We start from the raw sequence: 110,307 nt of genomic DNA on the forward strand, positions 1-110,307 counted from the left end.
GGTGGAGGGCGTGCCGGTGCAGGAGGTGGTGGTGGCCATCGACCCCGACCGCCTGACCGCCAACGGGGTGGTGCTCAACGACCTGGTGACGCGCCTGCAGGCCGCCAATTTCTCGGTCTCGGCGGGCGAGATCACCGACAACGGCCGGCGCCTGCGGATCCAGCCCAAGGGCGAGCTGACCGATCTGCAGCAGCTGCGCGACCTGCCGATCAATGCGCGCGGCGTGCGCCTGGGCGACATCGCCGACGTCCGGCTACAGCCGCAGCGGATGAACTACGTGCGCCAGATCGACGGCCGCCCCAGCGTGGGCGTGGACATCTACAAGGAGCGCGCGGCGAACCTGGTGGATCTTTCCCGTGCGGTGAACGCCGAATTGGCGGAACTGGAGCGCGACCCGGCGCTGGCCGGGATCAAGATCGAGGTGGTGGAGGACCAGGGCAAGGCGGTGGTCAGCTCGCTGGCGGCGCTGGCCGAGGCCGGCGCGATCGGCCTGCTGCTGTCGGTGATCGTGCTGTACCTGTTCCTGCGCCACTGGCCCTCGACCCTGATGGTGACCACGGCGATCCCGATCTGCTTCATCATGACCCTGGGCTTCATGTACTTCGCCGGGATCACTCTCAACATCCTGTCAATGATGGGCCTGTTGCTGGCGGTCGGCATGCTGGTGGACAACGCCGTGGTGGTGGTGGAGAGCATCTACCAGGAGCGCGAGAAATATCCGGACAACCCGCGCCTGGCCTCGATCGTGGGCACCCGCCACGTGGCGATCGCGCTGTCTGCCGGCACCCTGTGCCACTGCATCGTGTTCCTGCCGATGGTGTTCGGCGAGAAGAACATCCTGACCATCTACCTGACCCAGCTGGCGGTGACCATTTCGGTGTCGCTGCTGGCCTCATGGCTGGTGGCAGTCAGCCTGATTCCGATGCTGTCGGCGCGCATGGTCACCCCGCCCGCCGTGAAGTCGCCTTTCATTTCGCGACTGCAAGACCGCTACGCCCGCTTCCTGCGCTGGACGCTGGAGCACCGTGGCTGGGCGGTGGCCGGAATCCTGGCGATCAGCGCGATCAGCCTCATCCCGATCCATTTCAGCAAGGGCGATTCCGGCGACGAGTCCGACCCCAGCAAGATCGCCATCTTCTACCAGTGGAAGGGCGCGTACTCGAAGGAGGAGATGGGCAAGGTGGTGGCCGCGGTCGAGCGCTACGTCAACGACAACCGCCAGCGCTTCGGCGTGCAGAAGGTCTATTCGCGCTATGCCGAGCAGGGCTGGGCGATGACCGAGGTAAGCGTGGCCACCAAGGACCCGGAGGAATCGAAAAAAATCCAGGATGCGATGCGGCAAGGGCTGCCGAAGTCGGCGCGCGCCAACATCGGCTTCGGGCGCCAGGGCGGGCTGGGCGGCGGCGAGAACGGCATCCAGTTCAGCCTGGTCGGGGATTCCTCGCAGACCCTGCGCGAGATCGCAAGCGACATCATCCCGGTGCTTTCACGCAGCAAGTCGCTGCGCGACGTTGCGGGTGGACACCGGCGATGCCAACAGCGAGCTGCGGGTGCGGGTGAACCGCGAGCGCGCGGCGGCCTACGGATTCTCCGCGCAGCAGGTGGCGCAGTTCGTCGGCATGGCCCTGCGCGGCGCCTCGCTGCGCGAGTTCCAGCGCGGCGAGCTGGAGATCCCGGTGAGCGTGCGCTTCCAGGGCGCCGAGCACTACGGCCCCGAGGACCTGCAGTCGTTCACCGTGCGCGCCCCGGACGGGCGCAGTGTGCCGCTGCTGGCGATGGTGGACGTGCAGACGGTGCCCTCGGCCAATACCATCCAGCGCATGAACCGGCAGACCATGCTCAAGGTGCAGGCCAACCTGGCGCCCGGCGCGACCCTGGAGGCGGCCAAGAAGGAGATCGAGGACACCGTGAAGTCGCTCGACCTGCCGCCCGGCTATGGCATCAGCTTCGACAGCGGCGGCTTCGGCATGAACATCGACATGAACCAGCAGATGCTGCGCAACGTGGGCATCGCGCTGGTGCTGATGTTCATCGTGATGGCGGCGGTGTTCGAGTCGCTGCTGTTCCCGCTGGCGATCATGAGCTGCGTGCTGTTCTCGATCTTCGGCGTGTACTGGCTGCTGTGGCTCACCGGCACCCAGTTCAACATCATGGCCTTCATCGGCATCCTGGTGCTGATGGGCGTGGTGGTGAACAACGGCATCGTGATGGTGGAACACATCAACAACCTGCGCCGGCGCGGTCTGCCGCGGATCGACGCGCTGGTGGAGGGCAGCCGCGAGCGCCTGCGCCCGATCATGATGACCATGGGCACCGCGATCCTGGCGATGGTGCCGATCGCCCTGTCCAAGACCCAGATCGCCGGCGACGGCCCGCCGTACTACCCGATGGCGCGCGCGATCGCCGGCGGCCTGGCGTTCTCGACCGTGGTCAGCCTGCTGTTCCTGCCGACCATCTACGCCCTGCTGGACGACCTGCGCGCCGGCAGCGCCCGCATCATCGCGCGCGCGCGGGAGCGCCGCCCGGGCGGGTTGCGCGTGCACAGGAAGTCGGCATGACCATGCCGCCCCCAAGCCAACTCCGGCGCGATGGGCGGGTCGCCGGTGCGCTGTACCTCGTGGTGGTGCTCAGCGGGATGTTCTGCCTTGCCTGGGTTCCTGGCCAACTGGGCGGGAGTGCCGCAGCGGCCGCCGCGCATGCCGATCTCTTCCGCGCCGGCATCGCGGCGTTCCTGCTCATGCAGGTGGCTTTCCTGCTCCTGCCATTGGCACTGTATCCAGTGTTCGCAGACGTGGACCGTCGCGCTGCAGTGGTGATGGTCGCCCTCGCCGCAGCCAGCGTGCCGCTTGGGTTCTTCGCGCTGGTCCACAGGATGGAGGCGCTCACGCTGTTGCAGGCAGCTGATGGCGCGCGCGAAGCAATCGAAAGCGCTTACGCCGCGTCGCAGCAGCGGGCTGGACATGGTCTGCGCCTCGCCAGCCTGTTCTGGGGCCTGTGGCTGCTGCCTTTCGGCTGGTTGGTACTGCGCTCCGGCCGTCTGCCGCGCCTGCTCGGTGGGTTGCTCCTGCTGGGCGGGGGCGGATACGTCGTGCAGGTCTTCGGCGGGCTCATGCCGTCGGTCGCGGACGCAGGCTGGATGCGCTATGCCAGCATGCCTGCCGCCCTTGGAGAGATCGGCAGTTGCCTCTGGCTGCTGCTGTTCGGGGTGGGTCAGGGGCGCCCCCGCAAGTTGCCGGCCACACCGAATCCAATCGTCTGAAGGACATCGTCCGATGCAACGCAATACGACCACATCCGGTACTTCGCGGCTTGCGGATCCGCCGATTCCACGGCGTCTTCAGCTGTCTGCGATGTGGGCGAGCCTGACTTTCTGCTACCTCTACGGCGATTACTTCGGCCTGTACAAACCGGGCAAGCTCGAGCGCATGCTGGAAGGCGCCGGGCCGATGGGCCCGGCGAGCCAAGGCCCGTTGCTGGTCGTCGCGCTGCTGCTGGCCGTGCCCGGGCTGATGGTATTGCTGTCGCTATTGCTGCCCGTGCGCATCGCGCGGTGGCTCAACATCGGGCTGGCATTGTTCTATGCAGCGTTCGTCGCGATCACCATGCCCGGCGCCTGGTGGTTCTATCTCGCCTACAGCAGCATCGAGATCGTGCTGTGCGGATTCATCGCGTGGTTCGCATGGCGCTGGCCGCTTCTGGAGTGAGCCGGCTCAGCCGAGCAGCTTGCCGAAGATGCGGGCGCCGGCCATCCATTCGCCGGCGACGGTGCCGAGGTTGGTGAGCATGAACACCAGCACGATCCGGGTGACGCGGTTGCGGTACCAGCCGCGCAGGGTCTGGGCGTCGTCGCGCAGGGCGAGGAAGTCCGGGTAGGCCGGCTTGCGCAGGCGCAGTTCGACCAGGGCGCTGAACATGCCGGACGGCAGCCCCGGGCGGAACGGCTTGAACGGGGCCACCAGCGCCCCGGCCAGCAGGCTCAGCGGGTTGGCGCCGGCCAGCAGCGCGCCGAGCGCGGTCAGGCCGCAGGTCCAGGCCACCCATTGCAGCAGCAGGTCGCGGCCGAGCGCGTGGCCGCCGTGATACCAGCCCCAGGCGATGCCGCCGGCGATCAGCACCAGCAGGGTGAGGGTAATCCACGGCAGCCGGCGCGTCTGCCTGACTTCGGCCAGCGCCGCGGGTGAGCGCCGCCGGCTCCCGCGTCTCCTCGCGCAGGTAGCGCGCCATCCCCTTCAGGTGGCCGGCGCCGACCACCGCCAGCACGCGCGTCGCCCCGTCGGCGCGTTCGCGCAGCCTGGCCGCCATGTACTGGTCGCGTTCGTCGATCAGGGTGGCGAACAGCGAGGGCGTGTCGCGCGCGAATTCGCCGAAGCTGGATTCGAGCATGTCGCCTTCCTTCAGGCGCTCGATATCGGCCTCGGAGACCTGCTCGCGCTCGAACAGACTGCCAATGACCCCGCCGACCAGCTTCATGCGGTCCCACCAGCGCAGTCCCTGCAGGATGCGGCGGAAGGTGATGCCGACGTCGCGGTCGATCAGCTGCAGCGGCAGGCCGCGCGCGGCCGCCTCGGTCGCCGCCGCCTTCAGTTCCGCGCCGGGCTCGATCCCGAGCTGCTCGGCCAGCCGCCGCTGGTAGGCGGCCAGCGCCAGGTTGGCGGCGAACGGCGCGACTTTCTTCTCGCGGATGACCTTGACGAGATCCAGTTGCGCCAGCGCATCCGGCTGGGTCAGCGCCTTGTGGCGCTGCTCGTCCAGTTCCACGGCGACGGCGTCGAACCGGCCGCTGTCGATCGCGGCCTGCACCGCCTGGATGCTGGCTTTCGACACGTGCGCGGTGCCCAGCAGGGTGTAATGCACGCCGTCGCGTTCGACCTCGATGACCGGCTGGCCGGCGTAGCCGGAGCTTTCCTGGAGGCGGGGTTCAGTCACGGTAGCGCTTCACGAGATCGCCATAGGCGTCGATCCGGCGGTCGCGCAGGAACGGCCAGATCCGGCGCACGTGCTCGCTGCGCTGCATGTCCACCTCGGCCAGCAGCAGGGTCGGCGCGGTGCCGGCTTCGGCGATGATTTCTCCCTGCGGCCCCAGCACCAGCGAGTGGCCCCAGAAGTCGATGCCGGACGCGCCCAGTGGCGAGGGCTCGTGGCCGACCCGGTTGCAGGCCAGCACCGGCAGCCCGTTGGCCACCGCATGGCCGCGGTGCGACAGCACCCAGGCGTCGCGCTGGCGGGTTTTCTCGTCCTGCGCATCGTCCGGATCCCAGCCGATGGCGGTGGGGTACAGCAGCAGCTCGGCGCCGGCCAGCGCCATCAGGCGCGCGGCCTCCGGGTACCACTGGTCCCAGCACACCAGCACGCCCAGCCGGCCCACCGCGGTGTCGATGGGCGTGAAGCCGAGATCGCCCGGGGTGAAGTAGAACTTCTCGTAGAAGCCCGGATCGTCCGGGATATGCATCTTGCGGTACTGGCCCGCGGTGCGGCCGTCGGCGTCGAACACCACCGCGGTGTTGTGGTACAGCCCGGCGGCGCGCTTCTCGAACAGCGAACTCACCAGCACCACGCCGTGGCGCTTGGCCAGTGTCGAAAGGCGCCCGCTGCTGGGGCCGGGGATCGGCTCGGCACGGTCGAACTCGTGCACCGACTCGTGCTGGCAGAAATACGCGCCGTTGTGCAGTTCCTGCAGCAAGACGAGCTTCGCGCCAGCGGCCGCGGCCTCGGCGACGCGCATTTCGATCACCGCGAGGTTGGCCTCGGCATCGCCGTGGTTGCGCTCCTGCACGAGGGCGACGGGGAGCTTGCTGTACTTGGACATCAGGCCAGTCCTTCGGGCAATTGCATGGTGATGCAGTGCAGGCTGCCGTTCTGCCAGATCAGCGGCCGGCACGGCACCGGCACGATCTCGCGGCCGGGATAGGCCTCCGCGAGGACGTCCGCGGCGCGCGCATCGGCCGGATCGCCATAGGCCGGCATCAGCACCGCGCCGTTGATGATCAGGTAGTTGGCATAGCTGGCGGCCAGGCGGCGGCCTGCGTCGATGACGGGCCTGGCCCACGGCAGCGGGAACAGGCGGTACGGCCGGCCGTCGCGGGTGCGCAGGGCGGCGAGTTCGGCGGCCATCGCCTGGAGATCTGCGTAATGCGAGTCCGCCGCGTCGTCGCAGGCCTGGAACACGATGGTCTCATCCGGCGCGAAGCGGGCGAGGGTGTCGATGTGGGCGTCGGTATCGTCGCCCTCCAGCGCGCCATGCTCCAGCCACAGCACGCGGTCCTGGCGCAGCCAGGTGGCGAGTTGCATGGTCAGCTGCTCGCGGCCCGCACCCGGATGGCGCTCGTGCAGGCAGCGCCAGGTGGTGAGCAGGGTGCCGCGGCCGTCGGTTTCGATCGCGCCGCCTTCCAGCGCGAATTCGATGCGTTCGCGCGCGGCGTTGACGAACACGCCCTGCGCAAACAGGTGCTCGACCAGGCGGTCGTCGCGGCCGGCTTCGAACTTGCCGCCCCAGGCGGTGAAGCGGAAGTCCAGCAGGCGAAAGCCCGCCCCTTCGCGCAGGGTGATCGGGCCGGAATCGCGCAGCCAGGTGTCGTCGTAGTCCACCGTCAGGAACCGCACCCGCGCCAGGTCCACGCCGGCGGCGGCCAGGCGATCGCGGGCATGCGCCTGCAGCGCGGAAGAGGGCGCGCACACCAGCAGCGGCTGGAAGCGGGTGACGGCATCGGCCAGCGCGGCATAGGTGGTTTCGACCTCGGCCAGGCGCGGGGCCCAGTCGGTGCCGGCATGCGGCCAGGCGATCAGCACCGCCGACTGGGGCTCCCACTCGGCGGGAAAACGGGAGGAGGCGTGGGGCATCGTGGGGAACGTGCAGGTCGGGGCCGCGCGAGACGGCCCCGGTGGAGGGATGTCAGCGGGTGGCCGGCTTGGGGCCGATCTCGTCCGGGCTGGCCTGGTTGACCACGGCATCGATCACCCGGCCTCTCTCGAAATACACCGTGAAGGTGGGATAGGCCCAGCGCTCGATCGCCGGCCAGGCGCGCTTCTGGCCGCCGGCCGGCTGCAGGCGCTGGCTGGGCGCCCCGTATTTGGCTTCCACCTGCGCATGGGTCATGCCGCGCGCGGGCAGGGTGCCGGGCTCCCGCTGCACGCGCTGGATCAGCAGGGTATCGCCGTTGGCCGCGGGGACAGCGGCGGTCGCGGCGGAGGTGGCCAGCAGGGCGGAGGCGAGGGCGAGACTGCGCAGCAGGCGATCCATGGCGATGCTCCCGGGAGATGTGGATGAACGGAAGATTCTATGCCGAACCGGGCAAGGTCCGGGCGAAGAAGCGCCGCTACGCAAAAAGGCCGCCTTGCGGCGGCCTTCCGGGCATGCGCGGGACGGGTGTCCCCGTGACGCGCGGCGCCTTTCAGCGCTGGCGCGCCTTGAACCGCGGGTTGGACTTGCAGATCACGAAGACCTTGCCGCGACGGCGAACCACCTTGCAGTCGCGGTGACGGGCCTTCGCCGACTTCAGGGAGGACAGGACCTTCATGATGAAACCTCGGCAAATGGAATGGAGTGAAACGCGAAGCCGCGCATTCTAGCGGGTATTCGGCTGGTGTTTCAACAGCTTGGAGGATGTTCGTCGCACGCCGTCTGCGGCGGCGCCTGTGCGCCGCGCCGGCTTGCCGACATAATGGCGGGCATGGATGCCTCCGTCCCGGTTCTCACCATCGATGGTCCCTCCGGCTCCGGCAAGGGCACCATCAGCCGCATCGTGGCCGCCCGGCTGGGCTGGCACTACCTGGATTCCGGCGCGTTGTACCGCGCGGTGGGGATCGCCGCTGGCTGGTCCGACATCGACCTGTCGGATGCCTCGGCGCTGGTGCGCTGCACCTTCGATACCCACGTGGAGTTCCGCGAAGACGGCACCGGCGAGCCGCGGGTGATCGTGAACGGGGCCGATGCCACCGACGAGCTACGCACCGAGACCGCCGGCGCGGCCGCCTCCGCGATCGCCGCCATCCCCGAGGTGCGGGCCGCACTGAAGGAGCGTCAGCGCGCCTTCCGCCAGCCGCCGGGACTGGTGGCCGACGGCCGCGACATGGGTACGGTGATCTTCCCGGATGCCGTGTACAAGGTGTTTTTGACCGCCAGCGCCGAGGAGCGCGCGGAGAGGCGGTATAAGCAGTTGAAAGAAAAAGGGGTTTCAGTCACAATCGACGGCCTGCTGCGCGAGATCCTCGCCCGCGACGCCCGCGATGCCAGTCGTGCGGTGGCGCCGCTGCGGCCGGCCACCGATGCCGTGCCCATCGACACCACCGGCCTGCCGATCGAGGCGGTGGTCGCACGGGTGCTGGACGTCGTGTCCCGCCCCGCGGCCTGACGGTCGCGCTTCCCGCACAGCAGGAACCAGCCCCGCGGGCACGTCTGTGCCTGCGGTTTCCATCCATCCACACATGGCCAAGGCGCCCGCTGCGCCGCCGCCAACCAACCCAGGTGGGCCGCCCCGTTGCTGTGGGCCGCCCGTGTATCCACCCGAGATTTTTCATGAACTCCGCAGCTACCGAATCCTTCGCCGAACTGTTCGAAGCCAGCCAGGCCAACCTGGCCAAGCTCAAGCCCGGCGCCATCGTCAAGGGCATCGTGGTCGATGTCCGCAACGATGTCGTGGTCATCAACGCCGGCCTGAAGTCCGAGGGTATCGTCCCGATCGAACAGTTCCGCAACGACGCCGGCGAGATCGACGTCGGCATCGGCGACGAGGTCAAGGTCGCGCTCGACTCGCTCGAGAACGGCTTTGGCGAGACCGTGCTGTCGCGCGAGAAGGCCAAGCGCGCCATGGTGTGGGACGAACTCGAGGAAGCGGCTCGAGAAGAACGAGACCATCGTCGGCCGCATCAGCGGCAAGGTGAAGGGCGGCTTCACCGTGGACATCAAGGATGTCCGCGCGTTCCTGCCGGGCTCGCTGGTCGACGTGCGCCCGGTCCGCGACCCGGTGTACCTGGAAGGCAAGGAGCTGGAGTTCAAGCTCATCAAGCTCGACCGCAAGCGCAACAACGTCGTCGTCTCCCGCCGCGCGGTGGTCGAGAGCGAGCATTCGGAAGAGCGCGAGCAGCTGCTCGAGAAGCTGGTCGAGGGCGCGGTGCTCAAGGGCGTGGTCAAGAACCTGACCGACTACGGCGCGTTCGTGGACCTCGGCGGCATCGACGGCCTGCTGCACATCACCGACATGGCGTGGAAGCGCGTGCGCCATCCGTCCGAGGTGGTCGAGGTGGGCCAGGAGCTCGACGTGCGTGTGCTCAAGTACGACCGCGAGCGCAACCGCGTCAGCCTCGGCCTGAAGCAGATGGGCGAGGATCCGTGGGACAACATCTCGCGCCGCTACCCGGCCAACTGCCGCGTGTTCGGCAAGGTCTCCAACGTCACCGACTACGGCGCGTTCGTCGAGATCGAGCCGGGCGTGGAAGGCCTGGTACACGTCTCCGAGATGGACTGGACCAACAAGAACGTCAATCCGGCCAAGGTGGTGCAGGTCGGCGACGAGATCGAGGTCATGGTGCTGGACGTGGACGAGGAGCGCCGCCGCATTTCGCTGGGCATCAAGCAGGTCACCAGCAACCCGTGGGAGACCTTCGCCGCGATCCACAAGAAGGGCGACAAGGTGTCCGGCCAGATCAAGTCGATCACCGATTTCGGCATCTTCATCGGCCTGGAAGGCGGTATCGACGGCTTGATCCACCTGTCCGACATCAGCTGGAACTCCACCGGCGAGGACATCGCCCGCAACTACAAGAAGGGCGACACCCTGGAAGCCGTCGTGCTGGCGGTCGATCCGGAGCGCGAGCGCATCAGCCTGGGCGTCAAGCAGATGGAGCAGGATCCGCTGGGCCAGTTCATGGCCGCGCATCCGAAGGGCAGCAAGGTCTCCGGTACCGTCAAGGACGTGGACACCAAGGGTGCGACCATCGACCTGGGCGAGGGCGTGGAAGGCTACGTCATGGCCCGCGACATCAGCCAGGAGCGCGTGGACGATGCCAGCCAGGTGCTGAAGGTCGGCCAGCAGGTCGAGGCCAAGTTCGTGGGCATGGACCGCAAGGGCCGCAGTCTGCAGCTGTCCATCAAGGACAAGGACGCGGCGGAGACCGCCGAGGCGCTGGCCGAATACAACAAGGCCAATGCCGATGCGGCCAGCGGTACCACCAAGCTGGGTGCGCTGCTGCGCGAGCAACTGAACAAGGCCGACTGATCCCGCGTCGGCAGCGGCATCTGCAGCGGCCCGGCTCGTGCCGGGCCGCTTGCAATCCAAGGCAACATTCGCGAATCCATGACCAAATCCGAACTCATCGAACTGCTGGCTCGCCGGCAGCCGCATCTGAAAGCCGATGACGTCGATCTGGCGGTCAAGACGCTGCTGCAGATGATGGGCGGCGCGCTGGCCAGCGGCGAGCGCATCGAGATCCGCGGGTTCGGGAGTTTCTCCCTGCATTACCGGCCGCCACGCACTGGCCGCAACCCCAAGACCGGCGAGGCGGTGGCCCTGCCCGGGAAGTACGTGCCGCATTTCAAGCCCGGCAAGGAACTGCGCGAGCGGGTCACCGACGTGATCCCCCTGCCGGATGCCGATTGAGCACGCCGCGGGCGCGCATTCCGGCTGCCTCATCCCGCCGAGTCCGTTAAGCTAGCGGCCGCATCCGCGGCGGTCGGCGCGCTGCGTTGCCCGAATCCCGGAGGGAGCCATGGATTTTCTCGACCAGTGGATGTGGTTCATCATTGCAGTGCCACTGGCGGCGCTGGCCGGCTGGGTGATCGGCCGCCGCGGCGGGGAACGCCACAGCGGGCACCAGGTCAGCAAGCTTTCCACCACCTATTTCCGCGGCCTGAACTACCTGCTCAACGAACAGCCGGACAAGGCGATCGAACTGTTCCTGCATGTGGCGGAACTCGACAAGGACACCTTCGAGACCCAGGTCGCGCTGGGCCACCTGTTCCGCCGGCGCGGCGAGGTGGACCGGGCGATCCGCCTGCACCAGGCGCTGGCGCAGCGCCCCGACCTGACCGATACCCAGAAGATCCAGGCGCTGTCCGCGCTCGGCGAGGACTATATGCGCGCCGGGTTGCTGGACCGCGCGGAAACCGTGTTCAACGACCTCGCCCAGCTCGACCAGCGCGCCCGCAGGCGCTCAAGCACCTGATCGAGATCTACCAGTCCGAGCGCGACTGGGAAAAGGCGATCCACAACGCCACCCGCTACGAGCAGGCGAGCGGGCAGCCGATGGGGCGCCTGATCGCCCAGTTCGAATGCGAGCTGGCCGACCGCCACCGCAGCAACGGTGATGTCGAGGCCGCGCGCGCGGCGGTGGTGCGCGCCTACGCGGCCGATCCCACCTCGGTGCGCGCCGGGATCCTCGAAGGCCGGATCGAGGCCGAGACCGGCAACACCCAGGCCGCCATTCGCGCGCTCGAACGCGCCGCCCGCCACGACCCGGATTTCCTGCCGGTGATCCTGCCGTCGCTGCTGGAGAACTACGAGAAGGTGGGCGAGCGCACCGGTGCGTGGGCCTTCCTCGCCGGCATGTGCGAGCACTACCGCGGCATCTCCCCGGTGCTGGCGCTGACCCGGATGCTGGAAGCGGAGGAGGGCGTCGGCGCGGCGCGGCGCTATCTCGCCCAGCAGCTCAAGGACCGGCCCTCGGTGCGCGGCGAGGCGGCGCTGATCGACCTTAGCCTCGCCGATGATGCGGATGCCGCGGCCACCCTGCACGATCTCAAGCACATCACCGACCAGCTGCTGGTGCGCAATCCCAGCTACCGCTGCAACCGCTGTGGCTTCGGCGCGCGCAGCCACCACTGGCAATGCCCGAGCTGCAAGGAATGGGGAACGGTGAAGCCGTTGCTGAACTATGCGGTGGTCTGATCCGGCATTGACCGGGATGTGGATGGCGGCCAGCCTGCTGCTGTCGGCCGCGGCCACCGAGGGCGTGCGCCGGTTCGCCCCGCGCGCCGGCATGCTGGACCTGCCGGGCCCGCGGCGCAGCCACGGCGTGCCCACGCCGCGCGGGGGCGGGGCCGGGGTCGCGCTGGTCGGGCTGGCGGCATTCGCCGTGTTCGCCTGGCTCGGCAGTGCCGGTGCCGGCTGGATGGGCGCGGGTCTGCTGCTGGTCGCCGCTGCCGGCTGGCGCGATGATCGCCGCCCGCTGGCGCCCGGCTGGCGCCTGGCGGCGCAGCTGCTGGCGGGTGTTTGCCTGGCCCTCGCGCTGGCGCGCGCGCAGGCGGCGCCGGCGGTGGTGGTGCTGGGCTTCGTGGCGGTGCCGGTGCTGGTGAACGCCTGGAACTTCATCGACGGGATCGACGGCCTGGCGGCCAGCCAGGCGCTACTGTGCGCGCTGGCGCTGGCCTGGGGTCTGCAGGAGGCGGGGCGCTGGCTGGCGCTGGCGCTCATCGCGGCCTGCCTTGGCTTTCTGCCATTCAACGTCCCGCGTGCGCGGGTGTTTGCCGGCGATGTCGGCAGCAGCGCGCTGGGCTACCTGCTGGCCTGCCTGCTGGGGCTGGCGCTGCAGGCCTGCCCGCCCGCGCGGTGGCCGCTGCTGGCGCTGCCGCTGGCGGCGGTGCTGGTGGATACCGGCCTGACGCTGCTGCGCCGTATCCTGCGCCGCGAGCGCTGGTGGCAGCCGCACCTGCAACATCTTTACCAGCGCTGGGCGCGCGCCCTTGGCCATCCGCGCGTGACGCTGCGCTATGCGGCGTGGACCGCGCTGGCGATCGCCTGCATGGTCTGGCTGCAGACGGTGCCGATCGCATGGGCCTACGGCGGCTGCGGCGCGTTTCTCGGCGCCTCGACCTGGCTGTGGTGGCGCGGGCAGGCGCGCGCCGGCGCGGAGGGCGTGGCATGAGTCGCCACTGGTGGCATCGCCTGACGCCATCGCGCGGGCACCGCAGGCGCATGGCGGCCGAACCCGGCGAGGCCGCGGCCTTGCTCGGGCGCGCCGAGCACACTGCCGATCCCGGCAAGGTCCGCGCCTGGCTGCGCGGGCAGACGGTGCTGGTGACCGGGGCCGGGGGTTCGATCGGTGCCGAGCTGTGCCGCCAGTGCGCGCTGTACGGCGCGCGCCGGCTGCTGCTGGTGGAAATCGACGAACTGGCGCTGTTGCAGGTGCAGGAGCGCCTGCACGCGGCGTTCCCGGCGCTGGAGTGCGTGGCGGTGCTCGGCGACTGCGGCGATCCGGCGGTGCTGGCGCACGCGCTGGGGCAGGGGCCAGTGGAGACCCTGATCCATGCCGCCGCCTACAAGCACGTGCCGCTGCTGGAGGCGCAGCCGCGCGAGGCTGCGCGCAACAACGTGCTGGCCACCGCGGCAGTGGCACAGGCGGCGCGCGTGGCCGGCATCGCCTGCATGGTGCTGGTGTCCACCGACAAGGCGGTGGATCCGGTCAGCGTGCTGGGCGCGAGCAAGCGCCTGGCCGAGCAGGCCTGCCTGGCGCTGCTGGCGCAGGCGCCCGCGACCCGGCTGGCAGTGGTGCGCTTCGGCAATGTGCTCGATTCGGCCGGCAGCGTGACCCAGGTGTTCCGCGAACAGATCCGCCGCGGCGGGCCGCTGACGCTGACCCATCCGCAGGCCACCCGCTATTTCATGACCATCCCCGAGGCCTGCCAATTGATCCTGCAGGCGGCCGCGTTGGGCGAGCAGCGCGCCATGTACGCGCTGGACATGGGGGCGCCGGTGGCGATCCTGACGCTGGCCTCGCGCCTGCTGCGGCAGGCGGGGCTGCAGCCGCAGGAGGTCGGGATGGTGTTCACCGGCCTGCGCCCGGGCGAGCGCCTGCACGAGCCGGCCCTGCCGCCGCAGCGGCAGCAGGCCGCGCCCGGGATCTGGCGGTTGCCGCTGGACGCGGCCGTGCCGGCATTCTTCGCCACCTGGCTGGAGGCGCTGCGTGAGGCCGTGCTTTCTTATGATGTGCCTGCGCTGCAGCGACTGCTGCGCGAGACCGCGCCCGCCGACTCCCACGCGCCCCAATATCCCCGCGATTCCCGCGATTCCAACGACAGAGCCCATCGATGACCCGATCCTCTCCGCGCATCCGCAAGGCGGTATTTCCGTCGCCGGCCTTGGCACCCGCTTCCTGCCGGCCACCAAGACCGTGCCCAAGGAAATGCTGCCGATCGTCGATCGTCCGCTGATCCAGTACGCGGTGGACGAGGCGATCGCCGCCGGCTGCGACACCCTGGTGTTCGTCACCAACCGCTACAAGCACGCGGTGGCCGATTACTTCGACAAGGCCTACGAGCTGGAGCAGAAACTGGAGAAATCCGGCAAGCAGGAACTGCTGGCACTGGTGCGCAACGTGCTGCCCGAGGGCGTGCGCGCGGTGTTCGTGACCCAGGCCGAGGCGCTGGGGCTGGGGCATGCGGTGCTGTGCGCGCGCCCGGTGGTCGGCGACGAGCCGTTCGCGGTGCTGCTGCCGGACGATCTCATCTGGAGCCACGGCGACGGCGCGCTCAAGCAGATGGCCGACCATGCCCAGGCCACCGGCGGCAGCGCGGTGGCGGTGCAGGACGTGCCGCGCGAACAGACCGGCAGCTACGGCATCGTGGCCACCGAGGCGTTCGACGGCCAGGCCGGGCAGATCCGCGAGATCGTGGAGAAGCCACGGCCGGAGCACGCGCCCAGCAATCTGGCGGTGGTCGGCCGCTACATCCTCACGCCGGCCATCTTCGACCTGCTGGAAACCACCCCGAAGGGTGCCGGCGGCGAGATCCAGCTGACCGATGCGATCGCCGCGCTGCTGCAGCGCGAGCGGGTGGATGCGTTCCGCTTCCACGGCACCCGCTTCGATTGCGGCACCCACCTGGGGCTGATCGAGGCCACCATCCGCTACGCGCTGGATCACGAGAAACTCAGCGAGGCGGCGCGCGGCCTGATGCAGAAGGCGCTGGGCGAGATGGGCGTAGTCGAGACCTGAGCCCCGGCCACCGGTAGCCGCCACGACAACGGCGCCTTGCGGCGCCGTTGTCCTGCCATCGCGTGGCTGGCGATCAGAGCGCTTCGAAGATGCCCGCCGCGCCCATGCCGGTGCCGATGCACATGGTGACCATGCCGTATTTCTGCTTGCGCCGACGCAGGCCGTGCACCAGGGTGGCGGTGCGGATCGCGCCGGTGGCGCCCAGCGGATGACCCAGCGCGATCGCCCCGCCTAGCGGGTTGACCTTGGCTGGATCCAGCCCGCAGTCGCGGATCACCGCCAGCGCCTGCGCGGCGAATGCCTCGTTGAGCTCGATCCAGTCCAGCTGGTCCTGGGTGAGGCCGCCTTGCTTGAGCGCCTTGGGGATCGCTGCGACCGGGCCGATGCCCATCACTTCCGGACGCACGCCGGCCACGCTGAAGCTGACGAAACGCGCCAGCGGGGTCAGCCCGTAATCCTTGATCGCCTGCTCCGACGCCAGCAGCACGGCGCCGGCGCCGTCGCTCATCTGCGACGAGTTGCCGGCCGTCACGGTGCCGCCGAACTGGCCGTTGCGGAACACCGGACGCAGTCTGGCCAATCCCTCCGGCGAGGTGTCCGGGCGCGGGCCCTCGTCCTGCTCCACCAGCAGCTTCTTCATCCGGATGGTGTTGCCGGCCAAGTCGGGAAGCCGCACGACGATCTCGTACGGGGTAATCTCGTCGCGGAACTCGCCGGCCGCCTGCGCGGCCAGCGCCTTCTGATGCGAGGCCAGGGCGAAGGCGTCCTGATCCTCGCGCGAGACCTTCCACTCCTCGGCCACCTTTTCGGCGGTGATGCCCATGCCATAGGCGATCGCCACGTGGTCGTCGCGGAACACCGCCGGCGACAGCGCGACCTTGTTGCCCATCATCGGCACCATCGACATCGATTCGGTGCCGCCGGCCAGCATCAGGTCGGAATGGCCCAGCTGGATCTGCTGCGCGGCCAGCGCTACCGCCTGCAGGCCGGAGGAGCAGAAGCGGTTGATGGTCTGGCCGGCGACGGTATTGGGCAGGCCCGCCAGCAGCACGCCGATGCGTGCCACGTTCATGCCTTGCTCGCCCTCGGGCATGGCGCAGCCGATGATGGCGTCGTCGATGCGGTTGACGTCGATGCCCGGCGCCTGCGCGATCACGGCCTTCAGCACGTGCGCCAGCATGTCGTCGGGGCGGGTGTTGCGGAACACGCCCTTCGGGGCCTTGCCCACCGGGGTGCGGGTGGCGGCGACGATGTAGGCGTCCTGGATTTGCTTGCTCATGGATGGACTCCAATGTCTGGGGTGTCGGCGGCACAAGGACGTGCCGCCGCGGTATCGCATGCGATGCCGCGCAAGCGGGCGAATGTCATGCCATTCGCCCGCGCCGGGAAAGTCGCGGCAGGAGGCCCGATCTTTCCCATGCTCAGTTCCGCAGCGGCTTGCCGGTCTTGAGCATGTGCGCGATGCGGGCCTGGGTCTTGTCCTGCTGCGCCAGCTCCACGAAGTGCTTGCGCTCAAGCTTGATCAGCCAGTCCTCGTCCACCAGCGCGCCGCGCTCGACCTCGCCGCCGCACAGCACGGTGGCGATGCGTTCGGCAATCTCGTAGTCGTACTCACTGATGAAGCGGCCCTCCAGCATGTTGACCAGCAGCATCTTGAAAGTGGCGATGCCGACGTCGCCGGCGACCTGGATGCGGCGCGCCGGCAGCGGTGGGCGGTAGCCGCCCTCGGCCAGCGCGCGCGCCTCGGCCTTGGCGATGTACAGCAGCTCGTGGGCGTGGAAGGCGACCTTGTCGTTGCCACGCAGCAGGCCCAGCTCCTTGGCGTTGAGCGCCGAGGTGGACACCTTGGCCATCGCCACCGTCTCGAAGATCTTCTTCAGCTCGGCAAACACGTCGCCGCCCGGGCCGGTCGCCGCGGAGGCGCGCACCGCCAGTTCCTTCAGGCCGCCGCTGGCCGGCAGCAGGCCCACGCCGGCCTCGACCAGGCCGATGTAGCTCTCCAGGTGCGCCACGGTCCTGGCGCTGTGCATCTGGAACTCGCAGCCGCCGCCGAGGGCCAACCCGCGCACGGCCGCAACCACCGGTACCAGCGAATATTTGAGACGCTGGCTGGTGGCCTGGAAGTTGGCCACCATCGCCTCGAACAGGTCGAGCTTGCCGGCCTGCAGCGCGCCCAGCGCACCGGCCAGGTCGGCACCGGCGGAGAACGGCTCCTTCGGCTGCCAGATCACCAGGCCGGCGAAGTCGCGCTCGGCGCGCGCCACGGCTTCCTGCAGCCCGTCCAGCACGGCGTCGGAGACGGTGTGCATCTTGGTCTTGAAGCTGACCACGGCGATGCCGTCGCCGTCGTGCCACATGCGCAGGCCGTCGTTCTCGAACACCGTCTCGCCGGGGGCGAAGCGCTCGCCCAGCATCGGATCGGGGAAGCGCTGGCGCCGGTAGACCGGCAGCGACGAGCGCGGCAGCAGGGCGTTCTTGGCCGGGCTGTAGCTGCCCTCGGCGGCGTGTACGCCGTCGCGCTGGGTGACCCAGGCGGGCAGGGCGGCATCGCGCATGGCGCGCCCGGCGGCGATGTCCTCGGCGATCCACGCCGCCACCTGATTCCAGCCCGCGGTTTGCCAGGTCTCGAACGGGCCCTGCGCCCAGCCGTAGCCCCAGCGGATCGCGAAATCCACGTCGCGCGCGGTGTCCGCAATATCGGCCAGGTGGTAGGCGCTGTAGTGGAACAGGTCGCGGAAGCAGGCCCACAGGAACTGCGCCTGCGGATGCTGGCTCTCGCGCAGCTTCGCGAACTTCTCCGCCGGGTTCTTCAGCTTGAGGATCTCCACCACCTCCGGCGCCGCGTCGCGGTCGGCCACGCGGTAGTCCTGCGCCGCCAGATCCAGCACCACGATCTCCTTGCCGACCTTGCGGAAGATGCCAGCCCCAGTCTTTTGCCCCAGGGCGCCCCCTGGCGATCAGCGCCTGCAGCCAGTCCGGCGCCTGGAAGTAGCGGTGCCACGGATCGTCCGGCAGGGTGTCGGCCATGGTCTTGATGACGTGCGCCATGGTGTCCAGCCCGACCACGTCGGAGGTGCGGTAGGTGGCGGACTTCGGCCGCCCCAGCAGCGGGCCGGTCAGCGCGTCCACCTCGTCGAAGCCGAGGCCGAACGCGTGGGTGTGGTGGATCACCGACAGGATCGAGAACACGCCGATCCGGTTGCCGATGAAGTTGGGGGGTGTCCTTGGCGCGCACCACGCCCTTGCCGAGCTGGGTGGTGAGGAAGGCTTCCAGGCCATCGAGCACGCCCGGATCGGTAGTCTGCGCCGGGATCAGTTCGGCCAGATGCATGTAGCGCGGCGGATTGAAGAAGTGCACGCCGCAGAAGCGGTGTTTCAGCTCTTCGGGAAGAACGCCTGCCAAAGCATTGATCCCCAAGCCAGATGTATTGCTGGCCAGGATCGCATGGGCGGGCACGAACGGGGCGATCTTGCGGTACAGGTCCTGCTTCCAGTCCATTCGCTCGGCGATCGCCTCGATGATCAGGTCGCAGTCTTTCAGCAGCTCCAGCCCGCTGTCGTAGTTGGCAGGCGTGATCGCCTCGGCCAGCCGCTGGCTGGCCAGCGGTGCCGGCGAGAGCTTGCCGAGGTTGCCGATCGCCTTGAGCACGACGCCGTCGGCCGGCCCGTCCTTGGCGGGGAGGTCGAAAAGCACGGTGTCGATGCCGGTATTGGTCAGGTGGGCGGCGATCTGCGCGCCCATCACGCCGGCGCCGAGCACGGCGGCGCGGCGTACGAGCAGTTTCTGAGACATGTTTTCCATCTCCTTGAAAATCCTGATTTAATCAGCGCGCTTCAGCCTGGAATCCGGCTGCGGCGAAACGGATGAGCGCCTGCGCGGCGCGCTGGCGGTGGGTGGCCTCGGAGACTCCCGAAGGCCGCTTGATCAGGCCGAAGTCGGCCATCGCATAGGTCAGCGCGCCGGACAGGAAGTCCAGCCGCCAGTACAGTTCTTCCTTGCCCAGCCCCGGCACGCAGCCGGCAATCGCCTTGGCGAACTCGCGCAGCACATGGCCGTACTGGTCGGACAGGAACTTGCGCAGGCGGTCGTTGTTCTCGGCATAGGTGCGGGCGATCACCCGGATGAAGGCGCCGCCGCCGTGGCGATCCTGGGCCATGGCCAGGGCAGGTTCGACGAACGCGGCGAGGATCGGCTCCAGCTGCCCGGGCGCGGTTTTCAGCGCGCGCTGCAGGGCTTCGAGCCGCTGGGCGCTCATCACGTCCATGCGCCGGCGGAAGACTTCGTTGACGAGGTTGTCCTTGCTGCCGAAGTGGTAGTTGACCGCAGCGATGTTGACGTCGGCGTGGCTGGTGACCTGGCGCAGCGAGGTCGAGGCGAAGCCCTGCTGGGCGAACAGCTCCTCGGCCGCGTACAGGATGCGGTCCTTGGTGGAGAAATGCTGCAGGCTCATCGGCCCTCCGGCGCCAGAATCAAACGCGCGTTTGAGCCTACGCCGTACGCCTGCGTACGTCAATCGCGGGCGCATACCGGGCGACCGCCGGCAGCGCGGCCGATGCTGCGGAAGGCGCCGGAAATGCGCTAGAATCTCCCGCAGCCATATCGGCCAAACCCGCGCCAGTACGCGGGTTTTCTGTTATCCTCGGGCGCTTCCGGCAAGGACGCCCGCCAACTTTCCGGAGAATCCCATGGCGCTGGAGCGCACCCTTTCGATCATCAAACCCGATGCCGTCGCCAAGAACGTGATCGGCCAGATCTACACCCGTTTCGAGCAAGCCGGCCTCAAGATCGTGGCCGCCAGGATGAAGCACCTCTCGCGCGCCGAGGCCGAGGGCTTCTACGCCGTGCACCGCGAGCGCCCGTTCTTCAACGCGCTGGTGGAATTCATGATCTCCGGCCCGGTGATGATCCAGGTGCTGGAAGGCGAGGGCGCGGTGCGCAAGAACCGTGAGCTGATGGGCGCCACCAACCCGAAGGACGCCGCGCCGGGCACCATCCGCGCCGACTTCGCCGACAGCATCGACGCCAACGCCGTGCACGGCTCGGACTCGCTGGAGAATGCCGCGATCGAAGTCGCGTACTTCTTCCCGGCCACCGACGTCTACGCGCGCTGATCCGCCGATGACCGCCCCGCGCACCCCGTCCATCGCGATCGCCCTGCTGGGCGACGACGGGGGTGCGCCTGCCGCCGCGCCGGCGACTGCCGGCGTGGGCGGCCATGCCGGTAAGACGGCAGCCTTGGCCGATACCGGGAAAACCAACATCTTCGATTTCGATCGCGCCCGCCTGGAGCGCTTCTTCGAGGATGAACTGGGCGAGAAGAAGTTCCGCGCCCACCAGGTGATGAAGTGGATCCATCACCGTTACGCCACCGACTTCGCGGCCATGACCGACCTCGGCAAGGCGCTGCGCGCCAAGCTGGAGGAGCGCGCGGTGGTGCGCGCCCCGCAGGTCGTGTTCGACAAGGCCTCCGCCGACGGCACCCACAAATGGCTGCTGGGCATGGATGCCAGCAACGCCATCGAGACGGTCTACATCCCCGACAAGGGGCGCGGCACGCTGTGCGTGTCCTCGCAGGTGGGCTGCGCGCTCAACTGCACGTTCTGCTCGACCGCGACCCAGGGCTTCAACCGCAACCTGTCCACTGCCGAGATCATCGGCCAGGTGTGGGTGGCGGCGTGCCACCTCGGCAACGTGCCGCACCAGCAGCGCAAGCTCACCAACGTGGTGATGATGGGCATGGGCGAGCCACTGGCCAACTTCGACAACGTCGTGCGCGCCATGAGCATCATGCGCGATGACCTCGGCTATGGCCTGGCCAACAAGCGCGTCACCCTCTCCACCGCCGGCATGGTGCCGATGATCGACCGCCTGGCGCAGGAAAGCGACGTATCGCTGGCGGTCTCCTTGCATGCGCCGTTCGACGAGCTGCGCGACCAGCTGGTGCCGCTCAACCGCAAGTACCCGATCGCCGAACTGATGGACGCCTGCGTGCGCTACGCGCTGCGCAAGAAGGGCGAATCCGTCACCTTCGAATACACCCTGATGCGCGGCGTCAACGACCAGCCGGAGCACGCGCGTGCGCTGGTGGCGCTGCTGCGCGACTTCGACCGCCGGGTGCAGATGAAGGACGCGGCCAAGGTCAACCTGATCCCGTTCAATCCGTTCCCGGGCGCGCGCTACGAACGGCCGGACGAAGGGGCCATCCGCGCCTTCCAGAAGCGGCTGAACGATGCCGGCATGATCGCGCCGGTGCGGCGCACCCGCGGCGACGACATCGACGCCGCCTGCGGCCAGCTGAAGGGGCAGGTACTGGACCGCACCCGGCGCTCGGCGGAGCATCGCAAGCGCCTGCAGGCGCAAGGGGACGTGCATGCGGCATAGCGACGCGAGGGTCGGGTTCGCGGTCGTCGCGATACTGCTGCTGGCCGGCTGCCAGCAGATGGAGCGCCTGTCCTTCATCCGGCCCAGCGCCCAGCCCCGCGGCTATACCCAGATCGCCCCCACCTACGACGTGAGCGGCAAGAAGGGCCGCGCCGAGACCGATCCGGCCCTGCTGCTGCTGTCCGCCGGCGACCAGCTGCAGCGCGGCCAGTATGCCGAGGCCGAACGGCTGGCGCGGCAGGTGCTGAAGCTGCAGCCCGGCTCCGGCGATGCCCAGACCCTGCTGGGTGCGATCGCCAGCGCGCGCGGCGATGCCGCCGCCGCCGGCAAGGCCTACCAGGCGGCGGCGATGGGCGCGCCGGGCAACGGCATCTACGCCAACAACTACGGCAGCTGGCTGTGCGCCAATGGGCGCGCCATGGAGTCGCTGGACTGGTTCGAGCGCGCGCTGGCCGATCCGTCCTATCCGACGCCGGCGGCCGCGCTCGCCAATGCCGGCAGCTGCGCGAGCGCGGCCGGCCAGGCGCAGCGCGCGGAATCCAGCTGGCGCAAGGCGCTGGCGCTGGACCCCCCAGAATCTGGCGGCGCTGGCCGGCCTGGCCGCCCTGGAGCAGGGGCGCGGCAACGGGCTGGAGGCGCGCGCGTTCGTCGAGCGCTGGCTGGCGCTGAGCCCGGACGATCCGGCCGGTTTGCGACTGGCGGCGGAGATCGAGCAGAAACTGGGCGACAACGCGGCCGCTTCGCGCTATCTTTCCCGTTTGCAGGCGATTTCCTCCGGTCCAGCCACGGTACCGCGCACGCAATGACAGCGAACATGGCCCAGGATTCCACCCACGCGGCGCTGGCCGGTTGCGGCGCGCGCCTGCGCGCGGCCCGCGAGGCGGCCGGTTTGCAGATCGAGGACGTGGCGGCCAGGCTGCACATGCCGGCGCGCGTGGTGCGCTCGCTGGAGGCGGAGGACTGGGCGCGACTGGGGGCGCCGGTGTTCGTGCGCGGCCAGGTGCGCAGCTATTCGCGCCTGCTCGGGCTCGGCACCACGGCGATGATGGAGGCGCTCGACGTGGCGCCGGTGGAGCCGACCCGGCTGGTGAGCCGCACCCATGTTTCCAGGACCCGCTGGTGGGCCGAGCAGATCGGGCGCCGGCTGGTCTACATCGTGCTGACGCTGTCGCTGGCGATCCCGGCCTGGGTCGCCACCCGCCAGCATCTGGCGGCGGAAGCCGCGCCCGCGGTCGCGGCGCTCGACACCGCACCGTCCGCCGTCGCGCAGGCCGCGGCGCCGCGCACGGTGGTGGCCTCGATGGCGCCGCTGCCGGCCGCGCCCGTGCCCGCGCCAACGAGCGCAACGGCCACGGCGCAGTCGGGCCCGGACATCCTGCTGCGCACCCGCGGCAAGACCTGGTTGGAAGTGCTCGGCCGCGACGGCGCGACGATCGAACAGGCCTTGCTGCCGGCAGGCAGCGAGCGCCGTTATGCCGCGGCTCAGGTCGGGCGCCTGACCATCGGCAACGCGTCGGCGGTGCAGCTCGACGTGCGCGGGCAGGCGGTGGATGTCACGGCGCACGCCCGCGCGAACGTCGCCCGCTTTGCGGTATCCTCCGACGGCTCGGTCGCCGCGGTCGATTGATCTGCGAAACGCGCGGCGCGTCCGGCCCCGAATCCATCCACATCACCCCGTCCAGGATGACGGGCGAGAGGCAGCATGGCGATCGACGATCTGCTCAATGAGCACGAACAAAGCGAGCAGGTACGCTCTTGGCTCCGCAACAACGCCCTCGGCATCATCGGCGGCATCGGCCTCGGCCTGGCGGTGATCGCCGGCTGGAACTGGTGGCAGGCCCAGCGCCGGCAGGCGGACATGGGCGTCAACGCCGCCTACGCGCAGGCGGTGCAGGCGTTCGAGGACGGCAAGCTGCCGGCCGACAAGGGCCAGGGCGTCATCGCCAGCCTCGACAAGAACAACCCCGCGCTGGGCACGCTGGCCGCACTGCAGCTGGCCAAGGCGCAGCTGGATGCGGGCAGGCGCGATGACGCCATCGCCACCCTGCGCGGCGTGCGCGACGTGCCTTCGGACCTGCGTCCGATCCTGCGCGAGCGCCTGGCGCGGCTGCTGATCGATGCCGGCAAGGCCAAGGAGGCGCTGGCGCTGCTCGACGACGAGACCAACCCGGCCATGCTGGACGCGCGCGGTGACGCGCAGTTCGCGCTGGGCGACATGGCCAAGGCGCAGGAGGCCTACCGCAAGGCGCTGGTGCTGGTTGCCGTCGGCGATGCCCAGCACCGCGTGCTGGAAATGAAGCTGATCGAGGCCGGCGGTACGCCGCCGCATACCGAGGACAACACCTGATGATCCTGCGCCAGCCCCGCGCCCTGCGCTTTATCGCCTCCGCCCTCGTTGCGGTGGTCGCCCTGTCCGGCTGCAGCAGCGTCAAGAACCTGTTTGGCGGGCGCAACAAGGACAAGACCGGCGAGCCGGCCAAACTGGTCGACTTCACCCCCACCGTCGGCGTCAAGCAGTTGTGGAGCGTCAAGGTCGGCAACGGCGAGAAACATCTCGGCATCGGCCAGCATCCGGTAATCGCGGACGGCAAGGTGTACGCGGCGGCGGTCGATGGGGGGTCACCGCGCTCGACCTCGGCACCGGCCAGACCCTGTGGCACTACGACTCCAAGGCCCGTCTGAGCGGCGGCCCCGGTGCCGGCGAGGGGCTGGTGGTGGTCGGCGGCCTGAAGGGCGAAGTGATCGCGCTGGATGCCGCCGATGGCCACGAGAAGTGGACCGCCAAGGTCGGCAACGAAGTGATCGCCGCGCCCGCGATCGCCGGCGGGCTGGTGTTCGTGCATTCCAACGACGGCCGCGTCACCGCCTTCGATGCCGCCACTGGCGAGCGCCGCTGGTTCTACAGTGCCGACATGCCGTCGCTGACCGTGCGCGGCACCGGCGATCTCACCCTCGGCCCGGGCCTCGTGTTCGTACCCGGGGACAACGGCACCCTGACCGCGCTTGGCGCCAGCGACGGCAGCGAGCGCTGGCGCGTGACGGTGGCCGAGCCCGACGGCCGTAGCGAGCTGGAACGCATGGCCGACGTGGACGGCGCCGCGGTGCTGGACGGCACCGTGCTGTTCGCGACCAGCTTCAAGAACCACACCGTGGCGATCGACGGCCCGCGCGGCCAGGTCCTGTGGGACAGCGATCACGGCGGCGTGCGCGGGCTGGGCCTGAGCAACTCGGCGGTGGTCATCACCGACAAGGACGGCAACGTGGTCGGGCTGGACAAGAACACGGGCGGCAGCCTCTGGAAGCAGTCCGGTCTGCTCAACCGCAACGTGTCGGCTCCGACCGTGCAGGGCGACTACGCGGTGGTGGGAGATTACGAAGGCGTGGTCCACTGGCTGCGCCTCAACGACGGCGCCTTCGCCGCGCGCAGCAAGGTGGGCGCGGCGGTGACCGGCAAGCCGGTCGAAGCCAGCGGCACCGTGGTGGTGCAGAGCGTCGATGGCAAGCTGACCGCGTTCGCGCTGCAGCCGTGACCCGTCGCGCCGGCCCGCGCGGCTGGCCCCGTTCCGCGGCTCCGGCTACCCTGCCGGGGCCGCTGTCGCATTCGATCCCCGGATGTCCCGCCGGCATCCGTTCCTCAAGGTACGTCCCATGCTTCCCCTCGTCGCCCTCGTCGGGCGCCCCAACGTCGGCAAATCCACCCTGTTCAACGCGCTGACCCGCAGCCGCGATGCGCTGGTGCACGACGAGCCCGGCGTCACCCGCGACCGCAACTACGGCGTGTGCCGGCTGCTGGAAGGCCGGCCGTTCGTGCTGGTGGATACCGGCGGCATCGCCGGCGAGGACGAAGGGCTGGCTGGCGCCACCGCGCGCCAGTCGCGGGCGGCAGCGGAAGAGGCCGACCTGGTGCTGTTCATCGTGGACGGCCGCGAGGGGGCCTCGGCGCTGGACGACGACATCCTGCGCTGGCTGCGCAAGCTGGCCAAGCCGACCCTGCTGGTGGTCAACAAGACCGATGGCATCGACGCCCGCGCGGCGCTGGCCGAGTTCGCCCGCTACGGGCTCTCCGACGTGCTGGCGGTGTCCAGCGCGCACCGCACCGGGATCGACGTGCTGCTGGCGCGGGCGGCGGCGCTGCTGCCGGAGACCGGCAGCGCGGAGACCCTGGACGACGATCCCGGGCGCATCCGCATCGCCTTCGTCGGCCGCCCCAACGTCGGCAAGTCCACTCTGGTCAACCGCATCCTCGGCGAGGAGCGGATGATCGCCTCGGAGGTGCCCGGCACCACCCGCGATTCGATCGCGGTGGACCTCGAGCGCGATGGCCGCAAGTATCGCCTGATCGACACCGCCGGCCTGCGCCGGCGGGCGCGGGGTGGAGGAGGCGGTGGAGAAGTTCTCTGCCGTCAAGACCCTGCAGGCCATCGAGCAGTGCCAGGTCGCGGTGCTGATGCTGGATGCCAGCGAGGGCGTCACTGACCAGGACGCCACCGTGCTCGGCGCGGTGCTGGACGCCGGGCGCGCGCTGGTGATCGCGCTCAACAAGTGGGACGGCTGCAGCGATTACGAGCGCCAGCAGGCCGAGGCGCTGGCCGCGCGCAAGCTGGGCTTCGTGGACTGGGCCGAGCGCGTGCGCATTTCCGCGCTGCACGGCTCCGGCCTGCGCGAGCTGTTCCGCGCCATCCACCGCGCACACGCCTCGGCGACCCGCGCGTTCAGTACCTCCGAGGTGACCCGCGCGGTCGAAGCGGCGTATGCCGCGAATCCGCCGCCGGTGGTGCGCGGGCACGTGGCCAAGCTGCGCTTCGCCCATCCCGGAGGCGAGGTCCCGCCGACCTTCATCGTCCACGGTAATCGCCTGAAGACCCTCAGCGGGACCTACCAGCGCTATCTCGAGAACTTCTTTCGCAAGCGCTTCAAGCTGGTCGGCACCCCGATCCACTTCGTATTCCGCGAGGGCAGCAACCCGTACGAAGGCAAGAAGAACACGCTGACCGAGCGCCAGGTCGCCAGGAAACGGCGCCTGCTGCGGCACGTCAAGCGTGGCGGCTGACGCCCGGCGCGTCCGCTTCTCGCCCCAGGGTACGCTATCCAGAAGACCCGGCGGCCGCCCGCGGCGCCGCTGGCCGACCCTGCCGAGGAGTGATCGATGCCGAGCTTCGCACGGATGCGCCGCCTGCCAGTGCTGCTGCTGGGGCTGGCCCTGCTGTTCGCTTCCAGCACGGTCGCGGCTGCGCCCGCGGATGGGTGCCCCTGACCTTGCTGCGCGGCAGCAGGATCCGCAGGTGGCCACCCGCATCGCCGCGGTGGCCTGCGCGGAATCGCTGCGCTGGAACCGACCCTTCATCGATGCCGAGGGCCGGCTGGCCAGCCTGACCGCCTACGAGGCCGAGGGCCGCGGCCTGCAGGATGGCGGCGCGCCGTGGCGGCGGGTGGCGTTCTACTGGCAGGCCAGCGGCCTGTTGCCTGCGATGGCGTTCAAGCCCGGTGCCGGCGAGTGCCAGGTCGCGGTGATGCGGCTGGAGTTCCCGGGATTGGGCTGCCGCGCCTTCGTGGTGGACACCCCGTGGTCGGCGGCGTTCGTGAGCTGGGTGATGCAGCGTGCCGGGGTGCCCGGGTTCCGCGCCTCGGCCAGCCACGCCGACTATGTGCGCGCCGCGCTGCGCGATCCGGCCGCCAGCCCGTACCGGCTGCAGGCGCCGCAGGACGCGCAGCTGCAGGCCGGGGACCTGCTATGCTACGCGCGCGCCAGCCAGGTGCTGGGCCCGGCCGGGCTGCGCAAGCGGCTGGAGGCCGGCAACGGCGGCCTGCCGATGCATTGCGACGTGGTGGTCTCGCGCGAGCCGGGCCGGGTGTACCTGGTTGGCGGCAACGTGCAGCAGGCGGTGACCCTGCGCATCCTGCAGACCAATGCCGAAAGCCGCCTGTGGAACCTGCCGCAGCGCGCCGAGGGCGATTTGCCGTGTTCGCCGGACATGCCCCAGGCCTGCGACTTCAACCGCCAGGACTGGGTGGCGGCGCTGGTGCTGCGGCCGCAGGAGGAACTGGCGGGGCTGGGCGCAACGACACCGCCGGCAGCGGGCACGGAACCGCCCGTGCCACCGACCTGCTGCGTCAATTGCGTGCTGGGCAGCGGCGTCCCGCGCTGCCCGCTGCCCGGCCAGGCGCCGCCGCGACGGCTGCCGGAGGTGCCGTTGCAGGACGCCGAATAAGCGCGCACAGGCGCCGCGGGGCGCCGGCCGGTTTCAGCTGGCGGGCGCCGCCTTGCGCCGCGGTCGCGGCTTGGCGCGGGCGTCCAGCTGCACGCCCAGCACGGCATGGCAGTGGATACAGCTGAAGCTGATGCAGCGGGCCTTGCTGTCGCCACCGACCATTCCCACCATCTGCTCCACGTGGACGTGCAGCACGCGCTTGCCGCACTTCGGGCATTCCCCCTGGATCGCCATGTCGGACCTCGTTCGTCTGCTGGCTGGCCGCTGCAGCTTACCGCTGTCAACGCAGCGGCGGCGCGAAGGCGGCCGGCTGGGCGATAATGCGCACCTTCCCGCCCGCCGTGCCACCGCATGACCGCCCGCATCCTCGATGGAAAACGCATTGCCGACGAACTGCTGGAGTCGCTGAAAGTCCGGGTGCAGGCGCGGCTGGCGGCCGGCAAGCCGCGCCCCGGGCTGGCGGTGGTGCTGGTCGGCAGTGATCCGGCCAGCCAGAGCTACGTGCGCAACAAGCGGCGCGCGGCCGACAAGGTGGGCATCCAGGCGTTCGACTACGACCTGCCGGCCGGCACCACCGAGGCCGAGCTGCTGGCCTTGATCGACCAGCTCAACGCCGACCCGAAGATCCACGGCATCCTGATCCAGCTGCCGCTGCCGGGTATCCGCGACGCCAGCGCGCTGATCGAGCGCATCCGCCCCGACAAGGACGTGGATGGCTTCCACCCCGCCAACGTCGGGCACCTGGCGCTGCGCCAGTTCGGGCTGCGGCCGTGCACGCCGCGCGGCATCACCACGTTGCTGGCCTGGACCGACCGCCCGGTGCGCGGCCAGAGCGCGACCATCGTCGGCGTGTCCAACCACGTGGGCCGGCCGATGGGGCAGGAGCTGCTGATCGCCGGCTGCACCGTCACCAGCTGCCACAAGTTCACCCCGCCGGAGGTGCTCAAGCGCCACGTGGGCGAGGCCGACATCCTGGTGGTGGCGGTGGGCCGCCCGGGGCTGATCCCGGGCGAATGGGTCAAGCCGGGCGCGGTGGTGATCGATGTCGGCATCAACCGCCTCGACGACGGCCGGCTGGTGGGCGACGTCGGCTTCGAGGAGGCCGCCAGGCGCGCCAGCTGGATCACTCCGGTGCCGGGCGGGGTGGGGCCGATGACCGTGGCCACCCTGATGCAGAACACGCTGGAAGCGGCGGAGCTGGCGGATGCCGCCGCCCATCCGGGCGCATAGCGGCGGCAGCCGGCACCCGGCGGGCGTGGGGCGCGGCCAAGCCGCAGGCCATGCTGCGGGGAACGTCGATTGCCCGCCGCCCTCCCGAGGCACCGATCGGTTTTCGGGAGGCTGGAAGCAAAAAGCGCTAGAATGACGCGCTTCCCCACTTCCGCATGGGTCTGCCGATGCTCCGCATCCTGGCTGAAGCACTGACGTACGACGACGTTTCGCTCGTCCCCGCGCACTCCGCCGTCCTGCCCAAGGATGTCTCGCTGGAAACGCGCCTCACCCGCGACCTCCGCATCCGCCTTCCGCTGGCCTCCGCGGCCATGGATACCGTGAGCGAAGCGCGGCTGGCGGTGGCGATGGCGCAGCTGGGCGGCATCTCGATCCTGCACAAGAACATGAGCGTGCAGGCGCAGGCGGCGGAGGTGGCCAAGGTCAAGACCTTCGAGGCCGGCGTGATCAAGGATCCGTTCACGGTCGGGCCCGACACCACCATCGGCGAGGTCCTGCGCCTGACCCGGGCGCGCAACATCTCCGGGGTGCCGGTGGTGGACGAGCAGGGCCAGCTGGTCGGCATCGTCACCGGGCGCGACATGCGCTTCGAGAAGAAGCTCGACGACCCGGTGCGCCACATCATGACCAAGCGCGAGAAGCTGGTCACGGTGAAGGAAGGCGCCAGCGACGACGAGGTGCTGGGCCTGCTGCACAAGCACCGGATCGAGAAGGTGCTGGTGGTCAACGATGAGTTCGCGCTGCGCGGGCTGATCACCGTCAAGGACATCCAGAAGAAGTCCGACAACCCGAATGCCGCCTACGACGCCGGCGGACGCCTGCTGGTGGGCGCAGCGGTGGGCGTGGGCGGCGATACCGAACAGCGGGTCGAGGCGCTGGTCGCCGCCGGCGTGGACGTGATCGTGGTGGATACCGCGCACGGCCATGCGCAGGGCGTGCTGGGCCGTGTGGCCTGGGTCAAGAAGCACTACCCGCAGGTGCAGGTGGTGGGCGGCAACATCGTCACCGGCGATGCCGCGCTGGCGCTGATGGACGCCGGCGCGGACGCGGTGAAGGTGGGCGTCGGCCCCGGCTCGATCTGCACCACCCGCATCGTGGCCGGGGTGGGCGTACCGCAGATCACCGCGATCGATCTGGTGGCCGAGGCCCTGCAGGACCGCATCCCGCTGATCGCCGACGGCGGCATCCGCTATTCCGGCGACATCGGCAAGGCGATCGCGGCCGGCGCCTCCAGCGTGATGATCGGCGGCCTGTTCGCCGGCACCGAGGAGAGCCCCGGCGAGACCGAGCTGTTCCAGGGGCGCAGCTACAAGAGCTACCGCGGCATGGGTTCGCTCGGCGCGATGGAGAAGGGCAGCAAGGACCGTTATTTCCAGGACGCCTCGGATGCCGACAAGCTGGTGCCGGAAGGCATCGAGGGCCGGGTGCCGTATCGCGGCCCGTTGGCCGGCGTGGTGCATCAGCTGATGGGCGGCCTGCGCGCCACCATGGGGTATGTCGGCTGCGCCACCATCGAGGAGATGCGCAAGCGCCCGGTGATGGTGAAGGTCACCGGCGCCGGCCAGCGCGAGAGCCACGTCCACGACGTGCAGATCACCAAGGAACCGCCGAACTACCGCGCGGGGTGAGGCATGTCACGGAAGGGAGACGCGAGTTTCCCTTCTTTGTTTCCAAACCATGAAACCATCACGATGACCCAGTCAGCGCACGGCGACATCCATTCCGACAAGCTCCTGATCCTCGACTTCGGCGCGCAGTACACCCAGCTGATCGCCCGCCGCATCCGCGAGATCGGCGTGTACTGCGAGATCTGGGCCTGGGACCACGACCCGGCCGAGATCGCGGCGTTCGGCGCGAAGGGCATCATCCTGTCGGGCGGGCCGGAATCGACCACTCAGCCTGGCTGCCCGGCCGCGCCGCAGGCGGTGTTCGAGGCCGGCGTGCCGATCCTCGGCATCTGCTATGGCATGCAGACGCTGGCCGTGCAGCTGGGCGGCGCCACCGAGGCCGGCGATCAGCGCGAGTTCGGCCATGCCGCGCTGGAGCTCATCGCCGAGGACGCGCTGCTGTCGAAGGTGGCCACCACCGACGCGCTGCGCAACGTGTGGATGAGCCACGGCGACCACGTCGCCCGCGCGCCCGAGGGCTTCACCGTCACCGCCCGCACCGACCGCCTCGGCATCGCCGCGTTCGCCAACGACGCCAAGAAGATCTACGGCGTGCAGTTCCATCCGGAAGTCACCCATACCGCCGCCGGCGAAGCGCTGCTGCGCCGCTTCGCGGTCGATATCTGCGGCTGCGCCACGCTGTGGACGGCGGCCAACATCATCGAAGACCAGATCGCGCGCGTGCGCGCGCAGGTGGGCTCCGACGAGGTGATCCTCGGCTTGTCCGGCGGCGTGGATTCCTCGGTGGTCGCGGCGCTGCTGCACAAGGCCATTGGCGACCAGTTGACCTGCGTGTTCGTGGATACCGGCCTGCTGCGCTGGCAGGAAGGCGACGCGGTGATGGCGATGTTCGCCGAGCATATGGGCGTGAAGGTGATCCGCGTGAATGCCGCCGATCGCTACTTCGAGAAATTGAAGGGCGTGTCGGATCCAGAAGCCAAGCGCAAGATCATCGGCAACCTGTTCGTCGAGATCTTCGACGAGGAGTCCGCCAAGCTGAAGAACGCCAGGTGGCTGGCGCAGGGCACGATCTACCCGGACGTGATCGAGTCGGCCGGCAGCAAGACCGGCAAGGCCCACGTCATCAAGAGCCACCACAACGTCGCCGGCCTGCCCGAACACATGAAGCTGGGGCTGGTGGAGCCGCTGCGCGAGCTGTTCAAGGACGAGGTGCGCCGGCTGGGTGTGGCGCTCGGCCTGCCGCGCGAGATGGTGTACCGCCACCCGTTCCCCGGCCCGGGCCTGGGCGTGCGCATCCTCGGCGAAGTGAAGCCCGAGTATGCCGAGCTGCTGGCGCGCGCGGATGCCATCTTCATCGACGAACTGCGCAAGGCCGGCCTGTACGACAAGACCAGCCAGGCGTTCGCGGTGTTCCTGCCGGTGAGGTCGGTGGGCGTGGTCGGCGACGCGCGCGCCTACGAGTGGGTGATCGCGCTGCGCGCGGTGGAGACCATCGACTTCATGACCGCGCACTGGGCGCACCTGCCGTATGACTTCCTCGGTCGCGTGAGCAACCGCATCATCAACGAACTGCGCGGCGTCTCCCGCGTGGTCTACGACATTTCCGGCAAGCCCCCCGGCGACGATCGAGTGGGAATAAAAAAGAGGCTAGATGCAGGATAAGATCTCTAGCACATAGCATCTGGAGGCATCATGTCGGCTCAGTTCGATACGAAAGAGTCACGTATCGCTGTTCTCGTGGACTGCGATAATGTTCCTCCTGCAATTCTTGATCACGCCTTGCGCTTTGTAGCGCGCTTCGGTCGTGTAGTTGTTCGTCGCGGCTACGGTAATTCTGGAACCTTGTCAGGCGGGCGTTGGCAAGAGGCATTGGTGCAGCAGGCATTCACTCCTTGCCTGCAATATCAATATGTCAGTGGAAAAAATACCGCTGACATCGCTCTGGCGCTCGACGCGATGGAGCTGTTGTTTGATGATCGCGTTGATACCTTCTGCTTTGTCACCAGTGATTCAGACTTTGCCTATCTTTGTCGGAAGCTCCGCGAAAGAGGCGCAGTTGTCTGCATCGTAGGTGAGGATAAAACGCCCCCTGCACTACGTAATGCCAGCGATCATTTTTCTGAATGGCGTGCGGTAAGCAGTGAGGAAGCGGCTACTCCAGTGCTAGCGGCTGCGCCTAAGTCGACTGAGTTGCCAGCAAAAGTTGGTAAGCAGCGACCTATGTTTGTCGTTAGGGCAGTTGCTGAAATGACTGGAGATTCTGCCGAGGGTAAGGTCAATCTAAGTGCTCTAGGTAATTATCTGCGGCGCACCGATCCGGGTTTTTCTCCTGATGCTTATGGTTATTCCGGCTTGTTAGAAATGCTCCGAACTTATGATCTATTGCAGTTGACGCAGGAGCAAGGCGGGCATTGGACGGTTAGGCTTCATCTTGAAAATATCCAGCGCATGCCTGTCAATCCAATAACCGGAAAGCCAAACGCAGCCTGACTAATGAATGAGGGCGAAACTCAAGACTTGGCTTGGATGCGCCATGCGCTGGCATTGGCCGAGCGCGCCCGCGACGAGGACGACGAGATCCCGGTGGGGGCGGTCGTGGTGTCCGCCGACGGTGAGGTGCTGGGCGAGGGCTGGAACCGCAACATCGGCGAGCACGATCCCAGCGCGCATGCCGAGATCGTCGCCCTGCGCGAAGCCGGCCGCCGGCTGGGCAACCACCGCCTGCTGGGGACGACGCTGTACGTGACCCTGGAACCCTGCGCGATGTGCGCGATGGCGATGGTCCACGCGCGCATCGCCCGCGTGGTGTTCGGTGCCTTCGATCCCAAGACCGGCGCCGCCGGCAGCGTGTTCGACCTGCTCGCCGACCCGCGCCATAACCATCGCGTGGAAGTGCAGGGCGGGGTGTTGGCGGACATCGCCGGCCCCATGCTGACCGCCTATTTCCGGGCCCGGCGCGGCAAGGCCTGACGCCGTCGATCAATGGCGGCGGGCCAGTTCCTGGTCCAGTTCGAGGTCGAAGCTCTTCACCGACAGGCTGACCTCGCGCCACATCGCGACGCTGGCGGCCAGCAGGAACAGCACACCGATTACCGCCATCGTGGTCGGCAGGCCGCCCAGGCGCGAGTCGAGCAGGGCGTCCGCCGCCAGCGCGAGGCTGGTGCCGACGAAGCTGGCCAGCGCACCGTACAGCAGCCGGCAGGCGCGCAGGACGAGGTGCGCACGCAGGCGGTGACGGCGGATCTGCGCCTCGCGTTCGTGCGCGTCGGGAGCGTCGTGCTCCCAGCTGGCGATCAGTCCGCGCAGGCGATCCACCACCCGCGCCAGCCGCGCGTTGGCCGACGTCAGCAGGCCCGCGGTGGCAGTGAGGAAGAACGCAGGCGCCAGCATCGCGGAGAGGATCGCGTGGTGGCCCAGGGCGGCGGTGATGGCGGTGGATGGCTGCATGCGATGCGTCCTCGGCAAGCCGGTATCATGCCGCTACCCCAACGCGTGTGCGAGCCCATGCCTGCTGATGCCGCCCAAGACCGCCTGATCTGGATCGACCTGGAGATGACCGGCCTCGATACCGGGCGCGACGGCATTCTGGAGATCGCCACCGTCGTCACCGATGCCCAGCTCAATGTGCTGGCTGAAGGCCCGGCGCTGGCGATCGCGCATCCGCTTTCCGTCCTGGAGGCGATGGACGACTGGAACCGCAACCAGCACCAAAAGTCGGGGCTGTGGCGGCGGGTGTTGGAGGAGGGCGTGCCGCTGGCGGACGCGGAAGCGCGCACGCTGGCGTTCCTGCGCGGGTGGGTGCCGGCCAACACGTCGCCGATGTGCGGCAATTCGATCTGCCAGGACCGGCGCTTCCTGCATCGGCTGATGCCGGCGCTGGAGGCGCATTTCCACTACCGCAACCTCGACGTGAGCACGCTCAAGGAACTGGCGCGGCGCTGGTCGCCGGCGGTGCTGGCCGGCTTCCGCAAGGAATCGACCCACACCGCGCTGAGTGACGTGCACGATTCGATCGCGGAACTGCGCCATTACCGCGCCCACATGGGCGCGCTGGCGGGCCTGCCAGCCGCCTGAGCATCGCGCTTCGCGTCAGCGCGCCCCCGCTGCCGGCGGCTCGGCGTAATACAGGTGCAGATCGCGCTGCGGGAAGGGAATGTTCAAGCCGTTGGCAGCGAACTCATCGCGTATGGCCTCCACCACCTGGCTGCGGGTGTCCACATGGTCATCATTGCGGGTGAAGGCGTACAGGGTCAGGGTGATGCTGCTGTCGGCCAGCGCCATCACGCGTGCCACCGGCGGCGGATCGTCCACGATCGAAGGATGCTCCTGGGCGATCTTCAGCAGCAGCTCGCGCGCTTTTTTCAGGTCATCGCCATAGCCGACGCCCACCGGCACCTCCATGCGCCGCAGCGGCAGCAGGGAGTAATTGATGATCTGGGTGGTGGTGATCTGGCTGTTGGGCAGGATGATGACGCGGTGGTCGAAGGCGCGCAGCCAGGTCTGGAACACCCGGATCTCCTGCACGATGCCTTCCTGCCCGGCGATCACCACGTGGTCGCCGGCGCGGAACGGGCGCAGCACGATCAGCATCACCCCGGCCGCGATGTTGGACAGCGAGTCCTTGATCGCAAGACCCACCGCCAGGCCGGCGGCGCCGAGCAGGGCGAACATCGAGGTGGTCGGAATGCCCAGCGCGCTGAGCGCGGTCATGATGACCAGCACGATCATCACCGCGTAGGCGATGTTGTGCAGGAAGCCGCCGAGGGTGGCATCCACCCCGGCGCGGCCCAGCACCCGGTCCAGTCCGCGCGCCAGGCGCCTGGCCAGCCAGCGGCCCAGCAGGAAGATCAGGGCCGTCGCGAGCACGCGCAGCCCCCAGGTTTCCAGCAGGCCCAGCCAGTCGATCCCGCGCACGTCGCGCATCAGGTCGATGGCGTCGCGGTGGACCACGGCGGCGGGTTGCAGCAGGCCCACGGAGCTCAGGCCGCCTTCGCCCTGGCCAGCGCCAGCCAGGTGTCGACCACGGTGTCGGGGTTGAGCGAGACCGACTCGATGCCTTGCTCCATCAGCCACTGCGCCAGATCCGGATGGTCGCTCGGGCCCTGGCCGCAGATGCCGACGTACTTGCCCTTCGCGCGTGCAGTGCGGATCGCCATCGCCAGCAGCTTCTTCACTGCCGCATCGCGCTCGTCGAACAGGCCGGCGACGATCGCGCTGTCGCGGTCCAGGCCCAGGGTGAGCTGGGTGAGATCGTTGGAGCCGATCGAGAAGCCGTCGAAGATGTCCAGGAACTCGTCCGCCAGCAGCGCGTTGGAGGGGACCTCGCACATCATGATGACCTTCAGGCCATGCTCGCCCTGAACCAGCCCATTCTCGCGCAGGACTTCGATGACCTTGCGCCCTTCATCGAGGGTGCGCACGAACGGGATCATCACCCACACGTTGGAAAGGTCCATCGCCTCGCGTACGCGCTTGACCGCCACGCATTCCAGCGCGAACGCATCCTTGAAGCTCGGGTCGATATAGCGCGAGGCGCCGCGGAATCCGATCATCGGGTTTTCCTCGTGCGGCTCGTAGCGGCTGCCGCCGAGCAGGTTGGCGTATTCGTTGGACTTGAAGTCGGACAGGCGCACGATCACCGGCCTGGGGTACACCGAGGCGGCGATGGTGGCGATGCCTTCCTTCAGACGCTCGATGTAGAACTCCACCGGGCTGGCATAGCCGGCGATGCGCGCGTCGATCTTCGCCTTCGTCGCCGCGTCCTGGCGGTCGTATTCCAGCAGCGCCTTCGGGTGCACGCCGATGTGGCTGGCGATGATCATCTCCAGCCGCGCCAGGCCGATGCCGGCGTTCGGCAGCATGCCGAAATCGAACGCGCGCTCCGGGTTGGCCACGTTCATCATGATCTTCAGCGGCGCTTCCGGCATGTTGCCGAGGTCGGTGGTGGTGCGCTCGAAGGGCAGGGCGCCGGCATAGATGAAGCCGGTGTCGCCCTCGGCGCAACTGACGGTGACGGTCTCGCCGTCTCGGATCGTCTCCAGCGCGTGGCTGGTGCCGACGACCGCGGGGACGCCCAGCTCGCGGGCGATGATCGCGGCGTGGCAGGTGCGGCCGCCGCGATTGGTGACGATCGCGGCGCTGCGCTTCATCACCGGCTCCCAGTCGGGGTCGGTCATGTCGGCGATCAGCACGTCACCGGGCTGCACGCGGTTCATGTCGTCGAGGCTGCGCACCACGCGCGCGGTGCCGACGCCGATCTTGTGGCCGATGGCGCGGCCTTCGGCCAGTACCTGGCCGCGCTGCTGCAGGGTGTAGCGCTCGATCTGGGTGGCGTGCGCGCGCGACTTCACCGTTTCCGGGCGTGCCTGCAGGATGTAGAGCTTGCCGGTGTGGCCGTCCTTGCCCCATTCGATGTCCATCGGGCGGCCGTAGTGCTGCTCGATCACCAGCGCCTGCCGTGCCAGCGCGTGCACATCCTCGTCGCTGATGGAGAAGCGCCCGCGCAGCGCGGCCGGAGTTTCCTCGGTGCGCACGCGCTCGCCGGGCACGTCGGAATACACCATCCGCAGCTGCTTGCTGCCCAGCGCGCGGCGCAGGATCGCCGGCTTGCCAGCCTGCAGGGTCGGCTTGAACACGTAGAACTCATCCGGGTTCACCGCGCCCTGGACGACCATCTCGCCCAGGCCGTAGCTGGACGTGATGAACACCACGTCGCGGAAGCCGGATTCGGTGTCGAGGGTGAACAGCACGCCGGAGGCGCCGACATCCGAGCGCACCATCAGCTGCACGCCGGCCGAGAGGAACACATCCTCGTGCTTGAAGCCGTGGTGCACGCGGTAGGCGATCGCGCGGTCGTTGTACAGGCTGGCGAAGACTTCCTTCACCTTGCGCACCACGTCGTCCGCGCCGGTGACGTTGAGGAAGGTTTCCTGCTGCCCGGCAAAGCTGGCGTCGGGCAGATCCTCGGCGGTGGCCGAAGAGCGCACCGCCACCGCGACGTCGCTCGCGCCGGCCTCGCTGCACAGCCTGGCGTAGGCGCTGCGGATATCACTCTCCAGCTCCGGCTGCAAGGGCGCATCCACGACCCAGCGGCGGATCTCGGCCCCGGCGGCGGTCAGGGCGGGCACGTCCTCCACGTCCAGCCCGGCCAGCCGGTCATAGATGCGCGCGTGCAGGTCGTTGTGGGCGATGAAGGCCTTGAACGCGTCGGCGGTGGTGGCGAAACCGCCGGGGACCGACACCCCGAGCCCGGACAGCTCACCGATCATCTCGCCCAGCGAGGCGTTCTTGCCGCCCACCTGGGCGAGGTCGGACAGACGCAGTTCGTTCAGCCAGAGGACGTTGCGGATCGGGGCGGGGGTGCTCAAGGCAGACTCCGTGGGCGTGGGCGGCGCGGTCGCGCGGAAGTCCGTTATTTTACCCCGAGCACCTGCGAGGAATCCCGATGCACCCCGTTCGTCCCGTGTTCTATGTCTCCGACGGCACCGGCATCACCGCCGAAACCATCGGCCACAGCCTGCTGACCCAATTCAGTGGGCTGCATTTCGCGACCGACCGCCTGCCGTTCGTGGACAATGCCGACAAGGCGCGCGAGGCCGCCGACCGCATCCGCCAGGCCGGGCAGGCCACCGGGCTGCGCCCGGTGGTGGTCAGCTCGTGCGTGGACCCGGCGCTGACCGCACTGCTGGCGGAAAGCGGGGCGCTGATGCTGGACGTGTTCGCCCCGTTCATCGCGCCGCTGGAGCGCGAGCTCGGACAGACCCGCACCGCCCATATCGGGCGCGCGCATGGCATCGTGGATTTCGAGAGCTACCACCGCCGCATCAACGCCATGAACTACGCGCTGGCGCACGACGACGGCGTGCGGCTGGATTATTCCGAGGCCGACCTGATCCTGGTGGCGGTATCGCGCGCGGGCAAGACGCCCACCTGCGTGTACCTGGCCCTGCACCACGGCGTGCGTGCGGCCAATTACCCGCTGACCCCGGAGGACCTCGACGCCGAGCGCCTGCCGGCCGTGCTGCGCCAGCATCGCGCCAAGCTGTTCGGGCTCACCATCGACCCCGTGCGCCTGCACCAGATCCGCCAGGAGCGCCGCCCCAATTCGCGCTACGCGCAGCTGGACACCTGCCGCCGCGAAGTGGCGCAGGCCGAGGCGCTGCTGCGGCGCGAGGGCGTGGAGATGCTGAGCACCACCCATGCCTCGATCGAGGAGATCGCCAGCAGGGTGATGGAATCGCTGGGCATCAACCGCGAGATGTTCTGATCCGGCACGGCGCGACAGGGCGACTTTTCGAGCCTGCGCCGCGGCGCGCGCGCCGTCAATCTGCCGCCGGCCGCGGGCCGCGTGTAGGATCGGCGCATGAGCCTTGCCGTTGCCCGCCGCCCGCGCATCCCCAGCCTCAGCCGCTTCGGCTGGCTGATGGGGCTGTATGCCGAGAACCACACGCGCCTGCAGCGCCTGTTCGATGTCGGGCATCTTCCGCGCGGCGGTTATGTCTCGACGATCGGCGATGGGCTCGATCTGCGGATCGAGGTACTGGAGCAGCACGCCTACACCAGCGAACTGCGCATGAGCTACGGGCTGATCGACCCGGCCACCGGCCTGGCCGACCCGTCCGCGCCTTGCGCCTGTACCACGATGCGCGCCAGGTCGAAGCCACGCATTGCTACGCCGGGCGCCGCTGGCAGGACGTGATCGGGATGTACCCGCCGCCGCCGCGCATCCTCGACCATCGCCTGCGCATGAACACCTTCCTCGGCAAATGAGCGCAGTACCTCGCCGAGCGCGGCCACGGCATGGCCACCTTGCGCCGCTGCGAGGTAGGGGGTGGCGGGCAGCCCATGGATGCATGAGACGGCGCTGCCGGAAATTCGTTGCAAAAACCCCTTGACGGTTTTCGATTTGCCCTCCAGAATGCGCGTCTTTCCAGCCCGTGGGGCCATAGCTCAGCTGGGAGAGCGCCTGCATGGCATGCAGGAGGTCGCCGGTTCGATCCCGGCTGGCTCCACCACGTTTCGACGCGTTTTCGGTTCTGTCCCCATCGTCTAGAGGCCTAGGACATTACCCTTTCACGGTAGCGACCGGGGTTCGAATCCCCGTGGGGACGCCATCTTGTCACCGGAAACCGCAAGCCTGTAGTGGACTGACCCCGTCATCGTGTCGGGGTCGAGTTCCACCTTCTCCACCAGCGAAAGCAGCAGACCGCGTGCGTCGTCTCCGCGGTCCGCCACGATCCCGCGTAGCAGCCGTTGAACCCCCGCCTCGGTGATCGCTTCCGCGGCGCGTGTGTCGTCCAGCTCCCGGTCCAGCCGGGCAATCTCCAGCGCCAGCTCGGCGCATTTCCCTTCCAGCTCCTCGATCATCCGCAGCGCCGGTGCAGGATTCGTCATTTGCTCGGCCAGCTCCATCTGCCGGTGGATCCGCTTGCGCAGGTCCGCCTCGCTTCGCACCAGCGCCGCGCGCGCCTGCACGTCTCCGTTGCTTTCCAGAGAGCGGCGAAGTCGCGCCACCAGTTCCTTGGCCAGCGCCGGCGATGCCAGGTCGTCGTAGACCTGGCCCAGTACCGCGTCCTCGATGGCCTCTGCCTTGATGCTGCGCCGCGCGCCGCGGTGCCGGTACTCGGCGCCTTCGCTGCGCCATGCCGCGCCGGCTCGGTCCACCAGCAGGCCGGACAGCAGCGTGCGCCCCTGCGCGCGCGCGCCGGCGTTGCGCTGGCCGCCCAAGGCCTCCAGCCTGGCGAGCAACAGCTCGGCCGCGTTGTCGTCGATCATGGCCGGGTGCGTGTCTCGCTGGATGACCCACTCGCTGCGCGGGCGCCGCTTGCTCCCGCCGACGTACTGGCCGCCCTCACGTTCGGCGTTGACGTTCCAGACCGTGTGCCCGGCATAGGTGAGGGCGTTCCATTCGAGGCCGACGCGCGTTGCGGATGCGACATCGGCCAGCCCCGCCTGCTCCGCTGCCATCTTCGCCTGCATCCCGCCGGCGCGCGCCTGCAGGTAGGCGGCGACCTTCGGCGCAACCTCCGGGTCCAGCTCCAACACGGACTTGGTCACCGGCGCGCCGTCGCGGATCGCCCCGGTTGTGACCTTCTTGAGCCGGTAGCCCAGGGGCGCCCGGCCGCCCGCGCGATAGCCCTGGCGCACGTTCTCGGCCATGCCCGACAGCCCCTTCTGCTTCGACGTGAGGCTGTGCCACTCGTCCAGCGCCTGCATGATCCCGCGCAGCAGGGTGTCGGTGACCGGGTCCGACTCCGGCATGTTCTTGTAGAGCACGCTGATGCCCGCTTTGCGGCATGCGTCCTCGAAGAAGAATGCGATGTGTCTGCGCCTGGCAATGCGGCTGGTGTCGTGGACCAGCACTGCCCCCCAGCCGCGGCGCGAATCCCGGATGCCTGCCAGCAGGCGCTGGAATCCGGGGCGGTCGTCGTCCTTTCCTGATTCGACCGCGTCTGCAAACTCAGCCGCGACCGTGAGGCCGCGCGCTTTCGCCAGTTCCTTCAATGCTCGCCGCTGCGCGTCGATCGAAACGTCGCTTCGATCCTTCGAGCTGCGTAGATACAGCGCCGCGCGCTTCATTCGCCACCAATGGGATCAGGAAATCCAGAAGCAGAGCCGCGCTCGGCTCGCCATAGGTGGTCAGTTTCACTACTTTACGGGTGCCCATAAGCAACCATGGCTCCATGCTTTAGCGGCTTTTGGCCGCTGGTGCGTCTTGCTGTGTTATGCCCCGCAAGTGAAGGCGTACCCGGGAGTTGCAATGGATACGCCTCCATTTTTGGGGTCTACTAGACGTTAGGTGGTGAACGTGTAGTCGTGCATCCTCTTCATCAACGGCCCGCAGATTGATCGCAATTTGCACTCGCATTTCCTGCTCATTTGCGCCATCCAATCGAACAGAACCTCTGCTTTTGTAAGCATCAGGCTTATGAGTGCAGGCCCAAGGAAAAGGGCAATAAACAGCGGGGTCATTAGCCACCAGCGAGGGTTCCTGATCGTGTTCTTTATGTCCATGCTTCACCACCTAACAGTTCGTTCGTGCGGACGCCGGTTCGGCATCTCGCAAGGGTTAATGTTCGCGGCGGCGCCGCACAACTCAATCGTTAGGCGTCATGGCCGCAGCAATCGCTGCCTCCAAATCATCAGCCCATGCCTGATCCGCGTACTTGTGCAGTCGCATGTAATGCAATGCAGCGCTTGCCGCTTTCAGCAGTCCGGGCGCAGCGGCTATCAGCTTCGCGTCCGCATTCCGGTTTGGGTAGCACACCCGCGCAACCTCAAACCCATCGGCGTCGTAAATTAGCGCCTCGCTTCCTTCGGTGTGCTCGCTGACATGCCATGGCCCAGGTCGGTGCGCAAACTCTTTTGCCTGCGCCTCGGCCTCGGCCTGTTCTTCGGCATACTGCCCGCTGTAGTAATAATCGTCGCTCATCTCATCCTCCAAAATCGCCTAACAACCGCATCAAGCCGACTCCGCTTCGCTACGCGGCTTATGCGGAGCGTTAGACCTCATCCCAGGCAATCCGGCAGCGGCAAGCGTTGCCACTCGCGCCAGCGTCGTGCCTGTCGCCTTCGCCACCTTCGCCAAGGTTTCTATCGTTGGGTTCGTCATCGCGCCGTTCTCCAACTCCCATAGATACGCCTTCGACATGCCGTGTTCAGCGGCAAACGCACTTAGCGTCCAGCGGTTCGCCTTCCGGTATTGCCGGATATGCTGGCCCAGCGGAGGCAACGACTCAATCGGTTTCATGCGCCGTCTCGTTCAGCCCGCTTGTCCAACCAATCAGCAACTTCTGTGCAGCCGCTTGCGATGTGCCTCAAATCATCACTGGTGTAATACACCTTCCCGCACTCGCCGGTGTCCGAGTCCATCGCGTAGCCCTTAACCTGCTTATCTTTGGCGTTTACAGTCGGCCCAAAGTTGCCAAGCGCATCCATAACCGCCTTGGCATTCAAACTAATGCTGTTCATCCATTCCATTCGATAACTCCCATTGCATGAGGTCTAACGACGCGTTGCAGCCGATGCCGCTTCGCGTCACGGCTGAACTTGGGTGTTAGGTTGCTTGTTCATTCCGCAGCAAAGGTGTTCGACATAGCCAGGGCCGCAATGCGCCATGCCGTGCTTGCGTGTGCATGACGGGCAGCGCTCGCGCTCATCGCCTGCGTTCCAGTCCGTACCTGGCACCATGACCCAGCTTCCGCCTTCCTGTCCCGGAATGACGAACTTCCCGCAACAGTCACAGCGCGGCTGATACTTGGCCTGCCACCCGCGTGCTGACTGCGGTTCACTCGTCGCCATGTCATTCATCCAGTTTTCGTAACTGAAACGGTCATTCGGGTCTGCGAATTGCATGTCATTCTCCGTAGTCCGCAACCTAACCAGTCATTCAACCGGAAGCCGCTTCGCGGCTCCGGTTAATTCCACTGTTAGGCCTCACTGGAGATATCGCTCGCAGACCGTGAACGGGCCGACGCTGATGTACCAGTAGGCGCTGTCCAGCTTTGCGCACACCTCACGGCCAGCCGGCGCGGGCTTCGTGTAGCTCAGCCGCCAGCACATCGGATGGAACCAAACCTGCAACATAGTGCAGCCAACCCACCACGGCTTCGTTTTCAACAGCATGTCGTTCTCCTTACGTGAGGCCCAACAACTCATTTGAGCCGAGGCCGCATCATTGCCTCGGCGGTTCTGTTCACTCGCAGCGGCCCGGCTCAATTCGGGCGTTAGGGCGCAATCGACTCCAAGCGCAGATTCACGCGCTGCCCATCGGCCTGCGGCTCGTCGGCGCACCAGATGACCTCGGTCACCTTTCCGTATCGCTCGCCTGAAAAGCGGATCGTGTCACCAACGCGAGGGACGCCCTGATAAATGAATCCTCCGGTTCGCTTCCCGTCCAGATAGCAATGGATGATGAACATCTGATCTCCTCCGGGCGGGTGCGCCCTAACAATTCGCTCAACCCGACGCCGCTTCGCGGCGCGGCTTAATTCAGGCGTTAGATTCCTGCTTGTCTGTCACTAGCATGTAGTGCATTCCTCCGATATGCCGCAGCTTTTGCGGCGTCGGCTTGTCCCACACGCACCAGTTTCCATTCGCCAGGCGCTTCCCCTGCTGCGCCCAATGCGTCACCGCGTCCCAAAACGGCGATCCTCCTGGCGGCTGCACGTCTTTCGGGTCGCCGTGCCTATCAACCACGGACGGGCCGCAGTACGGGTGGTCTTCAAACCGCCAAGTCTTTCCCTTGCCATCAACAATCCGGCGGTCTGGTCCGCCAAAAAGCATGCAAATCGTCTGCATCTCAACCTCCTGCATCTAACTATCGCTTCCAGCCGACGGCCCTGACGGGCCTCGGCTGAAGCTGGCGTTAGCCGGCAGTCGCTTCTTCGCCGCGCAAGGCCGCGTGCAGAACGTCAACCGACTTGCCGATGAAATACTCACTTCCGTCCAGCGCACCGTGATTGACGAACCGCTTTGCTGCCGCTTCGGTCAGAGAGTGATATCCGACCGCCGCATCGCTCAACGGTTCGCCCTTCGCGTGCGCATTCGTGTACGCATGCAGCGCCCGGTAGGCGCGTCCAAGCTCGGTGCGCAGGTGTTCCAGTTCGTTTTCCACTTTCGTTCTCCTTGCCGGGTCTGCCGGCTAACAATTCGTTCAACGCGACACCGCTTCGCGGCTCTGAACTGGACATCCAGGGTGCTCGCAGGGGCGCGCGTTCTTGTTGCCGCGCTCGTCGGTTTGCACGGTGAAGCCAAAGCCAAGGCAGGACGGGCAGGGGGGGCGGGCGCAGGATCTTGGGGCTTGGTGTGGTGCTCGCGCGCGATCAGTCGATCCTTGATCTGGCGATACCGTTTCCCGCGCGAGCGATTCTTCTTGCCGACGTGTTTCCCTGGAGTGCTCATGGCCTGCTCCCGTTGGCCTGCCGCCGGGATCCAGCGGCAGGCCAGTCGAGTGGTGGACGGATTACGGATTGAACGCGCCGATGGACAGGTCGGCAGCGCCGTCCAGCTCGTTGAGCAGGAGGGCCTTGAACTCGCGGGTGATGTCCTCCTGCACCGCTTCCAGCGACAGGATGCGCAGCGTCAGGCGCGGCTCGTCGTGGTTGGTGAGGATCGCCACGCGCAGCTCGAAGGTGCGCGCACGCAGGCCATGGAACGGCTCGCACTCGAACAGGAGCTTGTGCGGCATGCTCTCGGTGAGCTTGGCCTCGACCTCCTCGAGCGTGGACTTGGACGCCGCGAAATGGCCGTCGGCGTGGCCGCTCTGCTTGGTGCTCTTGATGTCCAGCTTGGAGATTGCGGCGACCGCGCGCGGCAGGGTGATCGGCGTGTCGTCGTCGGCGAGCGCCACCACGTTGGCCTGCCAATCCTCGATCCAGTCGGTGAGCTGGCGCTGCGTCAGGGCTCGTCCCTGGATATGCAGCAGCGCGGCGTAGGCGGCGGTCTTTTCCAGCGCCAGCGAGGCGGTCCAGTCGGCATGCCCGACCGCTCCGTCGTCGTTGTACAGGTTGAAATATACGGTCGCCGCGGGGTCATCGGGCGAAATGAAGCCCTGCGGCTTCACCTTGGCGCTGTTGCGCTTGACGTAGGCGACGAAGTCGGCCAGCGCGCTGGTGGTGAATGCGCCGCGGAAGCGCCGCCGGCCGTCGCGGTAGCGTTCCAAGTCGATCAGGCTGTAGTCCTTCGGCAATGCGACCAGGTCATCGCCAACTGTGTTGAGGGCTTCGCTGAACGCGCCGGCACGCTGGGCGCCGATGTCGAGCAGCTCCTTGATGCTTTCCTTTTCCATGGTGGTTCCTTGCTGGTGTTGGGGGGAGGTGGATCAGCGCGAGCTGCCGAACGGCAGGCCGCCCTGCTCCGTTTCGGGCAGCAGGGTCAAGCGCCCGCGCTGGCCGACGTGCATGGGGGTCTCGGTGGTGGCGGTCTCGGACTTCTTGCCGCGCTTGGTCGGGTAGGTGAAGGAGACGGTGTGCGCGACCGCGACCTGGTTGCTTTCGCCGATGCGGCTCAGGTCGAAGTCGATGGTGACCTTGGCCTTCTTGCCCTTGTCGCCGTGGACGCAGATGTTCAGCGCCGCGTCGGTCAGAGCCTGCTCGATCTGGCTGAGGAACACGCCGGCCTGCAGGTCGGGGAGGATTTCCAGCAGGTTGGTGGTCTGCTTGGTGATGGACGTGACGCCGTTGGGCTTGTTGGTGCTTTCGTTCACTGGGTATCTCCTTGGGTGGTGGTTGGCGGCGCGACGTGCCGCCAGAGCGGCTTGAGGGAGCAGTTCGAGGAGGCGGCCGCGCCGGCGCCTGCTTTCTCGATGCGGTGCTTGACGGACGCGCGCTTGGTCACGGCGCCCCAGGCGCGTGCGTCGGGTGGTGGTGGGAGCCCGACGGACTCGGCCCAGGCGCGGGCCTCCTCGATCAGGAACGCCTTGGGGTAGCTGCGCGCGGCGTAGGCCATCAGCAGGCCCAACGCCTGGCCGCTCCATTCGCTTTCGGCCTTGTTCGCGCGGTCCACGCTGCGCTGCATGCCCAGATCGCGGGCGGCGATGGCAGCGTCGAAGTCGATGGCAATCTGGGTGCTCATGGGAAACCTCAGAGGCAGAGACCGGGATGGATGGCGCGGATGCGCGCCTCCGCGATGCGGGCGTAGTGGGGGTCCAGCTCGATCCCCGTGAACCGGAACCCTTCCGCGATCGCGCCGCGGCCGGTGCTGCCGGAGCCACAGAATGGGTCGAGTACCAGCCCGCCCGGTGGTGTCACCAGCCTGCAGAGCCAGCGCATCAGGTCCGTGGGCTTGACGGTGGGGTGGTTGTTCTCGCTGGCGCGGCGCGTGCCCTCGGCCTGGAACGTGCCGGGCGCTTTGGTTCCGCTCGACCACAGAAGGGGGCGCTCCTCCATGCCGTCGCACCCGTCGTTCCGATCCGCGCGGCTGGCCTTCGCGCAGTAGAAGAACCTGGCGGCGCTGCCGGTGTCTCCAAAGAACGTGCCGGGGATGCGGCCATACTCTCCATAGCAGTTTGTCCCATCGCCGCCGGTGTGGCTCTTTTCGGTTCCTCGGACTGGAGCGGCTGCACCGGCGTTGGCCGGAAACAGCGCGACGACTTCCTCGCTGCCATCGTGGATCAGGTTGGCGGGCCAGCGGCCCTTGCTGGCATCGTAGGCCTCCGCCCGATCCATCACCTCCCCGCCGCTATATGCACCATTTCCGCCGATGCTCTTGGTGGCGTTGAAGCCTCCGATACGCTCGGTGATATAAGCAGCATCCTCGGCACTTATGCCCACCCTGCACCCGTCGATATTCAGCGCCCCCGTGCCCCACGCCAGCACGTTCTCGGCCACGGTGCCGACCAGCGGCTTGCGGGCCACGGTGATCGGCTCCAGCGCGGGCTTCAGCGCGGTGCCCCAGCCTTGCCACTGGCGGGCGGCGTCGGAAACAGGGCCGCCCAGCTTGTCAAATGTGTAGACACTTCGGCCTTGCGCCCATTGCTTGACGTTTGCGCGAGCCATTCCGGGTGCGTCAATCTTGCCGACGACTTCACGTTCCGCTCCATCGATCCGATCCATGTCTTTTGAAATGTCGCGCGACTTTGGGAACCCCGACCCGTACACCCACGCGATCATGTCGCGGATTTCAAACCCGGCATCCTCGATCCGAACAGCCATGCGATGCTGGGTGCGCGTACCGGCGAACGCCAGTAGGTGCCCGCCAGGCTTGAGCACGCGCAGGCACTCGGCCCATACCTCCACGCTCGGCACGTCGTAGTCCCAGCGCTTGCCCATGAACGACAGGCCGTAGGGCGGATCAGTCACGATGCTGTCAAAGCTGTTGGCCTCCAGCTTCCGCATGACCTCCAGGCAGTCGCCGACGTGGATCATGGCTGGAAACCCTCCTCGATCATCATGTCCTGCAGGTCCTGCAGTGCTTGGGTGCGCGCGCCGGGCACGACGTACAGGCGCGTGCCGATTTCCTCCAGGAACGCGACCTTGTGGTGCTGCAGGCTGGGGCCGAACTGCTCGCGCATCAGCTCGATGGTCGGGAACTCCTCCATCAGCACGCCCTGGTGATGCCACGCGCCGAGCAGCAGAACTTCGCGGTGCCCGAGCGTGAGCTGTCCGGCCTTGTCGTCCAGGTTGCGGTGGTGCAGGGTCAGGTGGCCGCACTGGCGCTTGTTGCCGCGGAGCAGGCACATGACGCAGGCGTTGAGCGCCCAGACGATGTCCTGGTAGGCCCTTTCCGCCTTGGTCGGGCTGCCGATGGCGCGCGCGAAGGTCATTGCCAGCCCAGCCACGCGCCGCAGACCAGCAGGCTGGCGATGATGGTCAACAGGGAAATCCACGCGCGGCGCTCGGACTTCCGGCGGCTGCGGCTGCTGGGCACAGCCGCGGTGGTGATGTCGATGTGGGCCTGCACCATGCAGACAGGCCAGCCGTTGGCGCTGGGTTTCGTGCTCATGTTTGCTTCTCCAGTCGCAGGGCGGGCCAGGTCAAAGCCCCCTGCGTGTCGAGGATCCGGCGCATACGCACCTGTGCCGTCTTTCGGGAGACTCCGATGCGCTTACCCACCTCCGAGGCGCTCAGGTACTCGCCTTCGACCGGCCAGCGGTGGGTTGCGGCACGGGCCATGCCGCCGCGGCTCGCGTAGACCCTGGCAACGTCGCGCGTCAGGCGCAGGCCTGTGCCAGGCGCCTTCACGACTGCACCCCCTGCGCGCGGGCGATGCGCGGGTCGGGGACGACGATGCAGCGTGAGATGGCATCGCAAAGTTCCTGCCGGTGGCACGGCTCAATGCGCTCAGGCATCGCCATCATGGCCTGCGCCTTCTTCGCCGCCTCGATCAGCCCGCGCATCGCATCGTCCACCACGGGGTTGGCTGGCGGGCCACCTTCCCGGCGTTGTCGATGATGGACAGCAGGCGGTCGGCTTGGCGAATGGTCTGGTGATTGATGTCTCCGCTCAATTTGTAAGCGTCATCACTCCACTGGATCACCGCCTCGCGGAACTGCTCCAGATCGACCGGCGCGGGCTGCTGGCGAAGGGCTGCGACTTCCTCCCGCAGCGCATCACGCTCTCTCCGCAGCCTGCATGCCGGCCGCATGCACTGAGGTCCACAGGTGTGGATTCCGCGCGCTCGTTCGTTTTCCAGCTCGTCTCGCAGCCGGTTGCGTTCCTTCAAGAGGGCTGTAATCGCCGCCTCAGTTTCATTAAGGAACTGATTTACATCGCGTAGGGTGCTCTCAATGTCAGTCATGTCCAGTCCTCACTCTCGTCAGCCAGCACACACCAGACGATGGCCGCCATCACGGCCATGCCGAACACCATGCCGATCACCATGCGCGGGTCGCACATCCACAACAAGAACCCACGCACAGCAGGCATGTATGGCTGGATTAACTGCATGGCCAGTGCGAGGGCGGTGCAGATAGCGAGGCCAATGACCCCGATGACTACGCCGATTGCATTTTTGTCTGTCACAGTCGGTCCTCCACTGTGCAGGCCACGATGGCGGACAAAAGATCGCGCGCGACTGCCAATTTCCCTGCGCGCAGCAGCTCAACAACACCTGCCTCAGCAGCGTCCATGAGCGCGGACAGTGCCATTTCGGTGCGGATCGCTTCTTCCTGCAGCTCCCAGGTGGCATCCGGATGCGCGCGTGCCATGCGCGCCAATTTTGCGAGGGTGATTTTCGCGTTCATGCGACCGCCTTCTGCATCACCGGCGCATCGCCCATCCAGAGCACGTCCAGCAGCATGTCGGCTTCCGGGCGCTTGCTCAGCGTTCCGGCAAGGATGACGGTGTCCATCATGGAGCCACCAGGATCGGAGAGCCAGTCCAGCACCCGGCCGCGGTCGTCCGGCTGCAGCACGTCGAAGCGGTCCAGCAGCACCACCTTTGCCCCGGACAGGCGCGCGATGGCGAGGGCGAACAGGGTGTCGGCGCGCCATTGCTCCGATTCCGAGCACAGAGCGTAGGGGCGGCCTGCGTAGGTCAGGGACAGGTCGCGCTCCACCTGCGCCGGAGCGAACCCGGCGTCGGCGGCGTAGGCGCGCAGCAGCGCGTTGAACGGATCCAGCGCGCGCGAGAGGAGGATGGCCGGAATGCCGCTGGGGGAGCACAGCTCCTTGACTTTGAGCCAGCCCAGCACCTGCTGGTGCGCGGCCAGCGCCTTGTTGGCCAGCATGTCCGCCTGCTCGTGCAGCGTCCGCGCCTGCAGCAGGCTGGCGTGGGCGGCCTGGTGCAGGCCAAGGACGTGCCGGGCTTCTTCCAGGGTGGCGGCCTCATCACGCTGTTCTTGCGTCACCGTGGGGGCGGTCTCCAGCGAGCGGGCGGCGCCGGCGGCGGCGGTGATGCGGCCGCGCGCCTCGGCCAGCGCCTGCCGCGCAGCATGATCCTGGCGCTTGGCCGCTTGCAGCTCCTCCTCGGTCGGGCGAGCGATCGCGGTCCCGCTGGATTCCACCAGCGCCCGGTCCTCGAAGGCAAGCGACGCGCTGCAGCAGGGGCAGGTCAGGGTCTCCGGCGCGCGGGCGCGGGCGGTCAGCTCGGCGAGCGCCTCCGCGGCCGCCGCGGCCTCCTGTTCGGCGCGCTGCTCATCTTCCGTGGCTGCGGCCAGGTCATCCGCCTGCGCCTGCAGGTCTGCGAGCCGCTCCGGGGGAAGGGCGGCACGGACCCGGCCGGCCAGATCCATCAGGTAGCTCACGCGGTCATTCGCAGCGGCGACTAGGCGTTCCGCCTTGGCCAGATCCTCGTCCGATGGCGCCTCGGTCTCGAGCGTGGGGCGCCACTTCGCTGCCTTCTGGGTGCCGTAGGCCTCGCCGGTGATGGCCTTCCACGCGCCGCGGGCCTCGCTGGCCTGGGTGTTCGCCTCGCTCACGGCGGCGTCGAACCCACCACGCAGCAGGACGAACGCGCGTTCGATGATGGCGTCCGGCACGTCCTCGTCCTTCATCACGCGGGTGACCGTCTCGCGGTCGGCCTTGACGTCCATCAGCTCGAACAGCAGGCGGCGGCGCGCGTCGTCCGGCATGGCCGCGAACCGCTGCGGATCCAGCGCCACGTCCAGTCCGGTGTACGCCGGCAGGCCGTCGCCGGTCAGGGTGCCGCTGGCGATGGCGCGGCGCGCGGTGTAGCCGTCGGCGGTGACTTCGGCGTAGCCGGTGCTGGCGCCTTCGGTGATGGCCGCCCTGCGCTGCTCGCCGCGCGCGGACAGGCCGCGCGGCATGTTGCCGGTGATGGCGAAGCGGATGGCGTCCAGCAGGCTGGACTTGCCGGACCCGTTCGGGCCGCACACCAGCAGCGTGCGCGCGGCCAGCGTGTGGCGCAGGTCGTACAGGCCGAGGAAGTTCTGGATGGCGATGCTCTCGATCTTCATGGTCAGGCTCCGGTGGTCTTGTCGGCGGGGAGGCCGCGGCGGACGCGGTCGTCGCGCTTGAACTGCTCCCACATGGCCCCGCCGATGCGGCGCAGGCATTCGCGGGAGGACTGGTGCGGGCGGTAGCGGTTGGGCTGGCGCGTGCGGCGGGGGGCGGCGGTGTCGTGCCCGCCGAAGGCGCGGCCGAACAGGGCGGCCGTGAAAATCGCGGCCAGCGGGTTATTCCGGTTGAGCATGGGCAACCTCCTGGCCAAGCGGAAGCTCGACCTGCGAGCCATCGTTGCGGTACTCGGGCTTGGCGTAGGCGAGCGGCACGCCAAGCGAACCCAGCTCGAAAGCATCGGCGGGGGTCGCACGCCGCATGGCGTTCATGTTGTGCCGCAGGTGGTTCCATGCCTCCGACTCGCTGGCGGCGACGATGGCGATGACGGCAATCCCGTCGGGGTGCGGGGACAGCGCGAACAGCTTGGGGGGTGTTGGACAGCTTGGGCATGGCGGATTACTCCAGGGTGCGGCTGCGCCGGGCCGGCCGCGGGGTGGTGGTGGATTCAGAGGTGGGGCTCGGCCCTGCCGACGACGATTGGGGAGGGGGTGTCGTCGCCGGCAGGGTCCGGCCCCGGGGGGTGGTCGTTCTCGCCCGCGGTCTCCGGAGCGGTGTCCTCGTCATCGCTGTGCGCCAGCGATGCGACGGTTTCATAGTCGCCCTCGATCACCGAGGACAGGTCCATGTTCTGGGCGCCGCGCCGCGGCGGCATCGAGCGCCAACGCGCTGGCCAGCTCCACCGACTTCGGCAGGAACTTCGAAATGCGGCGCAAGATGGTCTTGATCCACATCTGCTCCTCGTCCGTGTCCCACGGCGTGGTCTTGTTCCACTTCTTGGCGTTCTGGACGTTCTGGGAGCGGTCGCGGATCGCGTGGATCTGGCTGCGGGTCATCACCTCGACGTGGGTGCCGCCGTCGGCCAGGTGCGCCACCGCGTAGGCCAGCCGCATTTCGCCGCGGTCGCCATCCCAGTGCGGTTCGTGCACAAGATCCGGCGTCATGCCGAAGCGGCACACGAACTTATCGTTGCTGTAGACGACGTGCGCCTCCAGCGACTTGATCCTGCCGCTGCGGCGGGCAAGGTCGACCAGGCCTTGGTAGCCCGGGATGAGCTGGCATTCCTTCACCCACACCTCGATTTCGCGGCCCTGGTCGTTCTTGCGCTTGACCTTCTTGTTGTAGGGGATCAGGTAGGCCTGGCCCATCAGGCCCGGCTCCAGCCCGAGCTGGCTGGCCATCACCACCGCCGCGAACACGCTGGCCGGCTCGCATTCGGCGAGGGTCGGGTTCTGGCGGAAGCAGGTCAGCGCGATGCGGACCATGCGATCGGGGTTGAGGTGCGCAGGCAGCGCGACTTTCAGCTCGTGCTTGAAGGCGTCGAGCATCGCCGGGAACTGGCGATGTCTCGGCAGGGCGTTGATCTGTGTGAGGGTCATGCCTTGCTGCGCCTGCGGCTTGGCTGGTTGCTCGGCCTTCCCGCGGAGGGCTTCGAGGGTGGCGGCGGACATGGTCATTTCTCCGAGTAGGGGCAGCGCGCGAACCGTGGGCAGTACCGCGCGTCGCAGAGGGTGGACTGGGGGTTGGGGTAGAACAGGCCGGTGCGGAACATGCCGGCAGCCAGTTCGATCAAGCCGGGTGCGTCGTCGTTGCCAAGCAGCAGGGCCTTGGCGCCGTGGACGTCGGCGGTGCCGAACTGGAAGCTGCCGCTGGTGTTGATGCCCAGGATTTCGCCTGGGCCGGTGATGGCGTTGCCGGTGCTGTGCTCGTAGAGCAGTTCGTAGGTGCCGATCTGCGGGCGGTGCTTCTTGGTCGCCGCGCGCCCACCGACAACCGCGGAACGGCCGGTCTTGAGGTCGGTGATGCCATGACTTCCGGCGCGGATGCGCGCGCGGTCCAGCGTGCCGGTCAGGACGATGGTGATTCCGCCTCCGCAGTCGATGCTCAGCGGCTTGGTCTCCATCTCGACGGCCTCGAACTCGTAGCGCGGGCTCACGTCGTTGCAGTAGGCGGTGGTCACGCGCAGGGCGATCTTGTCGACCTCCTTGCGGTTCGGGTCATCGGTCGTCCAGCGCACACCCTCGTCAGCGATCCGCTCGGCGATGGCATCGACGGCCACACCAGCCGCGTCGTCCACGCTGATGGGCTGGCCGCCGACCTGGGCCCGGTCGAACGCTGCGGTGCCCGCATGCACACCCGTGCCGATCAGCGCGCGCGGGCTGTTCGGCATCCGCATGCCCTGGAGGTGCTTGGCCTCCCAGCGCAGTGCGCAGTCGAACAGCTCGCCAAAGCTGCTGGCCCGAATGCGGTAGCTATTCCCGTTCGACAAGTCCCCGCTCCCATGTTGCGTATGGGCAACCATAGGGGCAAAAAAAACGGGTGTCAACACCCGGCAGAAAGAAAGTTCTCAGCGTTCGATCAGCGCAGCGGCGGTGCGCTGCAGGACGGCCTCGGATACACCGGGCGCGTCCAGGATCAGGTCGTAGAGCGTGGCCACCGCGGCCGGGGCGCCGTCGGGGACATCGCCAAGCGCAGCGCGCATGGCGCGCGCCAGGACCTCCACCTGCAGACCGGAGTGCGCCGCCGTGGACGTCCGCATTTCTCCGCGCCCATGCACCAGCTTCACTGCACCGAAAAGCCCGTCACAGCTTGAATTGCGAGCATGTTGGCGTTGGTGGGGTTGCTCGTGGAGTCGCCTTCCCACTTCGAGACCGTGGCCTTGTCGATCACGCTCTTGGTGATCCGCCCGACGGCCTGCGCGAGCTGCTGCTGCGTGAGGTTGGAGCTGATGCGCGCGTAGCGGATCCGCTCACCCTGGGTTTTGGGGTTCTGAGGGAGGGTGGTGCGAAGCGGGCGGGAGCCTGACGCCATGGGTGGACAATAGCACGCCATAGGTTGCGCAAGGGCAACCAACCGGGTATAACGTGCGCATGCGACTGCGAACCCAAGATGCAAAGAAGGCTCTCGGCCTGACCAGCAACACCGCTCTGGCGGCGTTGCTGCCCCCGAATCCGCTTCACCGGCAGGCCCTACAGCAAGGCCCAGGTCGGTCGCTGGGGCGAACTGCTACCCGAGCTGCAGAGCCGCCAGCCTATTCGAGCTGTACCCGGCTGCGCTGCGTGACCACGTGATCGACCCAGTTTCCGGCATGTCGATCGCCGACATGCGCGCCGCGGTCGTTGGAGAGGAGCACCGTGGCTGACAGCTACACCAAGCTGTTCCGCGGGATCACGGCCAGCACGATCGTGTCGGAGCCGCTGGCCACCCGTTGGCTCTGGGTGACAATGCTGGCTCTGGCCGACAAGAGCGGGAACGTCTGGGGATCGGTGCCAGGCCTCGCCCGGTTGGCCAACATCTCCATCGCCGAGTGTGAAGCCGCGCTGGAGACCCTGCAGGCACCTGATCCGTACAGCCGCACCCGCGACCACGACGGCCGCCGCATCGCCGCGATCGACGGTGGCTGGCACCTGCTGAACCACGCCAAGTACGATGCCGTGCGCAGCGCAGAGGATCGCCGCGAGTACAAGCGCGAATGGGACCGGAAGCACCGCCCGAGCGGGCACGCTCGCGCTAAACAGTCAGACAGTCCGACACAGTCCGACAATAGTCCGACGAAATCCGACAGTCCGGCCCCACCAACACCAACACCAACACCAACACCATATATCGCAGTAGGTAAGACTCTAGCGACACCCGCGGCTGCGCCGCGCGCCGGCGGCGATGACACCCCGCTGGAAGGCGCGTTCGAGGAACACCACGAGCGCCCCGTCGCCCCCAACCCGGTCGCCCCCTTCGCCGTCGCGCTGAACCGCGCGGGCTTCCGCTGCACCGCCATGAACCCGGACTTGGTCGCCTTCGTCCGGGAGGGTGGCACGGTCGAGCACCTGCAGTCCTGCGCCGCGCTGCCCGACTGCGTCGGCAAGCCGGCGGTCTACGTCATCCGCATCGCCCGCCGAGAGCTGGCCCAGCAGGCGGCGCCCATACCCCACGGAGGAATCGCACATGAAGCCCCTCGCCGACTGTCTGCCGTCGATCGGATCGAAGCCAACATCGCCAGGAACCGCCAGCAGCGCGCCCAAGACGAGCAGGGCGGTGGCGACGTCATCGAGGGGGAATGCCATGTCGTCCCTCGCTGAGTACCTGTGGCTGCACATGGCCGGCCTGTACGGCCATCGCTGGACCAGTGCCTACGGCGAGGATCCGCACCGGACGGCCGGCAGGGAGTGGGCACTGGTTCTCCAGGACCTGAGTCGCCAGCAGATCGACACAGGGCTGGAGGCGTGCCGCGTGTCCGGCGACGACTGGCCGCCCAGCGCGCCGGCGTTCCGGGCCCGCTGCTTCGGCATCCCCAGCTTTGAGCATGTGCGCGCCGACATCGCGCACAAGACCATGCGGTTCACGCGCCTGGTGCTGGAGGGGCTGGATTTCTACTTGTTCACGCGCAGTGACCAGCGCGACGCCGAGCGCATGCTCCGCGCGGCCTACGACTACGCGGTGGCGAGACGCCTCGACGGCGCGGAGCTGCCGGAGGAACCGGTGGCCGCGCTGACCAAGGACACCACCGATCCCCCGCGCCGCCACTGTAGCCCGGAGCAGCGCGCGGCCCACTTCGCTCGCATCCGGGAGCACCTCGGCAAATCAACCCGTGAGACGGCCCCAGCAGACACTGCGGCCCAGCACGCAAACAGGGAGGAAAGCACCAATGAATGACCCAACGCAGCCGGTTCAGCTCGGCAACCTGTACGCCATCGCCGCGGCCGTCGCCGCCGCCATGGTGACCCCCGGGCGAGCTGAACCGTTGGGCGTCCTGGTGCAGAGGGACGGCACCATCACCGCCCACGCGGCGGACATTGTGCTGATGGGGAACCCCGGGTTCGTGGGCTGGGTGTCCGAGGACACCGACCCGCAGCGTTTCGCCCAGCGGCTGGCCGCGGCACACGCCAAGGTCGTGGCCTCCTGATGGCCGGCGGGTTCCGCTTCCGCAGCATCGAGGACATGCCGCCCAGCGTGCGCGCGGCTGCGGAGGCGGCGCTCGCCCGGCAGGGTAAATCGGTGAAGTTAAAGACTGCGGTCCCGCCGCCGGCCGGTGCTATGCCCCCAGGTGCCGGCAAGGCTCCTCCGCGCCGGCACAAGTACGCGGCAACCGCCACCGTCGTGGACGGGATCCGCTTCGACAGCAAGCGCGAGGCCCGGCTCTACGAATCCCTCAAGGCCCGCCGGCAGGCCGGCGAGGTCGCGTTCTTCCTCCGCCAGGTCCCGATCCACCTGCCGGGCGGCACCAAGCTGGTCATCGACTTCCTGGTGTTCTTCACCGACGGCCGGCCGCCCGAGTTCCTCGACGCCAAGGGCATCGAGACCGCCGTGTTCAAGGTCAAGCGGCGCGAGGTCGAAGCCGCGTACCCCATCCAGATCATCACCGTCTAGGAGCGCCACCCCCATGAGCCTCAGTCCCGCCCAGTACCAGTCCAAGCTCGACAGCCAGAGCGCGATCGCCCGCAAGGTCCTCAGCGTCGTACCCCTAGCCGAGGCATGGTCGCGGGAGCAGATCCGCGCCGAAATCCGCCGGCAGTCGGGCGCGGGCATCGAGAACCGCACGGTCGACGGCTGCCTCCACAACCTCGAGGAGGCCGGGCTTGTCCGGCAGGTGAAAACGCACCACTACCAGGCCACGCCCCACCGGGAGAAGCCGGTGAAGGCCAACGAGCCGGCCGCGAAGCTCACCGCCAAGTGCGACGGCAACCACGGCGGGCCGCGCTGCGCGGACCAGGGCTGCGGCAACGATGACCCGCCGACCGCCCGCGCCATCCTTGCGCACCAGGAGGAGGCCCTGGCCCGAGGCGCCGCAGCCCTGTCCCCGAAACCCGCGTTCACGCTGGCCGAGCCCGTGGCCAAGGCGATCAAGCGCGAGGACCGGCTCCTGCGCCTCGAAACCCTGTCCGACCGGCTGATCGACACCGCCGCCGAGCTGGACAGCATCCGCAAGCTGGTCCGCGCCGAGCTGGAGGCCGCCGACGCCAAGGTGGTGAAGCTGGACCAGCTCACCGCGCTGCTGGACTCGCTGCGCCCGTAAGGTTGCCCATGCTCCACATGAAACGGACCCGGAGACCCCAGTGAAGTCCAGCCCGCGGAACCTGGCCAAGCAGATGGCCAAGCTCAACCCCAAGAGCCTGAACCTGCAGGGCTCACGCGGCGGCATGCCGGACATCACCCCCGAGGACGTCGCCGGCGCGCTCGGGCTGGCGTGCTCCCGCGGCCCCGGCCCGCGCCTCGCCGTGCTGGTCGTCGCCCTGCGCTGGTGGCCCGGGCTCATGGACGGCGTCCAGAAAACGGTCGGGCATCGCACCATCGTCCACCACATCAACACCAGGGACCGTGCCGCCAACGGCAGGCCGCTCCGCAAGGCCGTGGTCGAGAAGATCCCGATCGAGGCGCCGGCCGAGTCCCCATCCTTCCGGTTCGTGGCCCAGATCGTGGCCACCAAGCTGCACGGCCGGTTCTCCCGCCACTACCGCGCCGAGTCCACCCCACGCGCCCGCGGCGACATCCAGCCCCGCCTGCCCGATGGGCTTTACGCCCGGGTGACGAACCCCGTCACCGCCGCCGCCTGGGCGCGCGTCGTGATCGCCGAGTTCCGCCACCCCCGCCACTGCACCACCTGCACCCCCTGGGGCAGGGCAGGGCAGGTCCCGGTCCCGGTGGAGGAGCACGGCAAGGTCATCGAAGTGCGCTGGGACACCTGCCCAAACTGCGCCGGCGCCGGCGCATTGAGCTGGGGAAGCGGCCGCCGCGCGCAGGCGCTCGGCATCCGCCGCCAGGACTTCGCCAACCACATGGCCGACACCCACGAGGCGGCCCTCACCCTGCTGCGCGAGCTGGAATGGCGCGGCGTCCGGTTCATCAAGAGGTGCCTGTGAAGCCCGCTCCCATCGTCATCGGCTGGGCCGTCCAAGCCCGCGGCCGCGCGCCAAGCACCAGGTTCTGGATCGTGCCGTTCACCATCCGCCCGCGCCGGAACGAGGCGAAGGCGGCATTCATGGCCCTCTGGGAGCGCGGCCCAAGCACGAAATGGGACTACTGGCGCCGCCGAGGCTACCGGCTGGTCAAGGTCACGGTCATCGCCCAGGGGGACGGCCATGGCCAGTAAAGGCTGGCTCAACCGCAAGATCGCCGACGTGCGCCGCCGCATGCGCGTGGTCGAGGACACCCCCACCGGCAGCGACTGGCGCAAGCAGGAGGCCAAGGCCCGCGTCATGGCCAACCTGCGCGCCGAGGAAGCCAAGTACCGCAGGCTGCTGCCCCCCGAGCCCGACGCCAACACCCCGTTCTGAGGTAGGCAAAAGGTAGGCAACCCGTTCACCCCCCCCGCGACCGAGACCCCGGCCCAATGGCAGGCCTCCAAGGTCGCCCAGGCCAGCAAGCCGCCGCCCCCCCGTAAGCGCCGCTGACCTGCCCGCAAGGTTTCCTATGCGCCCCCTTGACGGGACAGGGGGAACCCAGTACAAAGGCGCGCAATGGGTAGCTGCCCCTAGCGAGCATCGCTCCGGCAATGCCAGTGAAGCAGCATCGAGGCCCGGGATCCCCCCGGGCCTCGACCATTTCTGCAGCAGGATGGCGCAATGACCCGGAAGCGAGACCCGGCAAAGCAGCGCGAATACTCACAACGGCACTACCAAAAGAATCGTGCTGTGATGATCGCGCGCGCCAGGGCTCAGAAGGCTGAGAACCGAAAAGTTGTCTAGGCGTGGCTGCTTGAGTACCTGCTGCGAAACCCATGTGTTGATTGCGGCGAGACCGACCCGGTCGTCTTGGAGTTCGATCATCAGGTCGGCAAAGACTTTGAGATCGGAGGAGTGGTAAGGCGCAACATCAGCGTGCAACGGCTGGCCATTGAGGTTAGAAAGTGCCATGTGCGCTGCGCCAACTGCCACCGCCGCAAGACATACAAGGAACGCGGCCTCAGTCATCGAGGCTAGGCCCGATCCTGCTCCCTAACCCCGCGTCGGGCGCTGCATGCGCCTCGAAAGGCCCCGCCGGATGGCGCCGCCGCGCTGGTGCGATGTACGGCCGACCCACAATCCCTGTTTGCGCACGCGAAGCATGGTCCGCTCACACCGGGCCGACGATCTACCGGCCCACATCTGCACCCCCGCCCACCGACGCGGGACCTTCCCGCGGCGCTCCCCGCGCCATCGACCGACGTTCCGGCCGCTGGCCACGAGGAGCACCGAACCCATGTCCGAACCCACCGACGCCATCCTCGAGCTGCTGCGGCACCAGGGCGAGACCCTGCTGGACTTGCGCAGGGCCCAGTCGAAACAGACCGAGGACCTGCACGCAATCCGCGTCGAGCAGGCTGGGATGGCCGCCCGGTTGGAGGCCATGACGTCGATTCCGGCCCGCGTGGCCACGCTGGAGCGCCAGTTCGCGGCGCACGGCGAAGCCCTGCGGCAGCACACCGAGCTGCATTCCGGCCACACCCGCATGCTGGAGGCGCTCAAGACCGACGCCGACAAGCGCAGCGGCTGGTCCGGGCCGGTCGGCAAGATCGTCCTGGGCGTGGTGACAGCCGCCGCCGTGATCCTGCTCGGCGCCTTCCTGGCGCTGCTGGGCATCCGAGGCGCCAAGGCAGCGCCGCCGCCCGACCTGCGGCTGGACGATGCCGCGAACGCCAAGTGCTGGGGCGCGCCGCCCGCGCGCCGCCCGAAATACCTGTCCGTCTGACCCGAGGCCCGCCCCATGCCGCAGCCGAAGTTCTGGGCCAATCTCAAGGCCTTCTCCCGCAAGCTGGTCCCGAGCCGCGCCGCGCGCTGGACCCTGCTGTACGTCCCGGCCTTCACCGCGGTGCTGCTGCTGGCCCTGCGCGTGATCGGCGGGCTCGATGACCTGGTCGCCTACGTCATGGAGGTTGGCACCCGCTCCCTGCCGGTCCTGATCGGCGTCGCGCTGACCTACGGCTTGGCCACGGGCCTGCAGTGGAACCTGGACAACACCGAGCGCGCGCGCCTGCAGCGCATCGTCGCCGGGGAGGAGGAGGGCAGCCAGTGGGGCGCGTTCTCGATTCTCGCCGGCGAAATGCTCTCGATCCTGGCGCTGCTGGTCCTGATCCTGCGCGCGCTGCTGGTGTGGCAGGGCTGATGCGCCTCGCTGCGCTCGTTCTGGCGGCCTCGCTGCTGCTGGGCTGCGCAGAATCCAAGCAGGAGGCCGCCCATAGCGTCGATTCGGCCGTTGCCGACGCCGCGGAGGCAGTGGCCGACCAGGTAGGGGAAGTCCAGGCCGCCGGGGCCGAGGCCACGGTTCCGGCGGTCCTGGCATTGCGCGAGGCGGTCGACAGCATCACCGTCGAGCCGCTACCGCCGGCCACCGTGGTGGATCCGGCTATCTTCGAGCTGGTCGTGCGCTGGGAGGTCACCTCGCAGGCGCAGTACGTCCGCAAGTACCAGGGCGTGATCTGCCCGGGCGGCGCGTCCGGCCCGACCATCGGCATCGGCTACGACCTCGGCACCCAGACGCCGGCCGCGATTCGCGCCGCGTGGGGCTGGCACCCGGCCATCGACCAACTGGTCACCGCTTCCGGGCAGGTTGGCCCCGACCGCTGCGCCGCGTGGCGTGCCGAGCATCGCGGGATCCGCGTGGCCTACGACGACGCCCTGCGCGTGTTCGCCACCCACGACTGGCCGCGCTACGTGGCCATGGCCGCGCGGGCCTACCGCAACGGCTGGAACGACCTGACCGTGAACCACCAGCGCGGGCTCGCCGGCAACGGCTACAACCGCGGGTTCAGCTTCGTCGGCAGTCGCAAGACCGAAATGCGCGTCATCCGGGACACCTGCGTGCCTGGGAACCTCGCGCCATGCACCGCCGACCAGCTCCGCGCCTCGTGCCGGGTCTGGGAGGGCACCCCCATCTACAACGGGCTCTGCGCGCGGCGCCGCGCCGAGGCCGCGTTCGTCATCCGCTAGGAGACCACCATGTCTACCAAGGAACCCGAAATCCCGATCACCGAGTCCAAGTCCACCGCCATCGTCGGCCACGGCTACGACCGTGCGAGCCAGAAGATGGTGCTGGTGTTCAACGGCGGCCGCCGCTACACCTACGCCGACGTGCCGGCCGAGACCTACGAGGCGCTCAAGGCCGCAAAGAGCATGGGCCAGTTCTACGGCACCCACATCAACGGCAAGTTCAAGGCGATCTGACCATGAGCGTACTGGACCGGGCCGCCGGCGCCGTAACCGCGCGCATGCTGGCCTGGGCCATCCTGATCGTGCTGGTGCTGCTCGGCCTGCTGGGCCTGTCCATCGCCGGCAACGTCCGCCAGTGGGCCGACCACCGCGCCTACGTGAAGTCCGAGGGCGACCGGCTGCAGTCCGCGGCGATGAAAGCCGGCCTGCAGGTGGCGGCAAGCATTGCCAAGCAGAAGCAGAAGGACGATCCCAGGCTGATCGAGGCCGTGAGCCGCATCGAGGCGCGCGTCGCCAAGCTGCAGGGCGCCCAGCGCCCGGCGCCGCTGCCCGCGCAGTGCGCGCCCGGCAAGCAGCGCATGGACGCTGTGAACGCAGGAGCCGACCCGTGAGCCGCCTCTCCCTGATCGTGGTGCTGCTGGGCCTGACCGGCTGCCCGCGCTGGATCGTCAAGCCGGATCCCGTGCCGGCGCAGTGCGACGCCATCTGCTACGTGGACGACAAGACCGCAGACGACTCGGCCTGCGCCAGCCGCGCGCGCTGGGAGGGCGACCCGGCTGACCCCAAGGCAATCGACGGGCTGATCTACGGCACCGTCCCGGCCTTGCGCAAAGAGACCTGGACCTGCGGCGTGCGCCTCAAGGCATGCCAGCAGTGCATCGACCGGCTGGTGAAGGCCGGCGTGATCGCCAAGCCCTGAGCCGTGCCGCTTCCCCACGAGCTTCCCATCACGAGCCCTGGCGCGTGGTGCTTCATCTGCGGCGAGCCGCTCAAGGACTGCCCCACGCCGACTGACTGCGGCCTGGCCCGATCCGAACCTGAACGCGGCGCCACGCTGCCGCTGCTGCCCGAGGACTGACCCATGGCCAAGACCAAGAAGCCCGTGCGCCGCGCCGCGCCGGCGAAGAAGTGCGCGCCGAAGAAGTCGGTCAAGCGCAAGCCGATCCCGACACAGGTCGCCGATGGCGCGCTGCGACACAACCCGCGCGCGGTAGCGTTCAAGCCGAAGCACCCCACGGTCGAGGAACAGTTCCAGGCCGAGGCGCGCGCGCTTCCCGAGGCGCCGCAGCCCAAGCCCAGCCTGTGGCGTCGCTTCCGCAGCGCGATCACCGGTCGCTGGGTCTCGCGCCTGTTCGCCAAGGCGCACGCAGATACCACCGTGAGTGAGAAGGTCCGCAAGTGAGCAGGACGCCCGCCAATAGCGCGCTGACCGTGCAGCGCGGCGCGACGTGGGAGGACGAGTTCACCTATCTGGACGAGAACGGCCTGCCGATCGACCTGACAGGCTACGAGGCCCGCATGCAGGTGCGGACGCTGGCCACACGCTACGGCACCAGCACGACCGGGGTCATGCTGGAGGCATCGACCACCGGCGCCAACCCCTTGCTGGTCTGGGACACGGCTGCCACCGGCCGACTGCGCATTGTCGCGCGGCCCGACCAGCACGAGGCCCTGAACGCCGGCAACGCCAAGAAGGCCAAGTACGCATACGCCATCGAGCTGCACAAGCCCGATGGCACCGGGGAATACGTCCTGCCGCTGGTCGAAGGCGTCCTGACAGTGCGGGGCGAGGTCGCGCGCTGATGACCGTCGTCACCAGCCAGGGTGCCACCCGCACCTTGGTAGTCGCCAAGCCTGTCCCCGTGCGAACCGTCGAGCAGCAATCCGAGACCGTGGAGGTGCTGGAGCAGTCCCCGGCCGTGCTGGTCGATGCCGATACCCAGCGCAGCGTGCGGGCGTCGTCACCCGGCGTGCAGGGGCCGCCCGGCGACGCCGGTGCGGTGACGACCGTGAACGGCAGGACAGGCGACGTGGTGCTGGACGCGCCCGACGTCAACGCCGACCCCGAGGGCGCCGCCATCGCCGCGGCCAGTGCGGCCATCGCCTCCCACCTGGCCGACCCCGACCCGCACGGCCAGTACGTGGCCGATGGGGACATACTGAACGGAGGAAATTTCTGATGGCCATCACCCTACGTCTCAAGCGCCGGTCCTCCGGTGGCGCCGCTGGCGCGCCGGCCGCGCTCAAGAGCGCCGAGCCCGCGTTCAACGAAGCCGACAAGATCCTTTACTACGGTTTCGGCGACGACGGCGGCGCAAACGCCACGTCGATCATCCCCATCGGCGGCGAGGGGGCGTTCCTGACGCTCGCCACCGTGCAGACGGTGACTGGCAACAAGACGTTCACCGGCACCGTCACCGTCCCCACGCCCACGGCCGGCGACCATGCCGCCACCAAGGCCTACGTCGACGGCGCGGTGTCCTCGGTCAGCATCCCGGACGGCGACAAGGGCGACATCACGATTTCCAGCAGCGGCACGGTCTGGACCATCGACAACGGCGTGGTGACCAACGCCAAGCTGGCCAATGTGGCCACGGCGACGATCAAGGGCCGCGCCACGGCCGGCACAGGCGCGCCGGAGGACCTGACCGCGACCCAGGTCAAGACCCTGCTGGCGCTGACGAAGAACGATGTCGGGCTGGGCAACGTAGACAACACCGCGGACGCGGCGAAGAACGTGGCCACCGCGGCGACGTGGACCACCGCCCGCACCCTGACCGTCGGCGGTACCGGCAAGAGCGTCAACGGCTCGGCTAACGTGGCGTGGAGCCTCGCCGAAATCTTCAGCGCCAGCCAAACGGCCAAGACGTTCCTCGCTGCCCCGACCGGCGCGGCCGGCGCGCCGACGTTCCGTACCATCGTCGCAGCCGACCTGCCCGACCTCTCTGGCACTTACCAGCCGCTGGATGCCGAACTGTCTGCGCTCGCCGGGCTGACCAGCGCCGCGAACAAGTTGCCGCGCTTCACCGGCTCCGGCACCGCCGATCTGCTGGACTTCAGCACCGATGGCACGCTGGCGGCGAACAGCGACACCACGATCGCCTCGCAGAAGGCGGTCAAGACCTATGTCGATGGTCTGCTCGCGGCCAACGACGCGATGGTGTTCAAGGGCGTCATCAACGCCAGCGCGAACCCGAACTACCCGGCAGCTGACGCCGGCCACACGTACCGGATCAGCGTCGCCGGCAAGATCGGCGGCGCCAGCGGCCCGAACGTCGAGGCCGGCGACATGCTGATCTGCACCACCGACGGCACCGCCGCCGGCACGCAGGCGACGGTCGGCGCCAACTGGGCGATCATCCAGACCAACATCGACGGCGCGCTGACCACGGCGAACATCGGCAGCACGGTGCAGGCCTACGACGCCACGCTCCAGAACCTGGCGGGCCTGGCCACGGCCGCGAACCAGGGCCTGTACCTGACCGGCACCGACACGTTCGCCACGTTCTCGCTCACCGCCGGCGGGCGCGCGCTGGGCGGCGTGGCCGGCACGGCCAACACGTTCCCCTACTTCAGCGCCGCCAACACGGTGACGCTGGGGTCGATCACCGCTGCCGGCCTGGCCATTCTGGCGGCGGCCGACGCTACCGCGCAGCGCACCGCGCTGGGCCTCGGCACGATGGCCACCCAGAACGCCAACGCAGTGGCGATCACCGGCGGCACCATCGACGGCGTTGTGCTCGACGGCGGCGTCTATTGAGTGCGTTATGATTGAGCGCCACCATCATAACGTGCATCGCATGAAGAAGTTCACCGGCGAAAAGCGCGGTCGCTGACGCGCTCGGCGTAACGCAGCGTGTCATCAGCCTGATCGTGCGCAATGTCAGCTACAAGGAATCTTGATGGCCTCGATCCTCAAACCGAAGAAAAGCACGACCGCGAGCGTAGTGCCGACGACGGCGTCGCTTGCGGACGGCGAAATGGCGTTCAACACGGCGGACAAGAAGATTTATGTGCGTGTCGGCGCGGCCATCGTCGATATGCTGCCCCGCTCGGGGGCCACGACGCTGGCCGGCTACGGCATCACCGACGCCGTAGGCACGACCGGCGACCAGTCGATCGCCGGGAACAAGACCTTCACCGGCGCGCTGGCCGACAGCGCCGGGCACGTCCGCGATCTGGCGATCAACACCCAGAACGCCGCCTACACGCTGGCGCTGGCCGACCGCGGCAAGTGCGTGCTCAAGAACAACACCACCGCCTATACGTGGACGATCCCGCCGAACAGCAGCGTGGCGTTCCCGGTCGGCACCATGATCACCCTGCGCAATGCGAATGCCACCGGCGCAGTGACCATCGCACGAGGCAGTGGCGTCGCCCTGCGCAAGGCCGGCAGCGGCACCGATGCCAATGCCACGCTTGGCGTCTGGGGCATGGCCACCCTGCTCAAGGAGGGCACGGATAGCTGGGTCATCAGCGGCACGGGGGGTGAGCTGATGACCATGCAGCAGATGCTGGCCTGCGCCGTCGAGACTGGCGCGCCCTTCACTCCGGTGCTGCGCGACTACACCAGCGGCAGCAGCGTCACCGAGACCGCGCCTAGCGGTTGCAGTCAGGTGCGCATCTGCGTCTGGTCGGGTGGCAGCGGCGGCGACGCCGGCGACGGTGCCGTCGGCGGCGATGGCGGCGATAGCGGATCGTATTGCGAGTCCGTGTACTCGATCAGCGGCGGTCAGACTCTAATGTACACGGTAGGAGCGGGCGGCACCGGCGGGGCATATCCCGCCGGCGCTGGCAACGCCGGCGGCACCAGCACGGTGACCAGCGGAACCGCGACGATCACCACGATGTCGGCTACCGCGGCACCGTCTGGAGGGAACGTGACGAACACGTATCCGAACGTCGGCGGGCTGGCAGTCGGCCCCGGAGGCGGCGCCGGAGGCACGGCCATCGTGGGGTGGAGCGGCTACAGTGCAGGCGCTGGTGGTGCTGGCGGCGCCCGATTCACGGCAGGGCAATCTGGCGCGGCTGGGCGCGTGATTTTCTACTACACCTAGAGTTTCATCTGAAACTGTCTCAAATCAGGTGAAAAACTGTCTCAAATCAGTTGAACAATTACAGTAAGCCTGACTTCCACCTACTGACGCCCCCCCAGCGTCCATCCCTATGACCACCAAGCCCCACGGGGCGCTGATCGAGTCGGCGCCTGCAAACATCCGCGAAGCCTGGCTGTCGCTGAGCGACAAGCAGCGCGCGCTCGCCGCAGCTCTGCCCACGGCCAAGTCCAACGAGGCCGCGTTCTTGACCGCAGGCTATGCGGCGTCCGTGGCGCGCAAGAAGAACCAGAAGATCCCGCAGGCCGTCGTTGACGTGGCGGCCTACCTCGCCGGAGCCGCGCTCAAGGGGGCGGTGCTTGGCGTGCATGAGGTGTTGGGTGAGCTGGCGCATTCGGTGCGCTTCGATCCGATCGACATCTTCGACGAGAACGATTGCATCAAACCGGTGACGCGGTGGCCTGAGCATGCGCGCCGGGCCTTGGCAAGCGTTGAAGTGTTCGAGGAGTGGACCAAGGGCAAGGACCCCGAATTCCTGGGCCGCACCAAGAAGGTGAAATTCATCGGCAAGGTCGAGGCCGCCGACAAGGTGCTGCGCGCACTTGGCGCCTACGCGCCGGAGAAGGTCGAGCACACCCACCGCATCGAAGGCTTGAGCGGCCTATTGGCCGAGCTGGCCGCCACAGGAGCAGACACTGGCCCAGGACCTGCAGCAAGCCGTCGGGGCTGAGCTTCGACGCCTGCTGGGCGACCGCATCTGGCGCTTCAACAACCTGTACCGGATCCAGAACGAGCAGGGCGAGGAGGTGCTGTTCCGCCTCAACGATGCGCAGGAGGAGTTCGACGACGAGGCCTGGTATCGCAACCTGATCCTCAAGTCGCGCCAGCACGGTTTCACCACCTACGCCTGCATCCGATCGCTCGATACCGCGCTGTTCATGCCGAACTCCGCATGCGGCCTGATCTTCCACAAGAAGGAGGACGCGGTCGAGAAGTTCCGCACCAAGATCCTGTACGCCTATGACCGCCTCCCCGCGTGGCTGCGCGCCGAGATCGCGCCGACCAAACGCGACGAGTCCTCCACCCTGGAGCTGTCGAACGGCAGCCGGATCATCTGCACGGCCTCCGGCCGCGGCGGGCGCTTCCAGTACCTGCACATCTCCGAGCTGGGGCCGATGGTCTCGATGTTCCCAGCGCGCGCGGAGGAGGTGGTCACCGGCGCGCTGAACGCCGTCGGCCCGGATGCGTTCGTCACCATCGAGTCGACGGCCATGGGGGCCTTCGGCGACTACTTCGAGCGGTGCCAGCGGGCGCTTTCGCTGGACCGCCAGGTGCAGGCCGGCACCAAGAAGTTGACCAAGCTGGACTACAAGTTCTTCTTCTTCGCGTGGTGGCAGGACCGCCGCAACGTGCTCCCCGCCGACGAGGTCGACGAGGTGCCCATCAGCGAGGAGCTGGCCAAGTATTTCACCAAGGTCGAGGACACCATGGGCTGCCGCCTGTTCCCGGCGCAGCGCGCTTGGTACGCCAAGAAGTACGAGGAGCAGAAGTTCGCCATGAAGCGCGAACACCCCTCCACCCCGGAGGAGGCGTTCGAGGGCAGCGTGGAGGGCGCGTTCTACGCCGCTGAGCTTGCGGCGATCGAGCGGGAAGGGCGCATCTGCGACCTGCCGCACAACCCGGCCCTGCCGGTCTACACGTTCTGGGACATCGGCCGCAGCGATTCGACCGCCATCTGGGTCATGCAGCAGGTCGGCCCGTGGCTGCACTTCCTGCGCTACTACGAGAACAGCGGCAAGGGCGCCGACCACTACGCCCGCGTGATCCAGAAGTGGCGCGACGAGCTGGGCTATCGCTTCCACACGCACTACCTGCCGCATGACGGCAACAACTCGGACTGGAGCGTCACCGACAACCGCACCCGCAAGGAAGTCCTCGAGGACCTCAAGATCGGGCGCGTGGAGGTGGTCGAGCGGATCGAGCACCTCATGGACGGCATCGAAATGACCCGCCAGATGCTGGCGCGGTGCAAGTTCGACGCCGTCGGCTGCGGCGAGACCTCGCCCGGCTCTGGCCGCGGCGGCCTGCTGTCGCTGCGCGCCTACTGCTCCAAGTACGACGAAAAGACAAAGACCTGGTCCGACGGGCCGGTCAAGAGCTGGGCCAATCACGGAGCCGATGCCTTCCGCCAATGCGCGCAGGGCTTCGACAAGCCGGTCGAGAAACCACAAGCAACGAGCCCGAGCGCAGCTCGGAAGCGCCGCGCTGACCGCATGCGGTCGGCAATGACGGCCTGACCAGGAGCCCCATGGACAAGATCGAGACCACGCCGGTCGGTAGCCGGAGGCACAGCTACGTCGGCAGGAAAGGCGACCTGCGCGTCGAGCTGCACTATGCCGACCCGCACCGGCACTGTGGCCGCGAGGCCTGCCTGTACGTGTACCGGGCGATCGCGCCGACCCGCGGCGTGCTCCTGCCGTTCTGCCAGATGTGGCAGTTCGACACGCGGCCGTTCGCCCTGCAGTCGCGGCAGGCGCAGATCGACCAGGAGCGCGCGACGCAGGCTGCCATCGGCATCGCCAATCAGCTCTACGGCTTCGCCACGCAATCCGACTGGTTCCGCGTGCTCGACGTCATGTGCGACTTCATGCAGGACCTAAAGGACCACAAGCCCGAGACCGGCATCGACAGCACGCTGGACGAATGGCTGGCCGCGCTGGATGCCGAGGGCCTGGAGTTCTTCCTCGAAGTCGATGGAAAGAGGGTCATCTGATGGCCACCGGCAACCTGATCGAGGTCTCCCGCATTCCGGCCCACGACCCGGACGAACGCTATGCGATGACCGGCGAGCTGGTGGACGACAACTACGAGGGCCATCCGCTCGACAACGAGGAGAACACTGCGCTGTTCCGGCGCATCTGGACGTGGCTCAAGGAGACCGAGGACGCATGGGCGGCAAACCGCCTGCTGCGCCTGCGCGACCATGAGTTCCGCGACGGCCGGCAGTGGACGCCCGAGGAGGAAGCCGCGCTGCGCAGCCGCGGGCAGGAACCGCTGGTGTTCAATCAGATCAAGCTGATGATCGACTGGATCATCGGCACCGAGCGCAGGACGCGCATCGACTGGAACGTGCTGCCGCGCGCCGAGGATGACGTCGAGCGAGCCCAGCTCAAGAAGCAGCTCCTCAAGTACGTCAGCGACGTCAACCGGATGGGCTGGCAGCGCAGCCTGGCGTTCGCCGATGCCGCCATTTCCGGCCTGGGCTGGCTGGAGGACTGTGTAGTCTCGGCCAGCGACGAGGAGCCCTGCACCAGCCGCTATCAGGACTGGCGCGGCATCTGGCACGACTTCTACAGCCGCGACCCCGCGCTTAAGGACTGCCGGTTCATCTTCCGCAAGAAGTACCTCGACCTCGACTACGCCAAGGCCATGTTCCCCGAGCGGGCGGACGCGCTGCAGTCCTGCGCCCGCACCACCCTGGCACCGGGGCTGGAGCTGGTCGAGGAGGACGGCATCCTGCCGGCGCTGTTCGCCGGTTCGCAGGCCACCGCCCAGCGGCTCAACGCCGCGTTCCTGGGCCGCGCCCGCGAGCGTGTTCCGGTCTGGGAGTGCTGGTATCGGGAGCCGCGCCGCGTCAAGCGCCTGATGTCGATGCTGGGCGACTACTCCGAGCTGAACGACGCCGAGTTCGACGAGACCAACCCCGCGCACCTCGAGGCCAGGAGCAACCCGCTCTACACCCTGACCGAGGGCATCGCCGAGACCATGCGCGTCGCGTTCTTCTGCGAGCGCGGCCTGCTCGAGGTCAAGGACAGCCCGTACAAGCACAAGCAGTTCCCCTTCACCCCGGTCTGGGGCTACCGGGACAGCCTCGACGGCACGCCCTACGGCGCCGTCCGGCAGGCCATCGACCCGCAGCGCGACTACAACAAGCGCCGTTCCAAGAGCCTCCACCTGCTGACCACCAACCAGGTGATCTACGAGGATGGTGCGCTGCTGGAGGATGGCGAGGACGAGTTCTTCGAGGAACTGGCGCGGCCCGACGGGCACATGCGCGTGCGCAACGGCGCGCTGACCGGCAAACGCATCGAGATCCGCAACAACACCGAGCTGGCGGCCGCCCACTTCCAGCTCATGCAGGAGAACAAGGAGAACATCCTCGGAGGTCTCCGGGGTCACCCGCGAGAACGTCGGCCAGTCCAGCAACGCCATCAGCGGCAAGGCCATCCTGGCCAAGCAGCAGCAGGGCGCGGTATCGACGGCGGAGCTGTTCGACAACCTGCGGCTATCGGTCCAGCTAAGCGGCGAGAAGCAGCTCAGCAACATCGAGCAGTTCATGTCGATGCCCAAGCAGTTCCGCATCTTGGGGCCGGACGGCGCCAACAAGTGGATCATGGTCAACCGGCCGGAATATGACCCGCTGACCGGGCTGGTGCGCTTCGAGAACGACATCACCGAGCACGCCGCCGATTTCGTGGTGGACCAGCAGGACTACCGCGAAACCATCCGCATGGCGCAGGCAGAAACCATGTTTGAGCTGGTCGGCAACATCGCCGCGACCGCGCCGGACGTGGCCCTGTCCCTGTTGCCGTTTGCCATGGAGCTGACCGACGTCCCCAACAAGCAGGCCATGCTGAACGTGGTCCGCGAGAAGCTCGGCATGCCGCCCGCCGGCGAGGAAAACAGCGAGGCGGCGCAGGCCGAAAAGGCCGCACGGCAAGCCGACGCCGAAGCCCAGAAGCAGATCGAGCGCGCCGCCATGGCCGCCGACACCCGGGTCAAGAATGCCCGCGCCGCCCGCGATGAAGCGGCGGCAGCCCGGGAAACCATCCAGGGCAAGCGCGACGCCCTGGACACCGCGAGCATCGCGCACGCGGCGCTCCCTGTCGTGCCCGCCGCCGACCGCCTGTACGACGGCAGCAAACCCCCACCCAGTAAGAGGCCACACCACCATGACCATCGAACATCTGCCCGGCTCGCCGGGCGGCGACGACGACGCGCGCCAGTTCAACGCCGACGAGCTGACCGAACAGGAGCGTGCCGCGCTCGAAGCGAAGGACCAGGACGCGACCGCTGGTGGTGATCCTGCCGCCGACGAAGAAGCCCGGCGTGCCGAGCAGGAACGGCAGGAGCAGGAGCGGCAAGCCGAGGAGGCACGCGCTGCCGAAGCCGCAGCGGCCGCGCCGGCCGTCGAGGAGCCTGGCGAGCCGCCGGCCGCGCCGGAGGACTTCGCCGCGGCGCGCGCCAAGGCCGACGAGGACATGCGAAACGGCCTGCTGGACGCCGTGGACTACCAGCACGAGCTGGACCGGATCCGCAGCGGCCAGGCCGAGCATGCCCGGGCGCTGGCCGAGCACCAAGCCGCCGTGTCTGCGTTCGAGCAGGCGCAGGCCGCGCGCGCCGAGGCCGCTAAATCGGCCGAGGAGGCGTGGGTGGCCGACTACAACGCCTTCGCCAAGGACAACGCCGAGTTCATGGGCAACCCGCTCTACGTGCGGGACATGCAGACCGTCATCAACGACCTGCTGCGCACCGACCCGGCCATCACCAATGCCGATCTGCTGAACACAGCCTACGAGCAGGTGGCGAAGTACCACCGCTACGAGAAGCCTGCGCCGGCCAACGACGCCATCGTCGACGCGCTCAAGAGCCGGGCGCAGCCGCGACCCGGGCAGAACCTGGGCGACGTGCCGGCAGCGCGCAGCGAGACCATCACCGGCAACGAGACGTTCGACGCGCTGGACAACCTGCCGATTGGCGAGCTGGAGGACACGCTGGCGAACATGAGCGAAGCCCAGCGGGAACGCTACCTGCGCGCCGCCCCGGGCGCCAACTCGACCGGACGCGACTGATCCCATGCCCGCACTGACGCGCGTTGTCCGGCCGGGCGACACCCTGCAGATCGGCGACGACATCATCGTCGTCGAGCACGCCTCCGGGCAGCGCGCGCGGCTGCGTATCAACAGCGACCGGCCCGTCCGCCACCTCACCAAGCCCCAAGCAGCGAAGGCCGAGACGGCCTCCGCACCCCGACCCCTGTTGACCAGGTCCGTACCGCAGTCGGACTGACGCGATACCTCGCGCAAGAGCGCGTGAACCGCTGGGCGCAAGAGCGCCGCACTGCAAAAACCCAGCCACTCACGAGGACACGCTCATGCAAACCGTCATCGGCTTGAACAGCCCCCAGGCCGTCAAGCGATTCTCCGCTGCCCTGTTCGTCGACACCGTCAAGGATTCCTACTGGGATTCCCGGTTCGCCGGCAAGGGCCAGAACGCCCAGACCCCGATCCAGATCCTGACCGACCTGGAGAGCGACGAAGGCGACACCATCAAGTACGACCTGCTGGCCCAGCTCGAGCAGGAGCCGGTCTATGGCGACTCGACCCAGGAAGGCACCGAGGAGTCCATCCGGTACTTCCAGGACGAGATCTACATCGACCAGGTCCGTTGCGGCATCAACGCCGGCGGCCGCATGACCCGCAAGCGCACGCTCCACGACCTGCGCGCCGCGGGCAAGCAGCTCATGGCCGGCTGGTGGGCGCGCTGGCGCGACGAGATCAAGTTCATGTACGCCTCCGGCGCGCGCGGCTCGAACAACTACCTGCAGAAGTCGCCGACCTTCAACGGCTTCGCTGGCAATGCGTTCCAGGCCCCGGACGCCGACCACCGCATCTACGGCGGCGACGCGACGGCGTTCAACACCATCGCGTCCGACGACAAGATGGACCTGCGCCTGATTGACCGCGCCGTCACCAAGGCCGAGACCATGGGCGGCGAGGGCGATGGCATCGCGGAAATGCACCCCATCAACATCGAGGGGGGCAGCACTACGTCTGCGTCATGCACACCTGGCAGGAGCACGACCTGCGCACCAACACCAACACGGGCCAGTGGCTGGACATCCAGAAGGCGCTGGCTACCAGCGAGGGCCGCAAGTCCCCGCTGTGCCGCGGCGGCATGGGCATGTACCGCGACGTGATCCTGCACAGCTCACAAGTCGGTGGTGAAGTTCGCCAACGCCGGCGCCGATGGCCTGCAGCCTGCCGCGCGTGCGCTGTTCATGGGTCGCCAGGCGCTGGTCTCGGCCTACGGCTCCCCGGGCGGCGGCCTGCGCTACGACTGGCACGAGGAGACCCGCGACAACGGCAACCAGGTGGTCATCAGCTCCTCGACCATCGAGGGCATCAAGAAGTGCCGCTTCAACGGCCGCGACTTCGGGATGCTGTCGCTGGACACCTACGCCGCCAACCCGGGCTGATTTCCAGCCCTGCCCAGCGAGTAGCCCGCCGGCCTCGTGCCGGCGGGGTGAATCGCGCCTGCCACCTCAACCACAAGGATCACCACCATGAGCACCATCACTGCTGCTGGCTACTACCAGCAAGCCGTTTCCGACGGCGCCGGCGAGCCGGCGTTCACCCGCCACGACTGGGTCTGCGACGTGCGCAGCGCCGGCGACAAGGTCAAGATCGGCCGCCTCGCGGCGGGCAACCGTCTGGACGTCGCCAACTGCGAGCTGATCGCCAACGGGTCGCAGGCTGCCATGAACGTCGATGTCTGCGTCGATGTCGACGCCAACACGCTGTTCAACGACGTGGCGCTGACCGCGGCCACGTTTGCCCGCAGCGCCTCCACCGCGTACCAGCTCGGCGAAACGCTGGGCGTGGACTACGAGAAGGACCGCGACATCTACCTGCTCATCAACTCCGGCGCCGCCACCGCGCCGGCGGGCGGGAAGCTGACGCTCAAGCTCGCGCAGTACCCGGTGCCGAAGTCGAGCTGACGACGGCCGCGGTCTGGGATAGGGCGGCACCGGCCGCCCTGTTCCTCCCCCATCTACCGAGAAGGCACCCCCACAATGCAAATCCAGTCCCTGATCCGGCCCAGCCAGAAGCCGACCCGCACGGTCACGGTCCATGGCAAGGCCTACGTGTTCAGCCGCACCGCCGACGACAAGTTCGTGGCCGAGGTGGACGACCCCAAGGCCATCGAGACGCTGCTCAAGCTGCCGAAGGCCTACCTGCAGTACACCCCGCCCAAGCCGCCGATTGCACGCGGCGCCGGCGGCGACGATGCTGCCGCGGCGAAGGCCGCCAAGGAGGCCAAGGAGGCCGAGGACAAGGCCGCGAAGGAAGCTGCGGCCGCTGTCGCGCAGCAGGAAGCGAACGAGAAGGCGACCGAGGCCGCCCAGCAGGTGGACGCCGATGTGATGGCGCTGCTGTCCTCGACGCCGCAGGCGATCAAGAAGCTGATCGAGAAGCACACGCCCAGCCGGGAGGTCCTGGAGAAGGCCCTGGCCAACGAGAAGGCGGCCGAGCGCCCGCGCCAGCAGGTGGTCAACCTGCTGGACGGCACCCTGTCCTCGCTGGAGGACTGACCGATGGAGGCGCAGCAGATCCTCGAAGGTCCGAATGGCGTGCGCGTCATGCTCGACGACACGGTCGAGCCATACCTGTACGCCAACGAGTTCCTGCTCGCCTCCCTCAATAGCGGCATCGCCGAGGTTTCCCTCCGCACCCGCTGCCTGCAGGACGACTCCGGCCCCGCCTGCGTGGTCCCGCTGATGGCGGGCACCAGCCGCTACACCTTGCTGCCCGAGGTCCTCGTGGTCCGGGCAGCCCATATCGTTGGCCAGCGCAGTCCGCTCAAGCGGACCACCGCGGCCATGCTGGACAAGCTGGAACCGGGCTGGTGCAGCGACGCCGTGCCGCGGCAGGGCCGGCCGGAATACATCGTGTTCGATCTGGCCCAGAAGTCCGTCACCTTGTTCCCCGTGCCGGCCGAGGCTGCCGAGCTTCGGCTGCGGATCTGGCGCCTCCCGGACGAATCGGAGCAGATCGAGTACATGGACGACGAGCCGGCGATCCTGCTGCCTGACCCCATGGTGCTCAAGCACTGGGTCCTGCACGAGTGCTACCTGGTCAAGGACTCCGAGCTGTACGACCCCGAGCGTGCGGCCCTACACCTGCAGCAGTTCGAGGAGCGATTCGGACCACGCCCCACCATCCAGGCGCTGCAACAGTGGTCCGTGTCCCCGCTCGGCCGCCGCATGAAGGTGGTGGATTTCTGATGGCCGGCACCAGCGACAAGGAGCTTGTCCGGCAGGGCGGGTTCCCGGGCGGGCTCAACACCCGCGCCAGCGACACAGAAGGCCCCCTGAACGAGAACGGCCAGCCGACGTCACTGCGCGAAGCGGTGAACGTCTCCCTGTCCCGCACTGGCGCGCCCATGCGCCGCCCAGGGCAGACCCAGCGCGTTCCCGGGCGGGCGCACTCGCTGTTCGCCTCAGCGCACCGCCTGTTTGCCGTGGTAGACGGCGAGCTGCGGTCCTACCTGCAGGGGCCCGATGGATCCCTGACCATGGACGCGGTGCTGGCCACGCCGGGCGATCGGTTCTGCACCTTCGCCAGCGACGATTTCAGCGTGTGGTGGAGCAATGGCGTCACCGGCGGCAGGATCGACGAGGACCTGGCCGCGCACCCGTTCTGGATCGACACCCCGGACCCCGTCGTGCTGGCGGTCGGATCCGGGGCGCTGGCCGCTGGGCGCTACGAGGTGAGCGTGACCGCACTGGACGCGGCCGGCCGCGAGTCCGGGGCCTCCGGCGCCGTCGGCGTCGATGTGCCCACCGGAGGAAGCCTGGCCGTGACCATGCCTGCTGCGCCGCTTGGCGCTGTGCGCTGGCGCCTGTACGTCACCCCGCCGAACGGCGATGTGCTGTACCAGCAGGCCGAGCTGCCGGTGAGTGCGACGACCGCCAGCGTGGGCAACCTCACGCCGACCGCGAAGCTGGAAACGCAGTGGCTGCACCCGCTGGTGCCGGTCCAATGCCTGCGCTACGGCCATTCCCGCCTGTTCGGGCTGGCCGGGAACGTGCTGGTGTGGTCCGAGCCCTACCGGCTTGGCCTCATGGCCCCGGACAACCATGTGGTGCTGGGCAGCGAGGCAACCCTGCTGGAGCCCGTCGGCGATGGCGCCGAGGGCGCGGGCGTGTGGGTGGCCGACCACAAGCGAACCTACTTCATGTCCGGCGCAGACCCGGAAAACTGGCAGCAGCAGGCGCGCTATCCGCACGCCGCGGTGCCGGGGACGTCCTGCACCGTGCCGGGCAGCTATTTCGGGCTCGAGACCTCCGGCGTCGTCGCCTTCTGGATGGCGCGCAACGGGATCCCCTGCATCGGCCTCCCAGGCGGCCAGCTCCTCCCCCTGCGCGAGGACGCGCTGGCGCTCCCGGTCGATGCCGAGCGGGGAGCCACGGGGCTCATGCTGTTCGAGGGGATCCACCAGCTTCTGACCTCCACCTTTGGCGCCTCCGCCAACCTGGCTGCCGCCAGCGATAGCGCAGATGCCACCGTCAAGCGCCGGGATCACCGGCCAACCTGACCCGCCCCCACGGGAATCCTGCCGAAAGGCGACCACCCGACGCCGAACGCGCGTCACCACCAAGAGAGAACCCATGAACGACCTGATGAAGCATCGGGGCGAGATCCTGCGCGCGCTCGCCAATCGCAAGTTCGAGCCCACCGGCGACGGCGGCATCCTGATCGGTGCCGGCATCAACGCCATCCCGATGGGCGTGTTCGACGTCGAGCACCGCCGCGAAGGCGACCTGCTGGCACGAGTGGCCGGCAGCAACGTCATCCCGACCGAGGGCCTGAACCACATCCTCAACGCCGTCGTCGCCGGAGGTGCGCAGGTGCTGACCTGGTACATGGCGCTGTTCGAGGGCAATGTGACCCCCGGCAGCACGATGACCGCGGCGAACTTCACCAGCACTGCCACGGAATGCACCGCCTACGACGAGACCGCCCGTGTCTCGTACCAAGAGGGCACCCCGACGGCCGGCGTGATCGACAACGCCAGCAACCGCGCCCTGTTCACCATGAACGCGACCAAGACGGTCTACGGCGGCGCGCTGCTGTCCAACTCGGGCAAGTCGTCAACCTCCGGTCTGCTGCTCGCCGCGGCGCGCTTCGCCTCGCCGCGAAACGTGGTCGCCGCGGATGAACTCGGTCCGCTACACGCTGACCCTGACCAGCGCATGATCCTTGCGGTAAGCAAACGCTGGCACCTGTGGCGGCATCGCGGCGCGCGCTGGATTCTGGCGCGCGTCGTGGTGCCGGCTGCAACGTGGCTGGACTCGGTCGTGAAGGCGTCGGCAGCCCATGCCAATGACCAGCACGACAAGGTGCGCCTGCGGCTGGAAATCTGCAGGCGCTGCCCGGCGTTCGATGCGACCATGCGGCGCTGCAGGGACTGCGGCTGTTTCATGCCGGCCAAGGCCCAGATGCCGCAGGCGAAGTGCCCGCAAGGCCGCTGGTAGATGGCGCGCTGGCCCGAATGGATGCGGAAGGTGGGCGACACCGCCACCCACCCCGCGGCGCTGGACGTCGGCAAGAAGCTGCTGGGATACCTAGCCACCCGCCGGGAAACACCTGGCGTCGAGACGATGGTGCGCCGCATCACGCTCGATGACGGGACCGTCGTCGAGGCCAGCTTCACCGGCGACCAGCCGGCGGTGACGGTCTACGCGGCCGACGGCACCGAAAACTGCTCGCTGTACGTCGAGTCCGGCATGCTGGACCTCGGGCCGAACATCGCGGCAGATGCGGGGACCCGCTTCAACCCAGGGCCGCCCGCGTTCGATGACAGCTACGCCACCCTGCTGTTCGGCGATGGCGTCGACTGCAAGGACGGCGTGCCGGGCCTGAACGGCCGGGTGAAGATCGACACGCGCAAGCGCACTGTGCGCAGCGAATGCCTGCCCAGGGCCGGCTCCCATGTGCGCTCGCGCCTGCGCGATCCCGCCAAGAAGAAGGCGCAGGCCATGCTACCCGCAAGCTGCTGGAGCGGGCTCATGCAGCGGTATGTGCAGGCCGTCTACGGCGGCGTGGCGCTCAACTACAGCGGCACCCCCACGACGTTGACGGTCGAGGGGGCCGCGTTCGGCGTTGCGGACAACTGGGGCCTGCTGAACCTGGGCGGGGACCTGCGTTTCGTCCGCATCGACGACGCCGGGGTCGCCACGCTCTACGCCGTCCGCCCCAAGGACGAATGCTTCTCGGCGGTCCTTTCGCTGTGGCGGTCCATGCCGGAGCGGAACGAGCGGGAACTGCTGGAGCGGCGCAAGGTCCTGACCATCGCGCTGTCGGGATGCGTTCCCGGCAAGGTGGCCAAGACGATCGAGGGCCTGCCCACGGGCAATAGGCATTTCCCGAAGCGGTCCGCCTGGGTGTTCGACCACGACAACGCCAGGGCCGTTGGCGTCCTCGGTCAAGACGGCATGGCGACCTGCTACACCGTCACGTTCAATCCGAACGGCGGGAACCCGACCGCCTCCGTGCAGGTCGTCAAGCAGGGCAAGGCCGGCGCCATGGACGGCGCGCTGTCGGTGAGCTGCGCCAGCCCGTTCGAGGCGGCGCTCGCGCCGTCGCAGTTCACGCTCGAGACAGCGCAGCGGGAATGCCACTACGACTTCCCGGTCTACGCCTATTTCAGCGGGACCAGCATCGAGGTAATCAGCTACACGCTGATCGCCCAGCGGTCCGTCGCATCGGCCACGCCAAGGTGCGTGATCGACCGCCTGTACGACCTCACTGCGGACTTCGGCATCCCGATCCTGACGGCCAGCAGCGACGCCAATCAGTTCCTCAACGCGATCAACGAGATCTGCATCGTTGCCGAAGGCTACTATGCGCCATCGTGGAGCGCGGTCGACAAGCAGGCGTGCTTCATCGACGACGCCGACAACCTACGGCCCAGTTCCACCGGCGAGGTCCATGGCGTGGCATCGCCGCTTTCGCTGCGGACCGTCTCCCGCAATATCAGCTCGGACGCGGGCGATCACATTGGATGGCAATGCTTCTGGGATGGCTGCAACGTCTTTTCGGCCTACCCACGGACCCTGTTTTCTGAGCCGAAGGAGTGCGGGTTCAAGCGCAGCGCCACGGTCGATACGTCAAGCGAGGTGAGCTATGGCACGTCCACCGCAGGCGGCGCCGTCAACTTCTCCCCAGTCAAGGGGTCCCTGTTCGTCTCCGACTGCAACACCTTCATTTCCACGCCAGTTGCAATCGAATCGAATATCAGCGGCACCTTCACCGTCACCGACTACGACGTGTTCGGATTTGAAGGGCAGGGCACCGCGATCATTTCGTCGATCGCATCGCTGGCGTGGGGAAGCTGCAGCGCGGTTGTGTCCGAGCGGTATGCGGTCAACGGCGGAAAGGGCTTCTTCTACAAGGAGGCGAAAACCCAGGAATGGGGGAATCGCATCCGCCAGCGGCACGATCACCTACCGGGCCACGGTGGACACGGCATGGCCGACGCGGCCCGGGCTGTTCTGCAAGACGCTGGGCGAGCTTTCCGCCCTTGGCTGGACGGCGGACGACTACACCTCCGCCGTCGAGGACCGGGACGAGACCATTTCCACGCCCGGCACCGTGAACCGGGTCGGCGCGGTCTACGTCATGGGGATCCTGCGGCGCCGGCCGCCCAGTTTCACCAACACGGTCTTGCGCGCCAGCGAGGCTTACCTTGCTGCCGGGTCGTGGGGCGAACGGTTCTCCCTGCGCGCGAACATCGCCATCAAGGCCTCCGATGGCAGCCCGGCGCCCGACTACGTGCAAGGCGACTGGAAGCTGTCAGACGTGGGTATCGAGGCGGTGCGCGCGGTCGGGCTGGCATTCGAGGATCCCGCTGTGGGCGATGCGATCGCCGAGGACACGAGCACGGGGGGCGGTGCCTGGGCGCTCAAGAGCCCGACCAACTATGCGCGCGGGTACTCGCTGGTCGCGGCCGATAGCCTGCTTGGCGCAACGATCCGCCCGCAGCTCTCCGTGAAGCGCGGAACGTCCATCGCAATGGACCGCCAAGTCATCCATGGCGGCTACACCAAGGTCACCACGCCCAGCTTCGTAGGCTGGGCATAAGGAGGAACAGATGGGCATGACTTTCAAAGACCGGGCCAAGCAGACGACGATCGACACGGGCTCAGGAGCGTTGTCTCTGGATGCTGCAGTTTCTGGCTGCACCATGCTTCCGAATGTCGGTAGCAACGAGTCGTTCTACTACTGCGTCGAGCAGGAAGATGGCAGTGAGTGGGAGGTCGGACGAGGCTACGTATCTTCCGGTGCGCTCCAGCGTGATTTCGTGTTTTCGAACCACGCAGGCGGATCCGGGTTTTACGCACGGGTCAATTTTTCCGCAGGAACCAAGTACGTCTCGCTTGTCGCGCCGGCCGAGTTTTTCTCGATCGTCGATAATATGTTGGCCGCGATGGCGGGGCGATCGTTCGGTGTGGCTACTGTGTCCACCAGCGACGCCACCCCAACGGCGCTCGTCGTCGACAAGCTCGCGCCGGCGCCGAACGCGGCGGGCGGATTCCGGGCGGCCTACATGACCGGGACGATCCACGCGGTGTCCTACGGTGGCGCCGGGGCGATCGCCTGGGAGTTCGACTGCACCATCCTGAGCGGCGCAGTGACTGCGTTCAACAAGACCCTGCTGTTTTCGGATGCGCTCACTGATTGCGACGTGACGTGTACGACTCCGTTTGAGTTCACCGTCACTGGCCCTGCGGCCACCGACGTTGACTGGGGAATCAACCTCGAAATCAAGTTCAGCCGTGAAAACGGGGTCTGACCATGATCTCCACGGCGCCCTTGTCTACGTCGCCCATCGCCGCCGGGGGCAGCAGCATCGCGCCGCCGCTTGACCTACCCGAGATCACCGATGGGGTGCTACTCGCCGACGACCCGAGTGCGTTCTTCTTGAACGTGCTGGCGGATGGCGCGAACGCCGCTACGCCGGGCGTCGAGTTTTTCATCGCAAACCTGCTTGGGGCCGAGGCGGCTGCCACGGCGAGCGGCCGCGCTAATCGACGGCAGCAGGTGCTGCTGCTGGACTCGGCGATCCTGACGCTGTCGTCCATATCCCAGGTTCTCCCCGTGCTCATTGAGCGGATCGCCATTGCCGCGGACCCGTCGGCCAAGGGCCGGTTCCGGCCGGCCGCCGCGGCCGGGGTGCGCTTCCAAGATTCCGTCGCGGCCGCGTGGGCGATGCTGCTGGCCGACCAGCCTGCAGCCGCCGACGATGCCGCCGGCGTGGTGCGCAGGCTGTCCGCCCTGGCTGACACGCTGCAGGCGCTTGGGAGCGTGCAGGGCCGGCTCACTGCGCGGGCGGCGGTTGCCGTGGCCGCGGCGCTTGAGGCGCGCGCCTCCGGCGGCTGGGGCGCAGAGGCAGTCGACCAGGTCGCCCTGAGCATGGAGGCTCGCAGCCTGCTGGCGGCCATGCTGGAGGCATCCGATGCCGCAGCAGTGGGCGACACCCCGGGGAGCAGCCTGCGCATCGTTGTCCTGACGGGCGATTCCGCCACGCTGGACGCCGACCCCGCGGCCGCCCTTCGCGCGTTTTCCAGCCTGGGCGACGGCGCGGCGCTCTACTGCAGCCTACGCATCGGCGGCACGGACTACCACGGCTGGGCGCTCAACACAGAGCTGCGCGCCGTGACCGAGTACCGCAACGTGCCGTTCGACAGCTACGCCATCCTGAACGGGCGGACCTATGCCGCCGGCGATGCCGGGATCTTCGAGCTGGCGGGCGACACCGACGCCGGGCAGCCGATCGAGGCATGGTTTCGGCCGTTCCTGACCAACTTCGGCACGCAGAAGATGAAGCGCGTGACCGACCTGTGGATTGGATCCTCGGCCGTGGGCCTGTTCGTGAAGGTGCATACCAAGGACCCGGCCACCGGCAAGATGGTCGAGGACATTTATCCGGTCGAGCACGCGCATGGCGCTGGCAGCGACAAGGGGCGCGTGAAGATCGGCCGCGGGCTGTCCTCCAACTACTGGACCCTCACCGTGGGCAACGTCGCCGGCGCCGACTTCGACGTCCAGAGCATCGAGTGGAAGCCGCTCGTGCTGGACCGGCGCCAGTAGCACCAGCCGCATCGACCACCTTCCGACGCCCGCGCACGAGGGCGGACGGGCAGCTATTCCTTGGAGTCCATGATGACGCTCCCCTACGCCGCAGAGCCGCCCACCACGCTGGATGCAACCCAGATCGTCAACGAGGGCTGGGCCTACTTCAACGGGAAGTCCAACGAGCTGCTGAGCAACGCATCGCTGCAGCTCAACAGCATCGCAACGCCACTCCTGTCGATGACCGCGCCGGTCATCAGCTTCACCATGCCGCCGGTGGAGGAGGGGACATTCAACCGACCCGTGGCCCCGACGGCGCCCGCCGTGCGCGACGTCGACGACTCGGTGCCGGATGCGCCCGCGCTGGCCGCCATCACGCTGGACAGCGTGCCGGCGATGCCGGACGAGCCGGATTTCAGCGGGCTCACCTACCGCGCACCGGCCGCGCCCAATATCGCCATCCCAAGCCGACCGACCGACCTTGACGTCGTGCTGGACCCGGTCGTCGTCCCTGCGGCCCCGGAGTTCAACATGCCGGACGAGCCGGCGCTGTACGCGCTGAACCTTCCGGCGATTCCCGACCTGCAGATCCCGGCGTTCACGGGCGTGCGGCCCACGATGAACCTGCAGGCCCCGACGGACGGCCTGACCTGGGTCTACCGGGACTATGACAACACGGCGATCAACACGATCAAGGGCCAGCTCAGCGCGATGACCCTGAACGGGCTGGCGCTGCCGCCCGAAATCGAGCAGGCCATCTTCGACCGCGCGCGCGGCCGCGAGGACGTCCTCAGCGCGCAGCAGACGACCGAGGCCTCCCGCGCGCTTGCAAGCCGCGGCCTGCGGCAGCCGGCCGGGCTCATGGCCAAGGTGCTGGACCGGATTGCCGCCCAGGCGCGCATGACCAGCAGCGGCGCCAGCCGTGACCTGGGCATTGAAATCGCCAGGCAGAACATCGAGTCCATCCGCTTCGGGCTCTCGCAGGCCATCGCGCTGGAATCCACCCTGCTGCAGCAGCACATCGCGGTGCAGGGGCTGGTGCTGGATGCCGCCAAGGCTGCGCATGCGGCGCTGCTGTCCCTGTTCGAGGCGCAGGTGGCGCTGCACAACGCCCAGTGGGAGGGGTTCAAGGCCGAGGCCCAGGTGTACGAGACCCGCATCCGTGCGCTTGCCCAGCAGGTCGAAATCACCAAGGCGCGCATCGACGCCGAGAAGGTGAAGGGGGACCTCAACGAGGGATTGGTGCGGGCCTATGGCGAGAAGGTGCGCGCCCTGTCCTCGCTGGCTGATATGTACCGGGCGCAGGTCGAGGCGGCGAAGGCTCAGGGCGAAATCAACGTCCAGCGCCTCGAGCAGGTCCGCCTGCGCCTGCAGGCCTACGGCACGGACGTGGACGTCTATGCCAAGCAGTGGGACGCCTATAAGGCGCAGGCCGACGCCGAGGCCACCGGGATCCGCTACTACGAGGCGCTGGGCAACGTGTTCAGCAACCGGGTGCAGGCGTGGCGCGGGCAGGTCGAGGCTCAGTCCTCGCGCGCGCAGACCCAGATCGCCGTCAACGGCCAGGCGCTGGACCTGTTCCGCGCCACCTTGGCGGGCGTGAGTACGCGCGTGCAGGCGCAGGTCGCCAACGTGGACGCCGCCACCCGGGTGTTCAGCGCCAAGACGGCGCTGTTTGGGACCGAGGGGCAGGTGTCGGCTGCGGAAAGCGATGCCGGCAACCGGACGGCGGCACTACGGCAGGAGCAATACAAGCTGCTGTTCGACAGCGCCGCGCAGAACGCGCGCATGGCGGCCGACTACGGAATCAAGCGGGCTGAGCTGGCGATTGAAGCCAGCCGCGGCGCGTCGCAAGTGTGGGGACAGCTCGCGGCATCGGTACTGTCCGGCGTCAACTTGGGGGCCAGCACCAGCCAGAGCGGAAGCTGGTCCTGGAGCTATCAGGGCGAAATCTAAACGGGGGAGCACATGGCACTGAACGACGATCCGAACAAGGACAACTACTACGCACAGGTGCAGTCGTCTCCTGGCATGCGCCTCGTCCGTGGGGGAGCTTGGTTTCCAGCAGTCTGCGAAGGCGAACATGCAGCGCATCAATTCGGCCATGGAGCAGCAGCGCGCCGCTGCCGCTCCGGCTGCTGCCCCTGCGATGCCAGCGCCGCAGATCAAGTTTGCCGGCACCGACTCCGCGCCGGACACGATGTTCAAGCGGCCGGCCAGCGCCGTGCCTGCGCCGCGCAACGCGGCGCAACTGGATGCAGCAAGCGCCGCCGAGGTGGCGGCGCGCAACAAGCGCATCCCCTGCCAGCTCGTCGCCCGGCGTGGGGGCGCCGGCGGCGGCTGGCGGGGGGCTCTGCGTCGGGCTACTTCATTGGAAGCAATGGGGTCCGGCGCGACATCAACGGGGACGGCACCATCGCGGGGGCCAATCCCAATGCGGTCTCGGTCAACCGCCAGTCCATGGGGGGCACGGCGCCGCCGCTCATGCGCAGCCAGCCCGTGGCCAGCACGTTCGGCCTTCCGGTCACGGATCCGCGGATCGACGAACAGCGAACGCCGGCAGCGCAATCGCCGCTGGTCCTCCGCGGCGCCGACGCCATGGCCGAGCAGTACAACGCCCGCGAGGACCGCGAGGCGCGCGCCAAGCTGGCCAGCGACCTGGACAGCCAGCGGTTCCGGCTGGAAATGATCGCCGGCAACCCGGACCGTCGCGGCCGCGCCGCACTGCAGGCGCTTGCCGAGAATGGCCAGCAGCGGGCGGCGCTGGCCGGGAATGCCGAGCGGCTGTCCGCCGAGGCCCAGCAGGGCCGGGCGAACCGGGCCAACACGCTCGCCAACACCGCCCTCGAGCAGCAGGGCCTCGATCGCCGATCCGAACAGGACATCCTGCTGCGCCGCGATGCGCTGGCGGCCGAACAGTCCGGCGTGAGCCAAGTGCTCAACGGCGAGAACGGCACCGTGTCGCTGTTGCGCCGCGATGGCTCCGTTGAGGGCGTCCGGAACCCCGACGGCACGCCGTTCCGCGTACCCGTGCAGGATCGTGGCCAGGTCACCGCGGCCGACCGCCTCGCCTTCCTGCGTGAGCGCATGAATAGTCTGGAAAAAGCCATTTCCGATACTCGCGCGTTGAATCCGACCGCGGACGTTTCCAGCTTCCAAGCCCAGCTTGACGCCCTGAACAAGCAGGCGCAGGGCCTGTTGTCGGGCCCGCAGCAACCGACGTCAGCCGCGGTCGCGGCACTCAAGGCCAACCCCGACAAGGCGGCCGATTTCGACGCCATGTTCGGCCCCGGCGCGGCAGCGCGTATCCTTGGCGCCAAGTAGCCCATTCGCCCCCTAAAGGTTGCCCATGTCCAACTTCTTCGACCGGCCCGAACTCAAGCGCAACTTCTTCGATGACGCGCCGGAGCCGGTTCGCCCGGCGCCTACGCAGACCCCACAGCCTAAGCTCACGCGCTCATGGGGAGAGACTGCAAAGGACCTCGGGCTTGGTGTTGCCCAAGGAACTGGATACCTGCTTGGCGGTACTGCTGAGCTGGCCAATACGCTCACCGGCGGGCGGATCGACAAGGGCGTGCGCAAGGCGCAGGGAGCGGTGGACCATCTGGTCAACGGCGGCGAGTATCGAGAGGGGCCGGGCATCACCGGCGCCTACACGGACCTCAACAAGCAGTTCGACGCCGCCAAGTCGCCGCTGCTGCAGCGCCGCAATCAGGAGCTGGCAGACACCAAGGGCTTCTTCGCCAGTGCCAAGAAGATTCTGACCGATCCGGTTGTGTTATCTGATCAGGTGGCTCAGCAGGTGCCTCAGCTTGCGTCGATGGCGGGCACCGCGCGCGGCACGCTGGTCAAGGGTGCAGAGAAGGCGCTGGCCAAGGGGGCCACGCGGGAAGCTGCGGAGGCCGCAGGCCGCAAGTCGCTGGAGCGCCAGATCGTCGCCTATTCGGCGGTGCAGGAGGCTGGCCCGTCGGCCATGCAGGCGCGCCAGGAAATCGACCAGCTCCCGCAATCGGTCTGGGACTCGAACGAGGAATACCGCTCGCGCATCGCTGCTGGCGAGGATCCCGCGGCGGTCAAGGAGTCCATGTCCAACGTGGCGGCGCTCAAGGCCGCCGGCGTGGGCGGCGCCGCCGGCGCGCTGGGCGGCAAGCTCACCGCCGGGCTGGAGGGCAGGATCTTCACGCGGGGGCTCGATCATGCGCCGCTGCTGTCGCGCCAAGGTGCCAAGGAGCTGGCCAGCACCATGGGCAAGGAGGCGCTCGATGAAACCATCCAGGAGGGTGGCAACCAGCTCGGCACCAACGTGGGCGTGCAGGGGATCGACGAGACCCGCGGGCTCATGGAGGGCGTGCCGGAAGCCGCCGGCACCGGCGCGGCGCTGGGTGGCCTGATCGGTGGCGGCCTGCATGTCGCCGGCACGGCAACCTCGCCGCAGCTCACCCGCGGCCCGCAGCCGGTAGCGGAGGAGCAGCCCGCGCCCGACGGCTCCCCGGACTTCGGCACTGCGCCGATCACCGTCGCCCCCGACGGCACGGCCGCGACCCTGTCGCAGGATGTCGCGCAGAGTCGGGCGCGGTCGCAGATGGGCCTGACCCCGGACGTCAACGCGGCGCGCGCCGCGCACCCGGGCGCCGCGCCGAACACCATCCCGCTGTCCCGCGGCCCCAGCGTGCCGTTCCCGGACGCCGCCCCGGGCAGCCTGTCGGATGCGCTCAACGCCACCGCCGAATCCGCCGCGCCGCCGGCCCAGGTATCCGACCCGGATGGATTGGCGCCGCTCGCCCAGCGCGCCGGCGCCGCGCCGCTGGGCAGCCTGGCCGACGCCGTCAAGGACGTGCCGGCGGCTCCGCTGGCTTCCAGTTCGGTTGCCGGTGTTCCGGCTGATGGAGCGCAAGCGGAAGACCTGACCTCGGCGCGCGCTGGCGAGGATTCACGGTCGCAAACCATGAGTCGGGAGCAATTCACCCTTGGTGAAGAGTCTGGGATCAGCGAGGAATTGGCCCGTGGCGCGTCGAACGATGCACGGTCTCAGCAGGACACCGGAGTACAAAACCTGGCTGAACGTGGTGGACCGGTGCCGGAACCCGAACAATCCGTCGCACCACAACTACGCGGGCCGGGGAATCAAGCTGCATCCGCCGTGGGAGCAGAGCTTTCCGGAGTTCCTGAGGGGAGTGGGCAAGCGTCCGGGGCCGGCGTATACGCTGGAGCGGATCGACAACAGCAGCGGCTACCTGCCGGGCAACGTACGGTGGGCGACGCGCAAGGAACAGGCGAACAACCAGCGAAAAACGCACCTGCTGACCTTCCAAGGAAAAACCCAGTCGCTGACGGCGTGGGCGGAGGAACTGGGCCTGGTGCCGTCAACGCTGCAGTACCGTCTGAATCAGGGCGGGATGTCGGTGGAGCAGGCATTGTCGACGCCGCGCCGCGCGGGCAGGAGGCCGACGGGCCTTCCGCCGTCGCCACGGCGGCGATGGAAGCCGCAACAAGCCCGGACAATAGCCTGAAGCCACCGTCGCCGGCTCAGGTCGAAGCCGGAAACTTCAAGGTGGGCCGCACCCGCATCAACGGGTTGGACATCAGCATCGAGCATCCCGCTGGTGTGAAGCGCAAGGCCGAGCACTCGCGTGCTCTGGCGCATGCCTATGGCTACATCCGGCGAACCGAAGGCGCGGACGGCGAGAAGTTCGACGTGTTCCTGGGCCATCGTGCTCACGACGCCACCTTGCCGGTCTTCGTGGTGGATCAGAACCGCGCTGACGGAAGCTTCGACGAATCCAAGGCGCTCATGGGCTTCGCCTCGAACTCCGAAGCGCGCGCAGCCTACTTGGCGAACTACCCCAAGGGATGGGGCGGTCTTGGCGCCATCACCCAGATGACGCAGGACGAGTTCAAGGCGTGGGTGAAGGACCCGGCCAAGACCGCGCTGCCTGCCGCAGCGCCACGTTCGGCCGAGCCGGGTACGGCCGAGCAGGAAGCGCCGGGAGCCGACATCGAGGATGAAATCCGGCCTGCAGGGAAGAAGCGCGATCGCGGCTTTACCAGCGCGGCGAGCGTCACCGCGGCGATCACCGAGCGCGGCCTGAGCCCGGCGGACTACGAGGTCAAGGCGACCGAGCAGGGCGGCTACATCGGCAAGCGCAAGGGTTCCCCTTCTGACTCTGCTGCAAGCGCTCCTGCAAAAGACAGCCGTGTGGACTCTGTGCCCACTGATGCGCGGGCGCGCACAGAGGGCGTCCAGAAGGATGGCGCGGCAGCCGCACCGGTTGCGCCGCTGACCGAGGATGAATGGAATGCGCTAACACCGGCTGGACGCCGAGAGGCGATGGCGAAGGCAGGTCTCAAGGGGATTCCGACACGGATCGAGCATAGCCACCTTAAGGATGCGTTGCGCAATGCGCTTGCCGGCCCTGTGCGCGAGATCCTCCGCCGCGAACAGGAACCAGTGCGCACCACCACCAAAGAGCACGATCCGTTCGCTGGGAACACCATCTTCACCAGCGATGCGGTGGAGAAGGCGCGCGCGCGGCTCAAGGCCAAGCTGGGGACGCTGAACAGCGGCGTGGACCCTGAAATGCTTGTGGACGGCGCCACCATCGCCGGCGCCTACATCGAGTCCGGGGTGCGCAAGTTCGGCGACTACGCCAAGGCCATGGTGGCGGACCTTGGCGAGGCGATCAAGCCGTACCTGCTGAGCTTCTACGAGGGCGTGCGCCACTACCCGGGCTTCGACGCCAAGGGGATGGACAGCGCGGCCGACGCCCAGCGCGAGTTCGATGCGCTGCTGACCCCGGCCGACCTGCAGGCGGATGCGATCGGCAATGCCAAGCCGCCGCGCAAGACCCGCGTCAAGGCCACCACCGAGCGTGGCGCGCGCACCCTGCGCGACGACTGGGGTGTGGACCACATCAACGGCTACTCGAACACGAGCAGCCGCGAGGATGGCAACGACACCAAGGACGCCTTCCTCAAGGATGCGTCCGCCTACCTCAAGGCCGTGGCCGAGGCGCTGGAGGACCAGGGCTACACCGTGACGCTGGACCGCAAGGGGAAGCCCGCCAAGGCCGTGAGCGTGAACGAGGGCGGGATGGCAGGCTCTGGCGACGTGTTCCTGCACATGGTCGCCCCGGATGGAACCGGGATCTACGTGCATGTCGGCGACACCGCGCTGCGTGGCGTGGTCAACACGACCACCAGCGGCATCGCCCTGATGTACCGCACCACCGACGGCACGCACGGCAAGAGCGGTGCCAACCAGTGGGGCCGGGTGGACTTGACCGCTGCCGAGCTTGCCGCCGAGCTGGTGCAGCATGTCGAAAGGAATCCGTGGACGGCGCGAGCAGAGAAGGGAGGTGTGCCGCATCAATCCAGCCCCGACGAACGGCGCGCCACTGCACAGGATCAGGCGCATAATGTGCCAGAGGAGGCCCCCAATGTTCGACGCGAAACTGATTTCCAGCGTAATCGGGAAGGAACAGTTCGACGCGGTGAACCGCAATCCGGCGCTGCCGAAGATCGAAACGATGACGCTGCTACACATTTGGGCGCAGCGCAGCCGCGCGAAACTGCGCAGGCTGGCGCAGAGTGGCGAATTGATCCCGCTGTTGACGCAGGGGTACCTGAACGCGCTGGATCTGGCGAACGAGACGCGCGGGCAGAACGGGCGCCTGACAGTGACCGAGTGCCTGCAGGTGGCCGATCTACCCCTGTCGCTGTAATCCCAAAGTCCAACTTCACGATCACCGACGAGCTGGATTTCTCCGGCGTCGGAGCGGTCGGCAAGTTCAACGGCAACCTGGCGGCGATTCGTCTGCTCAAGACACTGGAAGCCGAGGGGCGCCGCGCCACCCCGGAAGAACAGGCTGTGCTCGCACGGTATGTGGGCTGGGGCGGCTTGCCGCAGGCCTTCCGCCACCCCACCAGCGGCAAGGTCGCCAAGGGCTGGGACGCGCGCGTCGCGGAACTGGAGCAAGCACTCACTCCGGAGGAGTTGGCGGCAGCCGCGCGTTCGACGCAGGATGCCCACTACACATCGGCGCAGGTAGTCCGTGCCATATGGCGCGCGGTGGATATCCTTGGCTTCACGCATGGCCGCGTGTTGGAGCCGTCTATGGGCACCGGCAACTTCTTCGGCCTGATGCCACAGCAGGCGCGCACCGTGTCTGCACTCACCGGAGTGGAACTGGACAGCATCACCGGGCGGATTGCCCGCCAGCTCTACCAGAGCGCCAACGTGCAGGTGCGCGGGTTCAACGACATCAAGATCGCGCCGGAATCCTTCGACCTGGCCATCGGCAACCCGCCGTTCGGGTCGCAGTCGATCCACGACCCGCAGTACCCGGACCTGTCGAAGTGGAGCATCCACAACTACTTCTTCGCCAAGTCGATCGCGTCCCTGCGCCCGGGCGGCGTGCTGGCCATGGTCGTTTCGTCCAGCTTCCTCGATGCCAATACCAGCACCACCCGCGCGTGGATAGCAGAGCGCGCGCGCCTGCTGGGCGCAATCCGTCTGCCGCAGACCGCGTTCCAGCAGAACGCAGGCACCAACGTCACCACCGACATCGTGTTCCTGCAGCGGCTTGCTGACGGGATGGAGGGGGATGCCCAGGAATGGGTGTCCGTTGGCACAGCAAGTGACCAAGGGCAGGAGTTCCCGCTCAACCGCTATTTCTTGTCCAACCCCGACATGATGCTCGGGCGGATGGTCTGGAGCCCCCATACGACCATCGGCCGCGCGGGCGCCGTCCTTGAGGCCAACCCTGGCGAGGATCTGGCCGTCGCGCTCGACGCCGCAGTGGCGAAGCTGCCGGCCGGTGTGTACGTGCCGCCGGAAAAGCCGGCCAAGAAGGTGGCGACCGAGGTGAAGAAGGCCGCCGAAGCGGCGGCGGCGGTCAAGGTCTACGGCTACTTCGTGGCCGAGGACGGGAGCCTACGCCAGCGCCAGCCCGATAAGGATGGCGAGCATACCGACGTGGCCCTCAATGCCGGTGCCGCGGTCGACAAGCGCATCCGCGCCATGATCCCCGTGCGGGATGCGGTACGCGACCTTCTGGCTGCTGAGCTTTCGGATGCCTCCGACGCCGTGATCGAGGCCAAGCGCAAGGAGCTGAACCGGGTCTATGACGCCTTCGTGAAGGCCAATGGCCGGATTTCGCGGGACGTGAACAAACGCGCCCTACGCGACGACCCGGATTTCCCGCTGCTGCTGAGCCTGGAGCGCGACTACGACAAGGGCGTGACCCGCGACGCCGCGAAGAAGGCCGGCGTCGAGCCGCGTGCCGAGTCGGCCAAGAAGGCCGACATCTTCACCAAGCGCACCAACTACCCGGTCAAGCCGGTCACGTCGGTCTCGGACGCCAAGAGCGCCATGCTGGCATCGCTCAACGAGCGCGGTCGCATCGACCTGGACTACATGGCCGAGCTGTACGCCGGCAAGGACCGCGACGCCATTGTCGCCGAGCTTGGCGACCTGGTGTTCCGCACGCCGGAGGGAACGGTCGAGCCTGCGGACGCCTACCTGTCCGGCAACGTCAAGGCGAAGCTGGCAGCCGCACGGGAGGCCGCCAAGGATGACCCCGGCATGCTTCGGAACGTCGCTGCGCTGGAGAAGGTCCAGCCGCAGGATGTGGACGCTGCCGACATCTTCGTGCAGATCGGCACGCCTTGGATTCCCGCATCGGACTATGCCGACTTCGTGCGCGAGACCATCGAGGGCAAGTTCGACGGGCGCCATGTCCCGGCGCTGGGCAAGTGGCTGGTGGACGTGCAATCCGGCAACCGCACCCTCAACAAGGAACGGTGGGGCACCGAGCGCATGGGTGCCGATGCCATCCTCGAGGCGATCCTGACCGACAAGCCCATCGTCGTGAAGGACAAGGGCGCCAACCGCGATGACCCGCCGGTGGTCAACAAGGCCGAGACGGCGGCGGCGCTCGGCAAGGCGTCCGAGCTGCAGACCCAGTTCGTGGAATGGCTCTGGAAGGATGCCAGCCGCCGCGAGCGATTGATGCGGTTCTATAACGACACCTTCAACACCGATGTCCGCCGGAAGTACGACGGCGCGCACATGACATTCCCGGGCATGAGCCGCGGGGTGTTGACGGGGGGCAAGCTGCGCCCACACCAGGCCGCGTTCGCCTACCGGATGGTGCAGGACGGCGTAGCCCTGGCTGATCACGTCGTCGGTGCCGGCAAGACCTATGCCGCCATCGCCGGCACGATGGAAATGCGCCGCCTGGGCCTGTGGCGCAAGCCGATGATCGTGGTGCCCAATCACCTGGTTGACCAGTGGGCGTCGGACTTCCTCAAGCTGTACCCCGGCGCCAACGTGCTGGCTGCGGGGCGCAAGGATTTCGAGAAGTCGAACCGGCGCAAGCTGTTCGGACGGATCGCCACCGGCGACTGGGACGCGGTCATCGTGGCGCACTCGTCGTTCGGGTTCATCCCGGTGCCGGCAGAGGCCGAGGCGCGCATCCTGCGCACCGAAATCAAGGAGATTGAGGACGCACTCGATGCGATCCGCGCGGAATCCGGCAAGAAAGACCTGAGCTTCAAGCAACTCCAGAAGCGCAAGGAGGGGCTCGAGGCCAAGCTCAAGAAGCTGAACGAGCGCACGCGCGATGATCTGTTGGACTTCGCGGAAATGGGCGTAGATGCGCTGGTGGTCGATGAGGCCCACGAGTTCAAGAACCTGTTTTTCGTCACCAGCAAGCGCAACGTGGCCGGGCTGGGCTCGCCCGAAGGCTCGAAAAAGGCGTTTGACCTGTACGTCAAGACCCGCATGCTGGCCGAGCGCGACGGCGGAAAGAACCGGGTGTTCCTCACCGGCACCCCGGTCAGCAACACGCTGTCCGAGGTCTACCACATGCAGCGATACCTGCAGCGCGAAACGCTGGAGGAACGCGGCGTGGCCTCGTTCGATGCCTGGGCATCGGTGTTCGGGCAGATTGTCAGCGACTGGGAAATGGACGCGGCCGGCCGGTTCAAGGAAAAGACTCGCTTCCGCAAGTTCGCCAACCTGCCTGAGCTGGTAAGCATCTGGCGCCAGGTGGCCGACACGGTCACGCGCGCCGACCTGATCCGTGATGCCGAGGCCCAGGGGCAGCGGTTCCCGCTTCCGAAGATCAAGGGCGGGAAACCACAGAACATCGTTGTTCCGCGATCCCCGCAGCAGGCGGCATATATCGGCATCCCGACACCCGTCCTGGATGAGGAAGGTAAGCAGATGCACGACCCGGAAACCGGGAGCCGCTGGCGACCTATTCCGAGGGGTCGATCATCTACCGCATGGACAACATGCCCAAGGACCCCAGCATTGACAATTACCTCAAGGCGACGGGCGACGCGCGCAAGGCAGGCTTGGACTACCGGCTGGTGGATCCGGCCGCGCCGGACTTCCCGCAGTCCAAGGCCAACGAGGCGGTGCGCCGTATCGTGGAGCTGTGGAAAGAGAACAACGCCCGCCGCGGCACGCAGCTCGTGTTCTGTGACCTGTCCGTGCCTGCATCGGCACGCGGCAAGGCGACCGAGGCCGCGCAGGCCAAGCAACCCACCTGGTTCATCCGGCGCTACGGCGTGCTGGAGCACGTCGCCGGCGTGAAGGCCAAGCTCAGCGCCATGCCCGACCACCCGTTCTTCACCGTGAAGGAGAAGGGCGGCTACCGCGTGTATGACGCGATCGGCGCGGTTCGGATCGGTGACGGGCGCACCAAGCAGGAGGCGCTGGACAGCGCGAACGCCGTGCTCGCCGCAGATCCGGACGGCATGCGTGCGCAGTTCGAGGAGAATGCCATCCCACCCGAGGAAATCGACGCCTACGTGCAGGCATGGGAGGACGCCAAGGCAGCCAAGGAAGGGGGCGATGACAGCGAGGATGAGGAGGACACCGGGCCGGCCATCAGCATGGACGAGCTGCTTGCGGACCAGTCGAAGTTCAGCGTCTACGACGACATGAAGGAGAAGCTCCTGGCTGCCGGGGTGCCGCCGGAGCAGATCGCCTTCATCCACGACTACAACACCGACCTGCAGAAGGCCGACCTGTTCGCCAAGGTCAACCGCGGCGACATCCGCGTGCTGTTCGGCTCGACCATGAAGATGGGCGCCGGCATGAACGTCCAGAAGAAGCTGGTCGCGCTGCACCACATGGATGCGCCGTGGCGCCCGAGCGACCTGGAGCAGCGCGAGGGCCGCATCATCCGGCAAGGCAACGAGTTCTACGAGGCTGATCCGGATGGCTTCGAGATCGTCATCAACCGCTACGGCACTGCGGAAACCTACGACGCCAAGCAGTGGGAGATCATCCAGTCCAAGGCCGAGGGCATCGAGACATTCAAGGCCGGCGATCCGAGCGTCCGCGAGATCGACGACATCAGCAGCGAGGCAGCCAACGCCGCCGACATGAAGGGAGCTGCGTCCGGCAACCCGCTGCTTCTGGAGTCGATCAAGCTGCGGAAGGAAATCAAGGACCTCGAAGCGCAGGAGCGTTCGTTCATCCGTGCGCGCAACCGCATGGAGTCCATGGTGCGCAGCGTGGAAGCTGGCACCAGCACCGGCAACCGGATGCTGGCCGAAGCGCAGGCCGTCAAGGACGCAATCAAGCTGGAGGACGGCCTGGCCTTGACCATCGACGGGAACAGCTACACCGAGCGGAAGGCGGTGAAGCTGGAGCCGATTGCGCGCTTGTTCCAAGAAGCGCTGCAGAAGCATGACGCCATTGAGGCCGGCACGTTCCACAATATGCGGATCATCATGGATGGCCGGCATAGTGGGAAGGTCGAAGTCCACCTGATGGTCGGCAAGAACCATGTCGGCAATACTTCCTTCGGCGAGAACGACAACCTGAGCGCGGCTGGCTTCGTCTCCAGGCTGGAGAACATCGTCGCCCGAGTCGATCAACAGATCGAACACGCGCGCAACATGGTGGAAAAGGAGAAGCGCGAGGCAGAGCAGGCGCGCGAGGAGCTTCACCGCGGATTCCCGAAGGAGGCCGAACTGGCGGCCAAGCGTGAGCGCTCCGCCAAGGTCGTTGCGGCGCTGCGCGCAGGCAAGCGGTCTGTCGAAGGGGATCCCGAGCCTGCGCAGAAGTTCAGCCGCCGAGACCCGGCCGCGCGCGACGGCACCGGGCAGCGTACTGAGCAGGTGCGCCGCGCCATCGCGCCGATCGTGTCCCGCTGGGGTGCGTCAGCGCCGGAGGTGGTGGTGGTCGATACCGCCCATGACCTGCCGCAGGTGGTGCGTTCCGAGGAGGGCTGGAGGGATGCGGAGGGCTGGTACGACGACCGCACCGGCACCGTGTACCTGGTGGCCGGGAACCTGACCAGCGACGACCGCGCGCGCCGCGTGCTGGCGCACGAGGCGGTCGGCCACTACGGCATCGAGGCGATTGTCGGCGAGGCCCAATGGAGCCAGATCCGCGACACCGTCTACCGCATGATGCAGTCTGGGCAGCATCAAGCGCTGTTCGCCGAGCTGGCGCGCCGGTATCGGGGCGTGAACGAACCTTTGTTCGTGCGCGAGGCCGTGGCCGTGATGGCCGAAAAAGGCATGGGCGGCGGGGTGGTGAACCGCGTGATTGCGGCTATCCGCCGGTTCCTGCGCGGCATCGGGTTCGACCTGGAGTTCAGCGAGCGCGAGCTGCGCGACCTGATCGGCAAGTCCGCGCGCTACCTGCGCAACGGGCGCCGGCCGCGCGTGGCGCTAGAGGCGGGCCAGGCCATGGCCTTTGCCGCACGCCCGGACCGGGATTGGAACGCAACCGTGCCTGTAGTTGGCATTGCCGGCGGGACCTTCGGCGATACCAATTCCATACGCCAGGCGCGCGCGGCGGCGAAAAACTACCTGATGCGCCTGCGCGACAGCGGCCGCCTGATGACCAATGCTGATACCGGGTGGAAGATTGGCCTGAGCCGTGCCTCGATCAACGAGCTGACGCAGTTCGGCCAGGAGAAGCTGAACCTGTTGATCGCGCTGCCGCGCATCGCCAACGTGGCGGTGCTTGCGGATTCGGCGCCGAACCGGAAACCGGCAGCGCAGGGCGAGTCGGTCGTGGCCTACCACACGCTATACGCGCCTGTCGCGCTGAACGGCGAGCTGCGCATTGCCCGGCTGGTTGTGCAGGAGCAGGCCGGTGGCCGCTACGCATTCGACCTGCAGCAATCCAGCGTCCTGAACGCACAAGGCCCCGCCGGGGGTCGCCCGCTTTCCTGGTATCGAATCAGGTGCGCGACGGCCTGGCGAGGCCCATGCGTGGACTGTAGGCCAGCTACGGGACGCCGTCAATGCCGTCGATAGGAAGGGGTGGGCATTCAGCCATCCCAGCCAAGATTCCATGAAGGATTCGGAAGGAGTAGAGTACGCCCATGCAGAAGAAGCCCTCCAATCTCGGCTTGCACAGTGGGCTGCCGAAATACACCTCGGAGGAAGCGGTCCGAGAGCAGTTGGCGCAAGCCCCGAAGCTATTGGGACAGTCGCTCGCAACGGGTCTGGTGCGGCGCACCAAGGCGACGCCAGCCGAGAAGAAATCCGAACCCAATCCGCGCGACTGATCGAGCGCGCCAAGGCGGAAGGGTTCTTCTGGGATAGCGATCATCCCATCCTGGCGCGCCTGGATACGCTTCCTGTGCTTGGCGGGGCCGAGCACCGCGTCTTTGTCGTCGGATCAGGCGATGCACGCTTTGTCATCCGTGCCACGGACAACGGGTTCTTCGGTCCGCGTTCCGATATTTCCCCGGCGCAGTACCTTGCTCGGCTGGATGACTTCAATTCCACATTCCCATCCCTGCAAACGCGGCTGATTGGCGTCTCTGAGTCAGCGGACATCCCAGGCCATGCCGTCATCTGGACGGCGCAGCCATTCGTCTATGGCAAGAAGTTCAGCAGCCAGGACGCATTGCGCGAGGGCATGGTGGCGCGCGGATGGCAGGAAGATGGCTACCCAGGCGTTCCGCGCTACAGGCACACGGCCAGTGGCGCTGTCATCGAGGATGCCCACATCGACAACGTGTTCCACGACGAAGACGGGAACCTGTACCCGTTCGACGTCGTGGTGGCGGAAATGCCGACCAGCGGCGGCCTCAAGTTTAGCCGCCCGGATCCTGAAAAGACGCTGGAGGCCATGGATGCACGCACCGTGCGTGGCTCTGTGTTTGATGCGTTGCGCACATGGTGGAACCGCGGGCCAATCAGCAGTGCCGTAGAGAATACGCGCCCCGCATGGCTGGGTGCCCTGACCCTGCGCCACCTGGCCGAGCTTGGGAATGACATCCACTTGAAGCAGGTGGATGCCTACGCGAAGCGTGTCCAGCAGATGACGACCGATCGCAACGCCCTGCAGGAGGCAGGCGCCAAGGTGGCTGATATCTGGGAGAAGTTCCAGAGGACCGATCGCGCCGGCGCCGATGCGACCGCCAACCTGATGCACGACGCGACTATTGCCGGGGTTGACCCTTCGCAGAGCTACATCCCGCTGATGACCGGGGCGACCAAGCGCGGCGGCAACGAGGCGGTCACGGCCGAGTCGATCGCCCGGCGCATTGCCATGGTGGACGCCGACCTGGACGCCGACCCGAGCGATCAGATCCGCCGCGGGCTGGTGGCCGAGCGAGGCGAGCTGGAGGCGCTGCTGGCCGAGGAGCAGGCCCGTGTGCAGGCGTACCCGGAGCTGGTGCGCCGCTACCAGGCGCTGCCGGAGCAGGGACGCCAGGTCTACCAGTCGGCCCGGCAGGTCTACGACGACCACTCCAAGGCCCTGCGCGACGCGATCATCGCCCGCGTGAAGGACAGCGTGGAGTCTGGCGACGTGCGCGACGCTTACATCGCCCAGGTCCGTCAGACCTTCGAGGACGCCCGCGTGCGCGGCCCGTATTTCCCGCTGGCCCGCTTCGGTGAGTTCTGGATCAACGCCGAGAAGGACGGCAAGCCGGCGTTCTTCATGTACGAGAACGTACAGGAGTGGCGTGCCGGGCAGACCGACCTCGCGCGCCGCGGCTACGTGGTGAAGGAGGCTGGCCGCAAGATCGCCGAGGCGCGCAGCGTCGCCGGCGTGTCGTCGGCCTTCATGGCCGACCTCGAGGGCGTGCTCAAGCAGTCGGGCGCGGATAAGCAGGTGATGGACAACGTGTGGCAGATGTACCTGCGGACCCTGCCGGACCTGTCCATGCGCAAGCACTTCATCCACCGCAAGAAGGTGGAGGGCTACAGCGGCGATGCCCTGCGCGCGTTCAGCGGCAACGTGTTCCACGGCAGCTACCAGATCGCGCGCGTGCGGCACAGCCACAAGCTGGTGGAGCTGCTGGACAGCCTCAAGAAGGCGACCGCGGCGCTGGCCGGCGACGACCCCGAGCGCGCGGCGAAGGCGGCCGCCCTGACCACCGAGCTGGGCCAGCGCCACGAGTGGGTGATGAACCCCAAGGACAGCAAGGCTGTGAGCTGGCTGACCTCGCTGGGCTTCGTGTGGTATCTGGGCATGACGCCGGCGGCGGCGGCGGTGAACCTGACCCAGACCGCGATCGTCACCTTCCCGGTGCTGGCGTCGCGCTTCGGCGTGGCCAAGGCCTGGAACACCCTGGCGGCGGCCACGGGGCGCGCCCTGCGCAACGTGAACGGCGACCTGACCCGCGGCCTGAGTGACGAGGAGCGTACCGCGTTCGAGATGTGGGAGAAGTCCGGCGCCATCGACCGGACCATGGCTCACAACCTGGCCGGCCTGTCCGAGACGGACACCCGCAGCTACAACCCGGTGGCGAGGCGCGGCATGGAGCTGGTCTCGCTGATGTTCCACAAGGCCGAGGTGGTGAACCGCGAGGCCACCGCGCTGGCGGCATTCCGTCTCGCGCGCTCCGAAGGGCAGGACTTCCACACGGCCGTCCAGTACGCCGCGGACGTGGTCACCGAATCGCACTTCGACTACTGCGTCGACACCGAGACCGAGGCTCTTACGCTGGATGGCTGGAAGCGCTACGACCAAATCAAGGTCGGCGACGTGCTGCTGTCGGTTGACGAATCAGGGCGCGCGGTTGAGTCCACTGCTAGCGCGATCAACGTGTTCGCTGGGGAGAAGCAGGTAATCGAGTTCTCGTCTTCTCGCCGATTCTCGATGGCGCTTACTCCTAACCACGATGTCGTGATGCAGCGGCACGAGAGCGGCAAGGGATGGGGGCCTGTGTCGAAAGTGCAGGCACGCGACCTCAAGGGAAGCCACCACGTCCTCCGCTCCCCGCTGGCGGCCATTGATGGCCGCGCCGGAGTGTATGGGCGCGACTTGGCCGCCCTGCTGGGGTGGATTTCCGCCGAGGGCTGGTACGCGAAGTTCCGCAACTGCAAGGCGAAGAATGATGTCCGCCTGTCGCAGTCGATCAAGCACAACCCCGCTCACGTCGAAGAAATCCGGGGCATCCTCGCGCGCATCGCCCCGGTTCATTCCGAGCAAAAACCTGCTGCCAACGGCACGATCACTTGGACGATCGGCGGCGACCTGCGCAAGCGAGTGCTCGAGCTGATGCCGGACAATCTACTGACCTTCGACCTGTTCCGCACCATGACGGCCGAAGAAATGGAGGCTTTGCTGGACGCCTTCGCCAAGGGCGACGGTCATCGCAGGGGCGCCGGCTGCTACACAATCGACCAGGCCGACCATGGCGTTCAGAACCTGCATGTGCTGCAGGCCATGGCCACGGCACTTGGTCGTACCGCGACCCTCACGTCCAACGGGAAGACGATGATCCTCATGGGCGGATTGCGCCCGAGCCAGCGCACGATCGCCAAGGGGCTCACCCGAACCGAGCGGACTGTGGATACGGTGTGGTGCCCGACGACTGCACATGGCACCTGGATTGCCCGGCGCAGGGGCGCTGTGTTCGTGACCGGCAACTCGAACGCGAACCGTGCCCGCTGGATGCAGAGCAACGCGGCCAAGGTCTTCCTGCTGTTCCGGCAGTACAGCCTCAACATGACCTGGTTCCTGTGGCGAAACTTCTACCTGGGCACCAAGGGCGAGACCCCGGCCGTGCGCAAGGAGGCCCGCAAGAAGTTGGCTGGCGTGCTGGGCATGACCGCCCTGTTCTCTGGCGTGATGGGCCTGCCGCTGATGGGGCTGATGTTTGACTTGGCGAATGCGGCTGCGGCGTTGTTCGGCGACGACGATGATCCGTTCGATGCTGAGGTCGAGTTCCGCAACTTCCTGGCCGATCTGTTGGGTCCGGACGTCGCGCGGATCCTGACGCAGGGGCCGATGGAAAGCCTGACCGGCATCGAGTTCGGCAGCCGCGTGGGTCTGAACGAGCTGTGGCTGCGCAGCCCGGACCGGGAGCTGGAAGGGCAGGCCATGGCCGACTACCTGCTGGAGCAGGCGGCCGGCCCGGTTGTTGGCGGCATGCTGGTGAACACCCTGCGCGGCAGCAAAATGATCGCCGAGGGCAACACTTGGCGCGGCATCGAGACCATGGCGCCGAAGTCGGTCAAGGACGCGATGAAGGCCTTGCGCTACGGCAAGGAGGGCGTCAACACCATGCGCGGCGACCCTCTGATCGAGGATGTCGGCCTGCACCAGACACTGATGCAGCTCGCGGGCTTCACGCCGGCTGAGGTGACGGAGCAGTACGAGGCCAACAACGCAGCCAAGAACTACGAGCAGCGCATCCTCGACCGCCGCAAGTCCCTGCTGAACGCCTACGCGATGGCCTGGCGCGCGGAGGACCCGGACGGCATCCAGAAGGCGCTGGCCAAGATCCAGAAGTGGAACGCGAAGCACCCGGCCATGGGCATCACTCTGGACACGATCCGGCGCTCGCTGGCCAGCCGCATGCGGTACATCGCACGCGCGGAGGGCGGCATCGTGCTGGATCGGCGCATCGCGGAGGACGCGCGCGAGCAGGCGCGGTTCGCGGAGTGATGGAAGCGGGGCCGGCAGCCGCCGGCCCCAGCTATTCGCTCAGGCTGGCTCCCCGGCCTCCGGATGATCCATGATCGGCTCGCCTCGCGTGAGCAGGCGCTCCACCTCCCGCTCCGTCCACCAGCTCAGCTTGGAAGCCTCCTTGGCGACGTTCAGCGGTGGCACTTTCACCTGGTCATCCGGGCCGCCATCCACCAGAGCCCGCATCGCGGCTGCGCCGACGTGTGAGGCGACGGTCGATGCCGCATCCGAGAGACGCGCCGCACGCCGCAGGACATCGCCCAGCACCGGGAGGTGATCGACAAGCAGCACATCCCGCCGGCCCACGGCTTTGCGCAGGGCTGCCCAGACCGCGCGCGTCCAGGCTTCCTCCCCACCAGCTCCGCCCACACTGATTCGCCACACCGCGCGCCGAAGGTTCGCCATGTCCTGGGCCGTCAGCTTCTCCCCGCCAACGTGGCTGTCCGTATACCGTGCCGGCGGCTTCGCCGCGACGGCGTAGAACCCGTGCTTGCGGATCGACGGCAGGACCTCGGACGTCACCCACTTCCGGAACTTGTGGGGGATGCTGCCGGCCTTCACCGCATCCCGGCAGCGCATGACCAAGGTATAGAGGCCGGATTCGCTGACGACAGCCGCCTTCCCTTGACGCCCTATGTTGAACATAGCCCGTTCGTCTGGATCGAGCCTGCCTACAGCTTGAGTAGCGTTCTGGATTCCCAAGACCCCACAAACGTCAACGGCGACGAACCAAGGCTCGCCGCCGATGTCGATGATGCGAACGGGGTAGGCCGACTCGAACGTAAAGACGGCTGGGACGGCTGGTGCTGGCTTCTTCATGGTGGACTCCTGTGATGTTGGAGTCCGCCGCCTCGATTCCAAGCAAGGCGACGGACGACGCAGGCGTTGGAATACCGGTCACAGGGCCGGCGCACCTTGCGGTGCCACCTGCGCCGCCCGCCAGAGACGGGTTGCGCTGCGCACGCCCGACCTGCGGGCATGAAAAAGCGCCGCATCGGGCGCTTTCGCGCCTGTGATATCCGGGATTCCAAGCCCGGCCGAGGGACTTACCTCGACGATGAAACGCTACCGCATTCTAGGTGTCCCATAAGCAACTCGGTTGACCGTTCGTCGGATTTCACCTGCCAACGCGCTCTGCAGCTCGATCGGCCTTGTGAAGCTCCGCATCGGTAATGCCGGGGTCTCGCCCGCTGCAGAACCGCAAAAACACGGAGATCAGGAACAGTACGAAGATCGTCTTCGCCACCGTCTCCACCGTGTTGTTTCCTCGATCATCGGACATTGCTCATTCCTTCTGCTGGACTTCATTGCGCTTCGCCAAATACTGAATCCCAGCCCAGGCCGCGAGCACGACGATTGCTCCGACGATACCAAACATCCTAGTGGCCCCGACGAGCACCAGCAGCATCACGATCCACCAAGCGCGCATTTCGTCTCTCCCTGTGCAAGTACCGCAACGGTATTGTGGCCCGCATGGCCATTCCGGTGACTTGTTCGGTTCGCCGTAGGGACGCCATCTCCGAATCCGCAGTTCCATGCCAACGGCCGCCGCAAGGTGGCCGTTTTGCTTTGGGGCGATTCCATTCGTGGCGCTCGCGCGGGAATGGCGAGCCATTGCGCGCGACGCGCGCGGGTGGTTCGTGCGCTCAGGCGTCCTTGTTGTGCCGGCGCAGCAGGCGCTGCTTTTCGCGGTTCCAGTCGCGTTCCTTGCTGGCCTCGCGTTTGTCATGCGTCTTCTTGCCCTTGGCCAGCGCCAGCTCGGCCTTGACTTTATTGCCTTTCCAGTATAGTGCAGTCGGCACCAGGGTGTAGCCGTCGCGCTGGATGCGGCCGATCAGGGTGTCGATCTCGTGCCGGTGCAGCAGCAGCTTGCGCGTGCGGCGGTCGTTGGCGACCACGTGGGTGGAGGCCTGGATCAGTGGCGTGATCTGGGCGCCGATCAGGAACAGCTCGCCCTGCAGTACCACCGCGTAGGCATCGCCGATATTGGCGCGACCGGCGCGGATCGCTTTCAGCTCCCAGCCCTGCAGGGCAAGGCCGGCCTCGAACTTCTGCTCGAAGCTGTATTCGTGGCGCGCACGCTTGTTGAGCGCGATGGTGCCGCCGCCGTTTGGCTTATCCTTGCCGTTCTTCTTGCTCATCCCGCCATTCTCGCCGATCCGGATGCCGCGCGGTGCATCCGGGCCGCACGGACCCCACGATGCCCGTCATCCAGCGCAGCGCCCTCGTCGAACACTCCGCCCGCCGCATGTTCGCCCTGGTGAACGACGTGCAGGCCTATCCGCGCCGCTTCGACTGGTGCCGCCAGGCACAGGTGCTGGAGGAAGGCCCGGAGCGGCTGGTGGCGCGACTCGACCTCGGGCTCGGCGGCTTCCACACCTGGTTCACTACCGAGAACAGGCTCGCGCCGCCGCATCACATCGAGATGACACTGCGCGATGGGCCGTTCCGCCATTTGCAGGGGCGCTGGGAGTTCCATGCGCTGGACGAATGCGCCTGCAAGGTCAGCCTGCGGCTGGATTTCGAGCCGCTGAACCGCCTGCTTGGGCCGGCGCTGCAACTGGGCATGCAGGGGCTGGCCGACCGCATGGTGGACGATTTCGTGCGCGAAGCAGACCGGGGTGGCGGCTGATGCGGGTGGAGCTGGTGCGCGCCTGGGCGGGGCGGTTCGAAGCGGCGGTGGTGCACGTGCCGGCTGGCGCGGTCGTAGCCGATGCCCTCGCGGCAGCCGGTTGGGCGCTGGACACAGAGTTCGTCGCCCTGGCGGTATTCGGGCAGACGGCCGGGCCGCAGACCCCGCTGGAAGAGGGCGATCGCATCGAACTGCTGCGACCGCTGCAGTGCGATCCGATGCAGGCGCGCCGCAGACGCGCCGGGGCGCGCACGAGGCGTTGATGCCGTACCTTGGCCTCAGCGGCCGCGCTTCTTCTTGTCCTTGTCCTTGGCCAGGTTCGGGCCGAAGTAGCGGATCGAATTGTTGGCCAGGGTTTCGTCCTGCTCGGGGAAGTACTCGCCCTCCCAGCGCGCCAGCTGGCCATTCTCGAACCACAGGGTCATGGTCTTGACCACCGGCGCGCCGGTGCGGCCGATACGCTGGCTGGCGACGTAGTCCCAGCGGTCGTGGTGGAACGGATCCTCGATCGAGGGGGTGCCCAGCAGCATCATCACCTGACGCTGGTCCATGCCGGCCTGCAGCTGGTCTACCGCGGTCTTTTCCAGCAGGTTGCCCTGGAAGATCGGCTGCCGGTACACCAACCCGCAGCCGCTCACGAGCAGGGTGGCCAGGACGAGGGGAAGCAGCTTGCGCATCGGCGGGGCGGGGCAGTGGCGGGAATTGCGATGATACACTCCCGGCCACATGCATCGGCCAGCATGGCCTGCACGGGCGTTTGCATTCATGCGCGGTTGCCGGTTGTGCCCGCGACGGAGGGTTTTCGATGACGCCGGATCTTCGCAAGGCGGGACTCAAGGTCACCCATCCGCGGCTGCGGATCCTGGAGCTGCTGGAGCATGCCAAGCCCCGGCACATGACCGCCGAGGACATCTACAGGCAGCTGCTGGCCGAGGGCGAGGACATTGGCCTTGCGACCATCTACCGGGTGCTGACCCAGTTCGAGGCCGCGCACCTGGTGCTCAAGCACAATTTCGACGGCGGCACCGCGGTGTACGAGCTGGACCGCGGCATCCATCACGACCACATGGTGGACGTGGACACCGGCAAGGTGATCGAGTTCCAGAACGAGGAGATCGAGCGGCTGCAGCACAAGATCGCCGCCGAACACGGCTACGAGATCGTCGATCACGCGCTGGTGCTGTACGTGCGCAAGAAGCGCTGAAATCCTGCGGCGGCCGCACGCGGCTCCCGCCCGTGGTTCGCAGATTCACCACGAACGGGAACTGGCAGGCGGACGCCAGGAAGGCGTCAGAACCAGAAGCGCACGCCGGCGACCCAGCCATGGTCACGCACGGGTTCGCCGCGCAGGCGTGCAAAGCCTGCGGTGCCGCCATGCCGCTGCGTCCAGGCATAGCCGAGGTAGGGCGCGAATTCGCGCCGGATCTCGTAGCGCAGCCGCAGACCCTGCGATGTCTGCGCCAGGCCCGCCCCGGTGCCGCGCGCGGGATCGGCGCGCCCGTACAGCACGGCCTCCAGCCGCGGCTGCAGGATCAGGCGGTTGGTGAGCAGCAGTTCGTAGTCGGCTTCGGCGCGCAGCATCGCGCGCCCACCGCTGCCCAGGTAGGCGGTGGCCTGCACTTCGAACTTGTACGGGGCCAGTCCCTGCACGCCGAAGGCCAGCCAGTCGCGCGTGGGGCCGGGGCCGGCGTTGTCGTGGCGGAGGCCGGCCAGCACGTCCCACCAGGCATCCAGCGGGCGGCCCCACAGCGCCTCGAGGCTGGCATCGGTATGGCCGTGGGCGCGTTCGCCCTCGCTGCGCAGCCACAGGCGGCCGCGGTCGTGCCCGATCCAGGCTTTGCCCGACCAGGCCAGCGCATCGCTCTGGGTGTATTCGAAGCGGTCGGCCTGCACCATCCAGACCAGCGGATCATCATGCACGTGGCGGCCGTGCAGCGGTGGAAAAGCGGCGGCGCGGTCCGCCGCGGTCACCGGTGGCACCTGGTAAGGGTTGGCCGGGGCCGGGGCGATGGGATCGGCCTGTTCGGCGTGATTGCCGTGCCCGGCACGATCGGCTTGCGGGGCCTGGGCATGCTGTCCGGCGGATTGTCCGGTGTGCCGTGTGGCAGGCCCGCCATTGGCCTCATGGCCGGCATGCGCATCCGCGGCTTCTGCCGGCGCCGATGCGGCAGGCGACGGCGGCATGGGCATCGGCATCGCATGCCCGTGGTGCCCGTGCGACTGCGCGGCGGCCATGCCGGCCCAGAACAGCATGGGCGACAGAAAGAGGCGGCGCATCATTCCTCCACCCGCACTTCGCGCATCATTCCGGTTTCCATGTGCAGCAGCATGTGGCAGTGGAAGGCCCAGCGCCCGAGCGCATCCGCGGTGACCCGGATGCTGCGGCGGGTGCCCGGCGGAACGCGGACCGTGTGCTTGCGCACGAGGAAGCGGCCATCGGCATCTTCCAGGTCGCTCCACATGCCGTGCAGGTGGATGGGGTGCTCCATCATGGTGTCGTTGACCAGCACCAGCCGCACGCGCTCGCCATAGCGCAGCCGGATCGGCTCGGCATCACTGAAGCGGATGCCGTCGAAGCCCCAGGTGAAGCGCTCCATGTTGCCGGTGAGGTGCAGCTCGATCTCGCGCGATGGCAGGCGATCGTCCGCAGGCGCTTGCAGGCTGCGCAGGTCGGCGTAGCGCAGCACGCGGCGGCCGTTGTCGCGCAGGCCGATGCCGGGGTCGTCCAGGCGCGGCGTGGGCATCATGGTCTGCATGTCCACGTCCGGGTTGCCGGTCTCGCTGGCGGGGTGCGCCTGCATGCCACCGCCGTGCGTCCCGTGGTCCATCCCGGCCATGGCCATGCCGGGCATGCCCATCGCGGCGCCGCAGGTCATCTCGGCCGTGGCGGCCTTGCCGTGGCCGGTGTGGCCGCCGTGTCCCATGTCGTCCATGGTCAGCAGCGGGCGCCGGTCCAGCGCCGGGATCAATGCCTGCATCCCTGCGCGCGGGGCGAGGGTGATGCGGGTGTAGCCGCTGCGGTCCATCGCCTGTGCGAACACGGTGTAAGCCGCATCGTCACGCGGCTGCACGATGACATCGAAGGTTTCCGCCGGGGCGATGCGGAACTCGTCGATGTCCACCGGCTGCACCGGCTGACCATCGGCGGCGACCACGGTCATCGCCAGGCCGGGGATGCGCACGTCGAAGAAGGTCATCGCCGCGCCGTTGATGAAGCGCAGCCGCACGCGCTCACCCGGCGCGAACAGCGCGGTCCAGTTCTGCGCGGCGGTGTGGCCGTTGGCGAGGAAGCTGTAGGTGTGGCCGTTGACGTCGGCCAGGTCGGTGGGGCTCATGCGCATCGCGCCCCAGGCGCGGCGGTCGGCCAGGGTGGCGGCCAGCCCGTCGCGGCGGACATCGCGCACGAAATCCCCGAGCGTGCGCTTGTAGAAATTGTCGTAGTCGCTGCGCTTCTTCATCCGCGCCAGCAGTCGCTGCGGCGGCAGGTCGGTCCAGTCCGACAGCAGCACCACGTAGTCGCGTTCGCAGGCCAGCGGATCCGGGCCGGCCGGGTCGATGATGATCGCGCCCAGCAGTCCGGCCTGCTCCTGCAGGCTGGAATGGCTGTGGTACCAGTAGGTGCCGCTCTGCCGCACCCGGAAGCGGTAGCGGTATTCGCCGCCGGGCGGAATGCCGTCGAAACTCATCCCAGGCACGCCGTCCATGTTGGCCGGCAGCAGCAGGCCGTGCCAGTGGATGGAACTGGGCTCGTCCAGCGTGTTGCGCACCCGGATGTCCACGGTGTCGCCCTCGCGCCAGCGCAGCACCGGGCCGGGCAGCAGGCCATTGACGGTGAAGGCGGAGGCGGGGCGACCGGTGATGTCCACCGGCGTGCGCCCGATGCGCAGGTCGAAGGCATTGCCGGCGAGCACGCTGGGCTGGCCAGGCGAGGCCAGCGCCCACAGCGGGCGCAACGCCAGCGCGCCGGCGCCCAGCGCGGCCCCTTGCAGCAGGCGGCGGCGGGTGCGGTCGGTCATACCGGATCGGCGTCCGCCAGCAGGCGCGCCGGATAATCCGCCTCGGCCAGCGCCCGGATCGCCGCTTCGGCATCGAACTGCCCGCGGACGGTCACTTCGCCGCAGGCAAGGTCCACCTCGACCTGTGCCTGCGGATCCAGCGCGCGCAATGCAGCAGTGACGGCCTGGACGCAGTGCTGGCAACTCATATTGTCGACGTGCAAGCGCATGGCGTCGCTCCTTTGCAGCCCATGGGGGCATAGCATCCGCCTTTCCAGCATGGGAAGGTCAAGCCGACGTGGCCGGAGAGCTGCCTGACCGATCGTGCCGCGGCAGTGCCAGCGAGATCAGCGCGGCGATCAGCACGAACGCAGCCGAGATCCACAGGCAGGCGGTAAGCCCCGCGACCTGGAACACCCAGCCTGACAGCACCGTGCCGAGCAGGCGGCCCATCGCGTTGGCCATGTAGTAGAAGCCGACGTCCAGCGAGACGCCGTCCTCGCTGGCGTAGCTTACGATCAGGTAGCTGTGCAGGGCGGAGTTGACCGCGAACAGCACGCCGAACACCAAAAGGCCGCCAATCAGGACCGGTGCGAACTGCGGCTGGCCGTCGAACAGGGCCATCAGCGCCGGCGCCAGCGCCAGCACCAGCGCCCAGGCCGCGGCGCTGCGGCCATCCGGCACCTGCCCGCGGCGGCGGCCGGTGACCCATGGGGCCAGCGACTGCACCAGCCCGTAGCCGATCACCCAGGCGGCGAGAAAGCCGCCGACCTGCCAGAAATCCCAGCCGAGGCCGTCGTACAGGAACACCGGTAGCGCGACCACGAACCACACGTCGCGCGCACCGAACAGGAACAGCCGTGCTGTCGACAGCAGGTTGATCGCGCGGCTCTTGGAGAACGCCTCGCGGAACTTCGGCCGGGCCTTGGCCTTGCCCAGATCGCGCTTGAGCAGGAGCAGGCTGGCCAGCCAGACCAGCAGCAGCATCCCGGCCATCGCCGCCACCGCGGCGCGGAACCCGATCGCCGCCAGCAGCGCGCCGCCGAGGAAGAAGCCCACGCCCTTGAGCGCGTTCTTGGAGCCGGTCAACGCCGCCACCCAGCGGAACAGCGCGCCCTGCTGCCCGCCTGGCACCAGCAGCTTGATGCTGGCCTTGGCGCTCATCTTGTTGAGGTCCTTGGCGATCCCCGACAGCGCCTGCGCCGCCATTACCCAGGGCACCGCCAGCCAGGCCGCGGGCACCAGCAGCATCGCCAGCGCCGCCACCTGCAGCAGCAGGCCGAGATTCATGGTGCGGTTGAGCCCGATGCGCGCGCCCAGCCAGCCGCCGACCAGATTGGTGACGACCCCGAACACCTCGTAGAACAGGAACAGCAGCGCGACCTGCAGCGGGCTGTAGCCGAGCTGATGGAAATGCAGCACCACCAGCATGCGCAGGGCGCCGTCGGTGAGGGTGAAGGCCCAGTAGTTGCCGGTGATCAGCAGGTACTGGCGCACCTCAGGGGACAGCCGGGCCAGCATCGTTCAGCCCGCGCCGCCGACCAGCTGCACCAGCTCGCCGAGCCGGTTGGCATAGCCCCATTCGTTGTCGTACCAGGCATACAGCTTCACCTGGGTGCCGTTCACCACCAGCGTGGACGGCGCGTCCACGATGCTGGAGCGCGGGTCGTGCAGGAAGTCGATCGACACCAGCGGGCGGGTTTCGTAGCCGAGGATGCCGGCAAGCCCGCCTTCGGCAGCCGCGCGCAGCAGGCCGTTGACCTCCTCGACGCTGGTCGCGCGTTCCACTTCGAACACGCAGTCGGTGAGCGAGGCATTGGTCAGCGGCACCCGCACCGCGTGCCCGTCCAGCCGCCCGCGCAGTTCGGGGAAGATTTCCGCGATCGCGGTCGCCGAGCCGGTGGAGGTGGGGATCAGGCTGCTGCCGCAGGCGCGCGCCCGGCGCAGATCCTTGTGCGGCGCGTCCACGATCACCTGGGTATTGGTCAGGCTGTGCACGGTGGTCAGGCTGCCGTGGCGGATGCCGATGCCCTCATGGATCACCTTCACCAGCGGCGCCAGACAGTTGGTGGTGCAGGACGCGGCCGAGACGATGCGGTGCACGGCCGGGTCGAAGCGGTGGTGATTGACGCCCATCACCACGTCCAGCGCGCCCGCCGCCTTCACCGGCGCGGCCACCACCACCCGCCGCACGCCTTGGTCGAGGTAAGGCTGCAGCACGTCCGGCTTGCGGAACTTGCCGGACGCTTCGATCACCACGTCGCAGCCGGACCAGTCGGTGGCGGCCAGCTCGCGGTTGCGGCTGACCGGAATGCGCACGCCCTCGATCACCAGCGCATCGCCCTCGCTGGCGATCGCCGCGTTCCAGCGCCCGTGCACCGAATCGAACTGCAGCAGATGGGCGAGGGTGGCGGCGTCGCCGGCCGGATCGTTGATGTGCACGAAGGATAGCCCGGGCTTGCCCCAGGCGGCGCGCAGGGCCAGTCGGCCCATGCGCCCGAACCCATTGATGCCGATGCGGATGTTCATGTGGAGGCTCGCTTCTGGTGAGGGAAACCGTGGGGGAATGCTCAGGCGCAGCCGCGGCGCGCGCCGGGCAGGCAGTCGGGGGCGCCGCTGCCGGCGCAGCAGTTGCGGGTAAGGAAGCCGATCAGCGCGTCCATTGCCGCGAAATCGGCGCGGTAGCGGATCGCGCGGCCCTGCGGCTCGGCGTGGATCAGGCCGGCGCTGGAGAGCTCTTTCAGATGGAAGGACAGGGTGGCGCCCGGCAGCGAGAGCGCCTCGGCGATTTCTCCGGCCAGGCGGCCGTCCGGGCCGGCTTCCACCAGCAGGCGGAACACCGCCAGCCGGGTGGCCTGGCCCAGTGCGGCGAGGGCAATGGTGGCGTCTTTTATTTCCATTTTTCCAGAATAATCGAACGACGGCACGGTAATCGCCGGATGTGACGCCGGGATGACAGTCCGCGTCGCGTCGGCTTGACCTTCCCATCTTGGTAAAGTCGAAGCTGGCGTCTCGCTCTTGCCGCCGGAGGCCCCCGTGCAATCCGAATCGCCGCTGCGCCTGGACATCGA

Annotated in this window: 113 protein-coding genes, 2 tRNA genes and 10 pseudogenes (2 of these 125 cut by a window edge); 73 read left to right on the forward strand and 52 right to left on the reverse strand. The window is 67.9% G+C overall.

All coding sequences use genetic code 11. The features are described from left to right. From LJB71_RS07490 to LJB71_RS07500, 3 genes and pseudogenes are all read left to right on the forward strand, one after another. Positions 1-2,558 (forward strand): annotated as a pseudogene (locus LJB71_RS07490) (efflux RND transporter permease subunit) (it extends 524 nt beyond the left edge of the window). A gap of 2 nt (positions 2,559-2,560) precedes the next feature. After that, complete coding sequence (locus LJB71_RS07495; RefSeq protein ID WP_259304762.1) at positions 2,561-3,259, forward strand: DUF4386 domain-containing protein; 699 nt, start codon at positions 2,561-2,563, stop codon at positions 3,257-3,259. A gap of 13 nt (positions 3,260-3,272) precedes the next feature. Further along, positions 3,273-3,704: a DUF6326 family protein gene (locus LJB71_RS07500; protein ID WP_259303694.1), complete on the forward strand. Its 432-nt coding sequence runs from the start codon at positions 3,273-3,275 to the stop codon at positions 3,702-3,704. A 6-nt stretch (positions 3,705-3,710) separates the two neighbouring features. On the opposite strand, the pseudogene LJB71_RS07505 reads toward LJB71_RS07500, so the two are convergent. From LJB71_RS07505 to ykgO, 5 genes and pseudogenes are all read right to left on the reverse strand, one after another. After that, positions 3,711-4,926: pseudogene (locus LJB71_RS07505) on the reverse strand (TraB/GumN family protein). Further along, positions 4,919-5,806, reverse strand: a complete 888-nt coding sequence (locus tag LJB71_RS07510; RefSeq protein ID WP_259303695.1) for a carbon-nitrogen hydrolase — start codon at positions 5,804-5,806, stop codon at positions 4,919-4,921. Before LJB71_RS07510 ends, LJB71_RS07505 begins: the two are co-directional and overlap by 8 nt. Then, positions 5,806-6,837, reverse strand: coding sequence for an agmatine deiminase family protein (locus tag LJB71_RS07515; protein WP_259303696.1), 1,032 nt, complete (start codon positions 6,835-6,837; stop codon positions 5,806-5,808). The genes LJB71_RS07510 and LJB71_RS07515 overlap by 1 nt, the downstream gene beginning before the upstream one ends. A 52-nt stretch (positions 6,838-6,889) precedes the next feature. Next, on the reverse strand, positions 6,890-7,237 hold the full coding sequence (locus LJB71_RS07520; protein WP_259303697.1) for a hypothetical protein: 348 nt from the start codon (positions 7,235-7,237) through the stop codon (positions 6,890-6,892). A 151-nt stretch (positions 7,238-7,388) separates the two neighbouring features. Then, a complete protein-coding gene (ykgO, locus tag LJB71_RS07525) occupies positions 7,389-7,514 on the reverse strand; it encodes a type B 50S ribosomal protein L36 (RefSeq protein WP_010342887.1) in 126 nt (41 codons plus the stop codon). 153 nt (positions 7,515-7,667) lie between these two features. Here ykgO and cmk point away from each other — a divergent pair, with 153 nt between their 5' ends. From cmk to galU, 7 genes and pseudogenes are all read left to right on the forward strand, one after another. Further along, on the forward strand, positions 7,668-8,348 hold the full coding sequence (gene cmk, locus LJB71_RS07530; RefSeq protein WP_259303698.1) for a (d)CMP kinase: 681 nt from the start codon (positions 7,668-7,670) through the stop codon (positions 8,346-8,348). Positions 8,349-8,512: 164 nt separating this feature from the next. Continuing rightward, positions 8,513-10,211, forward strand: a pseudogene (gene rpsA / locus LJB71_RS07535) (30S ribosomal protein S1). 78 nt (positions 10,212-10,289) lie between these two features. Beyond that, positions 10,290-10,592 carry an integration host factor subunit beta gene (locus tag LJB71_RS07540; RefSeq protein ID WP_259303699.1) on the forward strand — a complete coding sequence of 101 codons (303 nt, stop codon included), beginning with the start codon at positions 10,290-10,292 and terminating at the stop codon, positions 10,590-10,592. Between the two features lie 109 nt (positions 10,593-10,701). Continuing rightward, positions 10,702-11,879 (forward strand): annotated as a pseudogene (gene lapB, locus LJB71_RS07545) (lipopolysaccharide assembly protein LapB). A 16-nt stretch (positions 11,880-11,895) separates the two neighbouring features. Further along, positions 11,896-12,855, forward strand: a complete 960-nt coding sequence (locus LJB71_RS07550) for a hypothetical protein (RefSeq protein WP_259304763.1) — start codon at positions 11,896-11,898, stop codon at positions 12,853-12,855. After that, a complete protein-coding gene (locus LJB71_RS07555) occupies positions 12,852-14,021 on the forward strand; it encodes a polysaccharide biosynthesis protein (RefSeq protein WP_259303700.1) in 1,170 nt (389 codons plus the stop codon). Before LJB71_RS07550 ends, LJB71_RS07555 begins: the two co-directional genes overlap by 4 nt. Next, positions 14,018-14,922: pseudogene (gene galU, locus LJB71_RS07560) on the forward strand (UTP--glucose-1-phosphate uridylyltransferase GalU). Before LJB71_RS07555 ends, galU begins: the two are co-directional and overlap by 4 nt. A gap of 73 nt (positions 14,923-14,995) precedes the next feature. Here the strand turns inward: galU and LJB71_RS07565 are convergent. The 3 genes and pseudogenes from LJB71_RS07565 to LJB71_RS07575 form a co-directional block, all read right to left on the reverse strand. Next, the gene (locus tag LJB71_RS07565) at positions 14,996-16,201 is read right to left on the reverse strand and encodes an acetyl-CoA C-acyltransferase (RefSeq protein WP_259303701.1); all 1,206 of its coding nucleotides are present in this window, start codon (positions 16,199-16,201) and stop codon (positions 14,996-14,998) included. Between the two features lie 142 nt (positions 16,202-16,343). After that, positions 16,344-18,715: pseudogene (locus tag LJB71_RS07570) on the reverse strand (3-hydroxyacyl-CoA dehydrogenase/enoyl-CoA hydratase family protein). 31 nt (positions 18,716-18,746) lie between these two features. After that, positions 18,747-19,373 (reverse strand): TetR/AcrR family transcriptional regulator, encoded by a 627-nt coding sequence (locus tag LJB71_RS07575; protein WP_259303702.1) that lies wholly within the window; start codon positions 19,371-19,373, stop codon positions 18,747-18,749. 235 nt (positions 19,374-19,608) lie between these two features. Here LJB71_RS07575 and ndk point away from each other — a divergent pair, with 235 nt between their 5' ends. The 7 genes and pseudogenes from ndk (at position 19,609) to LJB71_RS07610 (ending at position 27,513) form a co-directional block, all read left to right on the forward strand. Further along, entirely contained in the window at positions 19,609-20,034 is a 426-nt protein-coding gene (ndk, locus tag LJB71_RS07580; protein ID WP_259303703.1) for a nucleoside-diphosphate kinase, read from the forward strand. Between the two features lie 7 nt (positions 20,035-20,041). Further along, positions 20,042-21,304: a 23S rRNA (adenine(2503)-C(2))-methyltransferase RlmN gene (rlmN, locus tag LJB71_RS07585; protein ID WP_259303704.1), complete on the forward strand. Its 1,263-nt coding sequence runs from the start codon at positions 20,042-20,044 to the stop codon at positions 21,302-21,304. Next, on the forward strand, positions 21,294-22,931 hold the full coding sequence (locus LJB71_RS14565) for a RodZ domain-containing protein (RefSeq protein ID WP_310649404.1): 1,638 nt from the start codon (positions 21,294-21,296) through the stop codon (positions 22,929-22,931). The genes rlmN and LJB71_RS14565 overlap by 11 nt, the downstream gene beginning before the upstream one ends. A 75-nt stretch (positions 22,932-23,006) precedes the next feature. Beyond that, positions 23,007-23,651 carry a tetratricopeptide repeat protein gene (locus LJB71_RS07595; protein ID WP_259303705.1) on the forward strand — a complete coding sequence of 215 codons (645 nt, stop codon included), beginning with the start codon at positions 23,007-23,009 and terminating at the stop codon, positions 23,649-23,651. Next, positions 23,651-24,834: pseudogene (gene bamB, locus LJB71_RS07600) on the forward strand (outer membrane protein assembly factor BamB). The gene LJB71_RS07595 and the pseudogene bamB overlap by 1 nt, the downstream one beginning before the upstream one ends. Positions 24,835-24,952: 118 nt before the next feature. After that, a pseudogene (gene der / locus LJB71_RS07605) lies at positions 24,953-26,354 on the forward strand (ribosome biogenesis GTPase Der). Between the two features lie 232 nt (positions 26,355-26,586). Further along, complete coding sequence (locus tag LJB71_RS07610; RefSeq protein ID WP_259303706.1) at positions 26,587-27,513, forward strand: DUF2272 domain-containing protein; 927 nt, start codon at positions 26,587-26,589, stop codon at positions 27,511-27,513. Positions 27,514-27,546: 33 nt separating this feature from the next. Here LJB71_RS07610 and LJB71_RS07615 read toward each other — a convergent pair whose 3' ends face one another. Beyond that, positions 27,547-27,747 (reverse strand): hypothetical protein, encoded by a 201-nt coding sequence (locus LJB71_RS07615; RefSeq protein WP_259303707.1) that lies wholly within the window; start codon positions 27,745-27,747, stop codon positions 27,547-27,549. Between the two features lie 117 nt (positions 27,748-27,864). Between LJB71_RS07615 and folD the strand changes: the two genes are divergently transcribed. The 5 genes and pseudogenes from folD to tadA all read left to right on the forward strand — a co-directional run bounded on the left by folD (position 27,865) and on the right by tadA (position 33,341). Further along, positions 27,865-28,743: a bifunctional methylenetetrahydrofolate dehydrogenase/methenyltetrahydrofolate cyclohydrolase FolD gene (folD, locus tag LJB71_RS07620; RefSeq protein ID WP_259303708.1), complete on the forward strand. Its 879-nt coding sequence runs from the start codon at positions 27,865-27,867 to the stop codon at positions 28,741-28,743. Between the two features lie 167 nt (positions 28,744-28,910). Then, a complete protein-coding gene (gene guaB, locus LJB71_RS07625; RefSeq protein WP_259303709.1) occupies positions 28,911-30,371 on the forward strand; it encodes an IMP dehydrogenase in 1,461 nt (486 codons plus the stop codon). A 63-nt stretch (positions 30,372-30,434) separates the two neighbouring features. Beyond that, positions 30,435-32,010, forward strand: a pseudogene (gene guaA / locus LJB71_RS07630) (glutamine-hydrolyzing GMP synthase). 53 nt (positions 32,011-32,063) lie between these two features. Next, positions 32,064-32,861, forward strand: a complete 798-nt coding sequence (locus tag LJB71_RS07635; RefSeq protein WP_259303710.1) for an NYN domain-containing protein — start codon at positions 32,064-32,066, stop codon at positions 32,859-32,861. A gap of 3 nt (positions 32,862-32,864) precedes the next feature. Beyond that, positions 32,865-33,341 (forward strand): tRNA adenosine(34) deaminase TadA, encoded by a 477-nt coding sequence (gene tadA, locus LJB71_RS07640; protein ID WP_259303711.1) that lies wholly within the window; start codon positions 32,865-32,867, stop codon positions 33,339-33,341. A gap of 9 nt (positions 33,342-33,350) precedes the next feature. Here the strand turns inward: tadA and LJB71_RS07645 are convergent, their stop codons facing one another. After that, positions 33,351-33,818 carry a DUF2721 domain-containing protein gene (locus LJB71_RS07645; protein ID WP_259303712.1) on the reverse strand — a complete coding sequence of 156 codons (468 nt, stop codon included), beginning with the start codon at positions 33,816-33,818 and terminating at the stop codon, positions 33,351-33,353. Positions 33,819-33,875: 57 nt separating this feature from the next. Between LJB71_RS07645 and orn the strand changes: the two genes are divergently transcribed. Then, positions 33,876-34,445, forward strand: coding sequence for an oligoribonuclease (gene orn / locus LJB71_RS07650; protein ID WP_259303713.1), 570 nt, complete (start codon positions 33,876-33,878; stop codon positions 34,443-34,445). Between the two features lie 15 nt (positions 34,446-34,460). On the opposite strand, the gene LJB71_RS07655 is transcribed toward orn, so the two are convergent. Further along, positions 34,461-35,345: a mechanosensitive ion channel domain-containing protein gene (locus tag LJB71_RS07655; RefSeq protein ID WP_259303714.1), complete on the reverse strand. Its 885-nt coding sequence runs from the start codon at positions 35,343-35,345 to the stop codon at positions 34,461-34,463. 5 nt (positions 35,346-35,350) lie between these two features. Next, complete coding sequence (ppsA, locus tag LJB71_RS07660) at positions 35,351-37,720, reverse strand: phosphoenolpyruvate synthase (protein WP_259304765.1); 2,370 nt, start codon at positions 37,718-37,720, stop codon at positions 35,351-35,353. A gap of 95 nt (positions 37,721-37,815) precedes the next feature. On the opposite strand from ppsA, the gene LJB71_RS07665 reads away from it, so the two are divergent. The 5 genes and pseudogenes from LJB71_RS07665 (at position 37,816) to LJB71_RS07685 (ending at position 40,811) form a co-directional block, all read left to right on the forward strand. Next, a complete protein-coding gene (locus tag LJB71_RS07665; RefSeq protein ID WP_259303715.1) occupies positions 37,816-38,637 on the forward strand; it encodes a pyruvate, water dikinase regulatory protein in 822 nt (273 codons plus the stop codon). 96 nt (positions 38,638-38,733) lie between these two features. Then, positions 38,734-39,137, forward strand: a pseudogene (locus LJB71_RS07670) (DUF1249 domain-containing protein); the annotation flags it as partial. A 172-nt stretch (positions 39,138-39,309) separates the two neighbouring features. After that, a tRNA-Ala gene (locus LJB71_RS07675) sits at positions 39,310-39,385 on the forward strand. 23 nt (positions 39,386-39,408) lie between these two features. Then, positions 39,409-39,484: transfer RNA gene (locus tag LJB71_RS07680), tRNA-Glu, on the forward strand. Between the two features lie 139 nt (positions 39,485-39,623). Then, positions 39,624-40,811, forward strand: coding sequence for a hypothetical protein (locus LJB71_RS07685; protein WP_259303716.1), 1,188 nt, complete (start codon positions 39,624-39,626; stop codon positions 40,809-40,811). 19 nt (positions 40,812-40,830) lie between these two features. On the opposite strand, the gene LJB71_RS07690 is transcribed toward LJB71_RS07685, so the two are convergent. From LJB71_RS07690 to LJB71_RS07825, 28 genes are all read right to left on the reverse strand, one after another. Beyond that, positions 40,831-41,019, reverse strand: coding sequence for a hypothetical protein (locus LJB71_RS07690; protein ID WP_259303717.1), 189 nt, complete (start codon positions 41,017-41,019; stop codon positions 40,831-40,833). Between the two features lie 447 nt (positions 41,020-41,466). Then, entirely contained in the window at positions 41,467-41,802 is a 336-nt protein-coding gene (locus tag LJB71_RS07695; protein ID WP_259303718.1) for a hypothetical protein, read from the reverse strand. 30 nt (positions 41,803-41,832) lie between these two features. Then, positions 41,833-42,120, reverse strand: coding sequence for a helix-turn-helix transcriptional regulator (locus tag LJB71_RS07700; RefSeq protein ID WP_259303719.1), 288 nt, complete (start codon positions 42,118-42,120; stop codon positions 41,833-41,835). Continuing rightward, on the reverse strand, positions 42,117-42,341 hold the full coding sequence (locus LJB71_RS07705; RefSeq protein WP_259303720.1) for a hypothetical protein: 225 nt from the start codon (positions 42,339-42,341) through the stop codon (positions 42,117-42,119). Before LJB71_RS07705 ends, LJB71_RS07700 begins: the two co-directional genes overlap by 4 nt. Positions 42,342-42,407: 66 nt before the next feature. After that, the gene (locus LJB71_RS07710; protein ID WP_259303721.1) at positions 42,408-42,725 is read right to left on the reverse strand and encodes a hypothetical protein; all 318 of its coding nucleotides are present in this window, start codon (positions 42,723-42,725) and stop codon (positions 42,408-42,410) included. An 81-nt stretch (positions 42,726-42,806) separates the two neighbouring features. Further along, the gene (locus LJB71_RS07715; protein WP_259303722.1) at positions 42,807-42,995 is read right to left on the reverse strand and encodes a hypothetical protein; all 189 of its coding nucleotides are present in this window, start codon (positions 42,993-42,995) and stop codon (positions 42,807-42,809) included. Positions 42,996-43,096: 101 nt separating this feature from the next. Continuing rightward, positions 43,097-43,291, reverse strand: a complete 195-nt coding sequence (locus LJB71_RS07720; protein ID WP_259303723.1) for a hypothetical protein — start codon at positions 43,289-43,291, stop codon at positions 43,097-43,099. A gap of 70 nt (positions 43,292-43,361) precedes the next feature. Then, a complete protein-coding gene (locus LJB71_RS07725) occupies positions 43,362-43,670 on the reverse strand; it encodes a hypothetical protein (protein WP_259303724.1) in 309 nt (102 codons plus the stop codon). Between the two features lie 67 nt (positions 43,671-43,737). Then, positions 43,738-43,986 (reverse strand): hypothetical protein, encoded by a 249-nt coding sequence (locus tag LJB71_RS07730; RefSeq protein WP_259303725.1) that lies wholly within the window; start codon positions 43,984-43,986, stop codon positions 43,738-43,740. 348 nt (positions 43,987-44,334) lie between these two features. Beyond that, positions 44,335-45,159 (reverse strand): YfdQ family protein, encoded by an 825-nt coding sequence (locus LJB71_RS07735; protein WP_259303726.1) that lies wholly within the window; start codon positions 45,157-45,159, stop codon positions 44,335-44,337. Positions 45,160-45,192: 33 nt separating this feature from the next. After that, a complete protein-coding gene (locus LJB71_RS07740; RefSeq protein WP_259303727.1) occupies positions 45,193-45,576 on the reverse strand; it encodes a hypothetical protein in 384 nt (127 codons plus the stop codon). Then, on the reverse strand, positions 45,573-45,944 hold the full coding sequence (locus tag LJB71_RS07745; RefSeq protein WP_259303728.1) for a hypothetical protein: 372 nt from the start codon (positions 45,942-45,944) through the stop codon (positions 45,573-45,575). Before LJB71_RS07745 ends, LJB71_RS07740 begins: the two co-directional genes overlap by 4 nt. An 8-nt stretch (positions 45,945-45,952) precedes the next feature. Beyond that, complete coding sequence (locus LJB71_RS07750) at positions 45,953-47,236, reverse strand: DNA methyltransferase (protein ID WP_259303729.1); 1,284 nt, start codon at positions 47,234-47,236, stop codon at positions 45,953-45,955. Beyond that, on the reverse strand, positions 47,233-47,649 hold the full coding sequence (locus tag LJB71_RS07755) for a hypothetical protein (protein WP_259303730.1): 417 nt from the start codon (positions 47,647-47,649) through the stop codon (positions 47,233-47,235). The genes LJB71_RS07750 and LJB71_RS07755 overlap by 4 nt, the downstream gene beginning before the upstream one ends. Further along, positions 47,631-47,813: a hypothetical protein gene (locus LJB71_RS07760; protein WP_259303731.1), complete on the reverse strand. Its 183-nt coding sequence runs from the start codon at positions 47,811-47,813 to the stop codon at positions 47,631-47,633. Before LJB71_RS07760 ends, LJB71_RS07755 begins: the two co-directional genes overlap by 19 nt. Then, positions 47,810-48,052, reverse strand: a complete 243-nt coding sequence (locus LJB71_RS07765; RefSeq protein WP_259303732.1) for a hypothetical protein — start codon at positions 48,050-48,052, stop codon at positions 47,810-47,812. Before LJB71_RS07765 ends, LJB71_RS07760 begins: the two co-directional genes overlap by 4 nt. Then, entirely contained in the window at positions 48,049-48,207 is a 159-nt protein-coding gene (locus LJB71_RS07770) for a hypothetical protein (RefSeq protein ID WP_259303733.1), read from the reverse strand. Before LJB71_RS07770 ends, LJB71_RS07765 begins: the two co-directional genes overlap by 4 nt. Further along, the gene (locus LJB71_RS07775; RefSeq protein ID WP_259303734.1) at positions 48,195-48,608 is read right to left on the reverse strand and encodes a hypothetical protein; all 414 of its coding nucleotides are present in this window, start codon (positions 48,606-48,608) and stop codon (positions 48,195-48,197) included. Before LJB71_RS07775 ends, LJB71_RS07770 begins: the two co-directional genes overlap by 13 nt. After that, positions 48,605-48,832, reverse strand: coding sequence for a hypothetical protein (locus tag LJB71_RS07780; RefSeq protein ID WP_259303735.1), 228 nt, complete (start codon positions 48,830-48,832; stop codon positions 48,605-48,607). The genes LJB71_RS07775 and LJB71_RS07780 overlap by 4 nt, the downstream gene beginning before the upstream one ends. After that, positions 48,829-49,053 (reverse strand): hypothetical protein, encoded by a 225-nt coding sequence (locus LJB71_RS07785; RefSeq protein ID WP_259303736.1) that lies wholly within the window; start codon positions 49,051-49,053, stop codon positions 48,829-48,831. The genes LJB71_RS07780 and LJB71_RS07785 overlap by 4 nt, the downstream gene beginning before the upstream one ends. Then, complete coding sequence (locus LJB71_RS07790; protein WP_259303737.1) at positions 49,050-50,726, reverse strand: AAA family ATPase; 1,677 nt, start codon at positions 50,724-50,726, stop codon at positions 49,050-49,052. The genes LJB71_RS07785 and LJB71_RS07790 overlap by 4 nt, the downstream gene beginning before the upstream one ends. Before the next feature lie 2 nt (positions 50,727-50,728). Further along, entirely contained in the window at positions 50,729-50,962 is a 234-nt protein-coding gene (locus LJB71_RS07795; protein ID WP_259303738.1) for a hypothetical protein, read from the reverse strand. Continuing rightward, entirely contained in the window at positions 50,946-51,098 is a 153-nt protein-coding gene (locus tag LJB71_RS07800) for a hypothetical protein (protein WP_259303739.1), read from the reverse strand. Before LJB71_RS07800 ends, LJB71_RS07795 begins: the two co-directional genes overlap by 17 nt. A gap of 176 nt (positions 51,099-51,274) precedes the next feature. Continuing rightward, entirely contained in the window at positions 51,275-51,454 is a 180-nt protein-coding gene (locus LJB71_RS07805) for a hypothetical protein (RefSeq protein WP_259303740.1), read from the reverse strand. Further along, complete coding sequence (locus tag LJB71_RS07810; protein ID WP_259303741.1) at positions 51,420-52,277, reverse strand: recombinase RecT; 858 nt, start codon at positions 52,275-52,277, stop codon at positions 51,420-51,422. Before LJB71_RS07810 ends, LJB71_RS07805 begins: the two co-directional genes overlap by 35 nt. A 2-nt stretch (positions 52,278-52,279) precedes the next feature. Continuing rightward, positions 52,280-53,152, reverse strand: coding sequence for a PD-(D/E)XK nuclease family protein (locus tag LJB71_RS07815; RefSeq protein WP_259303742.1), 873 nt, complete (start codon positions 53,150-53,152; stop codon positions 52,280-52,282). A 21-nt stretch (positions 53,153-53,173) separates the two neighbouring features. Beyond that, positions 53,174-53,365, reverse strand: coding sequence for a hypothetical protein (locus tag LJB71_RS07820; protein WP_259303743.1), 192 nt, complete (start codon positions 53,363-53,365; stop codon positions 53,174-53,176). A 23-nt stretch (positions 53,366-53,388) separates the two neighbouring features. Continuing rightward, positions 53,389-53,637, reverse strand: coding sequence for a helix-turn-helix domain-containing protein (locus tag LJB71_RS07825; protein WP_259303744.1), 249 nt, complete (start codon positions 53,635-53,637; stop codon positions 53,389-53,391). Positions 53,638-53,960: 323 nt separating this feature from the next. On the opposite strand from LJB71_RS07825, the gene LJB71_RS07830 reads away from it, so the two are divergent. The 8 genes from LJB71_RS07830 (at position 53,961) to LJB71_RS07865 (ending at position 58,094) form a co-directional block, all read left to right on the forward strand. Beyond that, positions 53,961-54,902, forward strand: a complete 942-nt coding sequence (locus tag LJB71_RS07830; protein WP_259303745.1) for a hypothetical protein — start codon at positions 53,961-53,963, stop codon at positions 54,900-54,902. Positions 54,903-54,918: 16 nt separating this feature from the next. After that, positions 54,919-55,476, forward strand: a complete 558-nt coding sequence (locus LJB71_RS07835) for a hypothetical protein (protein WP_259303746.1) — start codon at positions 54,919-54,921, stop codon at positions 55,474-55,476. Then, a complete protein-coding gene (locus LJB71_RS07840; protein WP_259303747.1) occupies positions 55,469-55,726 on the forward strand; it encodes a hypothetical protein in 258 nt (85 codons plus the stop codon). Before LJB71_RS07835 ends, LJB71_RS07840 begins: the two co-directional genes overlap by 8 nt. Further along, complete coding sequence (locus LJB71_RS07845; RefSeq protein ID WP_259303748.1) at positions 55,726-56,190, forward strand: DUF1064 domain-containing protein; 465 nt, start codon at positions 55,726-55,728, stop codon at positions 56,188-56,190. The genes LJB71_RS07840 and LJB71_RS07845 overlap by 1 nt, the downstream gene beginning before the upstream one ends. A 13-nt stretch (positions 56,191-56,203) precedes the next feature. Continuing rightward, positions 56,204-56,836 (forward strand): hypothetical protein, encoded by a 633-nt coding sequence (locus LJB71_RS07850; RefSeq protein ID WP_259303749.1) that lies wholly within the window; start codon positions 56,204-56,206, stop codon positions 56,834-56,836. Between the two features lie 73 nt (positions 56,837-56,909). Next, positions 56,910-57,680: a hypothetical protein gene (locus LJB71_RS07855; protein WP_259303750.1), complete on the forward strand. Its 771-nt coding sequence runs from the start codon at positions 56,910-56,912 to the stop codon at positions 57,678-57,680. Continuing rightward, the gene (locus tag LJB71_RS07860) at positions 57,671-57,910 is read left to right on the forward strand and encodes a hypothetical protein (protein ID WP_259303751.1); all 240 of its coding nucleotides are present in this window, start codon (positions 57,671-57,673) and stop codon (positions 57,908-57,910) included. The genes LJB71_RS07855 and LJB71_RS07860 overlap by 10 nt, the downstream gene beginning before the upstream one ends. After that, positions 57,900-58,094, forward strand: a complete 195-nt coding sequence (locus tag LJB71_RS07865) for a hypothetical protein (RefSeq protein ID WP_259303752.1) — start codon at positions 57,900-57,902, stop codon at positions 58,092-58,094. Before LJB71_RS07860 ends, LJB71_RS07865 begins: the two co-directional genes overlap by 11 nt. A gap of 327 nt (positions 58,095-58,421) precedes the next feature. On the opposite strand, the gene LJB71_RS07870 is transcribed toward LJB71_RS07865, so the two are convergent. Continuing rightward, on the reverse strand, positions 58,422-58,730 hold the full coding sequence (locus LJB71_RS07870; protein WP_259303753.1) for a hypothetical protein: 309 nt from the start codon (positions 58,728-58,730) through the stop codon (positions 58,422-58,424). 268 nt (positions 58,731-58,998) lie between these two features. Between LJB71_RS07870 and LJB71_RS07875 the strand changes: the two genes are divergently transcribed. The 33 genes from LJB71_RS07875 (at position 58,999) to LJB71_RS08035 (ending at position 100,588) form a co-directional block, all read left to right on the forward strand. Beyond that, a complete protein-coding gene (locus LJB71_RS07875) occupies positions 58,999-59,487 on the forward strand; it encodes a hypothetical protein (RefSeq protein ID WP_259303754.1) in 489 nt (162 codons plus the stop codon). A gap of 15 nt (positions 59,488-59,502) precedes the next feature. Then, positions 59,503-59,901, forward strand: coding sequence for a hypothetical protein (locus LJB71_RS07880; RefSeq protein ID WP_259303755.1), 399 nt, complete (start codon positions 59,503-59,505; stop codon positions 59,899-59,901). Next, positions 59,901-60,725, forward strand: coding sequence for a hypothetical protein (locus LJB71_RS07885; RefSeq protein WP_259303756.1), 825 nt, complete (start codon positions 59,901-59,903; stop codon positions 60,723-60,725). Before LJB71_RS07880 ends, LJB71_RS07885 begins: the two co-directional genes overlap by 1 nt. Before the next feature lie 9 nt (positions 60,726-60,734). Next, positions 60,735-60,959 (forward strand): KTSC domain-containing protein, encoded by a 225-nt coding sequence (locus tag LJB71_RS07890; RefSeq protein ID WP_259303757.1) that lies wholly within the window; start codon positions 60,735-60,737, stop codon positions 60,957-60,959. A 2-nt stretch (positions 60,960-60,961) separates the two neighbouring features. Next, on the forward strand, positions 60,962-61,336 hold the full coding sequence (locus tag LJB71_RS07895) for a hypothetical protein (protein WP_259303758.1): 375 nt from the start codon (positions 60,962-60,964) through the stop codon (positions 61,334-61,336). Further along, positions 61,333-61,644 carry a hypothetical protein gene (locus LJB71_RS07900; protein ID WP_259303759.1) on the forward strand — a complete coding sequence of 104 codons (312 nt, stop codon included), beginning with the start codon at positions 61,333-61,335 and terminating at the stop codon, positions 61,642-61,644. The genes LJB71_RS07895 and LJB71_RS07900 overlap by 4 nt, the downstream gene beginning before the upstream one ends. Before the next feature lie 162 nt (positions 61,645-61,806). Then, the gene (locus tag LJB71_RS07905; RefSeq protein WP_259303760.1) at positions 61,807-62,127 is read left to right on the forward strand and encodes a hypothetical protein; all 321 of its coding nucleotides are present in this window, start codon (positions 61,807-61,809) and stop codon (positions 62,125-62,127) included. Beyond that, a complete protein-coding gene (locus tag LJB71_RS07910; RefSeq protein ID WP_259303761.1) occupies positions 62,124-62,528 on the forward strand; it encodes a hypothetical protein in 405 nt (134 codons plus the stop codon). The genes LJB71_RS07905 and LJB71_RS07910 overlap by 4 nt, the downstream gene beginning before the upstream one ends. Before the next feature lie 59 nt (positions 62,529-62,587). Continuing rightward, entirely contained in the window at positions 62,588-62,905 is a 318-nt protein-coding gene (locus tag LJB71_RS07915) for a hypothetical protein (RefSeq protein ID WP_259303763.1), read from the forward strand. Then, positions 62,905-64,485 carry a hypothetical protein gene (locus LJB71_RS07920; RefSeq protein WP_259303764.1) on the forward strand — a complete coding sequence of 527 codons (1,581 nt, stop codon included), beginning with the start codon at positions 62,905-62,907 and terminating at the stop codon, positions 64,483-64,485. The genes LJB71_RS07915 and LJB71_RS07920 overlap by 1 nt, the downstream gene beginning before the upstream one ends. Before the next feature lie 142 nt (positions 64,486-64,627). After that, positions 64,628-65,782 carry a hypothetical protein gene (locus LJB71_RS07925; protein ID WP_259303765.1) on the forward strand — a complete coding sequence of 385 codons (1,155 nt, stop codon included), beginning with the start codon at positions 64,628-64,630 and terminating at the stop codon, positions 65,780-65,782. Between the two features lie 109 nt (positions 65,783-65,891). Continuing rightward, positions 65,892-66,509, forward strand: a complete 618-nt coding sequence (locus tag LJB71_RS07930; RefSeq protein WP_259303766.1) for a terminase small subunit — start codon at positions 65,892-65,894, stop codon at positions 66,507-66,509. 76 nt (positions 66,510-66,585) lie between these two features. Then, on the forward strand, positions 66,586-68,076 hold the full coding sequence (locus tag LJB71_RS07935; protein WP_259303767.1) for a DNA packaging protein: 1,491 nt from the start codon (positions 66,586-66,588) through the stop codon (positions 68,074-68,076). Between the two features lie 11 nt (positions 68,077-68,087). After that, positions 68,088-68,552 (forward strand): hypothetical protein, encoded by a 465-nt coding sequence (locus LJB71_RS07940; RefSeq protein ID WP_259303768.1) that lies wholly within the window; start codon positions 68,088-68,090, stop codon positions 68,550-68,552. Next, complete coding sequence (locus LJB71_RS07945) at positions 68,552-70,195, forward strand: hypothetical protein (RefSeq protein WP_259303769.1); 1,644 nt, start codon at positions 68,552-68,554, stop codon at positions 70,193-70,195. Before LJB71_RS07940 ends, LJB71_RS07945 begins: the two co-directional genes overlap by 1 nt. 536 nt (positions 70,196-70,731) lie before the next feature. Further along, on the forward strand, positions 70,732-71,631 hold the full coding sequence (locus tag LJB71_RS07950) for a hypothetical protein (RefSeq protein WP_259303770.1): 900 nt from the start codon (positions 70,732-70,734) through the stop codon (positions 71,629-71,631). 4 nt (positions 71,632-71,635) lie between these two features. Further along, complete coding sequence (locus tag LJB71_RS07955; RefSeq protein WP_259303771.1) at positions 71,636-71,848, forward strand: hypothetical protein; 213 nt, start codon at positions 71,636-71,638, stop codon at positions 71,846-71,848. 85 nt (positions 71,849-71,933) lie between these two features. Beyond that, positions 71,934-72,758 carry a N4-gp56 family major capsid protein gene (locus tag LJB71_RS07960; RefSeq protein WP_259303772.1) on the forward strand — a complete coding sequence of 275 codons (825 nt, stop codon included), beginning with the start codon at positions 71,934-71,936 and terminating at the stop codon, positions 72,756-72,758. Positions 72,759-72,782: 24 nt separating this feature from the next. Further along, positions 72,783-73,037 (forward strand): DUF4043 family protein, encoded by a 255-nt coding sequence (locus LJB71_RS07965; protein WP_259303773.1) that lies wholly within the window; start codon positions 72,783-72,785, stop codon positions 73,035-73,037. An 87-nt stretch (positions 73,038-73,124) separates the two neighbouring features. Further along, complete coding sequence (locus tag LJB71_RS07970) at positions 73,125-73,559, forward strand: hypothetical protein (protein ID WP_259303774.1); 435 nt, start codon at positions 73,125-73,127, stop codon at positions 73,557-73,559. A gap of 75 nt (positions 73,560-73,634) precedes the next feature. Continuing rightward, positions 73,635-74,153 carry a hypothetical protein gene (locus LJB71_RS07975; protein WP_259303775.1) on the forward strand — a complete coding sequence of 173 codons (519 nt, stop codon included), beginning with the start codon at positions 73,635-73,637 and terminating at the stop codon, positions 74,151-74,153. Between the two features lie 3 nt (positions 74,154-74,156). Then, complete coding sequence (locus LJB71_RS07980; RefSeq protein ID WP_259303776.1) at positions 74,157-74,846, forward strand: DUF6682 family protein; 690 nt, start codon at positions 74,157-74,159, stop codon at positions 74,844-74,846. Further along, positions 74,846-76,159 carry a hypothetical protein gene (locus LJB71_RS07985; RefSeq protein ID WP_259303777.1) on the forward strand — a complete coding sequence of 438 codons (1,314 nt, stop codon included), beginning with the start codon at positions 74,846-74,848 and terminating at the stop codon, positions 76,157-76,159. The genes LJB71_RS07980 and LJB71_RS07985 overlap by 1 nt, the downstream gene beginning before the upstream one ends. Positions 76,160-76,232: 73 nt before the next feature. Beyond that, the gene (locus LJB71_RS07990; RefSeq protein WP_259303778.1) at positions 76,233-77,099 is read left to right on the forward strand and encodes a hypothetical protein; all 867 of its coding nucleotides are present in this window, start codon (positions 76,233-76,235) and stop codon (positions 77,097-77,099) included. 30 nt (positions 77,100-77,129) lie between these two features. After that, the gene (locus LJB71_RS07995; RefSeq protein WP_259303779.1) at positions 77,130-79,580 is read left to right on the forward strand and encodes a hypothetical protein; all 2,451 of its coding nucleotides are present in this window, start codon (positions 77,130-77,132) and stop codon (positions 79,578-79,580) included. Positions 79,581-79,717: 137 nt separating this feature from the next. Further along, positions 79,718-80,419, forward strand: coding sequence for a hypothetical protein (locus tag LJB71_RS08000; RefSeq protein WP_259303780.1), 702 nt, complete (start codon positions 79,718-79,720; stop codon positions 80,417-80,419). 2 nt (positions 80,420-80,421) lie between these two features. Next, a complete protein-coding gene (locus tag LJB71_RS08005) occupies positions 80,422-81,717 on the forward strand; it encodes a hypothetical protein (protein WP_259303781.1) in 1,296 nt (431 codons plus the stop codon). Between the two features lie 72 nt (positions 81,718-81,789). Then, positions 81,790-83,655 (forward strand): hypothetical protein, encoded by a 1,866-nt coding sequence (locus LJB71_RS08010; protein ID WP_259303782.1) that lies wholly within the window; start codon positions 81,790-81,792, stop codon positions 83,653-83,655. Positions 83,656-83,667: 12 nt separating this feature from the next. Next, positions 83,668-85,023 carry a hypothetical protein gene (locus LJB71_RS08015; RefSeq protein WP_259303783.1) on the forward strand — a complete coding sequence of 452 codons (1,356 nt, stop codon included), beginning with the start codon at positions 83,668-83,670 and terminating at the stop codon, positions 85,021-85,023. A gap of 25 nt (positions 85,024-85,048) precedes the next feature. Then, the gene (locus LJB71_RS08020) at positions 85,049-93,301 is read left to right on the forward strand and encodes a hypothetical protein (RefSeq protein ID WP_259303784.1); all 8,253 of its coding nucleotides are present in this window, start codon (positions 85,049-85,051) and stop codon (positions 93,299-93,301) included. Between the two features lie 350 nt (positions 93,302-93,651). After that, positions 93,652-95,991, forward strand: a complete 2,340-nt coding sequence (locus LJB71_RS14635; protein WP_345779462.1) for a hypothetical protein — start codon at positions 93,652-93,654, stop codon at positions 95,989-95,991. A 68-nt stretch (positions 95,992-96,059) separates the two neighbouring features. Then, the gene (locus tag LJB71_RS08030) at positions 96,060-96,245 is read left to right on the forward strand and encodes a hypothetical protein (RefSeq protein WP_259304836.1); all 186 of its coding nucleotides are present in this window, start codon (positions 96,060-96,062) and stop codon (positions 96,243-96,245) included. Further along, positions 96,245-100,588, forward strand: coding sequence for a PLxRFG domain-containing protein (locus LJB71_RS08035; RefSeq protein WP_259304767.1), 4,344 nt, complete (start codon positions 96,245-96,247; stop codon positions 100,586-100,588). Before LJB71_RS08030 ends, LJB71_RS08035 begins: the two co-directional genes overlap by 1 nt. Positions 100,589-100,627: 39 nt before the next feature. Here the strand turns inward: LJB71_RS08035 and LJB71_RS08040 are convergent, their stop codons facing one another. The 4 genes from LJB71_RS08040 to smpB all read right to left on the reverse strand — a co-directional run bounded on the left by LJB71_RS08040 (position 100,628) and on the right by smpB (position 102,750). Continuing rightward, positions 100,628-101,428 (reverse strand): BRO family protein, encoded by an 801-nt coding sequence (locus LJB71_RS08040; protein ID WP_259303785.1) that lies wholly within the window; start codon positions 101,426-101,428, stop codon positions 100,628-100,630. Positions 101,429-101,726: 298 nt separating this feature from the next. After that, positions 101,727-101,891: a hypothetical protein gene (locus LJB71_RS08045; RefSeq protein WP_259303786.1), complete on the reverse strand. Its 165-nt coding sequence runs from the start codon at positions 101,889-101,891 to the stop codon at positions 101,727-101,729. 3 nt (positions 101,892-101,894) lie between these two features. Continuing rightward, entirely contained in the window at positions 101,895-102,017 is a 123-nt protein-coding gene (locus tag LJB71_RS08050; RefSeq protein ID WP_259303787.1) for a hypothetical protein, read from the reverse strand. A 238-nt stretch (positions 102,018-102,255) separates the two neighbouring features. Then, complete coding sequence (smpB, locus tag LJB71_RS08055) at positions 102,256-102,750, reverse strand: SsrA-binding protein SmpB (protein ID WP_259303788.1); 495 nt, start codon at positions 102,748-102,750, stop codon at positions 102,256-102,258. Between the two features lie 59 nt (positions 102,751-102,809). Between smpB and LJB71_RS08060 the strand changes: the two genes are divergently transcribed. Continuing rightward, the gene (locus LJB71_RS08060; protein WP_259303789.1) at positions 102,810-103,241 is read left to right on the forward strand and encodes a type II toxin-antitoxin system RatA family toxin; all 432 of its coding nucleotides are present in this window, start codon (positions 102,810-102,812) and stop codon (positions 103,239-103,241) included. After that, a complete protein-coding gene (locus tag LJB71_RS08065; protein WP_259303790.1) occupies positions 103,241-103,504 on the forward strand; it encodes an RnfH family protein in 264 nt (87 codons plus the stop codon). Before LJB71_RS08060 ends, LJB71_RS08065 begins: the two co-directional genes overlap by 1 nt. Positions 103,505-103,519: 15 nt before the next feature. Here LJB71_RS08065 and bamE read toward each other — a convergent pair whose 3' ends face one another. Then, entirely contained in the window at positions 103,520-103,918 is a 399-nt protein-coding gene (gene bamE / locus LJB71_RS08070) for an outer membrane protein assembly factor BamE (RefSeq protein WP_259303791.1), read from the reverse strand. A gap of 128 nt (positions 103,919-104,046) precedes the next feature. Here bamE and fur point away from each other — a divergent pair, with 128 nt between their 5' ends. Further along, a complete protein-coding gene (fur, locus tag LJB71_RS08075) occupies positions 104,047-104,445 on the forward strand; it encodes a ferric iron uptake transcriptional regulator (protein WP_259303792.1) in 399 nt (132 codons plus the stop codon). Between the two features lie 86 nt (positions 104,446-104,531). On the opposite strand, the gene LJB71_RS08080 is transcribed toward fur, so the two are convergent. The 6 genes from LJB71_RS08080 to LJB71_RS08105 are packed head-to-tail and all read right to left on the reverse strand — an operon-like array spanning position 104,532 to position 110,136. Continuing rightward, positions 104,532-105,518, reverse strand: a complete 987-nt coding sequence (locus LJB71_RS08080; RefSeq protein WP_259303793.1) for a copper resistance protein B — start codon at positions 105,516-105,518, stop codon at positions 104,532-104,534. Then, positions 105,518-107,257, reverse strand: a complete 1,740-nt coding sequence (locus tag LJB71_RS08085) for a copper resistance system multicopper oxidase (RefSeq protein ID WP_259303794.1) — start codon at positions 107,255-107,257, stop codon at positions 105,518-105,520. The genes LJB71_RS08080 and LJB71_RS08085 overlap by 1 nt, the downstream gene beginning before the upstream one ends. Then, positions 107,254-107,466 (reverse strand): heavy-metal-associated domain-containing protein, encoded by a 213-nt coding sequence (locus tag LJB71_RS08090; protein ID WP_259303795.1) that lies wholly within the window; start codon positions 107,464-107,466, stop codon positions 107,254-107,256. The genes LJB71_RS08085 and LJB71_RS08090 overlap by 4 nt, the downstream gene beginning before the upstream one ends. A 58-nt stretch (positions 107,467-107,524) precedes the next feature. Continuing rightward, entirely contained in the window at positions 107,525-108,757 is a 1,233-nt protein-coding gene (arsJ, locus tag LJB71_RS08095) for an organoarsenical effux MFS transporter ArsJ (protein ID WP_259303796.1), read from the reverse strand. A 3-nt stretch (positions 108,758-108,760) separates the two neighbouring features. Next, positions 108,761-109,765 (reverse strand): ArsJ-associated glyceraldehyde-3-phosphate dehydrogenase, encoded by a 1,005-nt coding sequence (locus LJB71_RS08100; RefSeq protein WP_259303797.1) that lies wholly within the window; start codon positions 109,763-109,765, stop codon positions 108,761-108,763. A 41-nt stretch (positions 109,766-109,806) separates the two neighbouring features. Beyond that, complete coding sequence (locus LJB71_RS08105; RefSeq protein WP_259304768.1) at positions 109,807-110,136, reverse strand: metalloregulator ArsR/SmtB family transcription factor; 330 nt, start codon at positions 110,134-110,136, stop codon at positions 109,807-109,809. A 136-nt stretch (positions 110,137-110,272) separates the two neighbouring features. Here LJB71_RS08105 and LJB71_RS08110 point away from each other — a divergent pair, with 136 nt between their 5' ends. Beyond that, positions 110,273-110,307: the 5' end (the start) of a heavy metal translocating P-type ATPase gene (locus tag LJB71_RS08110; protein ID WP_310649405.1), read on the forward strand. Its footprint extends 2,176 nt past the window's final position; only the first 35 of its 2,211 coding nucleotides appear in the window; the start codon lies at positions 110,273-110,275; its stop codon lies off the right edge, out of view.

It is taken from the genome of Thermomonas sp. S9, assembly GCF_024704365.1.
GTDB lineage: Bacteria > Pseudomonadota > Gammaproteobacteria > Xanthomonadales > Xanthomonadaceae > Thermomonas.

Excerpts from the sequence above, each read along its gene's own strand:
- LJB71_RS07810 (WP_259303741.1), bottom strand. The coding sequence starts at position 52,277 with ATGTCCGCCGCCACCCTCGAAGCCCTCCGCGGGAAGGCCGAGCAACCA.
- LJB71_RS07840 (WP_259303747.1), top strand. The coding sequence starts at position 55,469 with ATGAATGACCCAACGCAGCCGGTTCAGCTCGGCAACCTGTACGCCATC.
- LJB71_RS07990 (WP_259303778.1), top strand. The coding sequence starts at position 76,233 with ATGAACGACCTGATGAAGCATCGGGGCGAGATCCTGCGCGCGCTCGCC.
- LJB71_RS07575 (WP_259303702.1), bottom strand. The coding sequence starts at position 19,373 with ATGAGCCTGCAGCATTTCTCCACCAAGGACCGCATCCTGTACGCGGCC.
- LJB71_RS07745 (WP_259303728.1), bottom strand. The coding sequence starts at position 45,944 with ATGAGCACCCAGATTGCCATCGACTTCGACGCTGCCATCGCCGCCCGC.
- LJB71_RS07880 (WP_259303755.1), top strand. The coding sequence starts at position 59,503 with ATGCCGCAGCCGAAGTTCTGGGCCAATCTCAAGGCCTTCTCCCGCAAG.
- LJB71_RS08090 (WP_259303795.1), bottom strand. The coding sequence starts at position 107,466 with ATGCGCTTGCACGTCGACAATATGAGTTGCCAGCACTGCGTCCAGGCC.
- LJB71_RS07825 (WP_259303744.1), bottom strand. The coding sequence starts at position 53,637 with ATGGCGTCAGGCTCCCGCCCGCTTCGCACCACCCTCCCTCAGAACCCC.
- LJB71_RS07645 (WP_259303712.1), bottom strand. The coding sequence starts at position 33,818 with ATGCAGCCATCCACCGCCATCACCGCCGCCCTGGGCCACCACGCGATC.
- LJB71_RS07555 (WP_259303700.1), top strand. The coding sequence starts at position 12,852 with ATGAGTCGCCACTGGTGGCATCGCCTGACGCCATCGCGCGGGCACCGC.
- arsJ (WP_259303796.1), bottom strand. The coding sequence starts at position 108,757 with ATGCTGGCCCGGCTGTCCCCTGAGGTGCGCCAGTACCTGCTGATCACC.
- LJB71_RS07795 (WP_259303738.1), bottom strand. The coding sequence starts at position 50,962 with ATGCTCAACCGGAATAACCCGCTGGCCGCGATTTTCACGGCCGCCCTG.
- bamE (WP_259303791.1), bottom strand. The coding sequence starts at position 103,918 with ATGCGCAAGCTGCTTCCCCTCGTCCTGGCCACCCTGCTCGTGAGCGGC.
- tadA (WP_259303711.1), top strand. The coding sequence starts at position 32,865 with ATGAATGAGGGCGAAACTCAAGACTTGGCTTGGATGCGCCATGCGCTG.
- LJB71_RS07550 (WP_259304763.1), top strand. The coding sequence starts at position 11,896 with ATGTGGATGGCGGCCAGCCTGCTGCTGTCGGCCGCGGCCACCGAGGGC.
- orn (WP_259303713.1), top strand. The coding sequence starts at position 33,876 with ATGCCTGCTGATGCCGCCCAAGACCGCCTGATCTGGATCGACCTGGAG.
- LJB71_RS07775 (WP_259303734.1), bottom strand. The coding sequence starts at position 48,608 with ATGACTGACATTGAGAGCACCCTACGCGATGTAAATCAGTTCCTTAAT.
- LJB71_RS07870 (WP_259303753.1), bottom strand. The coding sequence starts at position 58,730 with ATGACTGAGGCCGCGTTCCTTGTATGTCTTGCGGCGGTGGCAGTTGGC.
- LJB71_RS07500 (WP_259303694.1), top strand. The coding sequence starts at position 3,273 with ATGCAACGCAATACGACCACATCCGGTACTTCGCGGCTTGCGGATCCG.
- LJB71_RS08000 (WP_259303780.1), top strand. The coding sequence starts at position 79,718 with ATGGGCATGACTTTCAAAGACCGGGCCAAGCAGACGACGATCGACACG.
- LJB71_RS08065 (WP_259303790.1), top strand. The coding sequence starts at position 103,241 with ATGCGGGTGGAGCTGGTGCGCGCCTGGGCGGGGCGGTTCGAAGCGGCG.
- LJB71_RS07695 (WP_259303718.1), bottom strand. The coding sequence starts at position 41,802 with ATGAGCGACGATTATTACTACAGCGGGCAGTATGCCGAAGAACAGGCC.
- folD (WP_259303708.1), top strand. The coding sequence starts at position 27,865 with ATGACCGCCCGCATCCTCGATGGAAAACGCATTGCCGACGAACTGCTG.
- ndk (WP_259303703.1), top strand. The coding sequence starts at position 19,609 with ATGGCGCTGGAGCGCACCCTTTCGATCATCAAACCCGATGCCGTCGCC.
- LJB71_RS07890 (WP_259303757.1), top strand. The coding sequence starts at position 60,735 with ATGTCTACCAAGGAACCCGAAATCCCGATCACCGAGTCCAAGTCCACC.
- LJB71_RS08005 (WP_259303781.1), top strand. The coding sequence starts at position 80,422 with ATGATCTCCACGGCGCCCTTGTCTACGTCGCCCATCGCCGCCGGGGGC.
- LJB71_RS08050 (WP_259303787.1), bottom strand. The coding sequence starts at position 102,017 with ATGCTGCTGGTGCTCGTCGGGGCCACTAGGATGTTTGGTATCGTCGGA.
- LJB71_RS07750 (WP_259303729.1), bottom strand. The coding sequence starts at position 47,236 with ATGATCCACGTCGGCGACTGCCTGGAGGTCATGCGGAAGCTGGAGGCC.
- LJB71_RS08010 (WP_259303782.1), top strand. The coding sequence starts at position 81,790 with ATGACGCTCCCCTACGCCGCAGAGCCGCCCACCACGCTGGATGCAACC.
- LJB71_RS07970 (WP_259303774.1), top strand. The coding sequence starts at position 73,125 with ATGAGCACCATCACTGCTGCTGGCTACTACCAGCAAGCCGTTTCCGAC.
- LJB71_RS08015 (WP_259303783.1), top strand. The coding sequence starts at position 83,668 with ATGGCACTGAACGACGATCCGAACAAGGACAACTACTACGCACAGGTG.
- LJB71_RS08030 (WP_259304836.1), top strand. The coding sequence starts at position 96,060 with ATGCAGAAGAAGCCCTCCAATCTCGGCTTGCACAGTGGGCTGCCGAAA.
- guaB (WP_259303709.1), top strand. The coding sequence starts at position 28,911 with ATGCTCCGCATCCTGGCTGAAGCACTGACGTACGACGACGTTTCGCTC.
- LJB71_RS07930 (WP_259303766.1), top strand. The coding sequence starts at position 65,892 with ATGACCACCAAGCCCCACGGGGCGCTGATCGAGTCGGCGCCTGCAAAC.
- LJB71_RS07735 (WP_259303726.1), bottom strand. The coding sequence starts at position 45,159 with ATGGAAAAGGAAAGCATCAAGGAGCTGCTCGACATCGGCGCCCAGCGT.
- LJB71_RS07920 (WP_259303764.1), top strand. The coding sequence starts at position 62,905 with ATGGCCATCACCCTACGTCTCAAGCGCCGGTCCTCCGGTGGCGCCGCT.
- LJB71_RS07615 (WP_259303707.1), bottom strand. The coding sequence starts at position 27,747 with ATGGCGATCCAGGGGGAATGCCCGAAGTGCGGCAAGCGCGTGCTGCAC.
- LJB71_RS07865 (WP_259303752.1), top strand. The coding sequence starts at position 57,900 with ATGGCCAGTAAAGGCTGGCTCAACCGCAAGATCGCCGACGTGCGCCGC.
- LJB71_RS07985 (WP_259303777.1), top strand. The coding sequence starts at position 74,846 with ATGGCCGGCACCAGCGACAAGGAGCTTGTCCGGCAGGGCGGGTTCCCG.
- ykgO (WP_010342887.1), bottom strand. The coding sequence starts at position 7,514 with ATGAAGGTCCTGTCCTCCCTGAAGTCGGCGAAGGCCCGTCACCGCGAC.
- LJB71_RS07635 (WP_259303710.1), top strand. The coding sequence starts at position 32,064 with ATGTCGGCTCAGTTCGATACGAAAGAGTCACGTATCGCTGTTCTCGTG.
- LJB71_RS07940 (WP_259303768.1), top strand. The coding sequence starts at position 68,088 with ATGGACAAGATCGAGACCACGCCGGTCGGTAGCCGGAGGCACAGCTAC.
- LJB71_RS07820 (WP_259303743.1), bottom strand. The coding sequence starts at position 53,365 with ATGCGGACGTCCACGGCGGCGCACTCCGGTCTGCAGGTGGAGGTCCTG.
- cmk (WP_259303698.1), top strand. The coding sequence starts at position 7,668 with ATGGATGCCTCCGTCCCGGTTCTCACCATCGATGGTCCCTCCGGCTCC.
- LJB71_RS07980 (WP_259303776.1), top strand. The coding sequence starts at position 74,157 with ATGGAGGCGCAGCAGATCCTCGAAGGTCCGAATGGCGTGCGCGTCATG.
- LJB71_RS07565 (WP_259303701.1), bottom strand. The coding sequence starts at position 16,201 with ATGAGCAAGCAAATCCAGGACGCCTACATCGTCGCCGCCACCCGCACC.
- LJB71_RS07945 (WP_259303769.1), top strand. The coding sequence starts at position 68,552 with ATGGCCACCGGCAACCTGATCGAGGTCTCCCGCATTCCGGCCCACGAC.
- LJB71_RS07770 (WP_259303733.1), bottom strand. The coding sequence starts at position 48,207 with ATGCGCGGGCTGATCGAGGCGGCGAAGAAGGCGCAGGCCATGATGGCG.
- LJB71_RS07905 (WP_259303760.1), top strand. The coding sequence starts at position 61,807 with ATGGCCAAGACCAAGAAGCCCGTGCGCCGCGCCGCGCCGGCGAAGAAG.
- LJB71_RS07950 (WP_259303770.1), top strand. The coding sequence starts at position 70,732 with ATGACCATCGAACATCTGCCCGGCTCGCCGGGCGGCGACGACGACGCG.
- LJB71_RS07800 (WP_259303739.1), bottom strand. The coding sequence starts at position 51,098 with ATGAACGCCATGCGGCGTGCGACCCCCGCCGATGCTTTCGAGCTGGGT.
- LJB71_RS08060 (WP_259303789.1), top strand. The coding sequence starts at position 102,810 with ATGCCCGTCATCCAGCGCAGCGCCCTCGTCGAACACTCCGCCCGCCGC.
- rlmN (WP_259303704.1), top strand. The coding sequence starts at position 20,042 with ATGACCGCCCCGCGCACCCCGTCCATCGCGATCGCCCTGCTGGGCGAC.
- LJB71_RS07495 (WP_259304762.1), top strand. The coding sequence starts at position 2,561 with ATGCCGCCCCCAAGCCAACTCCGGCGCGATGGGCGGGTCGCCGGTGCG.
- LJB71_RS07845 (WP_259303748.1), top strand. The coding sequence starts at position 55,726 with ATGGCCGGCGGGTTCCGCTTCCGCAGCATCGAGGACATGCCGCCCAGC.
- LJB71_RS14565 (WP_310649404.1), top strand. The coding sequence starts at position 21,294 with ATGCGGCATAGCGACGCGAGGGTCGGGTTCGCGGTCGTCGCGATACTG.
- LJB71_RS07725 (WP_259303724.1), bottom strand. The coding sequence starts at position 43,670 with ATGCAGACGATTTGCATGCTTTTTGGCGGACCAGACCGCCGGATTGTT.
- LJB71_RS07540 (WP_259303699.1), top strand. The coding sequence starts at position 10,290 with ATGACCAAATCCGAACTCATCGAACTGCTGGCTCGCCGGCAGCCGCAT.
- LJB71_RS07875 (WP_259303754.1), top strand. The coding sequence starts at position 58,999 with ATGTCCGAACCCACCGACGCCATCCTCGAGCTGCTGCGGCACCAGGGC.
- LJB71_RS07700 (WP_259303719.1), bottom strand. The coding sequence starts at position 42,120 with ATGAAACCGATTGAGTCGTTGCCTCCGCTGGGCCAGCATATCCGGCAA.
- LJB71_RS08040 (WP_259303785.1), bottom strand. The coding sequence starts at position 101,428 with ATGAAGAAGCCAGCACCAGCCGTCCCAGCCGTCTTTACGTTCGAGTCG.
- fur (WP_259303792.1), top strand. The coding sequence starts at position 104,047 with ATGACGCCGGATCTTCGCAAGGCGGGACTCAAGGTCACCCATCCGCGG.
- LJB71_RS08045 (WP_259303786.1), bottom strand. The coding sequence starts at position 101,891 with ATGTCCGATGATCGAGGAAACAACACGGTGGAGACGGTGGCGAAGACG.
- LJB71_RS07885 (WP_259303756.1), top strand. The coding sequence starts at position 59,901 with ATGCGCCTCGCTGCGCTCGTTCTGGCGGCCTCGCTGCTGCTGGGCTGC.
- LJB71_RS07855 (WP_259303750.1), top strand. The coding sequence starts at position 56,910 with ATGGCCAAGCTCAACCCCAAGAGCCTGAACCTGCAGGGCTCACGCGGC.
- LJB71_RS07665 (WP_259303715.1), top strand. The coding sequence starts at position 37,816 with ATGCACCCCGTTCGTCCCGTGTTCTATGTCTCCGACGGCACCGGCATC.
- LJB71_RS08080 (WP_259303793.1), bottom strand. The coding sequence starts at position 105,518 with ATGCGCCGCCTCTTTCTGTCGCCCATGCTGTTCTGGGCCGGCATGGCC.
- LJB71_RS07955 (WP_259303771.1), top strand. The coding sequence starts at position 71,636 with ATGCCCGCACTGACGCGCGTTGTCCGGCCGGGCGACACCCTGCAGATC.
- LJB71_RS08020 (WP_259303784.1), top strand. The coding sequence starts at position 85,049 with ATGTCCAACTTCTTCGACCGGCCCGAACTCAAGCGCAACTTCTTCGAT.
- LJB71_RS07975 (WP_259303775.1), top strand. The coding sequence starts at position 73,635 with ATGCAAATCCAGTCCCTGATCCGGCCCAGCCAGAAGCCGACCCGCACG.
- LJB71_RS07515 (WP_259303696.1), bottom strand. The coding sequence starts at position 6,837 with ATGCCCCACGCCTCCTCCCGTTTTCCCGCCGAGTGGGAGCCCCAGTCG.
- smpB (WP_259303788.1), bottom strand. The coding sequence starts at position 102,750 with ATGAGCAAGAAGAACGGCAAGGATAAGCCAAACGGCGGCGGCACCATC.
- LJB71_RS07835 (WP_259303746.1), top strand. The coding sequence starts at position 54,919 with ATGGCCGGCCTGTACGGCCATCGCTGGACCAGTGCCTACGGCGAGGAT.
- LJB71_RS07720 (WP_259303723.1), bottom strand. The coding sequence starts at position 43,291 with ATGTTCATCATCCATTGCTATCTGGACGGGAAGCGAACCGGAGGATTC.
- LJB71_RS07520 (WP_259303697.1), bottom strand. The coding sequence starts at position 7,237 with ATGGATCGCCTGCTGCGCAGTCTCGCCCTCGCCTCCGCCCTGCTGGCC.
- LJB71_RS07790 (WP_259303737.1), bottom strand. The coding sequence starts at position 50,726 with ATGAAGATCGAGAGCATCGCCATCCAGAACTTCCTCGGCCTGTACGAC.
- LJB71_RS07895 (WP_259303758.1), top strand. The coding sequence starts at position 60,962 with ATGAGCGTACTGGACCGGGCCGCCGGCGCCGTAACCGCGCGCATGCTG.
- LJB71_RS07925 (WP_259303765.1), top strand. The coding sequence starts at position 64,628 with ATGGCCTCGATCCTCAAACCGAAGAAAAGCACGACCGCGAGCGTAGTG.
- LJB71_RS07760 (WP_259303731.1), bottom strand. The coding sequence starts at position 47,813 with ATGAGCACGAAACCCAGCGCCAACGGCTGGCCTGTCTGCATGGTGCAG.
- LJB71_RS07850 (WP_259303749.1), top strand. The coding sequence starts at position 56,204 with ATGAGCCTCAGTCCCGCCCAGTACCAGTCCAAGCTCGACAGCCAGAGC.
- LJB71_RS14635 (WP_345779462.1), top strand. The coding sequence starts at position 93,652 with ATGAAGGAGAAGCTCCTGGCTGCCGGGGTGCCGCCGGAGCAGATCGCC.
- LJB71_RS07785 (WP_259303736.1), bottom strand. The coding sequence starts at position 49,053 with ATGAACGCGAAAATCACCCTCGCAAAATTGGCGCGCATGGCACGCGCG.
- LJB71_RS08100 (WP_259303797.1), bottom strand. The coding sequence starts at position 109,765 with ATGAACATCCGCATCGGCATCAATGGGTTCGGGCGCATGGGCCGACTG.
- LJB71_RS07960 (WP_259303772.1), top strand. The coding sequence starts at position 71,934 with ATGCAAACCGTCATCGGCTTGAACAGCCCCCAGGCCGTCAAGCGATTC.
- LJB71_RS08085 (WP_259303794.1), bottom strand. The coding sequence starts at position 107,257 with ATGACCGACCGCACCCGCCGCCGCCTGCTGCAAGGGGCCGCGCTGGGC.
- LJB71_RS07705 (WP_259303720.1), bottom strand. The coding sequence starts at position 42,341 with ATGAACAGCATTAGTTTGAATGCCAAGGCGGTTATGGATGCGCTTGGC.
- LJB71_RS07510 (WP_259303695.1), bottom strand. The coding sequence starts at position 5,806 with ATGTCCAAGTACAGCAAGCTCCCCGTCGCCCTCGTGCAGGAGCGCAAC.
- LJB71_RS08105 (WP_259304768.1), bottom strand. The coding sequence starts at position 110,136 with ATGGAAATAAAAGACGCCACCATTGCCCTCGCCGCACTGGGCCAGGCC.
- LJB71_RS07595 (WP_259303705.1), top strand. The coding sequence starts at position 23,007 with ATGGCGATCGACGATCTGCTCAATGAGCACGAACAAAGCGAGCAGGTA.
- LJB71_RS07805 (WP_259303740.1), bottom strand. The coding sequence starts at position 51,454 with ATGGACCTGTCCTCGGTGATCGAGGGCGACTATGAAACCGTCGCATCG.
- LJB71_RS07710 (WP_259303721.1), bottom strand. The coding sequence starts at position 42,725 with ATGCAATTCGCAGACCCGAATGACCGTTTCAGTTACGAAAACTGGATG.
- LJB71_RS07715 (WP_259303722.1), bottom strand. The coding sequence starts at position 42,995 with ATGCTGTTGAAAACGAAGCCGTGGTGGGTTGGCTGCACTATGTTGCAG.